The sequence below is a fragment of the Paenarthrobacter sp. NPDC092416 genome, assembly GCF_044755025.1.
Classification (GTDB): domain Bacteria; phylum Actinomycetota; class Actinomycetes; order Actinomycetales; family Micrococcaceae; genus Arthrobacter.
This window is the reverse complement of the sequence record NZ_JBIVQG010000001.1, coordinates 230,687-346,029: the sequence shown is the minus strand read 5'-3', so window position 1 is coordinate 346,029 and position 115,343 is coordinate 230,687. Positions and strand designations below refer to the sequence as shown.

At 62.0% G+C, this 115,343-nt stretch carries 85 protein-coding genes and 2 pseudogenes (2 of these 87 running past the window's edge); 34 read left to right on the top strand and 53 right to left on the bottom strand.

Annotated elements, in window-relative coordinates:
- Positions 1-783: the 3' portion of an EamA family transporter RarD gene (rarD, locus tag ACIQC5_RS01450; protein WP_400278670.1), read on the top strand. The gene continues 333 nt to the left of window position 1, outside the view; the window shows 783 of its 1,116 coding nt (coding positions 334-1,116); its start codon lies off the left edge, out of view; its stop codon occupies positions 781-783.
- Positions 784-924: 141 nt separating this feature from the next.
- Here rarD and ACIQC5_RS01445 read toward each other — a convergent pair whose 3' ends face one another.
- The 5 genes from ACIQC5_RS01445 to ACIQC5_RS01425 all read right to left on the bottom strand — a co-directional run bounded on the left by ACIQC5_RS01445 (position 925) and on the right by ACIQC5_RS01425 (position 7,979).
- Entirely contained in the window at positions 925-2,286 is a 1,362-nt protein-coding gene (locus ACIQC5_RS01445; RefSeq protein ID WP_400277917.1) for an alpha-L-fucosidase, read from the bottom strand.
- Positions 2,283-4,250 carry a DUF2264 domain-containing protein gene (locus ACIQC5_RS01440; RefSeq protein ID WP_400277915.1) on the bottom strand — a complete coding sequence of 656 codons (1,968 nt, stop codon included), beginning with the start codon at positions 4,248-4,250 and terminating at the stop codon, positions 2,283-2,285. The genes ACIQC5_RS01445 and ACIQC5_RS01440 overlap by 4 nt, the downstream gene beginning before the upstream one ends.
- An 88-nt stretch (positions 4,251-4,338) precedes the next feature.
- A complete protein-coding gene (locus ACIQC5_RS01435) occupies positions 4,339-5,988 on the bottom strand; it encodes an extracellular solute-binding protein (protein WP_400277913.1) in 1,650 nt (549 codons plus the stop codon).
- A gap of 31 nt (positions 5,989-6,019) precedes the next feature.
- A complete protein-coding gene (locus tag ACIQC5_RS01430) occupies positions 6,020-6,952 on the bottom strand; it encodes a carbohydrate ABC transporter permease (protein WP_400277912.1) in 933 nt (310 codons plus the stop codon).
- A complete protein-coding gene (locus tag ACIQC5_RS01425) occupies positions 6,936-7,979 on the bottom strand; it encodes an ABC transporter permease (RefSeq protein ID WP_400277910.1) in 1,044 nt (347 codons plus the stop codon). The genes ACIQC5_RS01430 and ACIQC5_RS01425 overlap by 17 nt, the downstream gene beginning before the upstream one ends.
- A gap of 255 nt (positions 7,980-8,234) precedes the next feature.
- Here ACIQC5_RS01425 and ACIQC5_RS01420 point away from each other — a divergent pair, with 255 nt between their 5' ends.
- The 3 genes from ACIQC5_RS01420 (at position 8,235) to ACIQC5_RS01410 (ending at position 12,908) form a co-directional block, all read left to right on the top strand.
- A complete protein-coding gene (locus ACIQC5_RS01420; protein ID WP_400277908.1) occupies positions 8,235-9,260 on the top strand; it encodes a hydroxyacid dehydrogenase in 1,026 nt (341 codons plus the stop codon).
- A complete protein-coding gene (locus ACIQC5_RS01415; protein WP_400277906.1) occupies positions 9,260-10,354 on the top strand; it encodes a LacI family DNA-binding transcriptional regulator in 1,095 nt (364 codons plus the stop codon). Before ACIQC5_RS01420 ends, ACIQC5_RS01415 begins: the two co-directional genes overlap by 1 nt.
- Positions 10,355-10,487: 133 nt before the next feature.
- Positions 10,488-12,908 (top strand): polysaccharide lyase 8 family protein, encoded by a 2,421-nt coding sequence (locus tag ACIQC5_RS01410; RefSeq protein ID WP_400277905.1) that lies wholly within the window; start codon positions 10,488-10,490, stop codon positions 12,906-12,908.
- Between the two features lie 107 nt (positions 12,909-13,015).
- On the opposite strand, the gene gabT is transcribed toward ACIQC5_RS01410, so the two are convergent.
- Both gabT and ACIQC5_RS01400 read right to left on the bottom strand, forming a co-directional pair.
- Complete coding sequence (gene gabT, locus ACIQC5_RS01405; protein ID WP_400277903.1) at positions 13,016-14,386, bottom strand: 4-aminobutyrate--2-oxoglutarate transaminase; 1,371 nt, start codon at positions 14,384-14,386, stop codon at positions 13,016-13,018.
- Between the two features lie 76 nt (positions 14,387-14,462).
- The gene (locus tag ACIQC5_RS01400; protein WP_400277901.1) at positions 14,463-15,893 is read right to left on the bottom strand and encodes a gamma-aminobutyraldehyde dehydrogenase; all 1,431 of its coding nucleotides are present in this window, start codon (positions 15,891-15,893) and stop codon (positions 14,463-14,465) included.
- Positions 15,894-16,040: 147 nt separating this feature from the next.
- Here ACIQC5_RS01400 and ACIQC5_RS01395 point away from each other — a divergent pair, with 147 nt between their 5' ends.
- The 3 genes from ACIQC5_RS01395 to ACIQC5_RS01385 all read left to right on the top strand — a co-directional run bounded on the left by ACIQC5_RS01395 (position 16,041) and on the right by ACIQC5_RS01385 (position 19,494).
- On the top strand, positions 16,041-17,483 hold the full coding sequence (locus ACIQC5_RS01395; RefSeq protein WP_400277900.1) for a PucR family transcriptional regulator: 1,443 nt from the start codon (positions 16,041-16,043) through the stop codon (positions 17,481-17,483).
- Positions 17,484-17,560: 77 nt separating this feature from the next.
- Positions 17,561-18,817 carry an MFS transporter gene (locus ACIQC5_RS01390; RefSeq protein WP_400277898.1) on the top strand — a complete coding sequence of 419 codons (1,257 nt, stop codon included), beginning with the start codon at positions 17,561-17,563 and terminating at the stop codon, positions 18,815-18,817.
- Positions 18,814-19,494, top strand: a complete 681-nt coding sequence (locus tag ACIQC5_RS01385; RefSeq protein WP_400277896.1) for a FadR/GntR family transcriptional regulator — start codon at positions 18,814-18,816, stop codon at positions 19,492-19,494. The genes ACIQC5_RS01390 and ACIQC5_RS01385 overlap by 4 nt, the downstream gene beginning before the upstream one ends.
- Before the next feature lie 92 nt (positions 19,495-19,586).
- On the opposite strand, the gene ACIQC5_RS01380 is transcribed toward ACIQC5_RS01385, so the two are convergent.
- From ACIQC5_RS01380 to ACIQC5_RS01360, 5 genes are all read right to left on the bottom strand, one after another.
- Complete coding sequence (locus tag ACIQC5_RS01380; RefSeq protein WP_400277895.1) at positions 19,587-20,966, bottom strand: rhodanese-like domain-containing protein; 1,380 nt, start codon at positions 20,964-20,966, stop codon at positions 19,587-19,589.
- A gap of 84 nt (positions 20,967-21,050) precedes the next feature.
- Positions 21,051-22,517, bottom strand: a complete 1,467-nt coding sequence (locus ACIQC5_RS01375; RefSeq protein ID WP_400277893.1) for an FAD-dependent oxidoreductase — start codon at positions 22,515-22,517, stop codon at positions 21,051-21,053.
- A 103-nt stretch (positions 22,518-22,620) separates the two neighbouring features.
- Positions 22,621-23,898, bottom strand: coding sequence for a uroporphyrinogen-III C-methyltransferase (gene cobA / locus ACIQC5_RS01370; RefSeq protein WP_400277891.1), 1,278 nt, complete (start codon positions 23,896-23,898; stop codon positions 22,621-22,623).
- A 160-nt stretch (positions 23,899-24,058) separates the two neighbouring features.
- Entirely contained in the window at positions 24,059-24,970 is a 912-nt protein-coding gene (locus ACIQC5_RS01365) for a glutaminase (RefSeq protein WP_400277890.1), read from the bottom strand.
- Between the two features lie 4 nt (positions 24,971-24,974).
- Positions 24,975-26,591 (bottom strand): PucR family transcriptional regulator, encoded by a 1,617-nt coding sequence (locus ACIQC5_RS01360; protein WP_400277888.1) that lies wholly within the window; start codon positions 26,589-26,591, stop codon positions 24,975-24,977.
- Between the two features lie 325 nt (positions 26,592-26,916).
- On the opposite strand from ACIQC5_RS01360, the gene ACIQC5_RS01355 reads away from it, so the two are divergent.
- On the top strand, positions 26,917-28,431 hold the full coding sequence (locus tag ACIQC5_RS01355) for an amino acid permease (RefSeq protein WP_400277887.1): 1,515 nt from the start codon (positions 26,917-26,919) through the stop codon (positions 28,429-28,431).
- Positions 28,432-28,448: 17 nt separating this feature from the next.
- Entirely contained in the window at positions 28,449-31,277 is a 2,829-nt protein-coding gene (locus ACIQC5_RS01350) for an aminotransferase class I/II-fold pyridoxal phosphate-dependent enzyme (RefSeq protein ID WP_400277886.1), read from the top strand.
- A gap of 27 nt (positions 31,278-31,304) precedes the next feature.
- On the opposite strand, the gene ACIQC5_RS01345 is transcribed toward ACIQC5_RS01350, so the two are convergent.
- The 11 genes from ACIQC5_RS01345 to ACIQC5_RS01295 all read right to left on the bottom strand — a co-directional run bounded on the left by ACIQC5_RS01345 (position 31,305) and on the right by ACIQC5_RS01295 (position 44,041).
- Positions 31,305-32,345 (bottom strand): LLM class flavin-dependent oxidoreductase, encoded by a 1,041-nt coding sequence (locus ACIQC5_RS01345; RefSeq protein ID WP_400277885.1) that lies wholly within the window; start codon positions 32,343-32,345, stop codon positions 31,305-31,307.
- Between the two features lie 270 nt (positions 32,346-32,615).
- Entirely contained in the window at positions 32,616-33,302 is a 687-nt protein-coding gene (locus ACIQC5_RS01340) for a hypothetical protein (RefSeq protein WP_400277884.1), read from the bottom strand.
- A gap of 933 nt (positions 33,303-34,235) precedes the next feature.
- On the bottom strand, positions 34,236-35,180 hold the full coding sequence (locus ACIQC5_RS01335; RefSeq protein WP_400277882.1) for an ABC transporter permease: 945 nt from the start codon (positions 35,178-35,180) through the stop codon (positions 34,236-34,238).
- Complete coding sequence (locus tag ACIQC5_RS01330) at positions 35,170-35,901, bottom strand: ABC transporter ATP-binding protein (RefSeq protein ID WP_400277880.1); 732 nt, start codon at positions 35,899-35,901, stop codon at positions 35,170-35,172. Before ACIQC5_RS01330 ends, ACIQC5_RS01335 begins: the two co-directional genes overlap by 11 nt.
- A gap of 90 nt (positions 35,902-35,991) precedes the next feature.
- Complete coding sequence (locus ACIQC5_RS01325) at positions 35,992-37,137, bottom strand: ABC transporter substrate-binding protein (protein ID WP_400277878.1); 1,146 nt, start codon at positions 37,135-37,137, stop codon at positions 35,992-35,994.
- 149 nt (positions 37,138-37,286) lie between these two features.
- The gene (mmuM, locus tag ACIQC5_RS01320; protein WP_400277876.1) at positions 37,287-38,240 is read right to left on the bottom strand and encodes a homocysteine S-methyltransferase; all 954 of its coding nucleotides are present in this window, start codon (positions 38,238-38,240) and stop codon (positions 37,287-37,289) included.
- A 132-nt stretch (positions 38,241-38,372) separates the two neighbouring features.
- Positions 38,373-39,785 carry a sulfate adenylyltransferase subunit 1 gene (locus ACIQC5_RS01315; RefSeq protein ID WP_400277875.1) on the bottom strand — a complete coding sequence of 471 codons (1,413 nt, stop codon included), beginning with the start codon at positions 39,783-39,785 and terminating at the stop codon, positions 38,373-38,375.
- The gene (gene cysD, locus ACIQC5_RS01310) at positions 39,786-40,733 is read right to left on the bottom strand and encodes a sulfate adenylyltransferase subunit CysD (RefSeq protein ID WP_400277873.1); all 948 of its coding nucleotides are present in this window, start codon (positions 40,731-40,733) and stop codon (positions 39,786-39,788) included.
- Positions 40,730-41,443: a phosphoadenylyl-sulfate reductase gene (locus tag ACIQC5_RS01305; protein WP_400277871.1), complete on the bottom strand. Its 714-nt coding sequence runs from the start codon at positions 41,441-41,443 to the stop codon at positions 40,730-40,732. Before ACIQC5_RS01305 ends, cysD begins: the two co-directional genes overlap by 4 nt.
- The gene (locus ACIQC5_RS01300) at positions 41,440-43,182 is read right to left on the bottom strand and encodes a nitrite/sulfite reductase (RefSeq protein WP_400277869.1); all 1,743 of its coding nucleotides are present in this window, start codon (positions 43,180-43,182) and stop codon (positions 41,440-41,442) included. Before ACIQC5_RS01300 ends, ACIQC5_RS01305 begins: the two co-directional genes overlap by 4 nt.
- Before the next feature lie 154 nt (positions 43,183-43,336).
- Entirely contained in the window at positions 43,337-44,041 is a 705-nt protein-coding gene (locus tag ACIQC5_RS01295) for a sirohydrochlorin chelatase (protein WP_400277867.1), read from the bottom strand.
- Positions 44,042-44,104: 63 nt separating this feature from the next.
- On the opposite strand from ACIQC5_RS01295, the gene ACIQC5_RS01290 reads away from it, so the two are divergent.
- From ACIQC5_RS01290 to ACIQC5_RS01280, 3 genes are all read left to right on the top strand, one after another.
- Positions 44,105-44,776: a trimeric intracellular cation channel family protein gene (locus tag ACIQC5_RS01290; RefSeq protein WP_400277865.1), complete on the top strand. Its 672-nt coding sequence runs from the start codon at positions 44,105-44,107 to the stop codon at positions 44,774-44,776.
- Positions 44,777-44,789: 13 nt separating this feature from the next.
- Entirely contained in the window at positions 44,790-45,212 is a 423-nt protein-coding gene (locus ACIQC5_RS01285; RefSeq protein WP_400277863.1) for a hypothetical protein, read from the top strand.
- A 1,187-nt stretch (positions 45,213-46,399) separates the two neighbouring features.
- Positions 46,400-47,272 (top strand): type IV toxin-antitoxin system AbiEi family antitoxin domain-containing protein, encoded by an 873-nt coding sequence (locus ACIQC5_RS01280; protein WP_400277861.1) that lies wholly within the window; start codon positions 46,400-46,402, stop codon positions 47,270-47,272.
- 156 nt (positions 47,273-47,428) lie between these two features.
- Here the strand turns inward: ACIQC5_RS01280 and ACIQC5_RS01275 are convergent, their stop codons facing one another.
- The 3 genes from ACIQC5_RS01275 to ACIQC5_RS01265 are packed head-to-tail and all read right to left on the bottom strand — an operon-like array spanning position 47,429 to position 50,693.
- Positions 47,429-48,532, bottom strand: a complete 1,104-nt coding sequence (locus ACIQC5_RS01275) for a polyprenyl synthetase family protein (protein ID WP_400277859.1) — start codon at positions 48,530-48,532, stop codon at positions 47,429-47,431.
- Positions 48,533-48,541: 9 nt separating this feature from the next.
- A complete protein-coding gene (locus tag ACIQC5_RS01270) occupies positions 48,542-49,885 on the bottom strand; it encodes a geranylgeranyl reductase family protein (protein ID WP_400277857.1) in 1,344 nt (447 codons plus the stop codon).
- A 34-nt stretch (positions 49,886-49,919) separates the two neighbouring features.
- A complete protein-coding gene (locus ACIQC5_RS01265) occupies positions 49,920-50,693 on the bottom strand; it encodes a demethylmenaquinone methyltransferase (RefSeq protein WP_400277856.1) in 774 nt (257 codons plus the stop codon).
- 91 nt (positions 50,694-50,784) lie between these two features.
- Between ACIQC5_RS01265 and ACIQC5_RS01260 the strand changes: the two genes are divergently transcribed.
- The 4 genes from ACIQC5_RS01260 (at position 50,785) to ACIQC5_RS01245 (ending at position 54,867) form a co-directional block, all read left to right on the top strand.
- Positions 50,785-52,218, top strand: coding sequence for an isochorismate synthase MenF (locus ACIQC5_RS01260; protein ID WP_400277854.1), 1,434 nt, complete (start codon positions 50,785-50,787; stop codon positions 52,216-52,218).
- Between the two features lie 158 nt (positions 52,219-52,376).
- Positions 52,377-53,174: an ABC transporter substrate-binding protein gene (locus ACIQC5_RS01255; protein WP_400277852.1), complete on the top strand. Its 798-nt coding sequence runs from the start codon at positions 52,377-52,379 to the stop codon at positions 53,172-53,174.
- A gap of 95 nt (positions 53,175-53,269) precedes the next feature.
- A complete protein-coding gene (locus ACIQC5_RS01250) occupies positions 53,270-54,061 on the top strand; it encodes an amino acid ABC transporter permease (protein WP_400277850.1) in 792 nt (263 codons plus the stop codon).
- Between the two features lie 11 nt (positions 54,062-54,072).
- Entirely contained in the window at positions 54,073-54,867 is a 795-nt protein-coding gene (locus ACIQC5_RS01245; protein WP_400277848.1) for an amino acid ABC transporter ATP-binding protein, read from the top strand.
- Positions 54,868-55,555: 688 nt separating this feature from the next.
- On the opposite strand, the gene menD is transcribed toward ACIQC5_RS01245, so the two are convergent.
- The 4 genes from menD to ACIQC5_RS01225 form a co-directional block, all read right to left on the bottom strand.
- Positions 55,556-57,265, bottom strand: coding sequence for a 2-succinyl-5-enolpyruvyl-6-hydroxy-3-cyclohexene-1-carboxylic-acid synthase (menD, locus tag ACIQC5_RS01240; protein ID WP_400277846.1), 1,710 nt, complete (start codon positions 57,263-57,265; stop codon positions 55,556-55,558).
- 141 nt (positions 57,266-57,406) lie between these two features.
- A complete protein-coding gene (locus tag ACIQC5_RS01235; protein WP_400277844.1) occupies positions 57,407-59,494 on the bottom strand; it encodes a PhoX family protein in 2,088 nt (695 codons plus the stop codon).
- A 75-nt stretch (positions 59,495-59,569) separates the two neighbouring features.
- Complete coding sequence (locus ACIQC5_RS01230) at positions 59,570-60,598, bottom strand: o-succinylbenzoate synthase (protein ID WP_400277842.1); 1,029 nt, start codon at positions 60,596-60,598, stop codon at positions 59,570-59,572.
- A 73-nt stretch (positions 60,599-60,671) separates the two neighbouring features.
- Complete coding sequence (locus ACIQC5_RS01225) at positions 60,672-61,265, bottom strand: hypothetical protein (RefSeq protein ID WP_400277840.1); 594 nt, start codon at positions 61,263-61,265, stop codon at positions 60,672-60,674.
- 106 nt (positions 61,266-61,371) lie between these two features.
- Here ACIQC5_RS01225 and ACIQC5_RS01220 point away from each other — a divergent pair, with 106 nt between their 5' ends.
- The 3 genes from ACIQC5_RS01220 (at position 61,372) to ACIQC5_RS01210 (ending at position 63,773) form a co-directional block, all read left to right on the top strand.
- Positions 61,372-61,992: a DUF2510 domain-containing protein gene (locus ACIQC5_RS01220; protein WP_400277839.1), complete on the top strand. Its 621-nt coding sequence runs from the start codon at positions 61,372-61,374 to the stop codon at positions 61,990-61,992.
- Positions 61,993-62,029: 37 nt separating this feature from the next.
- A complete protein-coding gene (locus ACIQC5_RS01215; protein WP_400277837.1) occupies positions 62,030-62,647 on the top strand; it encodes a DUF2510 domain-containing protein in 618 nt (205 codons plus the stop codon).
- Between the two features lie 64 nt (positions 62,648-62,711).
- Positions 62,712-63,773, top strand: coding sequence for a LacI family DNA-binding transcriptional regulator (locus tag ACIQC5_RS01210; RefSeq protein ID WP_400277835.1), 1,062 nt, complete (start codon positions 62,712-62,714; stop codon positions 63,771-63,773).
- A 245-nt stretch (positions 63,774-64,018) separates the two neighbouring features.
- Here the strand turns inward: ACIQC5_RS01210 and ACIQC5_RS01205 are convergent, their stop codons facing one another.
- From ACIQC5_RS01205 to ACIQC5_RS01190, 4 genes are read right to left on the bottom strand one after another with little or no spacing between them, the layout of a single operon-like run.
- Positions 64,019-65,452, bottom strand: coding sequence for a glycoside hydrolase family 32 protein (locus ACIQC5_RS01205; protein ID WP_400277833.1), 1,434 nt, complete (start codon positions 65,450-65,452; stop codon positions 64,019-64,021).
- Positions 65,453-65,481: 29 nt separating this feature from the next.
- Entirely contained in the window at positions 65,482-66,354 is an 873-nt protein-coding gene (locus ACIQC5_RS01200) for a carbohydrate ABC transporter permease (protein WP_400277831.1), read from the bottom strand.
- 8 nt (positions 66,355-66,362) lie between these two features.
- Complete coding sequence (locus ACIQC5_RS01195; RefSeq protein ID WP_400277829.1) at positions 66,363-67,316, bottom strand: carbohydrate ABC transporter permease; 954 nt, start codon at positions 67,314-67,316, stop codon at positions 66,363-66,365.
- Positions 67,313-68,731, bottom strand: a complete 1,419-nt coding sequence (locus tag ACIQC5_RS01190; RefSeq protein ID WP_400277827.1) for an ABC transporter substrate-binding protein — start codon at positions 68,729-68,731, stop codon at positions 67,313-67,315. Before ACIQC5_RS01190 ends, ACIQC5_RS01195 begins: the two co-directional genes overlap by 4 nt.
- Positions 68,732-68,871: 140 nt before the next feature.
- Between ACIQC5_RS01190 and ACIQC5_RS01185 the strand changes: the two genes are divergently transcribed.
- The 4 genes from ACIQC5_RS01185 to ACIQC5_RS01170 all read left to right on the top strand — a co-directional run bounded on the left by ACIQC5_RS01185 (position 68,872) and on the right by ACIQC5_RS01170 (position 73,804).
- The gene (locus tag ACIQC5_RS01185) at positions 68,872-69,729 is read left to right on the top strand and encodes an SDR family oxidoreductase (RefSeq protein ID WP_400277825.1); all 858 of its coding nucleotides are present in this window, start codon (positions 68,872-68,874) and stop codon (positions 69,727-69,729) included.
- 48 nt (positions 69,730-69,777) lie between these two features.
- Positions 69,778-70,701 carry a phosphatase PAP2 family protein gene (locus ACIQC5_RS01180; protein ID WP_400277823.1) on the top strand — a complete coding sequence of 308 codons (924 nt, stop codon included), beginning with the start codon at positions 69,778-69,780 and terminating at the stop codon, positions 70,699-70,701.
- Between the two features lie 80 nt (positions 70,702-70,781).
- On the top strand, positions 70,782-72,155 hold the full coding sequence (locus tag ACIQC5_RS01175; protein ID WP_400277822.1) for an acyltransferase: 1,374 nt from the start codon (positions 70,782-70,784) through the stop codon (positions 72,153-72,155).
- A 164-nt stretch (positions 72,156-72,319) separates the two neighbouring features.
- Complete coding sequence (locus tag ACIQC5_RS01170) at positions 72,320-73,804, top strand: M28 family peptidase (RefSeq protein ID WP_400277821.1); 1,485 nt, start codon at positions 72,320-72,322, stop codon at positions 73,802-73,804.
- A 118-nt stretch (positions 73,805-73,922) separates the two neighbouring features.
- On the opposite strand, the pseudogene ACIQC5_RS01165 reads toward ACIQC5_RS01170, so the two are convergent.
- From ACIQC5_RS01165 to pdhA, 9 genes and pseudogenes are all read right to left on the bottom strand, one after another.
- Positions 73,923-75,117 (bottom strand): annotated as a pseudogene (locus ACIQC5_RS01165) (MFS transporter).
- A 116-nt stretch (positions 75,118-75,233) separates the two neighbouring features.
- Positions 75,234-77,051: a cell wall anchor protein gene (locus ACIQC5_RS01160; protein WP_400277820.1), complete on the bottom strand. Its 1,818-nt coding sequence runs from the start codon at positions 77,049-77,051 to the stop codon at positions 75,234-75,236.
- Between the two features lie 95 nt (positions 77,052-77,146).
- Positions 77,147-78,301: a hypothetical protein gene (locus ACIQC5_RS01155; RefSeq protein ID WP_400277818.1), complete on the bottom strand. Its 1,155-nt coding sequence runs from the start codon at positions 78,299-78,301 to the stop codon at positions 77,147-77,149.
- A gap of 140 nt (positions 78,302-78,441) precedes the next feature.
- On the bottom strand, positions 78,442-79,257 hold the full coding sequence (locus ACIQC5_RS01150) for an MBL fold metallo-hydrolase (RefSeq protein WP_400277817.1): 816 nt from the start codon (positions 79,255-79,257) through the stop codon (positions 78,442-78,444).
- 132 nt (positions 79,258-79,389) lie between these two features.
- Entirely contained in the window at positions 79,390-82,527 is a 3,138-nt protein-coding gene (locus ACIQC5_RS01145; RefSeq protein ID WP_400277816.1) for a hypothetical protein, read from the bottom strand.
- Between the two features lie 320 nt (positions 82,528-82,847).
- On the bottom strand, positions 82,848-83,537 hold the full coding sequence (locus tag ACIQC5_RS01140) for a hypothetical protein (RefSeq protein ID WP_400277815.1): 690 nt from the start codon (positions 83,535-83,537) through the stop codon (positions 82,848-82,850).
- 298 nt (positions 83,538-83,835) lie between these two features.
- Complete coding sequence (locus ACIQC5_RS01135) at positions 83,836-85,341, bottom strand: dihydrolipoamide acetyltransferase family protein (RefSeq protein ID WP_400277814.1); 1,506 nt, start codon at positions 85,339-85,341, stop codon at positions 83,836-83,838.
- 2 nt (positions 85,342-85,343) lie between these two features.
- Entirely contained in the window at positions 85,344-86,432 is a 1,089-nt protein-coding gene (locus ACIQC5_RS01130; RefSeq protein ID WP_400277812.1) for an alpha-ketoacid dehydrogenase subunit beta, read from the bottom strand.
- Positions 86,429-87,622 carry a pyruvate dehydrogenase (acetyl-transferring) E1 component subunit alpha gene (pdhA, locus tag ACIQC5_RS01125; protein ID WP_400277811.1) on the bottom strand — a complete coding sequence of 398 codons (1,194 nt, stop codon included), beginning with the start codon at positions 87,620-87,622 and terminating at the stop codon, positions 86,429-86,431. Before pdhA ends, ACIQC5_RS01130 begins: the two co-directional genes overlap by 4 nt.
- A gap of 171 nt (positions 87,623-87,793) precedes the next feature.
- On the opposite strand from pdhA, the gene ACIQC5_RS01120 reads away from it, so the two are divergent.
- The 7 genes from ACIQC5_RS01120 (at position 87,794) to ACIQC5_RS01090 (ending at position 97,506) form a co-directional block, all read left to right on the top strand.
- On the top strand, positions 87,794-88,258 hold the full coding sequence (locus ACIQC5_RS01120; RefSeq protein ID WP_400277809.1) for an Lrp/AsnC family transcriptional regulator: 465 nt from the start codon (positions 87,794-87,796) through the stop codon (positions 88,256-88,258).
- 48 nt (positions 88,259-88,306) lie between these two features.
- Positions 88,307-88,885 (top strand): YdcF family protein, encoded by a 579-nt coding sequence (locus ACIQC5_RS01115; protein WP_400277808.1) that lies wholly within the window; start codon positions 88,307-88,309, stop codon positions 88,883-88,885.
- A 227-nt stretch (positions 88,886-89,112) separates the two neighbouring features.
- Positions 89,113-90,762, top strand: a complete 1,650-nt coding sequence (locus tag ACIQC5_RS01110) for a hypothetical protein (RefSeq protein WP_400277806.1) — start codon at positions 89,113-89,115, stop codon at positions 90,760-90,762.
- A gap of 198 nt (positions 90,763-90,960) precedes the next feature.
- Positions 90,961-91,296: a hypothetical protein gene (locus tag ACIQC5_RS01105; RefSeq protein WP_400277805.1), complete on the top strand. Its 336-nt coding sequence runs from the start codon at positions 90,961-90,963 to the stop codon at positions 91,294-91,296.
- 88 nt (positions 91,297-91,384) lie between these two features.
- On the top strand, positions 91,385-92,545 hold the full coding sequence (wecB, locus tag ACIQC5_RS01100; RefSeq protein WP_400277803.1) for a non-hydrolyzing UDP-N-acetylglucosamine 2-epimerase: 1,161 nt from the start codon (positions 91,385-91,387) through the stop codon (positions 92,543-92,545).
- Positions 92,546-92,613: 68 nt separating this feature from the next.
- The gene (locus ACIQC5_RS01095; RefSeq protein ID WP_400277801.1) at positions 92,614-95,529 is read left to right on the top strand and encodes a glycosyltransferase; all 2,916 of its coding nucleotides are present in this window, start codon (positions 92,614-92,616) and stop codon (positions 95,527-95,529) included.
- A 42-nt stretch (positions 95,530-95,571) separates the two neighbouring features.
- Positions 95,572-97,506 carry a glycosyltransferase gene (locus ACIQC5_RS01090; protein ID WP_400277800.1) on the top strand — a complete coding sequence of 645 codons (1,935 nt, stop codon included), beginning with the start codon at positions 95,572-95,574 and terminating at the stop codon, positions 97,504-97,506.
- 64 nt (positions 97,507-97,570) lie between these two features.
- On the opposite strand, the gene ACIQC5_RS01085 is transcribed toward ACIQC5_RS01090, so the two are convergent.
- From ACIQC5_RS01085 to ACIQC5_RS01040, 10 genes and pseudogenes are all read right to left on the bottom strand, one after another.
- On the bottom strand, positions 97,571-98,857 hold the full coding sequence (locus tag ACIQC5_RS01085; RefSeq protein WP_400277799.1) for a hypothetical protein: 1,287 nt from the start codon (positions 98,855-98,857) through the stop codon (positions 97,571-97,573).
- A 54-nt stretch (positions 98,858-98,911) separates the two neighbouring features.
- A complete protein-coding gene (locus ACIQC5_RS01080) occupies positions 98,912-99,814 on the bottom strand; it encodes an FkbM family methyltransferase (RefSeq protein WP_400277797.1) in 903 nt (300 codons plus the stop codon).
- Positions 99,815-99,915: 101 nt separating this feature from the next.
- Complete coding sequence (locus ACIQC5_RS01075; RefSeq protein ID WP_400277796.1) at positions 99,916-101,535, bottom strand: heparinase II/III family protein; 1,620 nt, start codon at positions 101,533-101,535, stop codon at positions 99,916-99,918.
- 45 nt (positions 101,536-101,580) lie between these two features.
- Positions 101,581-102,869 (bottom strand): annotated as a pseudogene (gene wecC / locus ACIQC5_RS01070) (UDP-N-acetyl-D-mannosamine dehydrogenase).
- A gap of 15 nt (positions 102,870-102,884) precedes the next feature.
- Positions 102,885-104,804, bottom strand: coding sequence for a glycosyltransferase (locus tag ACIQC5_RS01065; protein ID WP_400277795.1), 1,920 nt, complete (start codon positions 104,802-104,804; stop codon positions 102,885-102,887).
- Positions 104,779-105,669: an ABC transporter ATP-binding protein gene (locus ACIQC5_RS01060; protein ID WP_400277794.1), complete on the bottom strand. Its 891-nt coding sequence runs from the start codon at positions 105,667-105,669 to the stop codon at positions 104,779-104,781. The genes ACIQC5_RS01065 and ACIQC5_RS01060 overlap by 26 nt, the downstream gene beginning before the upstream one ends.
- Complete coding sequence (locus ACIQC5_RS01055; protein ID WP_400277792.1) at positions 105,656-106,543, bottom strand: ABC transporter permease; 888 nt, start codon at positions 106,541-106,543, stop codon at positions 105,656-105,658. The genes ACIQC5_RS01060 and ACIQC5_RS01055 overlap by 14 nt, the downstream gene beginning before the upstream one ends.
- Positions 106,544-106,559: 16 nt before the next feature.
- Positions 106,560-108,293, bottom strand: coding sequence for a glycosyltransferase family 4 protein (locus ACIQC5_RS01050; protein WP_400277790.1), 1,734 nt, complete (start codon positions 108,291-108,293; stop codon positions 106,560-106,562).
- A complete protein-coding gene (locus ACIQC5_RS01045; RefSeq protein WP_400277789.1) occupies positions 108,290-109,450 on the bottom strand; it encodes a glycosyltransferase family 4 protein in 1,161 nt (386 codons plus the stop codon). Before ACIQC5_RS01045 ends, ACIQC5_RS01050 begins: the two co-directional genes overlap by 4 nt.
- Before the next feature lie 117 nt (positions 109,451-109,567).
- Positions 109,568-110,203, bottom strand: a complete 636-nt coding sequence (locus ACIQC5_RS01040; RefSeq protein ID WP_400277788.1) for a hypothetical protein — start codon at positions 110,201-110,203, stop codon at positions 109,568-109,570.
- 253 nt (positions 110,204-110,456) lie between these two features.
- Here ACIQC5_RS01040 and ACIQC5_RS01035 point away from each other — a divergent pair, with 253 nt between their 5' ends.
- The 4 genes from ACIQC5_RS01035 to ACIQC5_RS01020 form a co-directional block, all read left to right on the top strand.
- Positions 110,457-112,202, top strand: coding sequence for a hypothetical protein (locus tag ACIQC5_RS01035; protein WP_400277787.1), 1,746 nt, complete (start codon positions 110,457-110,459; stop codon positions 112,200-112,202).
- Positions 112,203-112,297: 95 nt separating this feature from the next.
- Positions 112,298-113,353, top strand: coding sequence for an LCP family protein (locus tag ACIQC5_RS01030; protein WP_400277785.1), 1,056 nt, complete (start codon positions 112,298-112,300; stop codon positions 113,351-113,353).
- A gap of 207 nt (positions 113,354-113,560) precedes the next feature.
- Entirely contained in the window at positions 113,561-114,619 is a 1,059-nt protein-coding gene (locus ACIQC5_RS01025; protein WP_400277784.1) for an LCP family protein, read from the top strand.
- A 672-nt stretch (positions 114,620-115,291) separates the two neighbouring features.
- Positions 115,292-115,343 carry the 5' end (the start) of an O-antigen ligase family protein gene (locus ACIQC5_RS01020; protein ID WP_400277783.1) on the top strand. Its footprint extends 1,247 nt past the window's final position, so the window shows 52 of its 1,299 coding nt (coding positions 1-52); the start codon lies at positions 115,292-115,294; its stop codon lies off the right edge, out of view.

The following is a 115,343-nucleotide window of genomic DNA, read 5'->3' as shown; positions in this document are numbered from 1 at the left end:
GCCTTGCTGATCACCATCACCCGGGCATGGAGAGTCTTCGGTGCAGCATTGAAGGACCGTTCCGTCTTTGGCCCGTTGGCCTTGGCCGCCGGACTGATCGCCATCAACTGGCTGACCTATACGTTCGGTGTAACCACGGGCCACGCTGTGGAAACGTCCTTGGGGTACTTCATCAACCCGCTGGTCTCGGTGCTGCTGGGCGTCTTCGTCCTCAAGGAGAAATTGCGGCCCCTTCAGTGGGCAGCCGTGGGCATCGGCTTCATCGCGGTGGGTGTCTTGACCTTCTCCTACGGCCAACTTCCTTGGATCGCACTGATCCTTGCTTTCAGCTTTGGCCTGTACGGTTTCGTCAAAAAGCGCGTGGGACCCAAGGTTGATGCCCTCACCAGCCTCTCGGTCGAAACGGTGGTGCTGACCCCGTTTGCGGCCATCACCATGGTGGTCCTGGGTGCCACCGGCGCTGCGACACTTACCACCCTTGGCCCCGGACACTTCTGGCTGCTGTTGGCCTCTGGAGTGATCACGGCGGTGCCTTTGCTGTTCTTCGGTGCCTCGGCCCGCCGGCTGCCCATGACCACCATCGGCCTGCTGCAGTACTTTGCCCCGGTCCTCCAGTTCATCGTGGCGCTGACCGTGTTCAACGAGACCATGACCACCGCCCGCTGGATCGGCTTCTGCGTGGTGTGGTTGGCTTTGGTGCTCCTGACCATCGACATGCTCCGGACCACGCGGAAGAACTCGGCCATGAAGAAGCGGGCACGCTTGGCGGCAGCCGGGGCCTGAGCCAAGCGTGCGCCAGCGAACCGCCGAGCCGCTCACCCCGCCCACCCGCCCACCCGCCCACCTCGAGTTCGCGGGAACGCGGCCAGTTCGCCGGAGCTCTCCGGAGGAATTGGCAGCGTTCCCGCGAAGTCGGCGCCGAGCCTAGTTGAGCACGTCCGGGTTGGGCTCCTTCAGAGACGCAGATCCGTCCAGCGCAGCAAGATCCAGCGCGAATACGAGCGGCCCGGCACGCGAAGTATCGAGCTCCACCTCGAACACTGTGTCCGCCAACCGCTTGAACGGATACGCATCGGAGCCCAACAACCGGATACCGGCCAGGGAATGCCCCGCTGGCAACTGCAGCCGGATCCGACCCGACGCCGGCACCCGCGTGACAATGGCGAACACATCACCGGTGGCACCATGACGGGTGAAGTAGCCCCAGCCCGGATAGTCCCACCCCTCCGCGAAGCCACACCCATGGATCGCTTCCCCGTTCACGCCAAGCCACTCCCCCACTTTGCCGGCGATCGCCGCTTCGGCAGGCTGCATGGAACCATCCCCGCGCGGCCCGAAGTTCAGCAGGAAATTGCCGCCCAGGGAAGTGCAGTGCGCAATCATGTCCACGATGTCGAAAGGATGCTTGAGCGTCGATTGCGCCCACTGTCCTTGGTGGTATCCCCAGCTTGCCTGCGGGATGGTCATGCAGGCTTCCCAATCCCGGCCAGCCACACTGTGATCCCAAGGTTCCGGCAGCCTGCGCTCGTACCCGCTCTCGTAATCGCCCATAAGCAAGCCGTTGGAGTCCACGTGCCGCGCCCCGAAGTCGTCCGCGCGCAGCCGGCTGTTGACCACAACTCCCGGAATCCGCGCCTTCAGCATCCGCTCGACTTCCCAGGTCCACCAGCCGTTGGCCTTCACGGACTCGTCCCACGTGCCGTCGAACCAGAAGCCCTTGACGCTGGGATACCGCTCGGCGAGCTCCTCCAACTGTTTCATCGCGAAGTCGAGGTAGCGCGCAAAAGCCTCGTGGTCGCCGTCGTTCTCCAGGGTGAAGCGCCAGTCCGGGTGCCGCCAGTCCAGCACGGAGTAATAGAAAAACACGTCGATCCCCCGGGCCTCATAAGCCTCGACGAGTTCAGCCAGGACATCGCGGCCGGACGGCGTATTGCCCATATGGAAGTCGGTGTGGGCACTCGGCCACAGGCAGAAGCCGTCGTGGTGCTTGGTGGTGACGGTCATGTACCGCGCCCCGAGTGCCACGGCCGTGTCCGCCCAGCGGCCGGCATCGAAATCCGCCAACGTGAAGTCATTCGCGAGCGCCTCCCAACGCCGCTGCGGAATCTTGGCGACGCGCGGCAGGAACTCGGCCGCGAACTCCACGTCCTCGCCTTCCCAACGTCCGGCCGGCAGGGAATACAGACCCCAATGAATGAACTGGCCTACGCGGTGGCCCCGAAAACGCTGCATCGACGCGTCCTGGCGAGGCTCCGCCCGGCAGGCCCCGTACTTAAGCTCGATCATTTGCCCACCTGCCCGTCCCACGGCACGAACGTTCCCAGGTCAAAGTCGTGCGAAGCCCCGCTGGCCCAAGTGACGGAGACATGAGTACCGGTAACGACGACGGCGGCAGTTGCCTTGAGCGTTTCGGCCGCCGGAACCGATCCACGAGTGAGGGTATGCAGGGCGATGTGCACTGTCTCATCTTCGGTGCGCTGGGTGCTCAGGCTCGGAACCGCGGAGTGTTCTCCCATGGCGTTGGCGCCCGCGTACCGGGTGGTTCCGGCCTCCTGCCAACCGTGTACGGCTGTGACTGCCGCGAACACGTCGCCGTTGCTGACCCACGCGCTGTCTCCGGTCAGGCCGACTTCCCCGGGCTGGAAGCCGGCCACGGCATGACCACCTTCCCGCACGGAGTACTCCGCCGGCCCACGCACCAAGTGGCAGCGAAGCTCATGGATGCCATTCACCACGGACACGGTGGTGACCGCAGTCCCGGGCAGAGTCTTGCCGTACAACTGGGGGATGTGCACGGACCCGCTGACGAGTCCGTGCATGCGGGTGGCGCGCAGGGCACACCGCCGGCTCGCCACGCCGTCGGGCCCTAAGAGGGCAACGTGACCGTCGATGTTGTCCTCCCAGGCCGCACCCGTACCCGGGGCCGTGTGAGTGGAATAGGAAAACTTGGCGTAGTGGGGATCGTCCGGGTCCGGGCCACCACCCACAGGCAGGCCGCAGTGATCGCTGCCATGGTTGGTGAGGCGGACCAGACCGCCGTCTGCGCTAACGGTCCAGCCGACATCGGGCAGAGGCCGCACGACGGCGGGTCCATCCGTGGGTTGGGTCTCCTCCACGTCCCGCCACACCCTGTGCTCCGGCGGCAAGGCCAAGCCCAGGAAGCCAATGCCCGCCAGATACGGGGAGCCGAAACCGCTGTACGCCTGGCACGATCCCGGGTGCTCGTGGTACCAGCCCAGGTTCGGCGGACCGTCCACCCCAACGCCCTTGGCCGTGAAGTTCGCCAACACCCCCGACGCCAAGCGGCGTGTGGCACCCGGCGTCAGGGGGTTCACGCCCGAGATTTCCGCACACCACAGGGAAGCCAGGACGGCCGTGCGGTACGCCAAGGATCGCCCGACGTGCAGCACAGCGCCATCACTGGCGAACATGAGGCTCTGTGTGCCCACAAACTCGCGCAACCGTTCCAGGTGACGGCGGCCTTCGGGAGTGTCCTCCCGGCCGGTCATCTTGTACCAAGCCCACAAATAGGGGTGGATAGCCCACGCGTTGTAGTAGTCGATCGAGTGCTCAGGACCGTCCGTGTACCAGCCATCGCCCAGATACCAAGACTCCACACGGGCCACATTCCTGGCACCCGTACAGCCCGAAACGTCCTCACCCACAGACCGCAGGAACCCCTCAGCCATTGCCGGGAACAGCTGCCAGTTATTCCCCCACACCTCAAGCCGGGCGTGGTGCCGCAACCAGTCAGCAAGCTGCTTCTTCTCCCCCGCGGCCAGCGGCTCCCACAACCACTCCCTTGCGATGTAGAGCGAGAAGGCGATGTTCGCTGCCTCCACGATCGAGTTGGTCACGCCCAACAACGGCGACTTGCACGTAACACCCAACGGCCACCGCTCCGCACCCTCAGGATCGGTTCCAGCCAGCAGCGCTTCCCGGTACCAAGCCGCCAGTCCCAGCCGATCCTGCCCGCCAGCACCGGCGATCCTGGGAGCCGCCATCAGCAGGCTCCGTCCGATCGTCTCCATTCCTTCCCGGCGCTCGCCGTCGCGGGTTACGTGACCCGGGAGCCTCGGACTGGCCTTGAGCGGGCTGGAGTACTCACGGATGTGTTCGAGCCAATGGTCGGCGGTGGCTTCCCAGTGGGAACGGGTCCAGCCGGTGAAGGGAGACCGGGCGGGGTCGGGTTCGGGCAACCAGGGCAGCATGGGCAGCTTTGGCAGGGCCGCTGGCAGGGACTGTGTCACGGTGTGGTTCCTTGGTGTTGGACGGACTGGTGTTGGGCGGACTGGGGTTCGGCGGACTGGGGTGGGCGGGCGCGCTACGTGGCCGTTGCTACTTGGCCAGTGCCGATTCGTATTCGCCGCGGATAGCGTCTCCGCCGTTCTTCTTCCAGTCAGCCACGGCGCTCTTGAGCGCGTCCATGGTGCCACGGCCGGCGATGACGGCGGTGGCGGCGTCGGAAACGGGCTGGCCGAGCTTGGCGCCCTTGCTGGCGTTGGTGGGGCTGAACAAGGTGCCGCACGGGTCTTCGACGCCCAAGGGAATGAGCTTGGAGTAGGCGTTGTGCATGACGTCCACAATGTCCTTGTTGCTGGGGTCGTAGACCACCTGTTGCGGTGCGGCCAGGTACTTCCACGGAACTGCGTTGTCCAGCAGCGCACGCTCGGTCACCACGGGATTGCCATCCGAATCCAGGGTGTAGTCCGCGCCCTCGGCACCGTAGTTGAGCAGCAAATACTCCTCGCTGCCAAAAGGTGCCGCCAGGAAGTTGGCCACCGACAAGACTTCCTTGAGCTTGGCTTCGTCGGCCTTCTTCAGCATGACCGTGCCGAACGTGATGTTGTCCAGCCAGGTCTGTGCCTTTCCGCCATCGTGGCCCACCGGAATGAACGGCACTGCTTTGTTGGCCTTGTTTGCCGCGGGGATGCTGCGGCCGTAACCCGTGGGGCCGATGTACGCCGGGAGTCCGTCGTAGATCATGGCCACCTTGCCGGAGATGAAGGAGTTCACCATCTGTGACTTCGTCCAGCCCTCGGAGCCCGGGACATAGAGGCCGTCCTTGTAGAGCTTGGCGGCGAATTCGATCGCTGCAAGGTATTCGTCGGTCTCGAACGCCCTGGTGAGTTTGCCGCCGTCGTTCTTCCAGACGTTCGGCGTGCGGAACATGTGGTGGAGCATCGTCAGCCCAAACTTGGTGCTGCCCAACGCCCACTGGTTGTTGGCCGGGTTGGTGAGCTCCTTGGCCACGCGGTAGAAATCGTCCTTGTCCTTGATGTCCTCGGTGGGGGTGATGCCCACCTTCTCCAGCAGGGTCTGGTTCACGAAGCCGGAGCCACCCGTCAGGTTGCGCGGGATGGGCAGCGAATACAGCTTGCCGGCCTGGACAGTCTGCTTCCAGAACACCTCCGGGATGGCGGCCAGGTTGGGGTAGTCCTTGATCTTGTCTCCGCCCAGGAGCGGCGTCAGGTCGGCACACTTTGCCTGCAGGAATTCCACGATGTTGGGCACTGCGGCGCCGTCGTTAAGCATGAGGTCCGGCAGCTCACCACCAGCGATGATGGTGTTGAACTTGGTGGCGTAGTCATCAGAGGAGACCGAGGTGATCTCTACCTGTCCGCCCAGGCGGGCTTCGATGGCTTGCCAGGCCGGGTTGTCGGCCCGTGCGTTGGGAGCGGTGCCGAAAAGGTTGGTGATGGCTGTGATCTTGCCGCCCTTGAGCGCCGCATCCTGCACACTGCGGAACGGCGCAGGGTACTTGTAGAACGCCGACGGCACTCCTTGCGCCGTGCCGGGGATATCTGCGGCGGCTGCTTTGAGGGGAACGTGCGTGGGCAGCAGCGCCTCGCTGGCGTTGGAGGCCACGTTGGTGGTCCGTTGGCCGCAACCGGCCAAGGCGCCGCCGCCCAAGAGCGCAAGCGCGCCGATGCCTGCTACGGAGAGGAAGTTCCGGCGGCTGGGGCCGGCAGAGGGTACTGCGTTCATGGTGCTTCCCTTTCGAGAGTGGAGAGTTTGATTAGCCTTTGATGGCGCCTGTGAGGACGCCCTTGGTGAAGTAGCGCTGGAGGAACGGGAAGACGATCACGATCGGAATCAGGGAAATCACGACGACGGCCATTTGGATCGCTTGGGACGGCACCGCAATCTCGGCTACTGCGGAATCGCCCATGGGCTGACCGAGCAGGACATATTGGCGCAGGATCATGGAGAGCGGCCATTTGTCGTCGTTCAGGTAGAGCATCGCGTTGAAGAATGCGTTCCAGTAACCCACCGCGTAGAAGAGTCCGACGACGGCCAGCACACCCCGCGAGAGTGGCAGCACCATCTGGACCAGGATGCGAAAGTCCCCGGCGCCGTCGATCTTTGCTGCCTCGAACAGTTCCTGCGGGAGGTTCATGAAGAAGGATCGGACCACCACCAGGTTGAACGCGCTCATCAGGGTGGGCAATACCAAGGCCGCGTAGCTGTCCAGCAGGCCGAGCTCTTTGACCATGAGGAAGCTGGGGATGATGCCGGGGCTGAAGAGCATGGTGAACAGGGCAGTCATGAGGAAGAACCGTCCGCCCACGAGGTCCCGCCTGGTCAGTCCATAGGCCATGGCGACCGTGACAATCAGTGACAGGGCCGTGCCGATGGTGGTGATGAGGAGTGATCGGACCAAGGCGTCTGTCACTACCCCACCCGCGAAAATGGTCTGGTAGGCAGCGAACGTGGGCTCCTTGGGGAAGAGGACAAGTCCGTTGTTGTTGGCGATTTCGCTTTGGCTGGAGAGGCTCGTGGCGAGGACTGCAAGCAATGGGTACAGGGCCAGGAAGCAAATGACCACCAGGGCGATGGCCTTGGAAATCTGCAGGGCCGGCTTCGGCTTTTCCATCCAGACGGGGCGGGAGTCGGTGCCCTTCAGGCGGCGGCCCAGGCCGGCCACCAGCGTGCTACTTTGACTTGCCATTGGAATAGACACCTTCCTGTCCAAAGAGATGGGCGAGCTTGTTGGCGCCGAGCACCAGGATCAGGCCGACGATGCCCTTCACGAGTCCAACCGCCGCAGCCGGACCCCATTGACCGTCCTGGATGCCGTGGAAGTACACATAGGTATCCAGCACTTCGCCGGCGCCGGGTCCCACGTTGTCGCGCTGCAGGACGATTTGTTCGAAGCCGACGGACAGGATGCTGCCGAGGTTGAGGATCAGCAGCAGCACAATCACCGGCATGATGCCCGGGAGCGTAATGTGCCAGAGCCGGTGCCTGGCGTTTGCTCCATCCACTGCCGCGGCCTCGTAAAGTTCCTGGTCCACGTTCATGAGGGCGGCCAGGAAGATGATGGTGCCCCACCCTGCGTCCTTCCAAATGGACTGGATGGTGACCAGGAAGGGGAAGAACTCCGGCGTGGTCATGGCGTCGAAGCGCGGTAGGCCAAGGTTTTCCAGCAGGTGCGGAACAGCTCCGGTAGCGCCCAAGACCTCGGAGAAGACCGCCACGATGATCACCCATCCGATGAAATGCGGCAGATAGACCACGCTCTGCACGAACTTCCGGATTTTGTTGGACACGATGCTGTTGAGCAACAGTGCCAAGCAGATGGGAACCGGGAAGAAGAGGGCCAGCTGGAGCCCCGTGATCACCAGTGTGTTGCGGAGGGCTTCCCAGAAGGCACCGTCCTGGAACATTGCCGCGAAGTTGTCCAGCCCCACCCACACGCTGTCCACAAAACCGAGGTACGGCTTGTAATCAAGGAACGCGATCACGTTCCCGGCGAGCGGGATGTAGTGGAACACCACGAAATACAGGAAGCCCGGCGCGATCAGCAGCAACATGACCTTGTCGCGTCGGATCCTCGCCATCAGGCTTTTCTTGCGTGCCTGCCCGGCGCCAGGTCCGGCAGATGGGCGACCCCGACGGCGACCTTCCGCCACCGGGGCCAGGCGGCCGACGTCGGGCGTCGCCTCGGGCGTGAGTGTCTGGCTGTTGCTGCTCATGTATTTCCTCTGTCTGCGCCGGTTCCGGCGATCGTGGAGTGGCCCGGCGCTTCCCGCGCTCTATGGCTGAAATAGTAAGCGTTTACTATGGGGATCAAGGTACCCAGTAGAATTGTGTGATGTCAACAACATGCACAATTCCTTTCATTCATTGAATCTTCTGGATTGACAGCGCTTCTGAGCCGCCCCTAGTCTGACTTTCGATAGCAAACGCTTTCTATAGTTTTCGCAACGACGAACCGGATGGAACCAGTAGTGACCACCAAACTCCAGCAAGCCGGCACCATGAAGGCTGCGTTCGTGATGGGCAGCAGGAACCTGCCCACTCTGTTCAGCCCTGAGGACCTTGCCCGGCTGCGTGGGATGGTTCATTTACTGGATCCGCGGCCCGTTGCTGATTTCTCCGCGCCGGGCGCGCTGGAACGGCTCGCCGACGCCGAACTCCTCATCACAGGCTGGGGCGCCCCCACCATCGACTCCCCCGTGTTGGACCAACTGCCGCGGCTGCGCTGCATTGTCCACGCGGCAGGAACCGTCAAGACATTCCTCTCCCCCGAGGTCTACGAACGCGGAATCCAGGTATCGTCCTCGGCCGCTGCCAACGCTGTGCCCGTGGCCGAGTTCACGTTCGCCGCGATCGTCATGGGCCTCAAACGAGCCCGGCGGTTCAGCGAACAGTTGCGCACCACAGGGGCGTCCCGAAACGCCGCCGGATTCCCTGCCATCGGGACCAACGGCGTCACCATCGGCCTGGTAGGCGCCTCGCGGGTCGGCCGCCTGGTCGTCGGCCTGCTCAAGAACCTCGACGCAAGGGTACTGGTCTACGATCCCTACCTCACCGCCGTCGAGGCTTCAGCGCTGGGCGTGGAAACCGTGGGGCTGGACCAACTGTGCGAGCTGTCCAACGTCGTGAGCGTCCATGCCCCGGACATCCCTGAGACGCGGGGCATCATCGGTGCCCGGCAACTGCGCCTCATGAAAGACGGAACGCTCCTTATCAACACCGCTCGCGGCGCGCTGATCGATGCCCCGGCACTCACGGCCGAGCTCGTTTCCGGGCGGCTTGACGCGTATCTTGACGTCACAGTTCCAGAGCCCTTGCCCGCCGACTCCGTCCTGCACACGCTGCCCAATGTGGTGCTGACTCCCCATATTGCGGGGGCGATGGGCAACGAAATCCACCGACTGGGCAGCCACGCCGTCATGGAAGTCCGCCGATTGAGTGAGGGCTTGCCCTTGGCTTATCCAGTATTGGCCGCGGATCTTGCGAGAATCGCCTAGTGACTGAGAACAGCTCCCCCACAGATCCGAGCCATGCCCGCGGCGGCAGCGGCGCCACTATTGCCGACGTCGCCAGGGCTGCGGGCGTTTCGGTGGCCACCGTTTCGCGGGCCCTGAGCGGCAACTACCCGGTGGCGAAGGCCACCCGCGAGCGAATCTTCCGCTCCGTGACGGATCTGGGGTACGTTGCCAACGCCCATGCCAGGGCGTTGGCCGGCGCCACCACGCGGACCGTGGGCATCATCATCAACGACGTCGCCGACCCCTTTTTCGCGTACATTGCCCGCGGCGTGGAGCGGCAGGCGAGCGCCGAAGGGCGCCTCTGCCTCATCACTGCCACCCACGGCGACAAGGAACGTGAACTCGCCTTGGTGGACCTCATGCGAGAGCAGCGGACTGACGCCGTGATCGTCGTGGGCGGCGCCTCTGACGACCCCCGCTATCGAAAGCAAATGGCGGACCGGGCCCGCGCCCTCGCCGCTGCCGGTTCGTCGCTGGTCCTCTGCGGCCGCCCGTCGCTGGGGGCCGGAGTGCCCACCAAGATGGTCACTTACGACAATGAGGGCGGCGCCTTTGCCATCACCGACTACCTCATCTCCCAAGGGCACCGCAGAATCCTCTACGTCGGCGGACCCCGCGATTTCTCGACGACGGCGTCGCGGCTGGCAGGGTTCTACCGCGCCTTGGATGCACGCGGGATTGAGCGGGATCCGGCGCTGGTGCATGAGGGCGCCTTTGGCCGAGGCTTTGGCTACAGCCGGATGCGCGAACTGCTGGACCAGGACTTGGGGTTCACTGCCGTCTTCGGCGCCAACGATCTGGTGGCCGCCGGAATCCTGGAAGCGCTTGAGGAGCGCGGCATCCGTGTCCCGCAGGACATCTCGGTTGTGGGGTACGACGACGTGCCGGTCGCCAGCGAGCTTCGGCCCCGTCTCACCACGGTCCGGGTACCCCTTGAGGAACTCGGACGCGAGGCTGTCCGATTGGCACTGGCCCAGTCACCTCACGACGCCGGAGCCACCTCTGACAACACCCTCACCGTGGGTACCCACATCGTCATCCGGGACTCGGTGTCACCTCCCCACAGGCTTTGAGCACTTCTGTTCACTTCTGTTGAGGGGCCCGGGAACCGGACATAAGGTTGCGGAAACCATCCGCCACCACGTCCACCACAACCTGCCGGAAACAGTTTTGAACGGAGTAGTTTTGAACGCTATTGGACCCACTATGAGCCGCAGGACCCTCTTCCGCGCCGTCGGCGCAGCCACCCTCGCCGGTGCTCTTCTTTCCCAAGCCGGGCCGTCTTTTGCTGCCTCCGAGAGCGAGCTGCAGGCGCTGGTCGAGCGCAGGCGGCTTGTCCTGACCGGCGGCCAGAGCGCTGAGGGGATCCCGGAGCTCGCGGCACAACTCGAGGGCATGGGCCAAACCGCACAGAAGTGGTGGAGTGCCATGGACAAGGCCCCGGTCCGGACCTCGCTGTGGAGCGACCTTCCCCTGACAGGCATTGGACAGTCCACTGCAGCAACAGGCAACATGGGCCTCCACTTCAACCGCCTCTATGACATGGCGCTGGGTTACGCCGTCCCTGGCAACCCTTATGCTGGTAACCCTGAGTTGGCCGCTGACATCGTGGCCGGCCTGCAGCTCCTCAGCGACACCGCGTACAAGCCAGGCATGCGCGCCGCTGGCAACTGGTGGTTCTGGGAAATCGGCGTCCCCCGCAAAACCGTGGACATCCTGACGCTCCTGCATGCCGAAGTTCCCGCGGCCCTGCGCACATCCTTGCTGGCTGCCGTCCGCTGGTTTGCTCCCAACCCGAATTGGCGCGGCCGTGCTACATCCTTTGCCGAGACCGGCGCCAACCGCGTGGATAAGTCCTTGGCCTGCTGCATGCGCGGCATTCTGGATAACAACGCTGACGAGATCGCCCTTGGCAGGGATGCCTTGAGCGACACCGTCCGCGGCGGAATCAACAGTGTTTTCACCTACGTCACCGCTGGCGACGGCTTTTACACCGACGGATCTTTTGTGCAGCACGGCTACCTGCCCTATGCCGGAACCTACGGCGTGGTGGCACTGGCCGGCATTGCAGAGATCATCGCGATGCTCGGCGGAAGTCCATGGGCAGTGACAGATCCGCAACGTTCCGTGCTCCTTGATGCCGTGGAGGACACCTACGCCCCGTTCGTGTGGGACGGCCGGATCATGGACACCGTCCGCGGCCGCGCTGTTTCCCGGCAACGCGAGCCGGACTATGTCAGTGGCTTCGGACTGATCTCAGCTGTCCTGCTGTTGGCGCCCGGGTGCGAAGAACCCTACCGGTCCCGTTTCCTGGCCTTGGCGAAGGGCTGGCTGGAGCGCTGCGCGGACCAGAAACTCGTGGGGCACCCAACGCAGAGCCTGGCAAAGTCGTTGCTGTCCCTGGGTGTCTTGTCCGACGCCTCTGTTGTTGCTGCGCCGGCACCCGAATACAGTCGCATGTTCGCTGACCAGGACAGGCTGGTCCACCACCGCCCGCAGTGGGGCTGCACTGTAAACCTCTCGTCAAAGAGGATCGGCCGCTACGAATGGGGAAACAGCGAGAACAACCTCGGCTGGTACCAAGGCGATGGCATGACTTTCGTTTATACGCGGCAAGACCCTTCGCAGTTCAGCGCCGACTTCTGGCCCACCGTGGACCCGTATGGCCTTCCCGGAACCACCGTGAACGACCAGACCCGGGCCAGTGGAGCCGGCGGCGCGGGAACCGGCATCCCGCGCGCGTTCCAAGCCTTCGCCGGCGGGCTCACGGTAGATGGGCGCTGGGGTGTCATCGGCATGGACCACCTCAACCACAACAAGACAGTGTCCGGACGCAAATCATGGTTCTTCCTGGACGACGCCGTGGTCTGCCTGGGCGCAGGCATCACCGGCACAGGTGGTGCCTCGGTTCAGACCACTCTTGAGAACAGGTCCTTTGCTGCGGGTTCAGTGCCTTCCTTGCGGACGGATTCCCGGAACCGTTCCTTGGCTCCGGGGGACGCCGCAGTGACCGTTCAGAGGTCGGTCCACATCGAAGGGCATGGCGGCTACGTCTTCCTGGAAGCGCCGGGCGTCTCCGGTTCTCCGGAAGTGGCGGTGATCCGCCGGACCGGAAGCTGGTACGACGTCAACTCCGGAGCAGACACGGGAGGGACTACCGACCCGGTCACCAGGGATTACGTGACCATCACGCACCGCCACGGAGTGGATCCTGTGGGAGCCGGCTACGCCTACGTGGTCCTGCCCGCTGCCAGCCACGACACCACGTTCTCGCAGTCAGCCAACCCCGATGTCAAGGTGCTGGCCAACTCGGCGGACGTCCAAATGGTGGAGGTCGGCAAGGACAAGCTGGTGCTGGGCAACTTCTTCGCAGCTGGCAGTGTTGCGGGCTACGCGGTCTCAGGGCCTTGCACCGTTGCCCTGCGCCAAACCGGCGACACGCTGGCCGTGTCCGTGGCAGATCCATCACGGACACAGTCCTCTGTGCGGATCACGCTCGCCGGCTCCGCGTGGGGCACCCTCGTGGATTCCGATGCCGGAGTGGCGTTGGTCAGCGCTGATCCCCTGGTCATCGACGTCCAACTCGACGGACACGGCCACCAGAAAAACCTGACCTTGGGCACCTAGGCGGGCTCCGCCGTCGTGCGTTCAGTTCGCCGACGCCGACGGCGTTAAGCACCAAGGAGGGCCGGGGAAAACCCCGACCCTCCTCCTGCGTTACAGCGAGAAAAAGCTTACGCGTTGGCCTTGATCGCTGCGGCGAGAACCTCGAGGCCATCGATGAGCAGCTCGTCGCTGATGACCAGCGGCGGGAGCAGGCGGATCACGTTGCCGTACGTACCGCAGGTCAGGATGATGACACCTTCCTGCAGGCAAGCGGCGGCAACGGCCTTGGTGAGCTCGGCGTTCGGCTCCTTGGAACCGGCCTGAACGAGCTCGATGGCCAGCATGGCGCCACGGCCACGGATGTCGCCAACCACGGAACGCCCGCCTGCGGAAAGCTCAGCAGCGAGTTCGCGGAGCTTGCCCACGGCGAGCTCTTCGATGTGGCGGGCACGGCCGTTGAGGTCGTGCTGCTCCATGGTGTCGATGGCGGCGAGGGCTGCTGCACAAGCAACCGGGTTGCCACCGTAGGTGCCGCCAAGGCCACCCGGGTGAACGGCGTCGAGCAGGTCAGCGCGGCCCGTGATCGCGGACAGCGGGAGGCCACCGGCGATGCCCTTGGCCATGGTGATGATGTCCGGGACAACACCTTCGTGGTCAACGGCGAACCATTCGCCGGTGCGGCAGAAGCCTGACTGGACCTCGTCGGCGATGAAGACGATGCCCTTTTCCTTGGCCCATGCGGACAGTGCCGGGAGGAAGCCTTCGGCCGGGACGATGAAGCCACCCTCACCCTGGATGGGCTCGATGATGATCGCGGCAACCTGGTCGCCACCGATCTGCTTCTCGATCATGGTGATGGCGCGCTTGGCGGCCTCGGCACCGGTGATCTCCGGGTTCTCTTCCCGGAACGGGTAGCTCATGGGCATGCGGTAGACCTCGGGCGCGAACGGGCCGAAGTTGGTCTTGTACGGCATGGCCTTGGCGGTGAGTGCCATGGTGAGGTTGGTGCGGCCGTGGTAAGCGTGGTCGAAAGCAACCACGGCGTCGCGGCCGGTGGCCAGACGGGCAACCTTGACGGCGTTCTCTACAGCTTCAGCGCCGGAGTTGAACAGCACGGTGCGCTTGGCGTGGTCGCCCGGAGTGAGGCGGTTCAGCTGCTCGGCAACTGCAACGTAGCCCTCGTAGGGGGTGACCATGAAACAGGTGTGCGTGAAGTGCGCGGCAGCTTCCTGGACGGCGGCGACGACGGCGGGGTCGGACGCGCCGACGCTCGTCACGGCGATGCCGGAGCCGAGGTCAATGAAGGAGTTTCCGTCGACGTCGCGGATGATGCCGCCGTCGGCGTCTTCAACGTAAACGGGGACGCCGGAGGCGACGCCGGCAGCAACGACGGCGGAGCGGCGCTCGGCCAGTGCCTGCGACTTGGGGCCGGGGAAGGCACCGTTGATGTTGCGCTTCTGCTCGATGCGGTACGAGAGTTCGTTCGCGGTAGTGGTCATGGGGTGATTGCCTTTCTGGGAAGCCAGGGGTAGAGGATTACGCGACTGCGTTATGCAGCGGTGTTATGCAACTGGGTTATGCATCCAATGCACTCATCACGTGCTTGATGCGCGTGTAGTCCTCGACGCCGTACATGGAGAGGTCCTTGCCGTAGCCGGACTGCTTGAAGCCGCCGTGCGGCATTTCGGCCGTCAGCAGGATGTGTGTGTTGATCCAGACCGCACCGAAGTCCAGGTCGCGGCTCATGCGCATGGCCGTGCCGTGGTCGGTGGTCCAAACGCTGGAGGCCAAGGCGTATTCGACGTCGTTGGCCAGCTCGAGTGCTTCGGCTTCGGAGCTGAATTTCTGCACGGTAATGACCGGGCCGAAGGTTTCCTTCTGCACGATGTCATCGCTCTGCTTGGCACCGGTGATGATGGTGGGCTCGAAGAAGAAGCCCTTCTCGCCTGCACGGTGGCCGCCGGTCTCGATCTTGCAGTTGGCCGGGAGGTGCTCCACCACCGAGGTGACGGCGTTGAAGTGGTTCACGTTGTTAAGCGGACCGAAGTAGTTGTCTTCGTCATTCTGCGAACCGGTGTGCAGGGTCTTGGTGTGCTCAACCATGGCAGCCACGACGTCGTCATGGACCGAGTCCTCGATCAGCACGCGGGTGATCGCGGTGCAGTCCTGGCCGGCGTTGAAGAAGGCGAACTCGGCGATGGCCGCGGCGCTCTTCTTGATGTCGGCGTCCTTGAAGACGATTGCCGGGGCCTTGCCCCCGAGCTCCAGGTGGGCCCGCTTGAGGCCCTTGGCCGCACCGCTCGCAACGGCAATGCCGGCGCGGACGGAACCGGTGATGGAGACCAGGCCAGGGACCTTGTGCTCCACCATCATGGAACCGGTCTCGCCGGTGCCGAGGACTACGTTGAGGACGCCGGCCGGGAAGATTTCCCCCGCGAGACGTGCCAGCACAAGGGTGGATTCCGGAGTGGTGTCGGAGGGCTTCAGGACCACCGTGTTGCCGGCAGCCAAAGCGGGGCCGATCTTCCAGATGGCCATGAGGAACGGGTAGTTCCAGGGAGCAACCTGGGCCACGACGCCGATCGGTTCGCGGCGCACGTAGGAAGTGTGTCCCTCGAAGTACTCGCCCGCGGACTTGCCTTCCATGAGGCGTGCGGCACCGGCGAAGAAGCGGAGCTGGTCGGCGCCGGCAGCAACTTCCTCGGACGCAATGAGGGAGCGGACCTGGCCGGTGTTGCGGTGCTGCGCTTCAACGAGTTCGTCGCTGTTGGCCTCTACGGCGTCGGCGAGCTTGAGGAGCATGAGCTGACGCTGGCCCGGTGTGGCGTGCTTCCACGTCTTGAAGGCCTCGTTGGCTGCGGTCATCGCGGCGTCCACGTCGGCCTGCACCGAAATGGGGGACTTGGCAACGATGTCCCCGGTGGCCGGGTTCACGATGTCGAGAAGACCCGTACCTGCCGGTGTGACGAATTCGCCATTGATGAAGTTCTGCAAGGTTTGAACCACGGTGTGCAACCCTCTTTCGGTGTGTCTGGACGTGGGTTTCGGCTGATCAGAGCCTATGCCAGGGAGGGGGTCCAAGGAATAGTCAGCTGCACACAGACGCCCACCTCTCTTAGTGCGGTTGACCAGCGCGGGGTTATCCTTTTCAGCATGGCCATGTCCCTCGCTTCGCTCGTCGCTGTCCCGTCCCTGAAACTCCGCAAAACCGGTCTCGCTGAAACCACGTGGAACCAGGACATCAGTTGGGTTGCCGTGACGGAGCTGGAAGATCCCCAGCGCTTCCTCAGCGGTGGCGAACTGGTCCTGACCACGGGATTGCGGCTCAAGAGTGCAGCCGACCAGCGCCGCTTCGTCCGGCAGGCTCAACGCGCCGGGGCTGTGGGCATTGGATTTGGCATTGGACTCACGCACGAAGCGGTTCCGGATGCGCTCATTGCCGAGGCCAACCGCTGGGGCCTGCCCTTGGTGGAGGTGCCCTACGAGATTCCGTTCATCGCCATCGGAAAACTCGTGGCGGAGTCGCACTCGGCAGACCACTATTCCAATCTGGAACGACTTCTCGCGGGCCACCAGATTCTGGCCCGGGCCCTGCTGACCGGTGGCGGGCTGGGCGAACTCCTCAAGCAGCTGGGCAGCATGCTGCGCACCGACGTGGTCCTCACGCAGTTCAGCGCGCAGCTCTACAACAGCGTGGCGGGCAACCCGGCACCGACGGCGGATGGCTGGGCTTCGTACCCGATTCCCACCGGCCGCAGGGATGCGTGCACATTGTGGCTTCGGCAACCGTTCGTCGATTCCGGAATTGTCAGCTATGCCCAGAACCTGATCAGCGTGGAGCTCAACAACATGGTCAAGCAGCGCCAGGCGCAGCGCGCCATGGCCGGCCAAGTGTTGGACGACGTCATCCACGGCACCCTTGAAACCATTGAGGCCGCTCGCCGCCTGGCCGGTGTGGGCATCAACAGCACCCGGAAGAACGTGGTGCTGGTTGCCGAATCCGCGGCCCACCACAAACAACTGATCAGCATCTCGCTGCCGCAGGCACTGGAAGCCGGTGTCAGCGCCGTGGTCGGGAAGGACCTGGTCACGGTGGTGAGCGACGACGGCAGCTCCGCCACGGCCCTCGCCAAGAGCCTCAGCGATCATCTGCTGGAGGCCGGAATCCACGCCGTGATCGGGATTGGCGGCGCCTACACCAAGCCGAACGGCCTGCGCTGGAGCTACTTTGAAGCGCGCGACGCCGTGGCGCACGGATTGCCGGTCAACGAACCGGAACGCCTGAGCCTCACGTCACTGTTGCTTGCGAGCGAGGACGTTCCCCTGGCCGACATGGCGAGCGAATCACTGACGCCGCTGCGAAAGTTCGACGCCGCCCACGGGGCCGAGCTGGTGACAACCCTGGAGAGCTACTTGAACCACAATGGCTCCGTGGCCGCCGTCGCCGAAGCCCTCACGCTGCACCGCAATACCGTGCGCTACCGCCTGGCTCAGATCACCGAGCTCACTGGCTACGACCCCTCCCAGACGCAGGACCGCGTGCAGTTGTGGCTCGCGCTGGCGGTGCAGCGGCTGGGTTCACGAAACCCCAGGTAAGCGCCCAGCAGCCGGGCCGTCGGAGAGGTTCGCCACAAAACTCTAGACATTAGACGTCAAACGTCTAACCTTTAAACATGGCGACGACTTCTCTTACGACAACAACAGGAAACATCCCTCTGATCTCACCCGCGCAAGCGGTCCCGAAGACGCGGGTCGTCGCCGTCGTCGGCATTATTGCCGTGGTGCTCATCGGCCTGAACCTGCGCGCAGGCATCACCAGCGCCGCCGCACTGTTCCACGAACTGCAGCAAGCCCTCGGCTATGGCGCCCTTGTTGCGTCCATTCTGCCGTCCATTCCGCTGCTGTGCTTCGCGGTTGCGGGCCTGGGAACCTCGTGGCTGACCCGGCGAGTGGGCGTCGAGAAGGCCATCTTCATTGCCTTGGCACTCCTGGCCGGAGGCCTTCTGGTCCGCGGCGTTCCGGTGACAGGTGCCCTGCTGGGTGGCACGGTGTTGGCCATGTCCGGTCTGGCCGTCTGCAACGTGGCCATGCCGTCCTTCATCCGCGAGCACTATTCGGAACGCACCTCCATGATGACGGGCCTCTACACCTTCACGATGTCCGGCGGAGCCACCTTCGCTGCGGCCGTGAGCGTCCCGCTGGCCCAAGAGCTCGGCTCGCCCTCCATGGGTCTGGCTGCGTGGGGGCTCCTGGGCGTCGCCGCCCTCCTTGGCTTCCTGCCCGTGGTCCTGCACTCGCACCGGAACGCCACCAAAACCGACCGCCCCCGAGTCTCCATGTGGCCGCTGCTGCGCACGCGCCTCGGCATCCTGATCACTGCGATCTTCACCTTCCAGGCGTTTCTGGCGTACGCCGTGATGAGCTGGTTCGCCTACATCCTGACTTCACAGGGCTTGAGTGCCTCTGAGAGCGGACTCCAGTTCGGCGTCATGCAGTTGGTTTCAGTGGCCGCCGGCATGATCCTGCTTGCCTTCGGCTCCCGACCCGGCATGCTGCGTCCCGCCCTGTATCTCGCAAGCAGCTCCACACTGGTGGCCATCGCCGCCATGATCTGGCTGCCGACGTCTTTGGCCGTGGTTCCCGCCGTCCTGTTCGGTTTCGGTTTGGGCATCTTCCCGCTGGTTTTGGTGATCATCAGCCGCAGCGGACGCTCGACGGCGGAAACCACCGCACTCTCCACGGTGGCCCAATCGCTGGGATACTTGATAGCGGCAGTTGGCCCCTTTGGCATGGGTCTCCTCCACAGCGCCACTGGCGGCTGGGTGCTGCCCCTGAGCTTACTGTCGATCGTGGCCGTGGCGCTCATGGTCACCTGCCACCTGCTCACGAGCAAGCGCACTGCAACCAAAACCGGACCGAGGAACGCATGACCCTGACCCCTTCGCATCGCCCGGCCCTCGCCGAGGAGATCACCGCCAAGCTGCGGGACATGATCAAGTCCGGAGAATGGCCGCTCCAGGAGCGCATCCCTGCCGAACCGGAGCTCATGGCCAGCCTCGGCGTCTCGAGGGGAACCCTGCGCGAGGCCATCAAGGCGTTGGCGCACTCCGGCATGCTTGAGGTCCGCCGCGGGGATGGCACTTATGTCAGGGCCAACAGCGAGATGTCCGGCGCGGCCCAACGGATGTACCTGGAGCACACGCAGGAACACATTGTGGAGGTCCGGCTCGGCTTGGACACCCAGGCAGCCCGGCTGGCCACCAAGCACGCCACCATGGAGGACGTCGCCGAGATGCGGCGGCTCCTTGCCTTGAGGCACGATGCCTGGCTGGCCGAGGACTACCCCACTTGGGCCCGCGCCGACTGGGACTTCCACGAGCGCGTCGCCCTGGCTTCAGGTAACCCGCTGTTGCACCAGCTGTATGTCTCGTTCGGCGGCGTTTTCCATGACGACCTCCTCCGGCAGCAGCGCAAGGACGGCTTCAACGGCATTCCCCGCGAAGGGCACGACGAATTGGTTGACGCTTTGGAAGCACACGATCCCGATGCTGCGGTGCACAGTGTTTACCGGAACCTGGATTTCTGTTCGGATCAGGGCGAGCGCTAAGTCGGCTTCCCTGAGCCGTTGCTGGCCCGCTGGCCGTTGCTGGCCCGCTATTCCGTGGTTGCCCAACCACGGAATAGCGGGCCAGCTACGTTCTACGGCAGGGTCTCGATTCCAGCCCCGGATGCATCCCTGAACTTGGCGTCGATCAGCACCACGTCGCGGCCGGCACGGTCCAACAGGCTGGCGGCAACACTTGCCCGGTAGCCCGTGGCGCAATGCACCCAAATCCTCGTGGCCGGCAGCTCGGTGATTTTGCCAAGCAGCTCATACACCGGCACATTGAGGGCTCCCTCTACATGTGAGGCCGCGTATTCGTCCGGGCGACGAACATCCAAAACCACGTCCGTTGGTTCGCGGTCCTTGAGGAGATCAGCCCAGTCCCCGTGCGGGTACGCCGCCTGTGGGTGGTCGGGCGCCAAGGCACCAATGTCCACGACTCCAGCGTCAGGCCCGACGGCGGCTTCCGGGCTCTCGATGCCAATCCTCGCCAAGTCCCGGATCGCCTTCTCCACAGCATCCAACGGACCCAAAAGAGTGAGCGGTTTGTTCCACGGAATGACCCAGCCGATATAGCTGGTGAAGTTGGATCCGTGGCCGTATTCGAAACTTACGCTGCCGTGCAAATGACTGTCGGCGAAGGCTACGCGATGCCGCAGATCCACCACCCACTCCCCCGCCCTCAAGCGCCGGGTCAACTCAGCGGCGTCCACGGAATCCGGAACGTCAAGTTTCGCCGCGCCAGGACCCGCCGCGTTGATCGGGCTCATGTGGGCGTAGTACGCCGGATAGGCGGTGATGTTCTCCAACAACTCGGCGACGAAGTGGTCCTCGTCCGGATCCGTCAGGGCATGGTTGGCTGTTGCTTGTTCGCCGATCGTGGACGCGCCCTGCCGGCTTGAAGGTCCAACAGAGCAGAAGGATCCGAAGCCGTGCGTTGGATATAGCGCGGCCTCTGGTTGAGCTGAATCCACCAAACGCCGGACCGAAGAATACTGATCGTGGGCGAGCCCTGCCGTGTCATGTGGCGAGACCAGGTCCGTCCGGCCGACTGAACCGTAGAGCAAGCTGCCGCCGGAGAACACGGCTTCAGGACCGCCGTCGTGCGTCTCATCCCGGACCACGTACGAGACGTGAGTGTGCGTATGTCCAGGAGTGGCAAGCACCGTCACCGTGAGGCGGCCAACGTGCAGGACCTGGCCGTCCGAAATGGGGACGCGGCTGAACGCAACGTCATCCGCTGCGTTGACCAAATACTCGGCGCCATGTTTTTCAGCCAAAACCAGGCCGCCGGTGACGTAGTCGTTGTGCAGATGGGTTTCGGCCACATGCGTGATCCGGACGCCAGCGGCACGCGCGGCTGCTTCAACGCGGTCGGTATCCCGCTGCGGGTCAATGACCAGGGCAACCGTGCCGTCATGCACCAAGTAGCTGCGGTCGCCCAGCTGGGGAGTTTCGATGACCACCACGTCCATACCTTAGGTTAAAGCAACGCGGGGTCACTTAGGGCCCATCCGGACGGTCGGAATGGGCGCTAAGTGACCCCGCGTTCTCTGGTACTAGACCTGTGCGGCTACGCCATCACGGGAGATGTTGACCATGTCCTCGCGCGGCACAACCTTGATGCGTTCACGCTTGACCTCAACACCGTGGCTGGTGCCGGCCTCGGTGGCTGCGGCGCCGAGCGCGAGCTCGTGTGCGTCCAGGGCCAGCCAGCCTTCCCAGCTGGTGAACTTCACGCCGCGGGCATCGAGAAGATCGACGACTGCCTCAGCCGCCGGAACCTCAGCCAACGGCAGGTCCTGGCGGTCCGCGAGAAGGTACGTGACGGTTTCGAGCGCATCGCCCTTGGTGTGGCCGATCAGGCCGACCGGACCACGCTTGATCCAGCCCGTGGCGTAGAGGCCCGGAACGTGCTGGCCGTCGGCGTCCAGGACGCGACCGCCGTCGTTCGTGACGACGCCCTTCTTGTGGTCGAACTCGACGTCCGGCAGGGCCGAACCAAAGTAGCCGATGGAGCGGTACACGGCCTGGACCGGGTAGTCGATGAACTCGCCGGTGCCGCGGGCGTTGCCCGTGCCGTCCAGCTCGGTGCGCTCGAACTTGATGCCGGCAACCTTGCCCGGGGTTTCCGGGGAGTCGACGATCTCAACCGGGCTGTGCAGGAAGTGCAGGTGCAGGCGACGGGATGCCGTGAGCTCGGAAAGATCCTCGGGCTGCTCGGCGATCCAGTTGGTGAGCGTGCCAACCATGGTCTTGGTCTGGTTGTTCGTCTGGACCTGGCGGTCGGACTCTTCGTCGAATTCGAAGTCCTCGGCGTAGAGAATGATGTCGACGTCCTTGGAATGCGAGAGCTCGCGGAGTTCCAGCGGGGTGAACTTGACCTGCGCAGGGCCACGGCGGCCGAAGACGTGGACGTCGGTGACCGGGGAGTTCTTCAGGCCGGCGTAGACGTTGTCCGGGATTTCGGTGACCAGGAGGTCATCGGCGTGCTTGGACAGAACGCGGGCGACGTCCAGTGCCACGTTGCCGTTTCCGAGGACTGCGATTTCCTTGGCCTCGAGCGGCCATTCGCGGGAAACGTCCGGGTGTCCGTCGTACCAGGAAACGAAGTCGGCGCCGCCGAAGGAGCCCTCAAGTTCGATGCCCGGAATGTTCAGGTCCGCGTCCTTGATGGCGCCTGTGGCGAAGATGACGGCGTCGTAATGCTTGCGGAGGTCCTCGATGGAGATGTCCGTGCCGTAGTCGACGTTGCCGAAGAAGCGGATGTCGCCGCGGTCCAGGACCTTGTGCAGGGCGTTGACGATGCCCTTGATGCGGGGGTGGTCCGGGGCGACGCCGTAGCGGATCAGGCCGTACGGTGCCGGGTAGCGGTCAAAGAGGTCGATGCTGACGTTGAGTTCGCCGCTCTTGACGGCCTCGCTCTTGGTCAGGATGTCCGCTGCGTACACGCCGGCAGGGCCGGAGCCGATGACGGCGACGCGAAGCGGACGGTCCGCAGAACCTACGGGGGTGCTAATTGACACGGCTGTGTTCCTTCTTCTTCTCAGTCCTCCCAACTAAGTAGCAGTTGATGCCGTTTTGAGGGCTCAAAACGCGCTTAAATGCGACCTAGTTGGGCAAGGGGGCTTAGTTACTGCGGACGCGGGGACGATTGGGGGTAATAGTGCTGTAGTCAGCGGTCTTGAAATGTTGTGGGGCGAACGGGCTGACTCGGACAACATCGCCGATCACGATGACTGCTGGATTGGCCACGCCGACGGCTTCTGCCTGGTCCGCAATGGTTCCCAACGTGCCGATGGTGACGCGTTGGTCCGGCAAATACCCGTTCTCTACGATACCTACTGGCGTGTCCAAAGGCAGACCCGAGCCTGCCAGGGCAGCCGCGGAATCGCGCAATTGCGCCACTCCCATGAGCAACACCACAGTGTGATCGGGCCGCGCGGGGACCTCGGATAGCTCTTCGTGCCCTGTGACCACGCTGAATCCCTTGGCCAGGCCGCGGTGCGTCACGGGGATGCCGGCGGCGGCCGGAACCGAAATCGCCGACGTCACGCCGGACACTACTTCAACCACGACGCCGTTCTGCCGGCAAAACTCTGCTTCCTCGCCACCGCGACCCAAGACATAGGGGTCACCGCCCTTCAGACGGACCACGCGGTTGCCCTTGAGGGCTTCTTCCACAAGGATTCGGTTGATCTCAAGCTGCGGTACGGGGTGGTGGCCGGGCGTCTTGCCGACCTCAATAACGCGAACGTCAGGGGCCAGTTCCTTGAGCAGCTCGCGCGGGCCAAGACGATCTGCAACGACGACGTCGGCCTGGCCCAGCAGGCGCCGACCGCGGACTGTGATGAGTCCCGAGTCGCCCGGGCCTCCACCAACGAGCGCTACAGAACCCACAGGCGCTTTGCCAGCAGCGTCCGGCTTGCGGTGGCGGCGGAGTGGGAGGTCGCCCGTTTCGAGTGCCGTGGCAACAGCATCCCGCAGTGCCATGGCGCGGCGCGGGTCTCCCCCGGCGTTGATGGCGATCTTGACGTCATCCACCACTGCCACGGCCGGCGTCCATGCTGCCGACGATTCGTGGTCCGAGGCGTTGACACACCAGATGCGCTGCGCTTCGGCGTCGGCTGCAACCTGGGTGTCCACGGCGGAAGTGCCAGTGGCGGTCTGAACGAACCACACGCCGTCGAGGTCTGACGTGCGGTACTCGCGCTGCTCCCAGGTAAGGAGTCCGGCATCGGCAAGTCCGCGAAGGGTTTCGGACGCAACGGGAGCGACCACCGTGACTTTCGCACCGGCGTCGAGCAGTCCCTTGGCGCGGCGCTGCGCAACGGGTCCGCCGCCCACAACCAGCACCGGGCGGCCGAGCAGCCGGAGTGCGGTGGGGTAAATGTCCTGTATTGCCATGAAAAAACTGTAGGGCGGGGCCGTAACATGCATCAAAGGCGCGGAAACACCCGGTAACGCTGGGTAATCCAGCGTCACATACGCGTCATCCGTTGTTTCCGCCAGCACACGTCCGGAAACGGTGCCGATGGCCCCCCGGGCCTCCGGAAAATCAGTACCTCTAGAAAACAGACCAGCCCGTGCGCGTCGTGAATTCGTCCAAGGCAGCCACACCTGCCACCGAGTTCCCGGACCGCCCAAGGCCCGGGCTCCAGACACTGATGGCGCATTTGTTGGGGACAACTGCGACGATTCCGCCCCCAACACCGCTCTTTCCCGGGAGACCCACGCGATATGCGAATTCCCCGGCGGCGTCGTAGGTCCCGCAGGTGAGCATGACGGCATTGATCCGCTTGGTCTGTGCCGGGGACAGCAACCGTGTGCCGTCCGCTCCAACACCATTGGAGGCCAGGAACCGGGTTGCGAGCGCCAGGTCTTCACAGGTCATGGCCAGGGCGCACTGCTCCACATAGGACTCAAGGACCGCTTCCACGGGGTTCTCGAGGTTGCCGCAGCTGGCAAGGAAGTGGGCCAGAGAAGCGTTGCGGTGGCTGTTGCGGAGTTCCGACGCTGCTACGTAGTGGTCCGCGGCCACGGTGGAGTTGCCGGTTTCCCGACGCATCAAATCGCGGACAGACAGGGCGGCGCTTCCCGTGACGCTGAGGAGCCGGTCACTGACGACAATCGCGCCGGCGTTAATGAAGGGGTTCCTCGGAATCCCTTCTTCGCTCTCCAACTGGATCAACGAGTTGAACGGGTTGCCCGAAGGTTCGCGGAAGACGCGCTTCCAGATGCCATCGCCGTCGAAGGCCAACACCAAGGCGAGCGCGAACACCTTGGAAATGCTTTGGATGGAGAAAGGCACCTGCGCGTCCCCTGCAGAGTAGACGTCACCGTCCCGGGTTGCGACGGAGATGCCGAACTGGTGTGGGTCCACGGCGCCAAGCTGCGGAATGTAGTCTGCCACGTTGCCCTGGCCGACATGGGGCTGTACCGCCCCGACGATGTCGTCGAGGAGATTCTGGATGTCCAAGGTTCTAGTTCCTGGCCTCTGTGTAGGTCCATAGTCGTATCTGTAGATGGGCAAGCAATCGTTCGTCCGCGGACTGCAGGTCCAGCCCTGCCTCTTCGCACGCACGGCGCAGCCGGTAGTGGACGGTGTTGCGGTGGATCGCCAGTTCCTCGGCGCAGCGGTTCACATCGCCAAAGAATTCGAGGTAAGTAAGCAGCGTCAAGGCGAACTCCGGATAACGGTCGCAGAGCTTCGCTATGCCCTGGTGCCGAAGCCCCTTCCGGGTTTCCAGCAGATCCAGCAGTTCGTTGGTGAGGACCGTGGTTTCCACATCCCCGTATGAAGCAACACGGATGGACGGGGTGCTCTGCAGCACCTTGAGGACGCTGCGGACGTGGTCAAGCGTGGCGTACAGGGCGTCCAGCCGCGGAACAATCGGGCCCACGGCGGCCTGGACTTGGAAGTGCAGGTGGGTGGTGGCGTCACGCACAATCGTGTTGACCAGCCGGTTGATCGCGGGCAGTGACTTTACAGGATCCAGGTCCGGCAGGATGATCGCTGTTTCCGTGCCCAGGGCTCCCACCACTGCTCCCGGACGGTACGCGGCCGCATGGATGGATGCGAGGTTGGAGAGTTCACCCCTGCGGAGCTGGAGGCCAGGGGCGCTCTGGTCCAACCCGCCCGCGGAAATCAACACCAAGGCCGCAGGTTTGGCGGGGTCGATACCTGCCGACTGGGCCTGTGAATGAACCTGTGCCGTTCCGCTGAGCAGGCTGGATACCCGGTCTTCGCGCATCGATTGGGATTGCTGGTTCCGGTGGCGGACCAGTTCAATCGCGGCATGACGGGCAGCGCCTACCATCAGCCTGTCAGTATTCGGCGCCAACGGCTCGGCACCTTCCTGCAGCCAGATGTAGCCCATCACCCGGCTCCCCGCATGGATGCCAATGGCCACGCGTTCCCGAAGGCCGGCCTCAGGGTTGGCATCCACATGGACGGGTTCCTCGGTGGCCTGAAGGTGCTTGTAGACGCCTGATTCCTTGAGGAGTTTCTGATACCGCTCCGGTCCGCGCCGCGCAAGGATGGACAGGCGCCGGAGCTCGTCAACATCGTTGGATGCCGGCGAGTAGGCGAGGACCCTGTTGCCCGGGTCCTCGATGACTACGTGGCCGTTGGTCAGGGTTGCGGTTGTTTGGGCGATCGCGAACAAATCCCTATGCACCGTGGTGGGGTTCTCCCCGGCCACACCGCGTTCCCGGATACGGTCCACAGCGACGCTTTCGAACTTATCCCAGCGAAGGCCGGGAGCTACGGCCACCAATCCAATACCGGTGGAGTGCAGCAGTTCCGCCACGGCTTCGAGTTCACGCTCGTTTCCCTTGACCGCAACGGCCGTGGGCCTGCTGCTGATGATCCGCCGGATTGCCGGCAGCGCCACGCGTCCACGGGCGCCGATGAGCATCACCAAGGACCCAGGGCGGGTGGCCTCCTCGTCTTCTGCATCCACAATGACCGTTTCACGAACTGTCAGGTTGTCCGTATCGGGGGCAAGCAACAACCGTGCATTGTCCACGCCCAAGTCTTCAAGTACATCGCTCAGCAAGGTGACGACGCCGTCGTCGTCAATGTCCAGGGCCTTCAACGAAGCTATCGCTTCCTCTCGTATTCAGTTCGGGTCAACTGGGTTCCTTCGCCATTGAAGAAATCCTGCCCATGCTCCTGCGCAATCGCGCACAGCGAGAAACATTACCGGGCCTTCAGGACACCAGTGTTGTCCAGCCGGCACAAGAGCCGGGCCTTGAATTTGGTTCGCCAGCCAATTTGCGCGATTCGCCCGAGATCTAGAGTTATTTACTGTCCCCAACGCCACAAACACTGTGTGTTCCGCCAGTGCCAGAGAACACGTCTGTGCTGTTCGGGACTGTTGAGCTGCCGACGGCGGCGCCGGAGTCAAAGGAGACCCCTCAGTGATACCCACGTCAGTTTCAGCGCACACTGCTGCGCCCGACCGGTCCGACGAGGCCCGCACCCTGCTTGTTGCCCAGGAGCCAGGCCACGATTTCTCAACGGAAGAATCGGGCTACCGGAAGACCCTCAAGCCCCGCCAGATCCAAATGATCGCCATAGGCGGCGCGATCGGCACGGGGCTTTTCATGGGAGCCGGGGGCCGCCTCAATGGTTCAGGTCCGGCCTTGATCCTGGTGTATGCGGTGTGCGGATTTTTTGCTTTCCTCATCCTGCGGGCCTTGGCCGAGCTTGTTCTCTACCGTCCGGCCTCAGGCTCGTTCGTTTCCTACGCCCGTGAATTCTATGGCGAGAAAATGGCCTACACAGCTGGTTGGTTGTACTTCCTGAACTGGGCCATGACCTCAATCGTGGATGTGACCGCGGTGGCCCTCTACGTGAAGTTTTGGGGCCAGTTCTGGCAGCCGATCAATGACGTCCCGCAGTGGCTCATCGCCCTCATCGCACTGGTTGTAGTGCTGGCGTTGAACCTCGTGTCGGTAAAGATCTTCGGTGAGATGGAGTTCTGGTTCGCCCTCATCAAGGTCGGTGCGCTGGTAGCCTTCCTCGTCGTCGGAATCTGCTTCATTGTCCTGGGTGGCAGGACAGATGTGGGCGTTCCCGGCCTCAACGTCATTGCGGATAACGGCGGCCTCTTCCCCACGGGCGCGGTGGCACCGCTCCTGGCAATCAGCGGCGTCGTCTTCGCGTACGCAGCTGTTGAGTTGGTGGGCACCGCCGCCGGCGAAACCGCCAACCCGCACAAAGTCATGCCCAAAGCCGTCAACACGGTGGTTCTCCGTATCGGCATTTTCTACGTCGGCTCCGTCCTGTTGCTCTCCCTTCTGCTGCCTTTCACGTCCTACAAGTCCGGTGAGTCGCCGTTCGTGACCTTCTTCTCCCACCTTGGCGATCCCCAAGCCGGCGCGATCTCGGCCTCGGTGATGAACTTCGTGGTTCTGACCGCCGCCCTCTCGAGCCTGAACGCGGGCTTGTACTCCACCGGCCGGATTCTGCGTTCCATGGCCGTCAAAGGCTCAGCGCCCCGCTTCACCGCCCGCATCAGCGCTTCCGGCGTCCCTTACGGCGGCATCCTGCTGACAGCGGTCATCACCCTGATGGGCGTGGGCTTGAATGCGATCGTTCCGTCGCAGGTCTTTGAAATCGTGCTCGAGGTCTCTGCGCTGGGCATCATCGGGGGCTGGGCCACCATCATGCTCTGCCACATCAAGCTCCAGGCATGGGTGCGGAGCGGCAAAGTCGCCAGGCCCGCATTCCGACTCTTCGGCGCCCCCTTTACCTCCTATCTCACCCTCGGATTCCTGGCCTTCGTCCTGATCACCATGGGCTTCTCGGAAACAGGCCGATGGGTGCTCGCGTCCCTGCTGGTGCTGGCGCCGCTGCTGGTGGGTGGCTGGTATGCCCACCGGGCCCGAATCCGTCATGAGCAGTCCGCTGTGAACCCGCCCTCAGTTTGAAAGAGAAAACACGTCACATGAGCACCCTCTCCCCCCTTCCAAAAATTGGCACGCCCAGCCGCGCCTGGAGGTCACGCGCCGATGCTTGGGAGTTCCTGGGATATGCCATCAAGCAGCTTGCCTTGGACCGTCACGCAGGATCGTCCGACTCAGGTTTGCACTCCCAGATCAGCCGGACTTTTGCGCTCCTGGATGCCGTGGAACCCTACTGGGCAGAGCCGGGCGTTGCGGCTGTGGCCCAGTTGCGCCAATTGGTCGACGACGGCGACCCCCACGCCGCGCTGGAACTTCTGGGCGGTTTGGCGCACCTTCCGCTGGCTTCCGGAGCGGAGCAAGGTTCATCTTCCGGGGTTCTCCAGGAGTCGCTGGAGGACGAGGTTGCACCAGCCGAGCAGGCTGAGCGACCCCGCTTTGAGGTCCTGCTGGTGGACAACATCACGGCCCAGGAAACGGAGGCACTGAAGGGCAGCATGGCAGCCCAGCGCCGCCCTTCCGATGCTTTCACGTACGAAATCAATGTGGTTCCGAGCTACGAAGACGCGTTGGTCGCGGTCCTGCTTAACCCCGATATCCAAGCCGTGATCCTGCGTCCGGGCTTTTCCGTTCGCAGCTCCCAGCAGCTCGGCAGCGACCTCCGCCGGTTCCTGGCTGGGCACACCCCCGAAGACCTGCAGGCTTTGCGACCTGTCAAACGGATCCTGGGCTTGGCCGAGGAATTATCCGGGCTCCGGCCTGAGTTGGACGTCTACCTGGTTGCAGGCGTTTCCATCGAATCCTTGGCCGGGTCACTGACCAGGAAGTTCCGAAGGATTTTCCGCAGGCAGGATCACCTGGACTTGCATTTGTCCCTGTTGTCCGGGGTTGCAGAACGATACGAAGCTCCGTTCTTCACGGCCCTGCAGGATTACAGCCGTAGGCCCGCAAGCGTCTTCCACGCCCTGCCCATTTCACGGGGCGGATCCGTAGGGAACTCCCCCTGGATCCGGGACATGGCCGATTTTTACGGGACAAACCTTCTTTTGGCAGAGACTTCGGCAACGTCCGGCGGCCTCGATTCCCTGCTGGACCCGCATGGATCCATCAAGCAGGCGCAGGACCTCGCAGCCCGGGCCTTCGGAGCGCAGAGAACCTACTTCGTTACCAACGGCACGTCCACGGCCAACAAGATCGTTCATCAGTCCCTGCTGGCCCCTGGTGACGTTGTGTTGGTTGACCGGAATTGCCACAAGTCCCACCACTACGCCTTCGTGCTCGCCGGTGCCCGCGTTTCATATTTGGATGCCTACCCCTTGGACAGGTACGCCTTCTATGGTGCTGTGCCCTTGGCCAGTTTGAAGCGCAGGCTGCTTGAGTACCGGCGGGCCGGACGGCTGCACGAAGTCAAAATGGTCACGCTCACCAACTGCACCTTTGACGGAATCGTTTACGACGTAGAACGTGTCATGGAGGAATGCCTGGCCATCAAACCCGATCTTGTTTTCCTGTGGGACGAGGCATGGTTTGCTTTCGCCCGCTCCCACCCCATCTACCGGCGTCGAACGGCAATGGCTGCAGCCGCCGCGCTGGAAGCCTCCTTCAGCAACCCTGCCTACGCTGCCCGGTACGCCGAGCAAGCAGCGGCCCTGCATGACCCAGTCACCGGTGAACCCCTTGATGACGAGGCCTGGCTGAACACGAGGCTGATTCCCAACCCTGCGGAAGCGCGGATCAGGGTTTACGCCACCCAGTCAACGCATAAAACGCTGACATCCTTGCGCCAGGGTTCGATGATCCACGTGTACGACCAAGACTTCATGGCGTCCAACCAGGAGTCCTTCCGCGAGGCGTACATGACCCACACCTCCACCTCGCCCAACTACCAAATCCTGGCTTCCCTGGACATTGGCCGTCGGCAGGTGGAGTTGGAAGGTTTTGGTTTGGTCCAGAAGCAATCCGACCTCGCTATCTCCGTCGCGCAAGCCGTTGCACGGCATCCCCTGCTGAAGAAATACTTCCGGGTGCTGACCTCGCGGGACCTGATTGAGCCTCAGTACCGGGAAACCAGCGCGGCCATGCCGCTGCGGGAAGGATTGGCGGAACTTGAGGATGCCTGGCAGCGCGATGAGTTCGTCATTGATCCCAGCCGCCTGACGCTGGACATCAGCAGGACAGGAATCGACGGCGACACGTTCCGCCACAGCTACCTCATGGACGATCACGGAATCCAGGTGAACAAGACGTCCCGGAACACTGTGCTGTTCATGACCAACATCGGCACATCGCGGAGCTCCGTGGCGTACTTGATCGAGGTCCTGGTCAAACTGGCCGAGGGATTTGAAAGCCCGCATCCCTCAGCGCGACCCCGAACAGTGCCAGTGCCCGTGTCTTCGCCTGCATCGCCGCAGGCCGGAGGGCCAGGGGTGGTTGGGCAGACACCACCGCTCCCGGACTTCAGCACCTTCGCGGCGCGGTTCCGCGTGGACGACGCCTGCGAAGACGGTGATATCCGGGCTGCCTACTTCGAAAGCTACAAGCCTGAATCCACCGCGTACTTGTCCGCCGGCGAGCTTGCCCTTGCAGTGCGTGCCGGGCAGGAAGTCATTTCCGCTGGGTTCGTCACGCCGTACCCGCCCGGCTTCCCCATCCTCGTCCCGGGCCAAGTCATTACCCGGCAGACGTTGGAGTTCATGGCTGCCTTGGATACCCGCGAGATCCACGGCTTCGATCACGAACGTGGCTACCGGGTGTTCGTGGATGGGTCGGCGGTTTCGGGGTCCGGGGTTTCGGGGTCCGGCTCTTCGGATGCTTCTGTTTCGGATACTGCTGTGGAAGCGGCGGGCATCGGGCGGCTGCCCGCCGCTTCGTAGGGCGTCACTCAGGCGTTTTGTCGGGACTCAGGCGCTTTGGCGGGCCCAGCCAAAAGCAGGTGCGATGTACTTCGCGACGTTCCCCAGGAGCTTCGCGTTGTACTCCACCCCAAGTTGGTTGGGCACCGTCAGCAGGACAGTATCGGCAGCTTGGACGGCTGCATCGGCTGCCAGTTCTTCCGCCAAGCCGTCCGGCTCCCCGATGTAGCTCTTCCCGAAACGGGACAACGCGCCGTCGAGAATTCCTACCTGGTCCTGCCTGTCAGCCTGGGCGCGCAGGCCGAAATAGTGGTTATCTTCGTCGTCCACAATGGGGATCACGCTGCGACTGACTGAAATCCTCGGTTCGAAATCATGCCCTGAGGCTGCCCAGGCTTCGCGAAACATCTGGATCTGCTCGGCTTGAAGTTCGTCGAACGGGACGCCCGTGTCCTCGGTCAGGAGCGTCGAACTCATGAGGTTCATGCCTTGCTCGGCGGCCCAGACTGCCGTCTTGCGGGTTCCGGCTCCCCACCAGATCCGCTGTGGAAGACCGGGCGAAAGCGGCTGGATAGGCAGAAGTCCGGTGGCTCCACCTGCGTAGTGTGGATCAGCCTGGGCCACCCCGTGCCCGGCAATGGCCTTGCGGAAGAGCGCGGTGTGGCGCCGCGCCATGTCGCCCGCGTCCTCGCCGTCGTTCGGAACATAGCCAAAGTTGGCGGCTCCGTTCAAGGCAGGCTCGGGTGAACCCCGGCTTACTCCAAGCTGAAGCCGACCGTCGCTGATCAGGTCCGTGGCCGCAGCTTCCTCCGCCATGTACAGCGGGTTCTCATATCGCATGTCGATCACTCCGGTGCCCATCTCGATCGTGCTGGTCCGTGCCGCCATCGCTGCGAGCAATGGGAAGGGCGAGGCCTGCTGCCGGGCGAAGTGGTGGACCCGGAAGAACGCCCCGTCGATCCCCAGTTCCTCTGCCGCCACCGCCAGTTCGATGCCCTGCTTGATTGCTTCGCCGGCCGATGGCACCAATGAACCAGGGACGCGTGCCCAATGGCCGAAGGAAAGGAAGCCGATCCGTTTGTTGTGCATGTCCGGGACAACAGCGGGGGTGTTCGGAGAATTCCGTAGCACGCTTGGTGTTCGTGGCTGTTTCTGTGGTCGCGGCGCACCGCTTACCGCTGTTCGCACCCCTTACCGCTGATCGCACCCGTAACCACCGGCGCGTGCGGCGCGAACTGGTGCACCCCCCTGCGCGGAACGGGTGCGTATGGCGGCAACGGGTGCCTGTGGCGCGAAGTGGTGCGGCCCGCACTCGAAACGCGGCGCACCACTTGCCGCTTTTCGCACCCTCGAGGACCTCTATTTTGGGAGGGTCTCTCCGTTGGGTCCTACTTGTTTACGATCTTGCAGGTGTTCGGGAAGCGGTGCAGGGTTACCTTCGGCGTCCCGAAAAACCTGTGCTCCGCGTGACGATTCCTGCTGTGGGGTTGCCGGCGCTGCTTCGCTGCGCGGATCAATGACAGTGGTGGGGAGCATGGGCGGCGGATCTGTTGGATCTGTTGGAGCAATGCTGACGATCTTCCACTCGGTACCGCTCTTCGCCAGATCTATGTTTTGCTCATAGACGTATACCTCGTCGGGGCCCTGCACGCCGGCGACCGGGGTGTACGACAAATGTGTCATCTCAGAAACGACAGCCTTCGCACTGTCATCCGAGATCGAGAGCTCCTTGATGGCGATCTCGGAGCTGCTCCTCGTAAAACCAACACCGTAGACAACAAGCCTTTCCCGGCGCAGTTGGAGGTCCCGATACTCCTGCTGGGTTTCGGCCACGGACTCCGGCACGAAATCCTGACTGATGTCGTCCGCAGTTGAAGTAAAGCCCGCGACAATCTGATGGTTCCTGCGGTCAATCGCCCGCTCGATAACCGCCTGTATGGCCATTGACGATTCGGGATCCGGGGTGGACGGCGGATTCCCGCACGCCGAAACAACCAGAAGTCCGAGCACCATTGCGGTTCCACGAATCCAACGAGACATGACCATGACGGGGCCCCCTTTCCGACGATCGTCATCAAATCGCCTCCCCCACATTGAAGGCCCTTCGAAAACTAACAGTGCACTGTTGTTAACACCAGACCCGGCAACGCAAATAGTCGACGGCGGGAGGTCGCCGTCGGGCGTTCACGTTGCCCCGGGTGGGCTCGCACCACATACCGCCGATCGCACCCGTAACCACCGGCGCACAAAGCGCCAAAGGGTGCGACACCAGCGCCGACGTGGCGCGATCGGCGCAAACGGGTGCGACACCAGCGCCGAACCGGCGCGATCGGCGCAAACGGGCGCACCTGGCGGGAACGGGTGCAGGCACGCAAAACACCCGACGGCGGGAGGTCGCCGTCGGCGTTCACGTTGCCCCGGGTGGGCTCGCACCACTTACCGCCGATCGCACCCGTAACCACCGGCGCACAAAGCGCCAAAGGGTGCGACACCAGCGCCGACGTGGCGCGATCGGCGCAAACGGGTGCACGTGGCGGGAAGGGGTGCACTTGGCGGGAGCAGTCGCGGGGACGCAAATAGTCGACGGCGGGAGGTCGCCGTCGGGCGTTCACGTTGCCCGGGTGGCTCGCACCACTTACCGCCGATCGCACCCGTAACCACCGGCGCACAAAGCGCCAAAGGGTGCGACAACAACGCCGAAGTGGTGCATCAGGCGCCAAAGGGTGCGACACCAACGCCGAAGTGGCGCGATCGGCGCAAACGGGTGCGACACCAGCACCGAACCGGCGCGATCGGCGCAAACGGGCGCACCTGGCGCGAAGGGGTGCAGGGACGCGGGAGCAGTCGCGGGGACGCAAAACACCCGAAGGCGGGAGGTCGCCGTCGAGCGTTCACGTTCCCCTGGATCGGGCCGCACCACCTACCGCCGATCGCACCCGTAACCACCGGCGCACAAGGCGCGAGCCGGTGCGACCAGCGCTACCGGCTACTCCCCGCCAGCAAGCCCCTGCGCTGCAGCAGGCGCTTCTCGATCGGCCCGAACACGAGGAGCTCAATCAGGATACCTACGGCCAGGATCAACAGGATCGCGGACATGACGACGGCCATGTCGGCCAAAGTGCGTCCCTGGTCCAGGAGCGAGCCCAGACCGAAGCCGATCGTTCCGCCCACTGCGATGATCTCCGCTGCCATCAAGGAGCGCCAGGAGAAGGCCCAGCCCTGCTTCAATCCGCCGATGTACCCGGGAAGGGCCGCGGGAAGCACGATCTGGAGCGCCATCTGGAGCCGGTTTGCGCCAAGGACGGTGCCAACGCTGCGGTATTGCGGCGGGATCTGGTCCACGCCGGAGATGAGGCCGTTGATGATGGACGGGATGGCGCCCATGAAGACCACGAAGTAGACGGTGGCATCTGTCAGGCCGAACCAGATGATCGCGGCAGGAACCCATGCCACGGAAGGCAGCACCTGGAGCCCGGAAATCAGCGGACCAAAAGCACGTCGCAACGGAGCAACCTGGGCCAAGAGCAGGCCCACGGGTGTCGCGATCGCCACGGATATCAGGAAGCCGATCAAACCACGCTGCAGGGAGGTCCACACTGATTCCTGGACTTTGCCTTCGCCCCACAGCGTCACCAGCTGGCTCAGCACATCCAGAGGACCGGGGACCTGGTCGCGACGCTTGAGGCCAAGGGAAACGTAGAACTGCCACACGAGGACAAGGACCACCAAAGCGGCAATCGGCAGCAAAATGCGTTTCCAGTCGATCCCGGCCTTGCGACTGATGTCCGACTGGAGGTTGTCCAGGCCGGCTTCGAGATCACGAAGCTCGGACGGGTTGCCCTTCAACGACGGCGACGTAATGTGCTCGCGGGAATCTGTCACGGGGAGGGTCCGCTCTTCGGTGGTGGTGGGGTTACTTGGCATGGCGGCGGATCTCCTCGCGAAGACGTCGGGTAATTACACCGGTGAGCTCCCCAGCGCGCGCCGGATCTGTACGGTGTTCCTCGGTGACGTCCCATTCGGCAACCACACGGCCGGGACGCGAAGACAGCAGCAGCACCCGCTGCCCGAGCCGTACCGCCTCGCGGACGTTGTGGGTGACGAACACAATCGTGCGTCCGGTTTCCTTCCAGATCCGCTCAAGTTCGTCATGGAGGAGGTCGCGGGTGATGGCGTCGAGTGCCGCAAACGGTTCATCCATCAGCAGCAACTGCCGGTCTTGTGCCAACGAACGGGCCAAGGCTACGCGCTGGCGCATGCCGCCGGACAGCTCATGGGGGCGCTTGTCCCCTGCGCCGCCCAGGTGGACGAGCTCAAGCAGTTCGGTTGCCCGGGCGCGCCGGCTCGCCTTGCTGCTGGACTTGTCCGCCAGCTGCAGTGCGAGTTCGATGTTGCCGCGGGCGGTCAGCCACGGGAACAGGGAGGCGTCCTGGAACATGAAGGCGGCGCCGTCGCTGGGTACTTCAAGAGCGCCCGACGTCGGCCGTTCCAGTCCCGCCATGATGTTCAGCAGGGTGGACTTGCCGCAGCCGGACGCACCGAGGAGGGCGACAAACTCGCCCTGCGCGATGGTGGCGTTGACGTCGTCCAGCACCGGGGCGCCGTCGCCGAAGCGTTTACCCAAGTGTTCCAGTACGACTGGCATGGTCCCGTCCTTCGTTGTTGTTCGTAAATCGTTGGTGTTGCGCCTGAAGGCTGGTCCGCTCCGGGGTGGAGCGGACCAGCCTGTGGTTGGTTAGTCCTGGCCGAGTCCTGCAGCGGAGGTCTTCTGGCCCTGTACCTCGTTCAAGGCGCGGAGGTCGAAGATCCCGTTGATGTCGGCCTGCTTGGTGGTCCCGGCATCGACGCCGTCCTGCAGGAGCTTCTTGTACGTTCCGGCCAGCGGGTCCGTGGTGAAGGTGATGTTCTGCAAGGCGCGCTCGATCACATTCGCCGGGAGCGGCTTGCCCGCGGTGTCCTTCAGGACAGCGTTGATGGTGCTGGCCTTGTCCGCCGCGGATGCGTTGTTCAACCAGTTCACGGATTCCACATGGCCCTTCAGAAGTGCCTTGACAGTTTCCGGGTGTTCAGCAGCGAACTTCTTGTTGACGATCAGGATCGTGGTGGTGAATTCACCCTTCTCCCACAGATCCTTCTCATCCACCAGGACCTTCGCCCCGGCTTCGAGCACCAAACGCGAGGCCCACGGCTCCGGCAGCCACGCGCCGTCGAGCTTCCCGTCCTGGAAGAGCTTGAGCGACTGGGCGTTCTCGGTCGGGTTGATGGTGACGTCGCCGCTGCCATCGGGATTGGTCTTGTAGCCCTGGCCACCGAGCCACGCGCGCAGCGCCACATCCTGGGTGCCGCCAAGCTGCGGCGAAGCGAGGATCTTGCCCTTAAGATCAGCGGCCGAAGTGATCTCGGGCTTCACCACGAGCTGGGCTCCGCCCGATGCGGCGCCGGCGATGATGCTGATGGACTCGCCGTTGCTCTTGACGAAGGAGTTGATGGCCGGGTTCGGACCAATGTACGTAGCGTCGATAGCACCGGCATTCAGCGCCTCGATCGCGGCGGGACCGGCATTGAAAATCTGCGTGCTCAGCTTCGTCTCACCCAGTTCCTTGGCGATGAAGCCTTTGCTGGTACCGACCAGCGCCGGACCGTGGGTGACGTTGCTGAAGTACCCGAGCTTGAGCTCAGCAGCCGGCGACGTCGTCGGAGCAGGTGCGCTTTCGTTGCTCCGGGAGACCGCGGAGGCAACTGCAGCGCCGGCACCGATCAACAGCACCAGGCCAACAGCCAAACCGATCTCAAGGGCACGGCGGCGCTTGGGCTTGGAGGGACTCTCACCGGCAACGATGCGCGTGGTGCCGGTGTTTGGGGTCTCGGGTGTGTTTGCCATGGGGGGTCCTTAGGAGTGGGATGCGAAGGGGGCGAAGATCAGGCCCCGTGACATCGCCCGATCCGGGCAAGTAAGGACCGTTCCGAAGAGGTCATGGATTCACAGTAGGGACTGTCATATTTCCGCTTCAATACCGCAGAAACCAAGGGTCATGCAGGGTCACGTGGCGTCATATTGGCCGCCAGCGCTGCGATGTCCCCAGGCGTGGTGCGGCAGCAGCCACCGATCAGCCGCGCGCCGGATTTGCGCCACTCGACGGACAAACCTGCCAGGGTTCCGGCGTCCCCCACATGCGAGCCCGGACCCCAGGTTTTGGTGGCGGCGTCGTACGTCTCCCCCGAATTGGGATAGGCGATCAGCGGCGTCTTGGTGCCGGACCGCAGGTCTTCGAGGGCCGGCGTTACGAGTTCCAGCGGAACACAATTGACCCCGACGGCGGCCACGCGCGGTTCCGCGCGGAGCAACGCCGCCACCTCCGCAAGAGGCGTTCCGTCACTGATGTGGGCACCGTCCCGGAGCGTAAACGTAAACCAGGATTCGACGTCGAACTCCGCCACGAGCGCCAACAGCGCCTCCGCTTCGGCGAACGACGGCAGGGTCTCGCACGCCAGGAAGTCCGCTCCGGCGTCCACGAGCGCGGCAATGCGTGGGCGGTGGAAATCACGGAATTCCGCGGGAGAAAGCGTGTAATCGCCCCGGTACTCCGAACCATCGGCGAGGTAGGCGCCGTAGGGGCCAACGGAGCCGGCCACCAGAAGGGGGCCGCTCGCAGAGCCGTCCGCCAAGGAATCCTGACGAGCTTCGTCGGCCAACCGGACGCTCCGGGCAACCAGCTCCAGCGATTCCTCCACCGAAAGCCCGCGACGCGCAAACCCCTGGGGAGTTGCCTGGTAGCTGGCCGTGATCGCCACGGAGGCTCCGGCGTCGTAGTAGTCGCGGTGGACCTGTTTGATCAGGTGCGGTTGCTCCAAAAGGACCTTGGCCGACCACAACGGGTCCTCAAGGTCGCAGCCGTGCGCCTCCAATTCCGTGGCGAGGGCGCCGTCCAGGACCAGGTCCTTGCCGGCGTCCAACAAACGGCTGAGTGCTGTGTTCTGTGGCATGCGGTGCGCTCCCCTGCTCAAATGCTCAAATCCTCAAATCCTCAAATGAAAAGACCACAGCTTGTTCGAAATCCGTGCCGTTCAAGGCCTGGAATTTCGAACAAGCTGCGGTCTTTGTGACTGTCTGTGTCCTTAGATGACGTAACGTTCGTCTTCGTGGTCACCCGGGTGGTCCTTGACCAGGCCGGCGGCAAGCGTGTTGCCGTCGATGGGGTCGATCACCAGGAACGCGCCGGTCCGGCGGTGGTGCAGGTAGTTCTCCAGGGGCAACGGAGCAGCCAGCCGCAACTGGGCGTGTCCGATGTCGTTGAGCTCCAGGCTGGATGCCGGCTCCACGTTGAACGTAGCCAGGTCCAGCTTGCCGGTGACGTTCCGGACCAGTGCCTGGACAGTGCGTGTACCGTGCTTCACGAGGACCTTCTGGCCTTCACGCAAAGGCTTGGGCGAGAGCCATGCCAGCGACGCGTACAGGTCGGCCGTGCTTTCGCGGACCGTTCCTGCAGCGGCGATGGTGTCACCACGGGCGATGTCGATCTCATCAGCCAAGCGGACAGCCACCGACTGCGGCGCAGCGGCCTCCTCCAGCGATTTGCCGGCAAAGTCGATCCCAACAATCGTGGTGATGCGCGGCTCGTGACCCGGGCTGAGCACGGTGACTTCGTCGCCAAGCTTGACGGAGCCCTCCGTGATCTGGCCGGCGTAGGCGCGGTAATCGCGGTATGCCTCGACGTCCAAACCACCAGCCACTGCGTCAGGCGCCAGCGCACCCTGCGGGCGGATGACCAGCTGCACCGGGAACCGGAAGCTCTCCAACTCGGCCTCAAGCTCGTCGGCCGCGGGAAGGGTTTCCAGAACCTCCAGCAGTGCCGGACCCGTGTACCAGGGAGTGCGGTCCGAGCGGTCCACCACGTTGTCGCCATCAAGGGCGGAAACGGGGACCACCAGCAAGTCAGCCACACCATCGGAACCAAGTCCGAGCTCGCGGGCAACCTTCTGCACATCAGTTTCGATGTCGCGGAACACCTGCTCGCTGAAGTCCACCAGGTCGATCTTGTTCACGGCCACAATCACGTGGGCAACGCGCAGCAGCTGCAGCACGGACAGGTGCCGGCGGGTCTGCTCCAGCACACCCTTGCGTGCGTCGATGAGGACGACGACGGCATCCGCAGTGGACGCGCCAGTCACCGTGTTCTTGGTGTACTGAACGTGACCGGGGCAGTCCGCCAGGATGAAGCTGCGGCGGTCCGTAGCGAAGTAGCGGTATGCAACATCGATGGTGATGCCCTGCTCGCGCTCGGCACGCAGGCCGTCGGTCAGGAGGGCGAGGTCGATGCCACCCTTGTCACCGCCGAAGCCGCGGTCCGCTGAGGTGCGGGCAACGGCGTCGAGCGTGTCAGCAAGAATCGCCTTGGAATCGTGAAGGAGGCGGCCCACCAAAGTGGACTTTCCGTCGTCGACCGATCCGGCAGTTGCGAAACGGAAGAGCGTGGACGGAAGCGGCGCGGACTCGAGTCCGGTCTCCAGGAATGCGGTTTCGGTGCTCATTTAGAAGTAGCCGTCCTTCTTGCGGTCTTCCATGGCTGCCTCGGAGATGCGGTCATCTGCTCGGGTGGCGCCACGTTCGGTCAGGGTGGAGGCAGCGACTTCAACTACGACGTCGGCCACGGTGCGGGCGTCAGACTCGACAGCACCTGTGCAGGACATGTCACCAACGGTGCGGTAGCGGACAAGCTTGGTGATGACGTCCTCGTGCGGCAACGGCATGGACACCTCGCCCACTGCACGCCACATGCCATCGCGGGCAAAAACCTCACGCTCGTGGGCGTAGTACAGGCTGGGGAGCTCGATGTTCTCGCGCTCGATGTAGCGCCAGATGTCCAGCTCGGTCCAGTTGCTGATGGGGAACGCACGGACGTGCTGGCCTACAGTGTGGCGGCCGTTGTACAGGTTCCACAGCTCGGGGCGCTGGTTGCGCGGGTCCCACTGGCCGAATTCGTCGCGCAGGCTCAAGATGCGCTCCTTGGCGCGGGCCTTGTCCTCGTCACGGCGACCGCCGCCAAAAACGGCGTCGAACTTGTTGCGCTGGATGGCGTCCAGCAACGGAACGGTCTGCAGCGGGTTGCGGGTTCCGTCGGCGCGCTCGGCAAGTTCGCCGCGGTCGATGAACTCCTGGACAGAGCCCACCACGAGCTTCAGGCCAAGGCGCTCCACCGTGCGGTCGCGGAAGTCGATGACCTCGGGGAAGTTGTGGCCTGTGTCCACATGCAGGACCGGGAAAGGAACCTTGCCCGGCCAGAAAGCCTTGGTGGCCAGGTGCAGCATGACCACGGAGTCCTTGCCGCCGGAGAACAGCAGCGCAGGCTTCTCGAACTCAGCAACAACCTCGCGGATGATGTGGATGGCCTCGGACTCGAGGGTGTCCAGGCTGGAGAGGCGCGTAGAGACAGCGGCTTCAGTCACCAGGGTGGACTCCTCAGTTGTGTATGTGCTCATGTGTGTAGTCCGCATTCTGTCTTGTCGGATCCTGCCCAGCGGCCGGCACGGGGATCTTCACCCGGGGCCACTTTGCGGGTGCAGGGCTGGCAGCCGATGGACGGGTAGCCCTGGCTCAGGAGTGGGTTGACGGGAAGGATGTTGTCCTCGGAGTACTCGACCAACTGGTCGAAAGTCCAGTCGACCATCGGGTTCACCTTGACCAGGCCGAAGCCCTCGTCCCAGGTGACCACCGGCGTGTTGGTGCGGGTGGGTCCCTCGTCGCGGCGGACACCGGTGAACCACACCTCGTAGCCGCCAAGCGAGCGGCGCAGCGGCTGAACCTTGCGCAACGCGCAGCACTGGGCGGGATCGCGGGCGAAGAGGTCCTTGCCCAGCAGGCGGTCCTGCTGTTCCACTGTGTTCTCGGGGAGGACGTCCACCACGTTGACGCGCAGGTTCGCCGCAACTTCGTCACGGGTCTCGTACGTTTCCTTGAAGTGGTAGCCGGTCTCCAGGAACAAGACGTCGACGCCGGGAAGCTGGTCGGCGACCAACGCCGGCAGGACGGCATCGGCCATGGAGCAGGCGACCGTCACAGCGGGCAGCTCGAAGTTGCGGGCCACCCAGGCAATGACGTCCCGGGCAGGGGCATTCCAGCCGAGCTCAGCCGCGCCGGCCTCAGCCAGCGCCTTGAGTTCGTCGTTGGAACGCTTGGTTGCAATTGTCACTGGAGGTCTCCTTCATCTGCGGAGTGTGCCCACTCTGCGAAGGTCTGGCCCTCGGCGCCAACGGCGACGAACTTGCGGACCACACGCTCGACGTAATCGGGCAGGTCTTCCACTGTGACCTTGAGACCGCGGACGGTGCGGCCCAATCCGGCTTCCTCGCGGTGGTTGTTGGCCAGCCCGCCACCAAGGTGGACCTGGAAACCCGGGGTGGGGTCGCCGTCGGGCGTGGGCAGCATCATGCCCTTCAGGCCGATATCGGCTGTCTGGATACGTGCGCAGGAGTTGGGGCAGCCGTTGATGTGGAGGGACAGTGCCTGCGGCAGCTGGTTGGACTCAACGAGGTCAGCCAGGCGGCGTTCCAGTTCAGCGATGGCCGTTGCCGCGGTGACCTTGGTTTCCACGATGGCAAGCTTGCAGAACTCGATGCCCGTGCAGGCAATGGTTCCGCGTCGGAACAACGACGGACGGGCTGAAAGGCCCAACGTGTCGAGTTCGGCGATGAGCGGCTCCACCTGGTCCTTGGCTACATCCAGGATGACGAGCTTCTGGTGAGGAGTAGTGCGCAGGCGGTAGGTGCCGTGCTGCTCCAGTGTGTCGGCCAGCTTGACCAGGGACTCACCGGACGTGCGGCCCACAGTCGGGGTGACGCCGATGAAGAACTTGCCGTCCTTCTGCTCGTGAACACCGATGTGGTCACCCGGCGAGGTGGGCTTCGGAGCGGCGGGGCCGTCCGGGAGCTTGAAGCCAAGGTATTCGTCTTCAAGGATCTGGCGGAACTTCGCCGGGCCCCAGTCGTTCATGAGGAACTTCAGGCGGGCCTTGGTGCGCATGCGGCGGTAGCCGTAGTCGCGGAAGATGCTGGTGACACCGAGCCACACTTCAGCGGCGACGTCAGCCGAGACGAACACACCGAGGCGCTCTGCCAGTCGCGGGTTGGTGGACAAGCCGCCGCCGACCCAAAGGTCGTAGCCGGCGCCAAGCTCGGGGTGGACAACGCCCACCAAGGCGAAGTCGTTAATCTCGTGCACCACGTCCTGGGACGGGTGGCCCGTGATGGCCGTCTTGTACTTGCGCGGCAGGTTGGCCAGCTCCGGGTCGCCGATGAAACGCTCGGCGAGCTCGTGGATGAGCGGTGTGGGATCGATGATCTCGTCCTTGGCGATGCCGGCAACCGGCGAGCCCAGGATGACACGCGGAACGTCGCCGCAAGCCTCAGTGGTGGACAGGCCGATGCCTTCGAGGCGGCGCCAGATTTCCGGCACGTCTTCCACGCGGATCCAGTGCAACTGGATGTTCTGGCGGTCTGTGAGGTCCGCCGAGCCGCGGGCGAAGTCCACCGAGATCTGACCGATGACACGCAGCTGCTCGGTGGTCAGCGCACCGCCGTCTATGCGGACACGCAACATGAAGTACTTGTCTTCGAGCTCGTGCGGCTCAAGCGTTGCGGTCTTGCCGCCGTCGATCCCGGGCTTGCGCTGCGTGTACAGGCCCCACCAGCGGAAACGGCCGTGGAGGTCCGTGCCGTCGATCGAGTCGAAGCCCTCTTTGGAGTAGACAGACTCAATGCGCTCACGGACGTTCAGTCCGTTGTCTTCCTGCTTCCAGGTTTCATTGGCGTTGAGGGGCGTGGTGCCGTCAACCTTCCACTGACCGTGGGGCTTGGCGGCAGGGCGGGTGCGTGCTGGGCGCGAGGGGACTGCGGTGTCCGCGGACGCACCGGCTACAGCTGTATCTGTCATATAACGACTGTAGGTGTGGCCAGTTTTAGCCAGCAAAGGTCCGGAAATGCTAAGTCACCTAGGGAAACATTTCGTCACGAACACCGCGGGAGCCTTGTCTGGAGGCCCGGGATATGCAGGTTTTTGCGCGGTTTAGCTGGCCCTTGCTTGCACGTCACGACGCCGTGCCCAAAACCGCGTCGAACCGTTCCAGAGCGATCTCCGCGAGGATCGGCGAGGGCAGCAGCGGTGCCGAAACAACGTCCGCTCCGGCCTTGAACAACTGATCGTGGAAGTAACCGGTAGCCAGCAGGTAGGAGGAGATGAAGACCCTGCCGGGTTGCACGTCCCCAGCGAGTTCCGCACGCAAGGAGGCGACGCCGTCGGGCACTGTTGGCTTCGCACTGGCACCGTAAGCGACGCGAACCTTGTTCGGGAGCAGCTCGGCGAGTTGCCGCGCCTGCTCCTCCGAATCCACCGACCCATCCGGAAGCGAGGATCCAGCGGCGGCCAGCAGCACGCCGTCGTTCTCGTTCAGCCCCGCGGCGCGCAGGTGCGTAGCCAGCAGCTCGGCCAGCCGCGGATCCGGACCCAGCGGACGTGCCGCCACTACCTCGGCTCGGCTCTTGATCGCCTTGGGCACGTCCACCTTGATATGGAAGCCGGTACTCAGCAAAAGCGGTACGACGACGGCGGCAGTCCCCTCGGGCAGGCCCTCCACCACGCCGGACAGCTCCGGCTCCTGGACGTCGACGTACGCCTCCAGGACCTGAAGCCCGGGCCGGAGTGCTTCGATTTCGGCCATGACCTGGCGGATGGCGGCTTGGCCTTCGGCGTTACGGGTTCCGTGGGCACACGCGATCAAAACGGGGCTGTTCATGGGTGCAAGCGTAACGTTGAGCCAGCATGATCGTCCGTCTGTGAACGAAGAATGGAGCCACATTTGTTCACTCTTGACCTCGCGCTGGTATGGCTTGACCTTGCCGGCGTGTTCTTCTTCGCAGTCTCAGGATCGTTGCTGGCTGCCCGCAAACAATTCGACATCGTTGGCTCCGTATTGCTGGCCTCCATTGTGTCCTTGGGTGGCGGCGTGATCCGGGACATTGTCATCAACAACGGTCCGCCGATCGCCTTCACCAACCCCGTCTACCTGGTTCCTCCTCTGCTGGCAGCGCTGCTGGTGTACTTTCTGTTCTCGTCAGTCCAGCGCTTCACGTCCTTGCTGACCCTTTTCGACGCCGGTGGCCTGGCTCTGTTCTGCATCACCGGCACGCTCAAGGCCATGACGGCCGGCATGAATCCCGTCGCGGCGATTCTGTTGGGCGTCACCACCGCCGTTGGCGGTGGCCTGCTGCGCGACATCACAGCCAACGAGATCCCCACCCTTTTTAACGCCCGCGATCTCTACGCCTTGCCTGCCTTTGTCGGGGCCGGGCTGACTACCTTGCTGTGGCAGGTTGGCTTGTTCAACGGACTCACGGCCGTGATGGTGGCCCTGGTGGTTTTCGCCTTCCGCGTGGTGGCCTGGCGACGCAGTTGGTACGTGCCGTTGGCCGTCCGCGGATGGCACCGCGCAGGCACTGGTGCAAGCGCAAATTCGGGGGCCCGGGATTAGCTAGGATAAGAGCATGACTGACATGTTCCTCGAGAAGTTCCGCGCGCTGGTCCCTAAGTATCTCGAGGATGAATGGCAGGAAGAAGACGGCCTCACGCCCGACGAACTGGACGACGCCCTCGCCGATCACTCCTTCACCATCCCGCTGGTTCTCCGCGAGTTCTACCTCGCCATCGGCGGTTGTGAAGACCTCATGGAGGCCTACCACTACTTCTGGGACCCCGAGGAACTCGAGGTCGATGACGAAGGTTTCCTCATGTTCTTGGAGGACGAGGAAGAGCAATTCACGTGGGGCTTCCGCACGGCCGATCTCGGCATCCCGGACCCCATCGTCTGGCGCCGCAACAACGCCCGCGGCCAGTGGAAGAGCGAGGAAGGCACGTTCTCCGAGTTCGTGTTCGACATGTTCGAATGGGCATTCAACGACGAAGACTAGGCATTTGCAGCCCCTGCGCACCCATGATGGGTTGCGTGGGGGCTGCTTTTTTGTTGGGGGCCTGGGTTTTTGGGTCTGTTGTGCTGTGGGTTGGGTGCTGCGGCTTCCTGACCCACTTTGACCCCGCGACGGCGGCTTCGCACCCCATTAGGGTTGCATTCGGGCTGCCCCAGCTTCAAACAGGGTCACCACGCCCCTCCCCCGTCGGAGCCACGACGGCGACACCCACCCGAGCGCCCCGCCTGGCCGCCGGGCTGCTGGCGCACGGGCTGAGTTGCCGGAGTGGTGGGCTGCTGGGGTTGCTGGCGCACGGAGGATCCCCGACTTCCTGACCCACTTTGACCCCGCGACGGCGGCTATGCACCCCATTGGGGTTGCACTCAGGCTGCCCCGGCTTCAAACAGGGTCACGGAGCCACACCCTCCCCCGTCCGGGTCACCTCGATGCCCTAAACAAGCACGACGGCGACACCCACCCGAGCGCCCCGCCTGGCCGCCGGGCTGCTGGCTCCCTGTGCCTCCGCTGCTTCCGGACCCACTTTGACCCCGGCGACGGCGGCTTTGCACCCCATTGGGGTTGCATTCGGGATGCCCCAGCTTCAAACAGGGTCACGGAGCCACGCCCCTGTCGGAGCCACGACGGCGACACCCACCCGAGCGCCCCGCCTGGCCGCTGGGTTGCAGGAGTGGTGGGCTGCTGGCTCCCTGTGCCTCGACTTGCCGCCGCACGGAGGATCCGCTGCTCCCGGACCCACTTTGACCCCGGCGACGGCGGCTTTGCACCCCATTGGGGTTGCATTCAGGCTGCCCCAGCTTCAAACAGGGTCACGGAGCCACGCCTCCATATGAGTCATGGCGTCCCCCGTCCAACCAAAGAGTGTCTCGGAGCCACACACGGATGGGCTGCCCTCCTGGCCAAACCTGCCGGTTAAACGGAATGGCCCCGGTTCCTTGCAACGTTACGAGTCATACGCTGCAGTGAACCGGGACCACAATCTCCGTTCGCATCAGACCCACCGGAGGCATTTAGTGGATCCATGAATAGTTTATGACAACCCTGTCACATACGCAACTCTTCGCGTCAAAGGAATTTCTGAATATAGCGAGCCTATTTACGCCCGCGTGGAGTTATCCACATACGGCACATAGACCACCCATCCCGGACGTGCCGGCAGGAACCATGGCCTCATGGACCTTCTCGATTTCCTTCGCAACCGGCGCGGCGTAGCCAAGGCCACCGACCTCAACAAAGCCGGCTTCTCGGATCGAGCACTGGCACGCGCCCTTGAATCCGGTTTGGTCAGCAGGCTGAAGCGTGGGATCTACGTCGCCAAGGGAGCAGACCCCGACGTCGTTGCCGCCTTTCGTGCCAACGGTCGCCTGACCTGCGTCTCGGCAGCACGGTTCCACGGGCTTTGGACTCTCCCCGGAGACCCGGAAGGCCTGCATCTCAGTTGCGGAAATGGCTTGCCGCGGAGCGGGGTAGTAAATCATGCCCCGTGCATCCACCCTGTGCATCCATTTTTGCCAATCGCCGGCGCAGCTGACGTTCTGCTCCACGCCTTGAGATGCCAACCTGAGCTTGAGGCATTGGTCTTGGTTCAGAGCGCAGTGAGCCAGGCTCTAGTGACTCTCGAATTCCTGAGGGCCAAGCTCCCCGGCAACCGCAACGGACGGGCCCGGGCAATCCTCGACCTTGTCCTGCCAAGGGCGGACTCCCTACTGGAAGTTTTAGCCCACACGCACTTTGTCCGGGCGGGGCTCCGCGTCCTCATGCATGTCCAACTGCCGGGGGTTGGCGAAGTCGACTGCCTCGTGAACGACTGCCTCGTCATCGAACTCGACGGCGGCACCCATTTGGAGGCAAAACAGGTGAAGAAGGATCAATACAGGAACAACGCCAGCATTCGGGGAGGGCGCCTGGTCCTTCGTTATTACTACTCGGACGTCGTTCACAACCCAGAGCGAATGGTGGCCGAGGTCCTCGCAGTATTGGCCAGCAGGGAAGCCGGGCACTTCGGACCGCCACGCTCCAGACCAGACTGGCTAACGGCGTCGTAAATCCCCCAAACGGACGTGACCAACTGACCCTCTTTGAAAACCAAACAGCCCCCGCGCAACCCAAAAAGGGTGCGCAACGACTACCGGAACCTCAAACAAGGTCAGGAAGCCACAACGACGGCAACAGAAAAGCCCACAGAAAAGCCCACAGAAACCCTAGCTGCTGCGGTCCACCACGGCGTGGGCAAAGTTGGTCAGCGAGGCCTTCACAACGCCCTCGGGCAGCGGCGCCAAAGCTGCAATGGCCTCGGAGGACCATTGGCGGGCAATCTTCCAGGACTCGGTGGTCACCGGGTGCTCGCGCAGTCCGGCAACAGCTTCGGCGAGGGCTGCATCAGAAGACAGGTCGCCATCCACCAGCTCAAGAAGAGACTGAGCAGACACGTCACCGGCTGCAGCATCGCGCCGCAGCAAGAGCACCGGCAGAGTGGGAACGCCTTCGCGGAGGTCAGTGCCCGGGGACTTGCCGGACTTGACCTTCACACCGGTGACGTCAATGACGTCGTCGGCAAGCTGGAAGGCCACGCCAACCTTCTCGCCGTATTCCACGAGGACATCTTCAAAGGCCGGATCAGCACCAGCGAAGATCGCGCCAAGCTGACCGGACGCGGCAACCAAGGAACCGGTCTTGTCGGCAATGACGGACAGGTAGTGCTCCACGGCGTCTTCGTCCTCGCGCGGGCCCACCGTTTCGTGCAGCTGACCGAGGCACAGGCGTTCGAAGGTTCGAGCCTGGATGCCCAGTGCGCGCGAGCCAAGCTCGGACACCAGAATGGAAGCCCGGGCAAAGATGAGGTCGCCGGTGAGGATGGCCACCGAGTTGCCCCAGACCTCATGGGCCGTAGGAGCTCCGCGGCGGAACGGAGCAGAGTCCATGACGTCGTCGTGATACAGGGTTGCGAGGTGTGTCAGCTCCACAACAACTGCGGCCTGAACAACCTCCGGACGTGAAGCATCGCCAAGGTGGGCACACAGCAACGTGAGCAGCGGACGGATGCGCTTGCCGCCGGCTTCCACCAGGTGCCGCGACGTTGCGTCAGCCAGTGGATCCGAGTTGGAGATGGCTTCCCGAAGCTTCTTCTCCACACGGGCAAGGTTGGTGGTGATCGCAGGGCCGAGTTCGGCATCGCCGGCGATGGCGGCAAAACCGGCGGGGAGCTGGAGCCCCGTTGCGATCGCGGTGGTGTTGGGAGCAGGCTCAACAGTGTCCGGCAGGCCGTGCCCGGCATGCGTCCAGCTGTGTTCGGCAGAGTTCGTCACGGCTTAACCCTAACTAGTTGTTGCGGAAACCGCGGTGTCGGAGTCTGCCGGCTTAAAAGGACGGACAGAGGAAGTGTTGGACGTCGCCGGGACGAGCATCTCGAGGACGCGGATGACGCGATCCTCGAAACCTTTGGCGGCGGGGTCGGTCAGGTTGGCGAGCATGCGCACCACAAAACGCATCAGCACCGGAATCGGCATTCCAGTGCGCAGCGCCAGCTTCATGACCGCTGGCTTCCCGATCAAGGAAGCAAACATACGGCCCAAAGTGAAGTGCGAGCCCCACTGGTCCCGCACATAGTCCGCATAGCGCGAAAGGTGGGCATCGGCGTCGTGCGTGGTCCAACCGGCGGAAGCCGAACGCGCGGCACCATCAATCAGGAACTCAGCCGCGAACCGGGCCGACTCCATGGCGTACGAGATGCCCTCGCCGTTGAACGGGGACACCATGCCGCCGGCGTCGCCGAGGAGGAGCAGCCCGGGTGAGTAGTGCGGGGTGCGGTTGAAGCCCATGGGCAGCGCCGCGCCGCGGATCTCGCCCACCTGGTTCTCGGGCGTGAAACCCCAGTCTGCCGGCATGCCGGCGGTCCATTCGCGAAGGACCTGCTTGTAGTCGAGCTTGCCGAATTCTTTGGAGGAGTTCAGGATGCCGAGGCCAACGTTGGACGTGCCGTCGCCGACGCCGAACACCCAGCCGTACCCGGGAAGCGGCTTGCCGGACTTGCCGGGCAGTTCAAGCCAACCTTCCATCCAGTCGTCCTCGTGCCGCGGCGATGTGAAGTAAGTACGCACGGCGACGCCCAGCGGGCGGTCATCGCGCTTGTGCATGCCCAGCGACACTGCGGTTCGCGTCGAGTTGCCGTCCGCAGCGAGTACGACGTCGGCAAGAAAGTCGCGCGTTTCGCCCGTCTTGCGTCCGGACTCGTCGAGGATGGCTGCCTGAGCGCCGATGACGCGTCCGTCATCCGACGTCAAAGCGGACGTAACACTGTGGCGTTCAAGCACGACGGCGCCCGCGGACTGTGCGTGACGGGCCAGGTCCTCGTCGAAACCCAGACGCGTCCGGATCAGGCCGTAGGTGGGAAAGTCGGAAACTTCGGGCCAGGGCAGTTCGATAGTGCGTCCGCCGGCGATCAGCCGAAGGCCCTTGTTCCGGCGCCACCCTTCCTCAACAGCGTGCGGCAGACCCAGCTTCTGGATTTCGCGGACCGCACGCGGGGTGAGTCCGTCGCCACAGACCTTCTCACGGGGAAACGAAGTCTTTTCCAGAACCGTGACGTCAATTCCGGCCTGGGCCAGGTAATACGCAGCAGTGGACCCCGCGGGGCCCGCGCCAACAATCAGTACTTTCACGTCGTCCTAAATAGCGGCTGTTCGGCAGTCGGCCTTAGCTGGGTTGCGTTCCGGCTTGGCGGCGCGGCTTGATCTGCCGGCGCAACTTGGCCACGGGAACGCTCTCGCGGTGCTCGGCCGGCTTCTGAGCACGGTGCACGGCGACAATTCCACCGCTGAGGTTGCGGTACGTGATGTCCGTCCAACCGGCGTCGCTCAGCCACTGGGCAAGGTGATCCTGGTCCGGCCAGGCGCGGATCGACTCTGCCAGGTAGACGTACGCATCAGGGTTGGAGGAGACCTTGGTAGCGATGGCCGGGAGGGCACGCATCAGGTATTCGGTGTAGAGGTTGCGCCACAACGGCACTACGGGCTGTGAGAACTCGGCGATGACCAGACGGCCGCCGGGCTTGGTGACGCGAAGCATCTCCGCGAGGGCCTTGTGGGGTTCGTTGACGTTGCGCAGGCCGAAGGAAATCGTGGTGGCGTCGAAGCTGTTGTCCGCGAACGGGAGGTTGGTGGCATCCCCGGCGATGAAGTCGATGTCCGGGCGGCGGCGCTTGCCAACCTTGAGCATGCCGAGCGAGAAGTCGCAAGCCACGACATCCACGCCGGCGTCCGCATAGGGCTCGCTGGAGCTGCCGGTTCCTGCGGCCAAATCGAGGACCTTTTGGCCCACTTTCACATCCATGGCATCGACGACAATCCGGCGCCACCGCCGGGTCTGCCCCATCGAAAGGACGTCATTTACGACGTCGTATTTGGGGGCGACATCGTCAAACATCGTCGCAACTTCGTCCGGACGCTTTTCCAAGGATGCTCGGTTCACCCTGTAATTGTCTCAGACATTCAGCGGACTTTGCTGCGCTGTAGAAGTCGGAACGGGTTCTGGTTGCACCCGGGAGTACTGTTGTTCCATCATGACGAGCACGCTCCGCACCTTGACAGTCCCCCTCGATGTCGAATCATCCTCAGGGGGGCTGCCGTCGTTTCTGGTGCGGGACGACGTCCTCTGCTGGTCCCGCCGCGAAGCCGGGGTGGTGGGCTACGGCGAACTCACCCGTTTCAGCGCCACCGGGCCCGAGCGCTTCCTCGAGGCCGATATCTGGTGGCGGCACCTCATTCTTGAGGCCGAAATCACAGACCACGTTGAGATTCCCGGCACAGGCCCAGTGGCCTTCGGCTCCTTCGCGTTCTCCAAGACCTCCCCGCACATTTCCCGGCTGATCCTTCCGGAGCTTGTGGTCGGCATCCGCGACGGCCGCGCGTGGGCAACCCAGCTAACGTTCGACGACGGCGAACTCACCGAGGCGGGCGTCCTCGCCGAGGTGGACCGCTGGCTCAATTCAGGCGACGGGTGTGAAGCGGCTGAGGCCGACAGCGTGGCCAGTGCGGCCGGCGCGGTGGCCAGTGCGGCTCGCGCCGTGGCCGACGTGACCGGCGGCGTGACGGCGGCAGGAGGGTCCGACGTCGGACTCTCGCCTGCGGTTAACGCGTCCAGCGACGGGCGCGGGACGCTGAGCCGCGGGTCGCTGAGCGAGGCCGACTGGATGCAGGCCGTAGCGAACGGCGTGCAGGAAATCCGCGCGGGCAAGCTGGAGAAGCTCGTGCTGGCGCGCGACGTCGTTGCTACCCTCCCCGACGGTGTGAGCGCGGCGGAAGTCCTTCGCGAACTGGCCGCCAGGTATCGCGAATGCTGGACGTACGGCGTGGACGGCCTGGTGGGCGCGACGCCGGAAATGCTGATCCAGGTGGAGGGCCGCACCGCCCAGGCGCGTGTGTTGGCCGGGACCCTGGATCGTCGCGATGCCGAGGGCGTGGACGGTTCCCCCATGGCCTACGCAGAGCGCGTGCTCGCGGGATCCGAGAAGCAGCGGCACGAACATGAGATCGCCATCGACTCGCTGACCACCCAGCTGGCTCCATTCTCCGAGGCCATGAATTCTCATAGCGAGCCGTTCATTCTGGAGCTTCCGAACGTCTGGCATCTGGCCTCCGATGTGAAGGCCGAGCTGGCCGATATCGAGGGACACGTGCCCACATGCCTTGCACTGATTAACGCCCTGCACCCCACGGCAGCCGTGTGCGGCACACCAACCTTGGTGGCCGGGGCGCTGATCCGAAAGCTGGAGCATCTGGACCGCGGTCCGTATGCCGGGCCGGTGGGCTGGCTTGATGCGGCGGGCAATGGCGAATGGGGCATTGCGTTGCGCGGCGCGGTGATCGAGGACGTCAATACCGTGCGGCTCTACGCGGGTTGCGGAATCGTGGAGGGATCGCAGCCGGAGGCCGAACTCGCTGAAACCTGGGCCAAGTTCCGGCCGATGCTGGAGTCGCTGGGAATCCGCCGCTGAATCTGGGATTCCAGACTGGGCTTCTGTGTAGGTACTTGATTAATGAGTAAAGTGGTTATCCAATAGTGAAACTTAGTTTCCTGTGATGCACATCTCACGTTCGGCGCTACACTAAAACCGACTCAGTTCAGCATCCACTGCAACAAAAGGTAAAAAACATGCAGATCTCCCGTTCGGTTCTGTCCGGTACCAAGGTGGCCGCCGTCCTCGCAGCAGGCGCCTTGGCCCTGACCGCATGCGGTGGCTCGTCCACTCCGGCCGCCTCGAATGACTCGGGCCTCAAGCTCATCAACGCCGGCAAGCTCACCGTTTGCTCCGACGTTCCCTACGAGCCCTTCGAATTCCAGAAGGACGGCAAGATCGTCGGCTTCGACATGGACATCGCGGCTGAACTGGCCAAGGACGTCAAGGCAGAGCTCAACGTTGTGGACAGCTCCTTCGAGGCTATCGAGACCGGCACCGCACTGACCGGTTGCGACGTCTCCATCTCCTCGATCTCCATCACGGACGTCCGCAAGAACGTCATGGACTTCTCGAGCCCCTACATGGACGACGACCTGACTCTCGTCGCCACCTCGTCCTCCGGCATCAGCAACCTGGATGGCGCCAAGGGCAAGAAGGTTGGCGTCCAGCAGGCCACCACCGGCGCCCAGTACGCCAAGGACAAGGGAATCGACGCCCAGCAGTTCGAAGACTCCGGCCTCCTGGTCCAGGCCCTTAAGGCCGGCACCATCGACGCTGCTGTGGGCAACCAGTCGGTCCTGGGTTACGCCATCATGGGCGACTCCAACCTCAAGCGCGTTGAAGACTACGCAACGGGTGAGAAGCTCGGCATCTCCATCAAGAAGGGCAACACCGCCATGGCGGACGCCGTGAACGCCACGCTCAAGCGCATCACCGACGACGGCACCCTTAAGAAGTTTGAGACCACCTGGTTCGGCGAGGCCACCAAGTAGTTCGAGCCGTCGGCTCCCAAGATCCACGCAGTTGGGGCCCCGAAACGATACGTTGTTTCGGGGCCCCACCTGCGCAACATGAATGTGAGAACACCATGGCAATGACTGCACGTCAACGAGCCAAAGTCAGCCTGTACGTCCAAGCCGGAATCTTCGTTGTGGCAGTGGCCGCCGTGATTTTCGCGGTGGACTGGAAGACCGTTGGAAACAGCGTCTTCAACTTCGCCAAGATCGGCCCGATGTTCCCGGACATCTTCCTGGTGGGCCTCAAGAACACCCTGATCTACACAGCCTTGGCATTTGTGGTTGGCCTCTCCGGTGGTCTGCTGCTGGCCTTGATGAAGCTCTCCTCGTTCCCCTTGTACCGCTGGCTTGCCACCGGATACATCGAATTCTTCCGCGGCGTTCCCGCCCTGCTGGTCTTCATCGCCTTCGGCTACGGCGTTCCGCTGGCGTTCGGCGTCCAGTGGGACGTCAACATCGTGGTCATGGTTTCCCTGGGCATGGTGGCGTCCGCCTACATCGCAGAGACGCTCCGCGCCGGCCTCCAGGCAGTCCCCAAAGGCCAGATGGAAGCAGCCCGCTCGCTGGGCATGCCGCACTGGCGCGCGATGGTCTCCATCGTCATCCCCCAAGCTTTCAAGATCGTGCTGCCGCCCCTGACCAACGAGATCATCCTCCTCACCAAGGACTCCTCGCTGATCTACGTCCTGGGACTCACCGCCTCCCAGTACGAGCTCACCAAGTTTGGCCGCGACGGCATCTCCAGCCTCGGTGCCGGCCTGACGCCGCTGCTCGTGGCCGGTGCCTTCTACCTGGTCATCACCATCCCCTTGAGCCTCCTGGCACGGAAGTTCGAAAGCCGCTCCGCGCGGACGAAGCGATAGGCAGGACAGTCATGAAAAATTCCAATGGGAGCACGGCCACCGTTCGCGCCGCGGGCGTGGAAATCACTGATCTCCGCAAGTCCTACGGCAGCAACGAGGTCCTCAAAGGCATCTCGCTGACCGTGGAACCGGGTCAGGTTGTGTGCCTGATCGGGCCTTCGGGCTCGGGCAAGTCCACCCTCCTCCGCTGCGTTAACCTGCTCGAACAGCCCAACGCAGGGACCATCACCGTGGGCAAGTTCGAGGCGACCGACCCTGATGTCGACCTGAACCGTATGCGCCAGAGCGTCGGCATGGTGTTCCAGCACTTCAACCTGTTCCCACACCTCACTGTGCTGGACAACTGCACCATTTCGCAGATCAAGGTCCTCAAGCGTTCCAAGTCCGAGGCCGCCACTGTGGCACGCCGCAACCTGGAACGAGTGGGCCTCGGACACCTGGCCGACCGGTTCCCGGACCAACTCTCCGGCGGCCAGCAGCAACGCGTGGCCATTGCCCGGGCTCTGTCCATGGACCCGCAGCTGATGCTCTTCGACGAGCCCACGTCCGCTCTCGACCCGGAGACGGTGGGCGACGTCCTCGCCGTCATGCGGAAGCTGGCCCAGGAAGGCATGACCATGCTCGTGGTCACACATGAGATGGGCTTCGCCCGCGAAGTGGCCGACCGCGTGGTCTTCATGGATGCAGGCGTAGTTGTTGAGGAAGGCTCCGCTGAACACGTCATCGGTTCGCCCTCTCAGCCGCGCACCAAGGAATTCCTGCGCCGCGTCCTCGACCCGACCCATATTGAGGTTGTGGAGGACTAGTACTTCCGACCGCCGACTCTTCACGACGGGAGGGCGACACTCGTAACCGGGTGCCGGCCTCCCGTTTTCGGTTTGGTGGGGGTGGTGGCTGGCGCGGCTGGCGCGGCTGGCGCACCCCTCGCCGCCCGGCGCACCACACCTTCCCCACTCTCACCCCGCTGGCGCACCCAGTCCCGCCCGGCGCACCACACCTTCCCCACTCTCACCCCGCGGCGCACCACTTCCCACCCGGCGCACCACACCTTCCCCACTCTCACCCCGCTGACGCACCACTTCCCGCCCGGCGCACCATCGCTCCCCCGCGGCGCACCACTTCCCGCCCGGCGCACCCGTAACTACGGGTGCGAATGGCGCCAAAGGGCGCGACGCAGGTGAAGAACGGGCGCGGATGGCGGCAAAGGGTGCGACCCACCCATCAGCCAAAGCACCACACCTTCCCCGCTCTCACCAAGTTGACGCACCACTTGCCGCCCGGCGCACCACATCCCGCCCGGCCCACCATCGCTCACCCGCGGCGCACCACTTCCCGCCCGGCGCACCCGTAACTACGGGCGCGGATGGCGGAAACGGGTGCGACGCCGTGAAGAACAGGCGCGGATGGCGGCAACGGGCGCGACGCAGGTGAAGAACGGGTGCGAATAGCGGAAACCGGTGCGGCGTTGGCCCACGTGAGAAGCGAAACCGACACTTAGCCGGCTGTCAGGACCTTGCCCACAGCACCGGAAACAGCTTCCTTGATACGCGCATGCAACCCCCGGAGGCCCGCCCGGTCCACGCGTACTTCCACTATGGTTCGTCCCTTCAAGGGTGCCTTGAGCGCCACGGCAAGTTCCGCCGTCGTACTTACTGCGACATGTCCGACGCCGTACGCGGCCGCGAGTGCCGAAATGTCCACTGTGTGCGGAGTGCCGAAGAGGCGTTCGACGGCGGTGCCGTAGGCGCCCGAGTCTTCCACGGCGCCGTGCTCCAGGAGGGCGAAGATGGCCCCGCCGGAATCGTTGAGGACCACGATCCGGAGATCCGGGACAGGTTCGCCGTGCCCCAGGAGGAGCCCACCGGCGTCGTGAAGAAGGGTGACGTCGCCCAGCAAGAGGGTGGTTTCACGGCCGCTCCCCAAGGCGATTCCGGTGGCGGTGGCCACCGTGCCATCGATGCCGGCCAGGCCACGGTTGGCGTAGATCGTGGCAATCGGTTCTGTGTGCGGCTGGCCGGCGAGGTCCACATCGCGGATGCCGTTGGAGGATCCGAGGACCAACTGGCCACGGGAGTGCGCCCAAACCGCGGCGCCGACGGCCGGCCCATTGGCATCAGCCTCCCCTGCCAGAACGCCGTCGAGAGCGTGCTGGGCAGCGGCCCCCGCCAAGAGCCAGGAGTCGAGCCATTCGGCGGAGCCCCGACCAGCGAATTCGGCCAATTCGGGCAGGCTTTCGAAGGGCACTTCACGTCGCCGGCCAGCCTCGTACCAAGCCACGGGAACAGGCTGGTAAATGGCCGATTCGACGCTTTCCCGGGCCAACAGCGCAGAGACGGGCCGGGACAACGTGGCACGTCCGAACAGCACCACGCGCTCAATCGGCGACGTGGATTCAGATCCGAAATGTTCAAGGAGAAGCCGGTAGGGTCCCACCGAGTTGGGGCCGAACCGGGCGTTCGATGACGGTTCCGCCAACAAAGGAAGTCCGTGGGCTCGCGCGAACGCCTCGGCCACAGGTCCGGCATCGTGACCCGCGAGAACCACAGTACGTCGCTCGGGGAGGTCCAACGGGGCTGCCGGAAGGTCGAAAGCCTGCGGCCCGGCGTCGTAATGGAACACGCCGTGGCCCGCGGCTGTCGGGAGCGAATCCCCAGTCGCGGGAACCAGCGGGTCGCGGAAGGCGAGGTTCACTTGGACGGGCCCAGGCGGGGTGTCCTCAAGGGCGCCGGTGGCGGCATAGAGCGCCGTCTCCACGGCACGCTGGGGGCTGTCCCCCGCTGCGACGTCGACGGCGAAGCGAACGTGTTCGCCGAAAAGGTCCATCTGGAGGGTGGTCTGGTTCGCCCCGGTACCGTGAAGTTCTTCCGGCCGGTCGGCCGAGATCACTACGAGCGGCACGGCCGAGTGGTTGGCTTCCATGACAGCAGGCAAGAGATTCCCGACGGCGGTGCCTGAGGTGGTCAGGACCGCCGCCGGGGCTTCGGTCGAGAGGGCCAGGCCCAGCGCAGTGAAACCGGCATCACGTTCATCGATGCGTACATGGAGGCGCACCCGTCCGCCGACTTCCGCCTCGGCCAGGGCGTATGCCATCGGCGCGGACCGCGAACCGGGCGACACCACCACATGCCGCACACCGCCGTCGAGCAGTGCCAGAACGGCGATCCGGGCGGCGGCGATGGATGTCAGAGAGTCCTGGGAAGTCACTGTTCCAGTCTATTGGCGCTGGCAGGGCCCCCAAACGCCCACTCAAGTAACACCCGCAAACGACGAACGCTCTCTCACTGTGCCGGTCTCGGCCGGAAGTGAAAGAGCGTTCGTCGAAAACCTGCGGGAAGTGAAAGAGCGTTACTTACGGAACACCTGGACGACCGAGGGGCGCGGCGCACGCACCGCTCCGGGGGCCGGAGCAGCTCCGTCAGCGACGTAGTCCGGGAAGAACGAGTTCTGCGCGGCAAACGTGCCTTCCTCGCCCGGGTGCTGCACGGCGACGAAGACTGTGCGCTCGTCGTCGTGGATGACCGGGCCACAGGTTTCGGCGTCACGCGGCACGGCAAGGAACTGCTCCACCTTGCCACGTTCCGTGCCTTCCAAGGTGACCTTGAAGAGGCCGTCTGCGTAGCCGATGGTTGATGGTGCGCCATCGGTGGAGATCCACAGGTTGCCCACGGAGTCGAAGGCCACGTTGTCCGGGCAGGAGATCGGTGAAACCTTATCCGCAGGGAAGCCGGCGAAGTACGTGGAGGTGTTCTTGGCGGGATCGCCTGCCACCAGCAGCAGGGTCCAGTTGAACGTGGCACCCGTCTGCTCGGGTCCTTCGGTAATTTCCACAATGTGGCCGTCGCGGTTCAGTGTCCGCGGGTTGACCTCGGTGGCACCTTCGTTGCCCGGCTTGCCACGGTCGGAGTTGTTGGTGCAGGCAACGTAGACCTTGCCGGTGAGGAGGTTCGGCTGAACGTCTTCACAACGGTCCATCTTGGTGGGGCCCACCTTGTCGGCGGCGAGACGGGTGTAGACCAAGACCTCGGCTACAGACATCCCCGGTACGGCAGAGGCACCGTCAACAACCAGCGGCAGCCATTGCCCCGAGCCGTCGAATGCTCCGTCGGTGGGCAGCTTGCCGGTCCCGTCGATTTCGGACACCGGGGAATCGCCGGTGAAGCGGGCAACATAGAGGTCGCCTTCGGACAGGAGGCCCATGTTGTTCTTGCGCGCTGCGGCAGAGTCGCCGGGCTGGTACTTGCCCTTGGAGACAAACTTGTAGAGGTAGTCGAAACGCTCGTCGTCGCCCATGTACGCCACAACATGGCCGTTGGGGGCAACGATCACGTTGGCGCCCTCGTGCTTGAAGCGGCCCATGGCGGAGTGCTTCTTGGGTGTGGAGGTGGGGTCGAACGGATCCACTTCCACGATCCAGCCAAAGCGGTTGGTCTCGTTGGCGTATCCGACGTTGCGTGTGTCGAAGCGCTGCTCGTCCAGTTCCCACTGGCGTGTGGTCGCTTTGGCGGAAAGACCGTAGCGCTTGTCACCGTCGCTGGTGCCCGGTGCAGCGAAATAGCCGTTGAAGTTCTCTTCGCCGGACAGGATGGTGCCCCACGGGGTGGTTCCGCCGGAGCAGTTACCCAGGGTGCCCTTGATCCAACGGCCAGCGGGGTCATCGATGGTCTTGACCAGGTTGGTTCCCGCGGCGGGACCGGTGAGCTCGTAAATGGAGTCCGTGAGGAAGCGGCGGTTCAGCGGTGCACCCTGGACGTAGCTCCACGGCTTGTTCTTGTTCTTGCGTTCCAGCTCAACCACGGTCAGTCCGTGCCCGGCACGGCCAATGGCACGGGCCTCGGCGGCATCGAATCCGACGGGCAGCATGATGTTCTCGTTGGTGTATTCGTGGTTTGTGAACAGGACGGCACGGCGGTCCTTGGAGCCCGGGACCGGCAGGATGTCTGTGTAGTCGTTGTTGTAGCCGAACTGCCGGGCTTGGGCAGCAGCGGTCTGAGCGTTCAGGTTGAATGCCGGCGAATCAGCGAACAGGGGGTCGCCCCAGCGGATGACCGGCTTCCAGTCGAAACCTTCAGGCACGGTGAAAGCGTCCACGGCGGCGTCCACCGGCTTGATGGCCGTGAACTTGAGTTTGGACTTCTCGAAGCCCTTCTTCGCAGCATCGGAAAGCCCTGCGCCCGAATCGGCAACTGCAGGTTCAGCACCGGTCACAGCGCCACCCAGAACGACCGCGAGCGCTCCGGCGGCGCCGAGCCCCAGGGCCGCACGACGGGTCATCGCAGCTGAGGCTATGTCGCGGAAGTAGCCGTTGGAGCTGGTGTTGCAGACATCGCCAGCACAGGCATTGTCGCACTTCAGGGCGCAAGTGACGGCGCTGCGCTTGCCCTTGGTGTGGCCAAGCATGGGAAGCAGTGGGAACGAGCGTCCGGTTTCAGACATGGGGGACCTTCCAGAGAATGTACGAGGTTCCCGCTGAGCCTTTCAGCGCAACCCAAATATGAGAGGTCTCTCTGGTTAAGTTCCGGTGAACAAGCCGTTCCTCTGGGCAGCCAACACGGTATGCACCCGTCGTAGCCTCTCCAACCACCAGTCGCGGCGTTCCTTTGGCGCTGCAAACTGCTCAAGCAGCCCGGGATCGGCGACGGCTTCGCGAAGCCGGATGGCGCCGTCGTCGGCCACCAAAGGATCCAGCGTGATGTCGGAGCCGAACAGCGAAACGGTGCCCAGGCCGCAAGCGTACGGAAGTTCAGGGAGCGCGGCCGCGAGCGCCAGCCCGGCCCGGATCCCAACAGAGGTGTCAAGCGCGGAGCTTACGACCGCGGGCAGGCCGGCCTGGGCGACGATATCCAGGGCCCGCCGGACACCCCCGAGCGGCGCCACTTTGACCACGATCAGGTCTGCTGCGCCTGCGCGAGCCACCTTCAAGGGGTCGTCCTCCTTGCGCACGCTCTCATCGGCGGCGATGAGGACTGGGGTTCCAGCTGCTGCGAGGCGCCGACGGACCTCTGCCAAGCCCTCGATGTCAGGCACCGGTTGCTCGGCGTATTCCAACCCGAGATCGGACAGTGCACGCAGCGCTTCCACGGCTTGCTTGATGTCCCAGCCCCCGTTTGCGTCCACCCGGATGGCAGCGTCCGGCAGGGCCTGCCGTACCGCTGTGACACGGTGGATGTCGTCCGCCAGTAGTTGCCCACGCTCGGCGACCTTGACCTTCACTGCATCCACTCGGCCAAATCGGGCGAGGACCTCAGGTACGCGCTCCGCGGAGACTGCTGGAACCGTGGCGTTAACGGGAATGCTGTCCCGCAGAGCGGGCGGGAACCCCAGCCAGCCTGCCTCGATGGTGGAGGCCAGCCAGCGGGAGGATTCGACGTCGTCGTATTCCGGGAAAGGGCAGAACTCACCCCAACCCCGCGGTCCGCGCAGCAGGAGGGTTTCGCGCTCCATGATCCCGCGGAACTTCACGCGCATGGGCAACGAGACAACGTGGGCGGAAGCGAGGAGTTCCTCAAGCGAGGGCAATTGCGGCGGATTCACGGGCATATTGCCACTGTACCGGCCTGCTTTCCGGCGCCCGTCATGCCAATCGGGCTATGTGGATAACTTCGCGGGTGCCCTACTCAGACCAGTACTTCCGGACCTTGCCCAGCGCCTCGCTCAAGTCCGCGCCCGATATACGAAGGGAGCTCTCCGACATCCCCAACTCGTCCCATTTGGCCACGAGTTCGCTGTCGCCTTCAAGAGGCAGGGGCCACAGCCAGTACTTCGCAGAACCTTGAACTTGTTCGTCGCTGCCGCTGCCGCCCCCGCCACCGATCATGGTGAGGACCGGGCCGGAAACGTCATCGGTCCCATCAAACATCTGCGGGCTTGGATACGAAGCAACGGCTCTGCGGCCGTCCGGGAAACCCACGCCCACCATGGCACCAGGCGAGCCCGGACGGCTGAACGTCTGCTCCATGACGTGGCGCCATTCCCGCTCGGTTTCGTTGGTCCGGCGGACGCTCCACGTCAGCTCCAGTGCACACCCGGTGGAGTACACCTCCACCAGTTTCACGGCCATCACCAGTTGCGGTCCGCTGTGAACAAATTCGCCGATGTGCACCACGCCCGGGAGTTCGTCCGACGGCGGTCCCGCCCATCCGGGCCTGAGTGGTTGTGGTTGGCGGGGTCTCTGGGCAGGCTCGGGGAGGTCGTCGAAGAAACTCATAATCCACTCTTACACTGCCACCACGGCGGATGGGAGGTTTAGGGTCAAACCGAGAGGCGACATCCACGGTATTCTCTGATTCACGGCTCACTCTCATGGGGGATACATGTCTCAGTCAACATACGGTTCGACGACGCCACCCGGCTGGTTCCCGGATCCCTCCGATCCTCGACAATTGCGGTGGTGGGACGGGGTGCAATGGACGCCGCATCTGGCACCAGCAAGCGCCCAGTTCCTCACGCAGCAGCGGGTTTTGATCAGCGCCTCGACGCCGGTTTACAACCCGTTCATCTGGGCAATCGTCTTGATGCCGGTCGTCTCCATTCTGTTGATGCTCACGTGGCAGCCCGAGTTCCGGTACTTAACAACCCGCCAGGGGGTTACCACCCTGGATCCCACGTCGATGTATACCCCCAGCTACGTCCTGCTTCAGATCTCGGGGCTCGTGATCTACGCACTTTCGGTCCTGTTCGCCTACTTGGACTACCAGCGGTTGGCGCGTTCCGGCGTCGTACGTCCTTTCCACTGGGCTTGGACGTTCCTTAGCGGGACGGTGTACATCATTGGCCGCTCGGTGATCGTCCGTAAAGTGGCGCTTGGCCGCGGCTTGTGGCCGATCTGGGCCTTGATTGGCGTGACGGTCCTGAGCTTTATTGTGGTTTCCGTCTGGTTCTCGATCATGTTCTCCTCGATGGTCTCTCAGATGGGGTACTCCGTCTCGGCCTAGCGCCCTGGCCTGCCCGTCCAATCACATTTGGGGACACATGACTGACGAAAATGGACGCCCGACGACGGCACCGGGCTGGTACGCGGACCCGGTGGATCCGCGGTACTTCCGTTGGTGGGACGGCGTCGCGTGGACTGGGCACGTGGGGCCGCCGACGTGGCAATTAATGGCTGCCCAACCTGGCCCGCTCAGCAAGGAAACGCCGGTCTACAACTCCTTCATTTGGATCATCGCGTGCCTTCCGTTCCTGCCCGCGGTGCTGTTGCTCACGTGGAACCCGGAAATCCGCTTCTACACGAGCGAGGGCATTAATGTCCCCGACCCGGACTCGATATTCACTGTTGGGTACTACCTCATCATTGGCGGCGCGGCATTCGTCTACGGCGCGACCGTTCTGCTCGCCTCCCTTGACTACAAGCGGCTGGTGCATGCCGGCGTCGTGCGTCCTTTTCATTGGGGGTGGGCGTTTTTGGGTGGGGTTCCCTACGTCATGGGCCGTGCAGTCACCGTGTACAAAGTGGCTCCGCGGCGCGGGCTGTGGCCTCTCGGCGTCATCGTGGCTGGCTGGGTGCTCTACTACGTCGTTGGATTTGTGAAGTCTCTGGACATGATGCAATCGATGTTCTCCCAGATGGGTTACTCCGTGTCCGCATAACGCCCTCACACGCGTTAGGTAGACTGCAACCAGAAGAGCAGCGAAGCATGGAAGGACTCCCCCGATGAACCGCAAGGCCACTGCACTGGACGTCGCCAAGAGGGCGGGGGTTTCCAGGAGCGCGGTGTCCTTGGTGCTGAACGGCCGCGGCGACGGCAACGTGGCCAAGGAAAGCCAGGACCGGATCCGACTCGCCGCCCAAGAGCTCAATTACTCCCCCAATGCGATCGCGCTCAGCTTGCGCAACCAGCGTTCACGCGTCATCGGGATCGTGTCCGACGAAGTTGTGGTCAGCCCCTTCGACGGCAACATCATCGGCGGGGCCGACGACGTCGCCCGCAGCCGCGGCTTCGTCACCGTGGTCATGGACACCGAGCGCGACGCCGCCAGGGATGCGAGCGCCATCGAAACCCTGTTGGACCGGCAAGTGGACGGGCTCATGTACGTCACCGTCGGCCTGAAGCCGTTGTCCGTGCCGCACGGCATGCTCGGCGTGCCGTCCGTCCTGGCCAACTGCTACGACGACAGCCCCACTCCTCAGCTCCACCACGTCATTCCGGACGAAGTCACTGGCGGCCGGGAAGCCACCGAACACCTGCTGGCGTTGGGTCACAGGGACATTGCCCTGTTGGCTGGAGCGGAGGATTCTCCCGCCGCTCCCCTGCGCGTCCAGGGTTACCGCGACGCACTCGCTGCGGCCGGCATTCCGGTCCGCCACGACCGGGTCTCCTTCGCAGGCTGGGACATCGACACCGGGTTCCGCGGGGCCATGAAACTGCTCGACGGCGGGTCCCCGGCTGATCGGCCCACCGCCATCATGTGCGCGAACGACCGACTGGCCATCGGCGTCGCCCTCGCTGCAGCCCGCCTGGGACTCAGCATCCCGGCCGACCTCTCCGTGATGGGTTACGACGACGAAGCCCGGATCGCCGACACCATGGTCCCCGCCCTCACCACCATGGCTCTGCCATTGCGGGAGATCGGACGGTCAGCCATGACAACGCTGCTGGATGCGATCGAGGGAACCTCCACGCAACCGCGCACGACGGCGGGCCCCACGTTGGAAACGATGGTCCCCTGCCGCCTCGTCATCCGCGAGTCGACCGGCCCAGTCCCCTCTCGCTAACCCACACCACACGCGTTGCGGGGCCCACTCTGCGCCCCAAAACACCACCCAAGCACGCACACCAGGCCCCGCAACACCCACCCCACACGTTGCGGGGCCCACTCTGCGCCCCAAAACACCTACCAAGCACGCACACCAGGCCCCACAACACCCACCACCACACGCGTTGCGGGGCCCACTCTGCGCCCCACAACACCCACCAAGCACGCACACCAGGCCCCACAACGGAGGCGGTATCGGAGAGCTTAGGCCGGAAGGGTCAGCTCCCAGACGTCGGCCGTTGCGCCAGCGGGAAGGCTGAGCTGCCATTCCTCTCCGGGCGCGGGGTATGCCCGAAGCGTCGTCGCGACGGAACCACTCCGGTAGACCTCTACCAGTGAGGCATCCAGGAAGATCCGGAGCTCCTCACCAGCAGCCAACGCCCCGGAGAATACGGGTTGCCGGCTCTCGCCCGCGCCCAGCACGAGCTCGACTGGCTCCGAACCAGCAGCAGAAGAAGAGGAAGAATCAGCAGCACCCCGCACCAACACCTCAGCGAAGCCCGGAACTACAACCGCCCCGGACGCGCCCGTGGCCACCGCAGCGCCACGATACGCGAGGACTTCGGGCGCAGGCGAGACGGCCAAGGCGCCATCCACCACCGACAAAACGCGCGGGTGTGTCAGCACACCTGCCCAGCCGGCGTGGTCGATTTCAGCCTGGGAGCGTCCCCTGCGGCCGTCACGTCCGGGACCTTCGTTGGCCCACCCGAACAGCAGCGCCGACGGCGAGGAACCGGACGAAAGCTGCACGATCTGCGGGGCGTAGAAGTCGCGGCCGAGGTCGGACTTCCCACCGGAAGAAGGCACAAAAACAGGCAACCCTGAAACAGGATCCTCGGTCAAGGACCCGATTAAGTGGCCCACACCGTTGGCGTGCTCGTGGTCGTCGCCGGAGAGCCACAGCGAGAACATCATGACCCACGTGGAGCCGCCGGAAGCGACCGGAACCTGGACCAGCTGGGGGCACTCCCAGATCTCAGCTGGGGTATTGGAAGCCGCCACAGGATCAGCGGTGGTCAGCCAGATCCCCTGGTACTTCCAGTGATTCATGTCCTCCACTGTGTAGAGGAGCAGAGCGGCGCGACCATCAGCCAGACCCGCTCCCTGGATAGCGTATCGAGCTCCGTTGAAGCGGAAGATGAAGGGGTCGCGCACGGCCGTGACCTGAGGATCAGCAGGCATGGAGGCTGCGACGTGCCCGTCCTGTTTCCAGGTCACCAAATCCGAGGAACCGCGGGCGATCACTACCTGCGAATGCCCTCCGTGGTCCTTCACGCCGGAGTAAGCAGCCGTTGGCACGCCACCGTCGTCGGTCACTACGCCCGTCCAGCACCCGGCAGAGTCGGGCCCGCCTGCCTGAGGCGAAAGCGCAACCGGGTGCTCTTCCCACTGGACCAGGTCCGGGGAGCTCAGGTGGCCCCATTGGATCTGCCGGTGCCGGGCCGACTCCGGGTTGTACTGGAAGAAGACGTGATACCGGCCGTTGATGTGGCTGATGCCATTGGGATCATTGATCCACCCCCGGGCGGGCCGCGGGTGGAACCGCGGAAAGGCCGGGTCCGGGTGCGTGGCCGCCGCCGCAAGCGCCGGGCCAGCAGAAACAGCAGAGGAAACTGCCGAGGAAACAAGGTCCGTCATAATGAACCCTTTCTAAGAGAATACGAAGACTATTTGCCCGTTCCAGCAGTGAGTCCGTCCTGCAGCGCGCGCTGGCCGAACATGAACACCACCAGCGCGGGAATCATGGAGAGGACAACGCCGGCCAGCACAACGGAGATGCTTCCGGTGCCGAGGTTGCCTTGGAGCGAGACCAAGCCCAGGGGCAGGGTGAAGTTCTGCTCGGAGATGGTCATGATGAGTGGCCTGAAGAACTCGTTCCAGTGGAAGTTGAACGCCAGGATGCCCACGATCGCGAGGCCCGGCATGGCCAGCGGCGCGTACACGGAGCGGAAGGTCCGCCACGGCGAGGCGCCATCGATCGCTGCCGCTTCAGCGAGCTCACCGGGCAACCCCATGAAGTATTGGCGCATCAGGAAGGTGCCGAACGCCGTCGGGATGGCCGGAAGGATCAGCGCGAGCAGCGTGTCGGAGAGCCCGACGCCGCGGATCAACATGAAGACGGGAACGATCGTGACCTGCGCGGGCACCATCATGGTGGCCAGCACGATCGAGAACAGCGCGCCGCGTCCCTTGAAACGAAGGTGGGCGAACGCGTAGCCGGCCAGGGCGGCGGTAACCATCTGCCCGACGGCGATCAGGCCAGTCACCAGGGCGCTGTTCACTACCAGAGCCACGATGTTGAGCTGTTTGAAGACCTGGGTATAGGACTGGAGGTCGGGGTTGAGCGGCAAGAATGCGGGCGGCAGTTTGAAGGATTCCGACGGCGGTCGCAGCGAGGTGGACAGCGTCCACAACACCGGACCCAGGACGAAGACGGATGCGATCAGCAGGAGGGTAACTCGCACAGCTACCGACCAGTCCCGCTTCTTCCGCGTGACTACAGGCGCCGTGGTTTCAACACGTTCTGAAATGGTGGTCATGGCGGGCCTTACTGGTAGAAGACGAATCGTTTGCTGAGCCGGAATTGTGCGGCGGTGATGGCCATGATGATGAGCGTCAGGATGACGCCGATCGCCGAGGCCTGGCCGAATTCGAGTCGCTGGAACGCGGACTCGAAGATGACCATCACGGCCGTGCGGGTTGAGTCGCCGGGTCCGCCGCGGGTCAGCACGTACGGCTGGTCGAACACTTGGAGTGCGTTGATGATGGCCATGACCGAGGCCACCAACGTGGTGGGGCTCAGCAGCGGCAGCGTGACGTAGAAGTGCTTGCGCCAGCCGGTGGCGCCGTCAATCGACGCGGCCTCGTAGGTCTCCACTGGAATCGACGCGAGGCCGCCGATGAACAGCAGGAACGAGAACCCGAAGTTCTGCCATACGTAGACAAGAATCACGACGGCGGCGGACCCACCTGGCGTCGTCAGCCACGGGACTGCGGGGATGCCGATCAGGGACAGCATCCAGTTGACCACGCCGAATTGCTCATTGAAGAGGTAGCGCATGAAGATCGACACGGACGCTGCAGAGAGGATCAGCGGGAAGAAGAAAGCGGAGCGGAAGAACACCCGCAGCCAGGCCGGCAGTTTTTCCTGCACCATGATCGCCAAGCCGAGGGCCAGGCCCAGCTGGAGTGCAACGGCCACAATCACAAAGATGATGGTGTTCAGGAACGAGACCCTGACGGTGGGGTCCTGGACTACCTCGGCGAAGTTGTCGAAGCCCACGAATGTCGGCTCCGAGATAATGTCCCAGCGGAAGAAGGCGAGCGCCACGGAGGCGACGATCGGCAGGAGCGTGAAGAGGCCCATCCCTACGATGGTGGGTGCCAGGAAGGCCCACGGCAGCCAACGTTGCTGCACGCGGCCACGCTTGCTTGTGGGAGGGGGTGTCTTCCGGCCTGCTTGCCGGCCCGTTCCGGTGGGCGCGCTGGTTGCGGTGCTCATGCCTGCCTCCTCAATGCGAGTTCAAGGTCCCGCTGCATGGATTCGAGTGCCTGTTTCAGTTGGCGCTCGTCCCCGCTGACAGCCAGGGATACGTTCTTCATCAGGGCCGTTTCGACGGCGGCCTGCTGGGGTGGTGCCGGAATGGGACCTGTGGTGGGGAAACGGTCCAGGGTGTCGTAGAAGACTTTCCAGTTCCGTGGACCAGTGCCGGCGTAGAGCTGCTCGTTCACCATGGAACGGCGGGCCGGGGTGGTGTTCGGCGTGGGGAACACGATCTGCATGGCCTCAAGGCTGGAGCTGAACTTCACCCATTCCCAAGCGGCGTCCTTGTCTTTGGCGGTCTTCATGATCGCGTAGCCTGCGGTGCCGAACTGGTGCCGCTGGGTCCGCCACTTTGGGAAGAACTGGACGTCAAAACCGTCCTCAGTCATCCCCGCCTCATGGAGACCTTGCACCCAATAGCCGCCTGCCGGCGTCGTACCTATCCTGTTGGAGGCGAAGAGGCCAATCAGTGAGCTGCCGCCGCCTTCCTCGGGGCGGACGCCCAGTCCGTCCTTCACCAGGCCACGGAGGTAATCGAAGGATTCGAAAACCTTGGGATCGTTGGCGTTGGGTTCGAGCCATTGGTAGCCGCCGGAGCGGAGGCTGCGGGAGGGATCCTTCGAGTAGAAGCTGTCCCAGAGCCATTCGCCGCCGGTGGACTTGGTTTCCTTCAGGAAGCTGGTGTCGTTGGCGTAGAGCCACGGCACCACGCCGCCAAAGAGACGGTTGGTCCAGTAATAAGGAGTGAAGTCCTGCGGCTTGGCCTTCTTCATGGCTGCGAGCATGGACCGGAAGTCGGTGTGCGTCCAGTCGTCGGCGGGTCGATCAAGGCCGGCCTGCCGGAATGCCGCGGTGTTGTAGTACATGTTGGCGGCGTTCCAGTCGATGGGGAGCTGGAAGAGGCTGCCCTTGTACATGAAAGCTTCCACCAAGCTGGGGTGAACGTCCTCGAAGTACTCCTTCATGTCCGCGGCGTCGCGGCGCAGGTACTCATCGAGCGGATGGGCCAGCTTTTCGGCGAAGAGCTGGGCGCCCTCCGTTGCCACGTACACAACATCCGGCGGCGTTCCTGCAGCCACCATGGTGAGGATTTTGGTGAAGAAGTCTTTCCAGTCCACTGCCTGGATGGCCTGGACCTTGACTTTGATTTCTGGGTGGACCTTGGCGAAGGCGTCGATGACCTTCTGGCGGGCTGCGGCGTCTGCGGCGGTGCCCATGATGGCGATGCTGAGGCTGTTGTCTCCCCGGCCCGGAATATCCGTCCCGGTCAAGCGCGGCCACGACGCCGCCGTTGCTCCGACGATCCCAGCACCGAGGGCTGTGAGGGCTGTTCTGCGTGTGAACTGACGCAAAGCCCCATTGGTTCCCGGCATTTCGAATTTCCTTCCCTAACACGTGTTAGGTAGCCTAAACCCGCCACCTAACACGTGTCAAGCGTCACAGGTATGTTGCGCATCCCTCACTTTGCCCACGCAAGTACTGGCCGGCTTCGCAATGCTGGCAAACTGGCTCCATGACTGTTTTGATGGTTGGCTGCGGAGACCTTGGGACCGAGGCTGGATTGAGGCTAGCCGCGCAAGGCCACCGCGTGATTGGCTGGCGCCGATCCCCCGAAAAGCTGCCGGCCGGCATTGACCCGGTGAAGGCAGATCTTGCTCACGAGTTGCCCACTATCCCCCATGATGTGGACTCGGTGATCATCGCCGTGACACCCAATTCGTCCACTCCAGAGGCGTACCGGGCCACCTATGTTGACGGCCTCAACAACGTGATTGACACACTGAAGCGCGACGCAGTCACGCCCCGCCGCATTTTGTTCGTCTCCTCCACAGCCGTTTATGGAGACGCCGACGGCGGAGACGTGGACGAGCTCACCCCTGCGGACGCCGACTCGTTCAGCGGGAACATCCTTAGGGAGGCAGAGGAACTGCTGGCCAGGCGCTTCATCGGAACCGAGACACTCACCACATCACTTCGTCTCGGCGGAATCTACGGCCCCGGACGAACACGGCTGATCGACCAAGTCACTACAGGCTCAGCACTGATTCCGGATCAGCCCCGCTTCACCAACCGCATCCACAGGGATGACGCTGCCGCCGCAATCGTTCATCTGGTCACCATGCCCGGCGATCCGGATCCGGTGTACCTGGGCGTGGATACCAACCCGGCTGAGCTCGGCGACGTCCTGCGGTTCCTGGCCAACGAACTCGGCTGCGATGAACCTGCAAGAGGGCATGTGCCCGCTACGCGCAGCGGCAGCAAACGTTGTTCCAGCCGAAAGCTTCAGGCAACAGGCTTCGAGTTCACCTATCCGACATTCGTCGAGGGTTATCGGGCCGTGCTGGCTGGCATTGGAACCCGCCATCCCTGAAGAGGCACTCCATGAATCCTCCAAGGAAACTGTGGCAGTGTAGAGACAATGAATGTCCAGCAATCCCGCACTCCAGCGACGTCCAACTCCCGGACGTCGCAGGTGCGCAACGCCGGTATCGGCACAGGCTTCCTCTTTTTCGCGGCCACCATCGCCAGCATCATTGGCCTTGCCGCCACGTACTACTTCTTCGTGCGCACCACCACAGGCCAGTTCATCGACGAGTCAGCACTGGTTGAAGCCACCGAGATGAACGGGTCGGCAACAAGGGCATCCACGGAATTCCTGGACATGTTGCCTGTGTTGTCACTGGCCATCGCCACCATCATGGTGGTGTTCGTGACCGTTGCGCGGCGTCGCTGGACAGCCGCCGGCATTGCCATCGCAGCCTGCGTCGCGGCCAACCTCGCCACACAATTGCTCAAGTTCATCATCCCGGACCGGCCGGATCGTGGCGTGCAGACGCTCGAGTTGAACTCACTCCCCTCCGGCCACACCACCCTTGCAGCATCGGCCGCGGCAGCAGTGTTTCTGATGGTCTCGCCACGGTGGCGTCCGCTCGCCGGATTCCTGGGCAGCACGTTCGCCGTCGCTACCGGCGTCTCCACAGTGATCAACCAGTGGCACCGACCCGCCGACGTGATTGCCGCATTCCTGGTGGTTGGCGCCGTCATGCTGCCGGCTGGTTGGCTCATCCTCCGCACCGGCAACAGCTGGAACGTCTGGCGCGGCTACGGCGAGCACTGGGCCGCCTCCCGGCTATGGGTCAGCCTCACCGTTATCGCGCTGCTGATTGGCGCGGCCGTGGCGGGCTTTACACTCCTCAAAGTCCTGCCTGGATTGAGCCAGGACAGCACCACGGACTACTTCCGGGCCGGTGCGGCCCTGATTGTCATTGCCGGCTACCTCTCCGCCTTGGGCGGGACGTGGCTGTTTGGCATTGCCGCCCGACGTCGCGACTCAGCCAGGTAGATAACTCCCCATAGCGCCCAACGGGATGCTTGCCCTACGATTAATCCAATCGATGGAATAACAAGCACCCGGGAGCATTCATGTCTTCTACCCTCAGGTCACGGCGCCGCCGTGACAGCGTGTCCTCCAGCGAGGTCCCAGCCTCCCGCAAGAACCCAGCCTCCCGCGACCTCGTGGTCGACTTCATTCGCGTCTCCTGCATGTTTGCCGTGGTCGCTGTCCACCTGCTGATGATGGAGATCAGCGTGGACCAGTCGGGCATCGGAATCAGCAATCCCCTGACGTCACTGAGTTGGTTCGCCCAAGGGACGTGGTTCGGCCAAGTCATGCCGCTGTTCTTCGTCGTGGGCGGCTTTGCGTCCCTCACCTCGTGGCGGAGCCTGCGGCGCAGGGGCGGAGACGCAGGCGACTACCTCCGTAATCGCGTCCTGCGGTTGGTCAGGCCCGCGGTGGCCCTCTATGCGTTCCTGACCATTGCCTTGTGGAGTGCGACGGCGGCCGGTGTCCCCAGTGGGCTGCTGGCAGTTATCGCTGCCGGAGCCGGAGTGCAGTTGTGGTTCCTGGCCGCGTATCTCATCTGCCAGGCCATGGTCCCGACGATGGCAAAGCTCCACGAGGCCGCGCCCTACAGGACCGTCGCAGCGCTGGCCGCGTGCGCCGTCGTCGTGGATGTTCTTCGCCTGGGCTTGGAACGGAATCCGTGGGGCTTCGACTCGAACCCGATCGGCTTGCTGAACATGGTGTTCGTGTGGGGACTGCTGCAGCAGCTGGGGTTCTTCTACGCGGACGGATTCTTTGACCGATTTGCCCGGTGGAAGCTGGTTGTTGCGGCGGCGGGCTGCTACCTCGTGATGATTCCGCTCACGTACGGTGGTCCCTACCCAGTAGATATGCTGACCAGCCAGAACCCTCCCATGTTCCCGCTCATCCTGGTGGGTTTGGCGCACACTCTGCTCGTCAAAGCCATGTATCCCCAGCTGTTGCGGTGTGTGCAATTGGGCTGGCTCCAGAAGGTCATGTTTTTGGTGGGTAGCCGTGCGATGACCATCTATCTCTGGCACCTGCCCCTGATCATCGCCGTGTTTGGGATCGCCTTGGTGCTTCGCGTTCCGTTCCCCCAACCGGCGAGTACGGAGTGGTGGCTGAGCCGGCCAGTATTCTATGTGGCGGCATGGGCGTTGGTGTTGCTGGTGTCGGCTCCGTTGGTTCGTCTGGAGCTGGCCAGTACCGCTTTGGCTCTGGGCGCTGACCGGCCTGCCATGTGGCGCATCGCTACCGCAACGGTTCTGGCGATCATCCCGCCGTTCGTGGTGATGCGGTGGGCCTTGGACGTTGGAAACGCAACGTGGGGGCTGGTGCTGCTGGTGGTCGCCGTGGCCCTTGTGACCGGCAAAGTACCGGACCGCACGTGGAAGAGGCCTGTGATTGTCGAACGCACGGGTACCGCTGCCTGATCGGCGCAAAAATTGCAAGCCTTCACCGAGAGACTCCCAAGGGGTAGATTCTGCGCTACCGCACCCGGCCACCCAACTACCGGGTCCCCACCATGGAGATGCATGAGATGCATACAATGCACAAACATCGCACTGGAAAACAAACCTCTTCACTCGCTGCAGGAGTGGCAACGTTCGCCCTTCTTGCCGTTGCAATAGCGCCCCCGGCCTTGGCTGCAAAAGGGACGGACACCCAGGCCCTCCGCAACGCAGTCACTGCGGGAGCCATCGTCAACCACCTTGAAGAACTGCAGGCAATCGCAGATGCCAATGGCGGCACACGATCAGCCGGCACACCTGGACACGTGGCCTCGGCCGAATACATCGAGGAACAACTTACGGCCGCAGGATACGTGACCGAACGCCAGTACTTCGAATATCTCAAGTTCAACCTGGCCAGTGAAGCGTTCGAGCGGCTGACTCCAACCCCTCGGACCTATACCCCGGACGACTTTTCGGCCATGTCCTACTCCGGCTTCGGTGACGTCACAGCCACTGTTACCCCTGTGGATATCAATCTCACCGGCGATCGGGCTTCCACAAGTGGATGCGAGGCCACTGACTTCGCAGGCTTTGTAGCCGGAAACATCGCACTGATCCAGCGCGGCACCTGCACTTTCAACACCAAGGCCGTTAATGCCGAGGCTGCAGGCGCAGTGGGCGTGATCATCTTCAACCAAGGCGACGGCGATGACCGGCTGGGCAGGGTGGATGGAACCCTCGGCGCCCCAACCGCCGACAACCCGGAAGTGACCATCCCAACGGTAGGCGCGAGCTTTGCCGTCGGCGAGGAATTGGCCGGCCTTCCCGGAGCCACGGTGCGAATCGTGGTTGAGGGTAATACCGAGCCGATTGAAACCTTCAACGTCTTGGCAGACACCACAGGACGTGCCGACAGGACGGTGCTGGTGGGAGCGCACCTGGACTCCGTAGCTGAAGGCCCGGGCATCAACGACAACGGTTCCGGTTCCGCAGCCATCCTTGAAACGGCCCTGCAGTTCGCGGCACTGGGAATCTCCCCGGAGAACCGCGTGCGCTTCGCGTGGTGGAGCGGTGAGGAAGACGGTTTGATTGGCTCCGATTACTACGTCTCGCAGCTGAGCAAGACTGACCTGAAGAGCCACGCACTCAACCTCAACTTCGATATGGTGGCCTCGCCCAACCCGGTCCGTTTTGTCTACGACGGCGATGGCAAGCCCCTGGGAACTGCGGGCCCCAACGGCTCGGCGTTGATCGAGAAGGTCTTCCTGGACTACTTTGCTTCGCAGGGTCTGGCGACGGAGCCCACGGAGTTTGATGGCCGCTCGGACTACTTCGGATTCATTGAAAACGGCATTCCTGCCGGCGGCCTTTTCACTGGAGCTGAAGGGATCAAGACGGCGGAGCAGGCAGCTGTTTACGGTGGCACAGCAGGCGTAGCGTACGACCCCTGCTACCACCAGGCATGCGATGACATCGACAACCTCGACGCCGTCGTCCTGGAACAAATGGCAGACGCGATAGCCCACTCAACGTTGGTGTTCGCTCAAACCCAATCCGCGGTGAATGGCACCACGAAGGGCACCGGCAACCTGAAGCTCGAGTTCAAGGGCAACCAGGCAGTCCGGTAACAATGAGGGCGTAGCTTCCTGACCTTCATTGACGGCTCAACGGCCGCAAAGCATCCTGAAAAGGTTGTTTTGCGGCCGTTGCAGGTTCAAAGAGGGTCAGGATGCAGCACAAGGAAGCTCAGTAGTTTCGCCGATGCTTCAACCGCGGAATTGCGACGGCGAACACCGCGGCAGCGATGAAGCCCAGGACACCTGTGGCCCAGACGCCGGCGGAGAGCGAAACAGCGGCAGTGAGCGCGGACAGCATCACGGGTCCGCCGGTGGCACCGGAGTCAGCGATGAAGCGCCAGATGCCCAGGAAGTGGCTCCTTCCGTTGTCCGGCGAGAAGTCGGCGCCCAGGGTCATGATGAGTCCGGAGCTGATGCCGTTGCCGAACCCGATCAGCAGGGCGGCCAAGAGCAACGGTACGAAGCCCGCTGTGAAGGGGATGAGGATCAGCGCGCTCCCCATGATGACAGTCGAAGGGATCGCAACCCATTGGCGGCCCTTGCGGTCCATCAACCTTCCAGCCGGGTAGAACACCAACATATCGATCGCACCGGACAGCCCGTAGATCAGCGAGGCCTGCGTGGCGTCCATCCCCAGGTGATCCGCCCACAGCGGGATGACCACTTGGCGCGAGGCACGCAACGCGCTCAGCAGCAGGATTCCGAAGCCCACAGTCAGGAATATTCCGGCATGGGATGCGGCCACATTCTTCAATGTTGAGGCTGGAGGAACCGGTCCACCATTGGACGATACCGGCGCAACCAGATCCGGGATGGTGAGCGACAGTGCCGCTGCGGCCATCATCCCGATGAAGCCCACCCAGTACGCTCCGCTGATGCCCGCGAACTGCATGACGCCCGCGCCGACGAACGGCCCAATGAAGATGCCGATCCTGGTGACGCCTCCCAACGTCGACATTGCCCGCGCCCGGAACACCACCGGAACGGCCTCGGTGAGGAACTTCTGGCGGGCAAGGTTGAAGACACTCGCGGCCACGCCAACCAGCGTCATGGACGCCGCCAGCAACCAGATGCCGTGCTCGATCTGCGGTGCGAAGGCGGCCGCGCCCAGAGCTACTGCCCCTGCCGCGCCGGCTCCAACAATCGCCCATCGTTCACCGAACTTCATGGTGATCAGCGACGCAGGAATGTTGAACAACCACGATCCCAAGCCGATCAGCAACGGAGGCCCCGAGGTCTCTCGCAGACAAAGCGATGACTGGCAGGACCGCCCCTTCGCCTATACAGAACAGCAACGCTGGCCCGAAGGCCGGTATGGCGATGCTGCGGAGGCTGAAGTTCTGGTCTGCTTGGGTGGTTGTCATCCCTTTCATCCTAGAACTGCGGCACGCGGGTACCGCACTTGGTTGTCGCCGTGTGGCTCCGGCTGACCGTCGCCGACCCCGGGGGCTTGGCCCCCCGGGGTAGACGGCCAATGCGGTCAGACGGTGAGGGCTGCCTTTCCACGGCCGGCAACTGCGAGCGCCAGGCCCATCAGGAACAGTGCCCCCGCCCACAGGATGAAGGTCCCGTCCAGTCCCGTGCTGGCCAGGTTATTGGAACTCCCGACGGCGGTGGCAACTGCCGCCGACCACTCGCCCTGGGTGCTACCAGCCGCGGCAATGCTGCCGCCAATCTGGGTGCCCCCGAGACCCGCGCCGCCAATACCGGCGCCGCCGATGCCCGCGCCACCGATGCCGGTGTCTCCGCCGATGCCAGGACCGCCAATTGTGGGCGGGTCAACAGTTGGAGGAGTTACTACGGGAGGGTTCACTACCGGAGGATTCACCACCGGAGGGTTCACGACGGGAGGATTCACCACCGGCGGGTTGACCACCGGAGGGTTCACAACCGGAGGGTTCACCACCGGCGGGTTCACAACCGGCGGCGTTACTGCGCCGACAGATGCCCCACCGATGCCTACCGACGTGGAGCCAACGGTCAAGGGAGCCGTGATCGGAACGAGCAACTGGCTTCCTGCGAGCAAGCCGTCGCTGCCAGATGTGGTGCTGCCCGGCGTCGTTCCTGTGCCAGCCGCTCCACCCGAAGTACCCGTGCTTGCAGCCGAGTCACCCAACACACCAGCTGAGGTCGACCCAACAGTCACCGGAGCGGTGATCGGAGCAACAACCTGCATACCCGAAGCAACCCCATCAGAACCACTGGTTGTGCCACCAGTTGAAGTACCGGCAGGTGTCGAGCCAGCCGTTCCACCCGAAGTACCGGTGCTCGCAGCCGAGTCACCCAACACACCAGCCGAGGTCGACCCAACAGTCACCGGAGCCGTGATCGGAGCAACAACCTGCGTACCGGAAGCAACCCCATCAGAACCACTCGTGCTTGCACCCGATGTGGTTCCTGTTCCGGAAGTACCAGACGTCCCGCTGCCCGTGCTTGCAGCCGAGTCACCCAACACACCAGCTGAGGTCGACCCAACAGTCACCGGAGCGGTGACCGGAGCAACAACCTGCGTACCCGAAGCAACCCCATCAGAACCGCTGGTTGTGCCACCAGATGAGGTACCGGAACTTCCGGAGTTCGCGGGGGCGGCGCTGGTCGTGGCGGTGGAATCACCGGCAAGACCCGCGGCAGTGGCTCCGAGGTTTACAGGGACCATTATCGGAGCCACTACCTGAGCGCCGGACGCGATACTCTCTCCCCCCGACGTTGTTGCCTGCGCTGGCGCCTGGGCCGGCGCAGAAGATGCTGCAGGCGCTGTGGACGACGCTGTCGAGTCCCCCAGGACGCCTGCTGATGTCGAGCCGACGGTCACGGGAACCGTCACGGGCGCGACCACTTGGGTTCCGGAGGCTGCGCCGTCGGAACCACTCGTGCTTGCCGGCGCCGAGGAAGCAGCAGAGCCGCCGCTCGGCGCCGGAATTGACGCTGGGCCCGTCGCAGTGGAGCCCCCCAGCAGACCCACTGACGACGAGCCCAGGCTTATGGGCGCCGTAACCGGTGCAACAACCTGAGTGCCGGAACCTGCTCCGTTGGAACCGCTGGTGCTGGCGGCCGGGGCCGGAGCTGCAGCGGCGGCCGGGGCGGGCGCCGTCGTGGTTGCTTTCGAGTCTCCGACGAGTCCCAGCGACGTACCGCCAAGGCTGACCGGAGCCGTTACAGGTGCCACCACCTGTGAGCCGGACAGGAGGCCGTCCTGTCCGGTGGTCGTATCCGCGGCGTTCGCCGCGGTGGTACCGAGGGCGAGTAGCCCGCCGGCAAAGCAGGTGCCGATGAGGCACTTGCGAAGTATCTTTTGCATGATCTTCTCCTGAAGGATTGGTTCCCTGGACCCCGGGTTTCGGGTGGTCCATCGAGCCGTCTGCCGTGCTTGATAAGCGCGGCCGGGTCTGGGAATCAGTCAGGAGAGGAGCCGGGATCAAAGGAAACCGGCTGTGGATGTTGTTCAACGCTGGCCGTTGCGAGGCCAGTACAGAGGAATTCAGGAGAGCTCAGTGCGCCCTGAAGGAAAGCTGCGGCCGGGCTGGGTGGTCCGTTCTGGGAATTGCCGGAGCCGAATCCGGTGTTGGTACCAACCGGCGCGGACAACGGGTTTGAAGGAAGGTCGGAAGGCGAAAGTGGTTCACTTCCGGCGAAAACACCTGTCACCACAGGAGGCCCCGTGACCGCCAGACTGCGCGACGTCGCCAACGGGGGCGTTGCGTCTGAGTCGAGAACTGGCGGCGTCGCCTCTAGCGGCACGTCAGAGGCAGTGGTGACATCGAACGCGGCGACGGTCCCCACGGAGGGGGACGCGACGTCGGATGCTGGCAAAGTGCCAGCGCCTGGGTTTGGAACAACCCCAGGATCAGTGCCGCCCGGAAGCGAAATGCCGGGAACAGTAATACCCGGGACGGAGACGGGCGGCAGAACCGCATCGATTACGTCGATGATCGGATCCACAACCGGGCTCGTAATCTCCGCCACGGGGTCCAGGTCCACCGGCTCAAGTACGTCGTTGACAACCGGCACTGTCACGCCAACAACGTCGTCCACGGTGTCGGCTGCCGGGACAACGGGTGCCACCACGGCGCCAACGGTGTTCGAGGGAACCACCGCGTTGACCACTGGTACATCGGCGATGACGTTGTCAGCAGTCTTGGCGATCCGGCTTACGACGGGAGCCACTGCCGGCACGTGCACTGCGACGGGCTGCGACGGAACCGTCACTGGCACCGCTGCCGGCAGCGGAACATTGGGGACTGGAATGCTGACGGTGCTGGCCGGCTTCGGTGCTGCCGCTCCGGCTGCCTGCCCGACGGCGCTGGTCACCTTGGTGGTTGCCGTGCCGAGGGCTGTGGTCACGGGTTGGATGGTGCTCGACGTTGCTGACTTTACGGCCGACGAAACCGAGGACGTCGCGCCGCCGAGAAGCGAGTTGTTGTCGGAGTTTCCCGAGTCGGCGTTGGCGGCAGTTGCGGAGAGCGCCAGCCAGACGACCGTACCGGCGCCAGCGAACATGACGGAGCGGAGAATCTGAGTAGCGCGCGGATACACGCGTATGGCCTTCATCTCGACACCCCCCAGGTAGTCGCGAACCGACGGTCGCCTTCATCCTAGGACTGGACTAACCCAATAGTCCATGGGTATTGGCAAGGTTATTGACGATTCGGGGCATCTTGAGCTTCAGCCTGGTAGCTGAACGCTGTCCGTCAGCGCTGGGCGTTGGTCTCCTGAAGGCGCTTGATGAACCAGCGTGATTGTTCCGGCCCATACGGCAGCACGGGGATGGCCTTGGTGGCGTCGGACGGCATGTCGCGGATGGACTGCGTGGCCTGCCGGACGGCCGTGCTCATGGTGTCAGCCATGGTCTTCACAAACTGGTCACTGGCCGGTTTGCCGTGGCCGGGTACCAGGAATTCATAGCGGTGGCGCAGAGCGGAGATGTGCCGCAGGGCGTCCGCCCATTCCTCCGGGTACGAGTCCTCGAACGATGGGTGTGCCCCTTGCTCCACGAGGTCGCCCACGAACAATGTGGAACTCGTTCCTACAAGCAGGTCACCGTCGGTGTGGGCACGGCCCAGGTAAAACAGTGTGGCGGTGATTCCGCCCAGGTCCACCAGCACCGGCTGATCGTGGACGATCGCGTTGGGGACAACGACGTCGACGGCGTCGCCCTCCCCCGCGGCCATCTCAGGTTCGTTGGTGGCGACGAAACGACGCTGGTTGTCGGCGTCGCGCTCGATGGTCGCCGCGCAGTTTGCGTGCGCCCAGAACTCTGTCACGCCGTCGTCGGCAAATACTGCGTTCCCGAAGAAATGGTCGTAGTGCGCATGCGTGTTGACCACCACCAACGGGAGCTGGGTCTTCTCGCGAACCGCTGCCAGGATTTCGCGGCCTTGGCGCGGGCCGCAGCCGGTGTCGATAACCATGGCGAGCTCAGTCCCCACCACGAGCCCGGTATTGAGTAGGGATCCCTCGGTTTCCAAGACATAGTTGTCCGGTCCAAGTTCGAGCCAGTCTGACAATGAGTTCTCCGTATCCAGTGGAAATCCGGCGGTGTTCAGGCCTCGATTCTACCCACGGGAAGCTGGGAGAAAGCGGAAGGCTGCAAGGTTGTTACCCCTAAGAAGGGCACGCACCTTACCGGGCAGGTCAACCTACTCAGCTTTGCGAGACAGTCCGTTTGCCGCCAGCATCGGGAGAATAATTGACCTGTGCTTGCGCATAAGTTCACGGTTTCGTGCCAAATCCAACAGGATCGGATGGAGTATGGCATTGATTTTCAGGGCGGTCTTGCTCCCAGTAGGCACGGTGTGCCGCAAAATGAAGAGGGCCCGCTCACTTTGGCTGCTCTCCGAGGCCTCACAGGCGTTCCCCACACTGAGTTTGCTGAGGAGGCCTACGAATTCTGTGGGCGTGGTGCGATTGCCGCGACGGAAGAGCGACCCCATGGTGGTGTTGACGGCGTGGCGGACCTCACGAGCAACGTGCCGGGACATTCTCATGTCTTTATCGTCTTTGAGCCACCGTGCAGCATTGAGGTCTTCAAAAGCCGAGAGTTCCCTGTCTCGGATTAGAGAATCCACCACCGTCTGAACAAGGCACTGCCAAAAGAACTCGCTGTTTCCTTCGTTTCCAAATAGTTGTTTTGGCACGGGGTGCGTGTTGCCATTCGACTCATTGCCCTTGCCTAAAAACGCGCCAATCAGAAGCAACCAGCGGTCGGGGTCTCTTGAATAAGCCTCCTGGCCTGAGTCAACTACCAGGCGGACCACTTCTTCCATGGAGCCCGATTTTTCGACACCGACGAGATGGTTCAGAAGTTTCGAAAGTTCGCTGCCGCTGCTTAGTTCAATCAGAGATAATGAGCGCCTGACCACGTGCACTAGGTAGCTCCCCAATCCAGCTTTGCCGATTGCTTGGAAGTGCGGCTGAATGGCCGCGATTCGGTCCAACCCGGTCATCGCCGAATCTGAAGTAAGGGCAAGAAAACGCAAATAAATATATAGCTCGTGAGGGGTTGCGGGGCGGATCGGGAACCTTTTTATGCACCGCGCCAGGTCAGCCTGGGTTTGAGGGGTCGAGTTGATTGCCGCGGACCAAAGTGGAAGGTTGCTGAGCCATCCTTTGGAGAGCCATCCCTCCCAAACGTCTCGTCCCAGCGCGGTGGATTCTCGGGAACGGAGCATCTGCAAGACAAACTGGACTACCGATTCAGCCAACCAATCAGCCTTGTCTGACCGGCGCTGCCAGGGCTGCAATCTCACGATCGCCGTCTCGGAGGTAGCCTCCTCGCGAAGCAGCACACGAGTCAGGATCTCTGCAATTTTGTATGCCCAGAAAATTTCGACACGCGGAGAGACCGTCTCTGCGTCACTATCGATCGCCAAGAGGCCAGCGCTCTTCAGCAGGTTCACGGTGTCATCGATTTCGCGCTCACTGAGGCGCGGGCCCGACGTCGTGTCTGTCGTGAGTAGATCGAAGACTGAGCGTAGCGAAATGCTCCGGTTAGTATCTTCAGAAAGTAGTTGTGCAATGGCTGCCACAGTGCGGTCCAAGTCGGAGGCGCGATGCCCCTGAGACTTAAGACCCTCTCTTTTCTCCCCCCAGTACTTCTCCATTGCCGTCAGGTTATTGAACTCCCCGATACCGCGCTCACGACTCTCAATGTGGAGCCATGCCGGGAGGGGATCGCAAAAGAATCGACCGGCAAACTTGAATCCTGCTGCTTCCTCCTCTACGCGACCTAATACCTTATCGTCCATATCGCTTGACTGGATCCGAAGCAGGTTGAGCCCCAAACGGTGCCGAACGTTAGTGGCATCAAGGTTCCACCAACCGTCAACCGTTGAATCGGTCTCACGGTGGGACGAAATTCCATATTGTCGCCAGAAATCACGATGGACGGATCCCATGACCAAGTCCAACCTGCTGGAATCCATAGTTACGACCCAGCGCATGTACGGCGTGGCTGTGTTTCTGGCAAGCAATTCGATGAGTTCGGCCACTGCAGTCGACCGGATTCTTATCCATTCCTCAAAATCGTCCAAAACTACGGTGAGCCGGGAATGTAGACCAGCCAGGATGCGTCCAAGGTCCGCCACGCTCGCTATCGGCCGATCCCATTCCACGGCGACCTTCTGAAGGAGTTGTTCCATGAGGCTTCTCGTACCGTCCGGAACGAGATAGACCACATGCTCCCCCCTTCCTTGCGCTTGACGGGCTATTTCGTAGACTGTTCGCGTCTTCCCGGACCCCCACGCTCCTAGTAACGGGACAAACCATTGGTAGCTGGGATTCCGGCACTGTGCCTCCAGCCATGCGACGGCTCGCTGAGCTGCTGGGAAGGGTTCACCGATCGACGGATTGTGATGATTGGCCACCGTTGAGTCGCGAAGCGCAATGATCAGTTCCGACAATCCAAGCCGGGCGATGCGGGAGCGGATTGTCTCGTAAGCTCCGTTGAGATCCAGTTTGACCAAGTCTTCATCAAGATTAAGAAAGGACGGTCTTCCGGCGCAGGCAGCTCTTACTGTGTTCAGTCTTTCTTCGACGTGCGCCCGCCAGTCGAATTGTAGCGTCGCGTCAGCCGCGGCCAGGACTGGCGTGGTGATCAGTTGGGAGCGGTTCCCCAACCTGTTTGTGCGGCTGTCGATTTCATAAGCGGTCGCCACGTCTGCTGCCGACCGCAACCGTACATCCAGCTCTGACTGAAGGACCCGTGAGTTGCTTTCAATCAATTTCAGGCTGTCGCGCGCATCCTCGGCGGCCGACGCCGCGCGAACAGCGGCGTTGAGAGCCGCCAGCACGGCAGGAGTGTCCAAGCCCTTAACCCCAGATGCCGCAGAGTCGATCACGATCGCATAAAACTCCGATAGCACTCGCTCGTACGCGCTGCGCTCTGCGTCGGTAGGCGTCGAAGCAGAGATCGATTCTGCGTTGAGCGCCTGAACACGTTCGACGACGGCGTTGTGATCGAATCGTAGGTTGGCAATCTCTTCGAACGCTAACCCATGCGAACCAACGGCATCCGTTGCTGCTTGGAGTCCGTAATTGAGTGCACTCTCACTCATTCTTTCCCGTTCGGCCCACGTCCTGAGTGCACGCTCGACAAGTTTGACTACAGGTTCGTTGCTGTTTGCTCGGCGCGCCTTGCTACTTCGAGTAATGGCCCTTGCTGAGTCCCACGCACCCGTGGTCACCTGTGGCGGGACCTGGAGGGCGGTGAAAAACGCCACTGTAAGCCCCTTGGCGAGGGGTTCAAGATCGTTGTAAGTAGCGCGCTGACTGCTCATGGTCCATGATGGCGCACCACACTAGCTATGAGCACAGGACATGCCGGAATCTCGGCTGAACCATTCCGAGCCCAACACCAGGGACCCAACCTTCCAGGACGCAGTCCGTGCTGTCGCCTACCAACTACTGACGACTTGGCTACATGTCCGCCAGCGCTCCGCCAGGATTCTCGGTGGCATCAGCCAATTACCGGAGGAAACCTGCCTCAGTTTCGCCGTCGCACACTCGGTGGTCGACGTCAGCTCGGTGACCTTGCAGGCTGCCAGCTGGGAGAACGCGGAACGAACCCGTGGCTGCCTCGTTCAATATGCCGCTTTGTTCAATCAGATTGAACGAAACAAATTATTGAACAGGCCCTGCCGCGAAGCGTAGCGTCCACCCTGATGGGCCGATTCGGGACTACCAGCGGGGCCCGCCAGTCCTGGCTCGCCGCAGCTGTCAAAGCCTCAACATGGATAGGTTTGGGCGGCGCGACATGCCCGTCACCCCGTTCGCCGAGCAGAAGGTGAATCTCGTTGTCAGGGTGCGCGGCCGCCAGCAGAGGATTCATGTGATCCTCAACGTGGGCGAAGTCTGTGCTGTTTTGCATATATGCCACAACGTTGCCGCGCAGCTCACGATAGAGCTCTAGAAGGTCAGTGGTGACGTCTTCGGGAAGCTGGCTCAGAGGATCGTCCCCTCGCACGCCGTAGCAAACCTCAGCAAAGCGTTCCACTGCCGGGAGTTCGTATTTTGCGACGTTTGTCTGCGGGTTGGACACGATGGCCAGTGAGCCGGGGAAGTGCGCAGAGAAGTAGAGAGATGCAAAGCCATCGCCGGACGCACCGAAGAATACGAGCCTCTGCTGCCCCCAACTCTCCGTAATGTGGCCATTGATGTCCCGCAAATGCTCCTGGAAGTTCATCCGCGAATTGCCGACGAACCACCCGAGATTGAGTCGGTCGGTAAGAACCAGGCTGGGATCCGAGATGAAGATTCGGTTGACCTGCGCGTCAGACGAGACCCCCATGCCCCCGAAGGCTGGCAGGGTCCACGACGGGTCAAGTCCTGGAAAGGATAAGGGGTACCGGCCGGCCGCTGATCGTGCTGTCCCCGGAATGGTCTGAGACAGCTGACAATGGCCAGGAAGCCTTGCAATACCGGGGACACGGTCAAGGCTGCGGCTGGCCACCAATGGGGACTGGCCCCGTACCACTACGTCGACGCCGTTTACCATCGCATGCGGGACGCGATCGCGGCCGCAGTTAGATAGCCACAACATGATGAGGGGCCGGTACTGCACCGGCCCCTCATGTCTACAAGCTGGCCTAGATGTCCGCGAGCGCGCCGCCCGGGTTCTCGATTGCGTCGGCCACATACCTGAGGAAGCCTGCTGCAGTTTCGCCGTCGCACACGCGGTGGTCGAAGGCCAGCGTCAGCTCAGTGACCTTGCGGACAGCCAACTGGCCGTTGACTACCCATGGCTTGTCGATGATGCGGCCAACGCCGAGCATCGCAACTTCCGGGTAGTTGATGATCGCTGCTGAACCATCAACGCCGAAGACGCCGTAGTTGTTCAGCGTGAAGGTGCCGGAGCCGAGTTCCGTTGGGGTCGCCTTGCCATCGCGTGCGACGGCGGTCAGCCGGCGGATCTCTGCGTCCAGTTCGCGGGCACTCAGCTCGTGAGCGTTGCGGACAGATGGAACCACGAGTCCGCGGTCCGTCTGCGCTGCGAAGCCGAGGTTGATGCCGTTGAAACCGACGATCTCCTGCGAGCCATCAGCTGCCGTTTCAAAGCGGGTGTTGAGGGCCGGGTATTTTTTTAACCCAGCCGTGACAAAACGAGCGATGAAGGCCAGCAGACCCGGCGTATCGTGGGGCGCCCTCTTCTTCAGTTCCGCGCGCATTTCCAGCAGGGCCGTTGCGTCAACGTCCACCCACACCGTCGCTTCAGGGATCTCCGAGCGGCTCCTGGTCATGTTGGCGGCCACGGCTTTACGAACGCCCCGAACAGGGGTCCGGGCCGAAACTGCCAGGCCGGTTCGGGAATCCGTGGAGCCTTCAGCTGCTCCTGCGGCGAATGCCGAAGCGTCCGCTTTGGCCGGAGCCACGGGGGCAGCCGGAGCTGCCGGAGCCTCGGGCGCAGCAATGGCAGCCTCAACGTCCCGGCGCATGATCAAGCCGCTGGTACCGGAGCCAGCAATCGTGTCCAGCGATACGCCGTGATCGCGCGCCATCTTCCTCACCAGGGGCGAGATGACGGCGCTGAGCTTGCCGGGGATGCGCGTCCCGGCAACCGCCGGCTCAAGACCCGCGGGCTCAAGAACCGCAGGTTCAGCACTGCGGGTAGCACTGCGGGTCCCGTCCACAGGTTCGAGGACCGCGACGCTTGTCTTGCGGGGACGGGTCCGTCCGCCGGTGGCGCCACCGGGAGTGCCATAACCGATCAGCACATTTCCGGAGCCGGCCTTTTCCTCGGTCCGGTACGTTTCGCCGGCGGCCGAAGCCTCCGGCGACGCCGTAGCTTCGGACGCCGGAGCTTCGGGAGCTGCCTCGGGCTCAGGAGCCGGCGCGACCGGAGTGGCACCAACCTTGGCGATCGAGATCAGCGGCTTGCCGACGTCGAGCGTTTCGCCTGCTTGGCCGTGAAGCACGGCAACAGTGCCCGCGTACGGCGAGGGCACCTCCACCATGGACTTGGCGGTCTCAACCTCGGCGATCGGCTGGTCAACCTTGATTTCATCGCCGACGGCAACGAGCCAGTTCACCAGTTCAGCCTCGGTGAGGCCCTCCCCCAGGTCCGGCAGGAGGAATACCTGCATATCTGAGCTCATGGTCAGTCCTCCCATTGAAGGTCGTCGACGGCGTCGAGGATGCGGTCGACGCTCGGCAGGTAATAGTGCTCCAACTTGGGAGACGGGAACGGTACGTCGAAGCCGGTCACGCGCAGGACCGGGGCAGCGAGGTAGTGGAAGCAGCGTTCCTGAACGCGGGCAACGATCTCCGAAGACACTGAGGCGAAGCCGTGGGCTTCGGCGATAACCACGGCTCGACCGGTCTTGCGGACAGACGCGCAGACGGTTTCGTCGTCGAACGGCACGATGGAGCGGACGTCAATCACTTCAAGTGAGCGTCCCTCCTCGGCAGCGGCTGCCGCCGCGGCGAGGGCTGTAGGTACGGACGGACCGTAGGCGATCAGCGTCGCGTCAGTGCCAGGACGCGCGACGGCGGCGCGCCCCTCGGTGGAGGTCCCGGCGTCGTGCTCTGCCCGCAAAGCGTCCAGGTCAACCTGGTCCTTGGACCAGTAGAGCTTCTTGGGCTCCATGAACATCACGGGATCATCGGAGTCGATGGCCTCGCGCAGCATGCGGTAGCCGTCGGCAACGGTGGCCGGGGTGTAGACCTTCAGACCGGCAGTGTGGGCGTAGTACGACTCGGACGAGTCACAGTGGTGCTCCACTCCACCGATGCCGCCGGCGTAGGGCACGCGGATGACCATAGGCATCTTGAGCTTGCCCTTGGTGCGGTTGTGCATCTTGGCTACGTGGCTGACGATCTGTTCGAAGGCCGGGTAGGCGAAGGCGTCGAACTGCATTTCAATGACGGGACGCATGCCATTGATGGCCATGCCCACGGCCATACCCACGATGCCCGATTCGGCGAGCGGGGTATCGAAGCAGCGCTGTTCGCCGAACTCGGCCATGAGTCCGTCGGTGATGCGGAAGACGCCGCCGAGCATGCCGACGTCCTCGCCGAAGACCAGGACGGACGAGTCGGCGCGCATGGCGTCGGACATGGCCGTGTTGAGCGCCTTGGCCATGGTGATGGTCTGCGGTCCGGTGGCCTCAGCGGTTGCTGCGGCGGATGCGGCTGCGCTTGCCGTGGCAGCGCTGACGTTGCCGTTGACGGAAGTGGTGACGGTCATTTTGCGCTCTCCTCGCGGGCGAGTTCGCCGGCGAGCAGTTCTGACTGCTCCTTCAGCTGCGGGGTGGGTGTGGAGAAAACGTACTTGAACAGGTCCAGCGGCTGGACGGGCACGTCCTCGCCCAAGCCTTCGCGGAGCTGCGTGGCGACGGCTTCTGCGTGCTCGGCAATCCTGGCGCTTGCATCGTCGTCGAGGAGGCCCTTGTCCGAAAGGTACGCCTTCATGCGCGCCAGCGGATCCTTGGCCTGCCATTCGGCGACTTCGCTGTCCGGACGGTAGCGGGTGGCGTCGTCGGCGTTGGTGTGCGCCTGCATCCGGTACGTGTGGGCCTCGATCAGCAGCGGGCCGGAACCTTCGCGGGCCAGCTTCACGGCCCGGTCCATCACAGCGAGCAGCGCGACGAGGTCGTTGCCGTCCACGCGCTCACCGGCCATGCCATAGCCAACAGCCTTGTGGGCCAACGACGGCGCCACGGACTGGTGGCTGAGCGGCACGGAAATGGCGTACTTGTTGTTCTGCACGAAGAAAATGACGGGCAGGTGGAAGACGGCCGCGAAGTTCAGGGCTTCGTGGAAGTCGCCTTCGCTGGTGGCGCCATCGCCGCACATGGCCATCACCACGGTGTCTTCACCGCGCAGCTTCGCAGCGTGGGCGACGCCGACTGCGTGCAGCAGCTGCGTTGTCAGCGGAGTGCACTGGATCCCGACATTGTGCTCTTTGGGGTCGTAACCACCGTGCCAGTCGCCACGGAAGATGGTCATGACTTCTACCGGGTCAACGCCACGGGTCATGACAGCGACGGCATCGCGGTACGTCGGGAACAGCCAGTCGCCTTCGCTGAGGCACATTGCGGCTGCCACCTGGCAGGCTTCCTGGCCGTGGCTTGAGGGGTAAACAGCCATGCGGCCCTGCCGGACCAGCGCGGAGTTCTGGTCGTTGACGCGACGCCCGACGACGAGTCGCTCGTAAGCGGCCATCAATTCGGCATCGCCCGGGGTTGGGTACTCGTGGCCGGGTTCGGTGCCCTGCTCATCCTTGGAACGAAGCGTGCCATCCGGGTTCACCATCTGGATCTGGTGCCGTGCCGGCAGCATGTAATCCTCAACGCTGATGCCGAATTTTCTCCGAACGTCAGCAGCCTGGTCCTCTACTGCCGCTTCCGGCGCAGAGTGGTCTGCGTGGATCGTCATTGGTCCGTCCTTCTCTAGCCACTATGTGCTTCCAGTATGTTCCCGGCAGATGTTTCGTATCCAGCTTTCGGCTGAATCATGGAAGAGCTTGCCCAAAGTGGCTATTCTGAAAGACAAATTGCAATTGTGAGCTGGGTAACGTGCCCGTGCTGTAGACGATTTGGAGAGCACATGAGTGAGGCCGAGGCGGAGCAGACCGCCGTCCCCCTGGACAGCGTTGACCGGGACATCATCCGCGAACTCACCACGGACGGCCGGATGTCCATCACTCAGGTAGCCGAGAACGTGCACATCAGCCGGGCACACGCCTACTCCAGGATCGCCCGCCTTACCGGCGAAGGCGTGCTGACCAAGTTCACAGCCCTGGTGGACCCCATCAAGGCCGGTCTCAGGTCATCGGCCTACGTCACGCTTAAAGTCCAGCAGCATTCATGGCGGGAACTGAAAGAGCACCTGCGGGCCATCCCTGAGGTCCACCACATCGCACTGGTTGGCGGCGACTTTGACGTGATCCTCTTGGTTCGCGCAACCGACAACATCCACCTGCGCCGTGTGATCTTCGACCAATTGCAATCCATGGATGGAGTGCTGGATACGCAGACTTTCCTTGTTTTCGAGGACGTGGATACGCGGTAGGTCTTGGCCAGGTCAGAGACGGGGTTTCGCGAACCTTAGACTTGCCGAGTGCCCCCAAAATCTGCGCTGGTCAAGCGCGCTGCTGCCTGGATCATCCTGGCCTGTTTGCTGGGGCCAGCCCTCTGGCTGATTGCTGCAATCCAGTTCTTTTACAGCCCGCCGCAGGCCACCCCGCACCGCACCGATGCAATCGTGGTGCTCGGCGGCTTAAGCAGGGAACGTCTCCCCGTTGCACTCGAGCTTCGGGACTCCCTGAACATTCCGATACTCGTCATTTCCACGACAGGCACCCCGGGCAATGTTGAGGGTGACGCCATCTGCAGTGAAAGTGACGACGACGATGTCCACCTGGTGTGTTTCCGCCCCGCCCCGCTCAACACCAGGGGCGAGGCCACTGCACTGGGTGAGCTTATTGCCGAGCACGGTTGGCAATCGATCACCGTAGTTACGTCCGATTACCACGTGGTCCGGGCCGGCACTTTGATGGGCCAGTGCACCACCGCTGAAGTTCAGATGGTGGGCTCGAAACCGCAGCTTTCACCGGCCGATTGGATGCAGCGGTTTGTGGTCGAAACAGGCGGCCTCGTAGACACGTGGCTGCGACCGGAGTGTCGACTCTCCAGGTGAATCCGGCGCGGACTATCCATTCGCCGCGGTGCGAATGACCAACTTCCGTGTGACAGTTCTGGTTTAACAAGACCGATCACCGCAAAAGTATTGTCACGAATTATCTAACGCTTTCACATAGATTTTAGTTCTTGAAGAATTCAGTCAAGTTATTGAGTTTGGTGTGCTCGCGCGTCATCCTTTTGCCATAGGTCCAAGGTCTCACCCTACGAGTCCGAGGATCCGCCGTGGCAAAGTTGCAAGCAGAGACGTCCACCTTCAGCACTGACAATGCCCGGCATCTGGCGATCAGCCTCCTAGCCGCATTTGTCTTGGTCATGGGATTCCTCCACGGATCCCCCGCGCAAGCGGCAGCGCCACCACCCGTATATCCCATTAGTGGATACTTCATTTTTGGCAGCACCAGTGATGACGCGAATCTGAAGAAACTTACGGACATCAAGTCAGTGGGCGGGGATACCGTCATCACATTCGGGTCCCAGCTCAAGCCAGCAACCGCTGCTTCAGCCCCAGCAGGCTGCCTGGTTTCCGGCGTCAACTGCGTGACGGCGGCCACGTCGGGCATCTCCGTCAACAGATACTTCACCTATACCGACGGGAACACGTGGGGAGCACCCACTCTGGCCTGCCCCCGGGATAAGACCGTTACAAGCGGAAGCACCGTTTACACGGTGATGGTCATTCCCACACAGGGTACGGGTTGCACTTCATCAAACAACTCATATGACGTTGTAATAATCACGAGCAGCACAGCTTCTATTTCAGTGTCAGTGGCCAAGGCAGCTACTGCCCTAGGAATGAAGTTCTATGCCGGGATGCCTGCTCCTGTGAAGCGAACCGACGTTACCTATCTCGCTGACCTCTCCTATCAGTCAACATTCACGGTCTTCACTAACCGCTTTCTCCAATTCCAAGGGAAGGTGAACAATGTTGCTGGCCTGGTTGGGTACTACCACCACACGGAGATGCCGGTCGCAGCCGGTGCCATCTGGGACTCAATTTTGACTGTATATCGTATACAAAACGCGGCTATTGCCAAGCTTCAGCCCACACGATCGGCTTTGATCAGCCCCTATCTCGACACTCGTATGTCGAATACCGGTCGAGTCACTGTGGACAATGCACGCGCAGGCATAGAGAAAATGGCCGGGACCGCGAATGGAGTACGTCTTGCAATCGCAGTCCAGGACGGGATGGGAACGGGCAAGACAGGTTCCTACTTCGGCCACGAGAGCAACCTTAACGTAGACCAGTTTGCCGCTTCCGTGGTTGGCAATGGCACTTGGGGTAGCAAGTACGCGGCGCCAAACCGTGACTACTTTCTGGCGATGGCTCAAGGTATTGAAGGAACCGGCGCCGAGTTGTGGGCCAATATGGAAGGGATGGCTCCTGGTACAAGCCAGAATCCTTGCGATGGCCAATTCCGCGGTCAAAGCACCAAAGCAAGGCACGACCGGCAACTTCAGCAAATCGGGAACTACCCTGTGAAGATAATTTCTTACATGTGGGATCCCTTCTACACCTGCACGGGAACGTGGGCGCCGATGTTTGACCAGATGAGGGCCGGCAACATGACACCCATAATCACGGACTCGATTTTCTACGGGAATGGAGATGTGCTGGTCACTGGTCAGAACCTAAGTGGCGGCACCGTCCAAGTGAAGTGGACTGACACTTACGGGCGGGTCTTTGATAAGACCGTCACGGCCGTCAACTACAACCCGAGCTATGGCGCACAACGAGGCATGAATCCGCGACTGGAATCAGTGACAGCCAAACTGGGCAGTACATCCCTTGGGTCGGGAAAGTACGTCTACATCAACGTGACCAACGGGTCTGGCGTCAGAAACGACGCGCCCTACTCTGATCGAGGTTAGTCCTGCTGACAGGGCGGTCCGCACTTGAAGGTGGGGCCGCCCTTTCGGCTGTCTCGGCCCAACGCATCATGGGATTTTCGTCCTTGAGCTGACGCGGAGAGTGCGGCTCTGTTGCCCTCCGAATGTGGAGCCTGACCCCTCGGATGCAAGAATTGACCGTGGCCATGCTTTATCTGGACGCAGCTGAGGAGTGAAGAAGTGACGAATACTATCGGCCAACCGGTGGTCCTTTCGCCTTCCCCGCGACACATGCGCAAGCGTCGCTTCCGCGGGGAGGTCCCGCCCTCGCAGTTGCCTGGACATCGTCCGCTGGAGAGGCCGGTACCCGAGGTCATGGCCGGGGCAACCGTAACCAAACCCGGGCTCAAGGCAGTCCCTGCACCCGTGGCATCTTCCCCGAGTCCGGAGCAGGAGCAGGTTCAGGGCTCCAAGAAAGCAACCCTTCGCCAGAAACGTCTGATCGCGTTAGCCGCTCTTATCCTGGTGTCCATCAGCATCCCGTTGCTGGTGCTGAGCTTGATGTTCGCCGCCTGATTGCTGGTTGCGGCACCCGCAATTAATCACTTCGGTTGACCGTGCGATAGCATCGGCTGGTCAGCCATCGTCTTTCCCGGGGGAATCCATGCCCAGCGTCATGCCTATTTTCGGTACCCGTCCGGAAGCCATCAAGATGGCTCCGATCGTCACAGCTCTTCAGCAGTCTGCCGACTTCGACTGCGTGGTGACTGTGACCGGTCAACACCGCGAGATGCTGGACCAAGTCAACGAGTTGTTTGGGATTGTTCCGGACCACGACCTGAACATCCTTCAGCAGCGTCAGTCGCTGTCTGCGATCATGACCAGGACAATTGATGGGCTGGACAAACTGTTCACGGCTAACAAACCGGATGCCGTCATCGTTCAGGGCGACACCACCACATCGACGGCCGGCGCCATTGCTGCTTTTTATCACGGAATCCCCGTGGTTCATGTCGAGGCGGGGCTGCGAAGCGGCGATCTCTTTTCTCCGTTCCCTGAAGAAGCGAACCGAAAGATTACCAGCCAAATTGCTAGTCTGCACTTGGCCCCCACGAGCACCAGTAAGGCCAACCTCCTGGCCGAGGGAATCGCTGAAGTCGACATTGTCATCACGGGCAACACGGTGATCGATGCTCTGCTCACCACTGTCGATAAGAACGTCCCCTTCTCCGATCCGCGGCTTGAGGAGGTGGCCACCAGCGGCCGCCGGATCCTCCTTGTCACGACCCACCGCCGCGAGAATCAAGGGGACGCAATGCGTGGCGTTGGACGGGCCCTGGCCCGAATTGCCGACGCCGAACCGGATCTGCTCATTGTGCTGCCAGCCCACAAGAATCCTGTGGTGCGCGAGGCAGTTCTACCTGCCATTGAGGACAAGGCCAACGTGCTGGTCACCGAACCTTTGGCTTACGGAGAATTTACGCGAATGCTATCGCTGGCACACATCGTGCTCACGGACTCCGGCGGAGTTCAGGAAGAGGCACCGAGCTTGGGCAAACCGGTTCTGGTTATGCGCGAAAACACCGAGCGCCCGGAAGCCGTACACGCTGGCACGGTCACGCTGATCGGCACAGACGAGGAGAAGATCGTCAAGGAAGTCGACCGCCTTCTGAACCAGCAGGACGCGTTCGATGCCATGGCCAACGCTGTCAACCCTTACGGCGATGGCAAGGCGGCCGAACGGACCGTAGCAGCAGTCGCCGAACTTCTGGGCATAGGAATTCGAGTGCCGGAATTCAATAGCGAGATCGAACCAGCACGCTAAAGCCGTGGTATTCCCGACAGCGGGATACCAGGCGCAACCAATGAAGGTCACTCCCCCAAACTCAGAAATTGGAGCCAGCGTTGCTACGCAAACTCTTTGATCGCCAGGAACAACAACAGCAGCAGAGCATCTGGACCGCTGAGGAGACGGCACAGCCTCGCGGCATCGCTTTGCTCGACACGGGCAGTGACCCTTCCGCTCACGTGATGCTGCGCAAGCGGCCCTATGAAATTCGTCTGGAAGTGGTTCCCGGCTCGGAAGTAACGGCCCGCTTTCAAACAGTCAGCAATCCGGATCAGCATGGCACCAAGGCCGGGATCATTTGGGTCAAGTTCCTGGACGCCAGCGGCAATGAGGTCGCAAGCAGAGGCCGAATCAGCAAGGGCCGGCAGGGAAACTACATCTACATCGTGCCCGATGCACTCGGTCTTGCCGACTCGACGTTGTACATACCCACGGACTGCACCGAAGTAGTCTTGGGATTCGCGCTTTGGAAGGGCTATCCAGGAAGTTTGTCCCTGGGGAATAGCGTAAGCGTGGATCACAGCGTCCTGCCACCCTTCGCTGAGACACGGCGAACGAGTAGCGACGATTTGCGTCAGCATCGGATTTCCATTTCGCGCGGCGACAACCCTGCATCGGAAGTCGAACTGCGGAAGGAACCGTTGTGGCTCAGTCTGTCCACACTCGATTCCAAGCACTTTAGTCTTCAGGGGCAATTGGTCACTTCGGAACCAATTAACCTCCGGGATATCGTCGTCCTGTTCAAATTTGACGATAAAAATGGGTATGAAGTAGGTAGCCTCACAGACATCCCAAGAGGCTCGGTCGGCGAATACCTCTATATCGAGCCGGACTCGGCAGGCTCCTTCTCCTTTGACGTACATGCGCCGGCAGATTGTGCCAGCGTGCGGATTGGCTTCGCTGCCTGGCGTGCGGCTCCCGCCAAGGTCAAGATTCTGAATGCCCTCGACATTACTGAACTGGCCGCGGATTCGGCTGAGAGCTTTCGCCCAGGCTATGGAGCCCCTCAAGTCGACCCCAATGCGTTGCGTTTCGATAGATTGCACGAGCTCGGAACCAACGTGGCCGTCACGGCCCGCGCTCGATGGACGCGGATTCCTATCGCGCACGTTGCGGGCACTCGCCTTCAGGTCAAATTCGGTGTAGTTCCCCGAGTCGATGGCCTATCCAAGAAGAGTGCGCTCACACTTATTGAATTTGCTGACGAGGACGGCACCAGGATCGTCCCCGCCGAGCTCTCAACGTCGAAGAAGCATGGAGCTTACAAATACATCGACGGACGGCGCCCAAACGAGGTATCAATCTCTCTGAGCGTCCCTCGCGGAGCCGCCGAAATTCGGGTAGGCACCATGCTTTGGGAAGCCTCGGCCAACCAGTTGCTGACCAGCAATCAAATTTGGGTTGAGGCGCCAAAGGCAGGCAAAGTCAAGGCGAAAGCAGTCGCTGCCATCAAACAGGCCACAACAAGCGACGATGCAGACACACCACGGCGGGCCAGGGACTTGAAGGTCGCGCTGATCGCCGACGAGTTCACATATAACTGCTTCAAGTACGAGTTCAACCCGATCATCATCGAACCTCAAAACTGGCGTGCCCGCTTTGAAGAGGATCGGCCGGACGTATTCTTCTGTGAATCTGCTTGGTCTGGCGTGGACAGTGAGAAGCGGCCGTGGAAGGGCCGCATCTACGCAAGCTCCAACTTTGCCCGGGAGAACCGTACTGAGCTCCTTGAGATTCTCGAGTGGTGCAATAGCGAGGGTGTCCCAACAGTCTTCTGGAACAAGGAAGATCCCACTCATTTCGACGATAAGATCCACAACTTCATCGACACCGCGGTTCGGTTTGATCACGTATTTACTACCGACGTGACGTGCGTACCGCGTTATGAAGAGGAATACGGACACCCGAGTGTTCATTGCCTTCCATTTGCAACGCAGCCGAAACTCTTCAACCCCCTCGAAACATCTCCGCGGGCGGCAGGAGTCTCTTTTGCTGGAAGCTGGTATGCAAATCACCTTGAACGTTCATCAGAAATGGAAGTTATTTTTGACCAGATCCTCGAAGCGGACCTGGAACTCCGGATCTTTGATAGGTTCTGGGGATCGGATGATGAACTTCATCATTTCCCTGAGCGCTACAGGCACCTGACGAATCCCGCTGTTCCGCATTCAAAAATTGCAGAGGCCTACAAATCGACGACGCTGGGCCTCAACATCAACACCGTGACATCGTCCCCTACGATGTTCGCGCGTCGCATATTCGAGCTCATGTCTTGCAACACTCTTGTGGTCTCCAACTACTCGCGTGGTGTCGCAGACTTCTTCGACGGACGAATCCTGTTCGCTGGCGACGGGCATTCGGACATTCATGATCTAGACGCCGCCACCGCGGATCTGACCAGGCATGCTGCTCTCCACGACGTGCTGGCAAATCACACGTACGAACGACGCTTTGAACAGATTCTGGACAGCATCGGCTTCACTTACGCCAAAGCACACCGGATGGTGACACTGGTTGTTCCTGTGGAGAGCGAAGCTGAATTGAACCAGGCAATCGCGCGCCAAGGTGAGTTTGTTGATGTCGTCGATCGTTTGGTCATCGTTCTCGGACGAACTTTCCAAAAGAGCGACGCAGCGTTCCTCCAGGCCAAGTATGGCCGATTTGGCGTGGTAGTGCTGTCCTGTGCTTGGGCGGCCGACGAGGCGCTGGACCCCTCCACCTACTTGAGCGGTGACGTGTTTGCCCTCATATCCCCCGATTCGAAGGTCAGCGCAAAAACCATCTATGAGGCGACACTGCATCGTGCATATGTCGACGGACCCGTAGTCATGCAGTCCGGAGATCCATACCGGTTCAGTACTGAACACGCTGTCGAGGGAATCGTTGCCGGCCCGGCATTTTTCAAGAAAGCCGTCGTCAACTACGGCAAGTCCGTGTCCGATAACTTCTACCTCGTTTAGGGGTTGAATCAGCCATTGCAAATCCTTGAGGATTCTCCGGTTATGAAGCTCAGCATCGTTGTCCCGTGTTACAACGCAGAAACTAAAATTGGACTCTGCCTGGAGTCCTTGGAACGGATCGACCTTCCCGAAGACTCCTTCGAGGTTGTTTTCGTCGACGATCGCTCGTCCGACGGAACACTGGCTTTACTCAATGAAAGGGCCCGGGCGCATTCCAACTGGAGAGTCGTGGCGCTTGCAGCCAACAGCGGCTCGCCCTCGCGCCCGCGAAACGTTGGCACATCCAAGGCCGCAGGAGAGTACGTATTCTTCCTGGATAGCGACGACGAGATCCTTCCGGATGCACTGCGACGGCAGCTTGAATTGGCCGCAGAAGAAGACTCGGACATTGTTCGTGCCTCGTTGTTCACGGTGGAACGTGGCAAGAAGCCCCAGCTGTTGAACAAAGTGCAGGACTTCAAGAACGCGGCTTCCCGGACCGAGAAAATCGCGAAGATCGTCCGCGACCAGAGCACGACAAACTCGTCGCTGATCCGTCGCAGCCTGCTCATCGACAACGGCATCATCTGGCCCGAGCACCTTCATATGGGAGAAGACACGGTCTTTCTCAACAGTGTCCTGTCTGTCGCTCAGAACATCTCGTACCTTGATGAGCCAGCCATCGTCTACCACAAGTCCATAGGGTTTGTGCGGTCCACGACACAGCAGTACGGCGCCCGTGAACTTGCATCTCATCTGGAGGTTTGGGAAAGCGCGGAATCCACCCTGGCTCGGGTTGGTCTCAGTTACATGGAGATCAGAGGTCACGTCGCGTTGAGGATGGCCCTGGAGTCGATCTACAGATTCAATCGGGGCGACATTGACGCCGGGCTCTTCTCCAAGCTGTCGCGTCTTGTTCAAAACAACTGGGGCTCCATCAAAGGCAGGCCGTTCAGGTCGCGTATCCGCGAAACCCTTGAAATTATCAATAATGGCGACTATGAGCAGTTCCAACAGAATATCAAGCAACGTCTGCTCATCGCCGGTATGGATCTGAAGTTCATTTCTCCAGCCATTCCGTCCCTGCGCGAGCATTACGACGTGAAACTGGATGAGTGGACGGGTCACGATTCCCACGATGAGAACCAAAGCCTGGAGCTTCTGGAATGGGCCGATGTAATTTTCTGTGAATGGCTTCTGGGCAACGCAGTTTGGTATGCAAATCACAAGCTTGCACACCAGCGTCTTGTGGTCCGACTCCACAGGTTTGAACTCAACGCCCGATTTGGGCATGAGGTCGATCAGTCCAAGGTGGACTGCTTCATTTCGGTGTCGCTGCACACAAGCGAAGACATGATCCGCACATTCGGCATGGACCGGACACGTGTGCGTATCATCCCCAACTACCTTGACGTAAACGCATATGAGTCCAGTGACGATCCAGCCAAGACCCGAAGGTTGGCGATGGTCGGGATGTTGCCAAAATTGAAGGGCTACCACCGCGCACTGGAGCTTCTCCACTACCTCAATGCGCATGGTGATTACTCACTCACAGTATTTGGCAAGGGCCCGCAGGATCTCCCTTGGGTGTACAAGAATCCAGTGGAGCGCGACTACTACGAGACGTGCGAGCGGTACATCGTGGACAACAACCTCACCGAGAAGGTCACTTTCTCGGGTTGGGTCGACACCAAGACAGCATTGGCTGACTTTGGTTTTGTGCTTTCGCTCAGTGACCTGGAGAGCTTCCACGTTGCCCCCGGTGAGGGCTTCGCGTCGGGGAACCAGGGCGTTTTCCTCCCTTGGCACGGTGTGGATTACATCTATCCCGAGGAGTACATTTTCGAGGACATCTTCGGAATACGCGACTACATTCTTGCAAACCAGGAGCTCGAAGCATTCAACAAGAATGCCGAGCGGGGCCAGGAATTTGTTCGCGAGCGGTACTCACTCGAGGCCTTCATCTCACTCGTCCAAGAAGCACTCGAAGAGGTCTAAGGCGCTGTAACTCTCTGCGGGCGCAACCAGGCCAATACAGGCCTGGTTGCGCAGCCGCGACAGCCTAGGCTGTCGCGGATGCTGCGGCCACTGGGCCACGAAGGACTAATATCTCGTTCAAGAAGCCATCCTTGACGACGACACCAACGTGATCCCAGGACTCCCCAGCTGCTTCGAACTCGAAATTCGGCTCTGATTGTGCCGGGTAAAGGTGAGTCGAAGCTCCCGTGCTGTGGAAGAACGAGTAGGTTGCCCCTCCGTACCCCTCAGGCATTTGGCCCAGCTCCACACGTGCTGTCCAAACCCCTGCCGTTTGGGAAACCTCGAGTGTCAGCTCTTCCGTGATACGTGGAGCCAGCGCACTCAGGTCCCGTGGCAGAGTTGAGAAGGGCCGCGCACTTACCGGCAGTGCTGCATCCACCAATCGAAGGGCCGAGTGAGCATCGTTTTCAAGTGTCTTTAAGGACCCCATGGCAGCCAAGACTGCTGTACTCGGCAAGGGTGCGTGATCCACCCCAAAATCGCGCAGAACGGCCAACCTCAGCTTGTCCTTTTCATGCACGCCCCGGCCCATGTGCCTGAACCCTGCCGTGCTGATGAATGGCGCAAGGTGATGACCGACGTGCCAATCAGACGCATTTTGGAAGATCAGGACCCGCCTCGGCGGAGTTCCATCCTCAGCCAATCCCATCAAGTCGTAGGTGATCTGGAATTCATCCAAGAATTCCTTTGTAGGATCCTCCCACCGAGGAGCCTGAAGAGCTGAAACTATTTGAGAACCAAAAGCCGATTCAAAGTAGGCCTTGGATGCTGACGGACTGTACTTGAAGATGTCCGTCTGAGGGTTCCACGCCAGCACTGAGCATTTGTCTCCTAGCTGGTAGCCAAAGTAGAGCGCCGCAAAACCACCACCGGATCCACCGATCAGTAGGAGCTCCCTGCTGTAGAGGTCAGCGATTTTAGCTAGCAGAGTAGTTATCTTCCCCTGCACATCCTGATCCCGGCTTCCCGCATACCAGGCAAGGCCCAAGGAGCTGTCAAGATTGAGCGTGGGGTCGGAGATGGCTACGAAACCGCATCCAGCCCTTTGCGCCAGGGAGCGTCCAGAAAAGAATGGCCCGGTCTTTTCTGATCGCTTGTCAACGGCGCCAGTAAAAAAGACTGGTAGAGCTGTATTGTTCGATTCTGCCTGGACAGCGTGGACCAGTATTTCTATTGGTGAACCAGAGGCGTCAGCGACGACGTGCAGACCATCCGCCAGATCAGTCGTGGCCAAGAATTCATTGATGTCACTCCAGTTAACGACTGGCGCCTCCCACCGCTGATAGTTCGAAGGGGCCAAATCCGACATCTCAAACCTCTTTCCGCTGAAAGCGACAACGCTCGTCCATGGTCAAAGGCATCGTCATTCGCCCAACCGCTCCACGAGCTTTCCTACTAGCGCTTCGAGCTGCTCTATGCGCTTGCTCAACTCGGCATGACTCGTCTCAGTATCAGCACGTTGAGACTTGAGGTCGTTATTGACCAACGCAATGCGGTAATACAAGTCTCTCGTTGCCAGATTTGTACTTGTCCTGAGGACCGCATTCCGACGCTCCATGGCGGCACGCTCACGCGGATTCCTCGCAGGAGCCATGATGTATGTAGGTGTGGCATTAAACTGTGCCACAAACGAATATCCGATTTCGGATGCAAACTGCTCAAGAGAAGTTTGTTCGGAGGCCGTGGCCGCTTCGCAAACGAGGATGGGGCGATCTCGCGCGATAAGGTCAGCCGCACCCCGGAGCACCGCCACGTCCATACCCTCGGCATCAACTTTGATCAGAGACACTTTTCTTTCGATGCCCTCAAGGTCAAGCGCACTGACCCTATAGTCACCCTCGGGCGACAGGGCAAACGCACTCGCCCCTACGTTCTCAGGATCGAACCGGGAGAGTTTTGCACGAGCCGTGAACTGCCCCAGGGCCTTCCGTCTAATCTCGACGCGATCATCGAGAAAATTCTGCTCCACGTTCATTTGGAGGACATCAGAGGCTAAAGCAAGTGGCTCAAACGCCAGCACGTCAGCTTCGCATATTGCGGCAAAGTACAGCGTGTGGTTTCCGATGTTCGCGCCAACATCAATGACATAATCGCCAGGCTGGAGATAATCACTTAGAGCGCCAAGAAGTTGCCATTCGTAGAACATCTTGGAATTGGCTATTGTAGTGGCGATATGGTCGCCCTCTAAACCACTAATCCACACTCGCTTTCCATGCATTTCAATGGAAGTGCGAGATCCGACAATGGTGTCGTCCGTATTTTTCATAGTGCCCTCGCTATGGAGCTGGCCCTTCTGGGGCGAGCTCAATTTACGGCCTAGTCTAAGTCACGCCTCGGTCGGTACCAACTCGACCAACTCGCGAGAATCTAGGACCAATAAGAACGTGCCTCCACCGGGAGGGCGATGTCTTGATCTGCATCTCCAAAAGCGATGGCGCTTCTAATCGAGGAGCGTCCAGCAGGAGCCGAAATCTCGACCGACCAGCACGGTTCCGACTCATAGAACTTCACGGCCCGCCAACCTTTGGGCATGTCACCGCCTGATCCTAAATGGAAACGGATCGTATTAGTTGACTCCGTCCACAGAACAAGTTTTGCATCGCCAGCCACAACCTCCAGCGAACCGTTGCGCTGGGCTATTTCCGCATTTCCAGGGAATAGGAACCTTTGAATAGCCTGTTCTTCATCTGGTGCAGAAAAGGAATCAGTGATGAAGATTGTTGCATCACTCAGAAATGTATAGAGCCGCTCCGCCTGGTATGCACCATCCAAAACATAACCACAAGCGACTTCTTCGTGACCCAGGAGATCCACTCGCCTGTCTATCCAGCTGTATTGCCTGGGCGGTTTGACCAAGAACGCGTCGATAGGTCGCACATGGTCGAAGCGAGGGAAGTACAACCCTGAGTGGCCGCGCTGTGAGACTATCGCCACGCCAACCTTGTCCGATGCGTCATATGTCAGGAGACCGGCGTCGATCACGAGATCAACATTCTTATGTTGCAGACGCAACGACGTGTCGTCCAGATGTTTATGGACGACACCACGATATCCAGAGATTATGGAGACGTAAGATGATTCTGTCTTTCGAACAAACAGTCCATTGTTGGGAGAGTACAACTCTCCAAGAGTCGACGGGTAGGGGGATACGCCTCCCGCATCGTCGCCTATGGGCGGCACTTTTCCGTCGGAGAAGAGCTGCAGGGCAAGCGAGTCTTTTGCCCTTGACATAAGCGACTCCCAGATCTGAACGTACTCCGGCTGCAAACCCGTCCTACGGAGAAATGTGATCATGGTGTCCACGACGCGCATATAGAGAATCTGATAGGCCGGCGTGTTCTCATTCACGATGCCGCTGTCATCGAATGCCGCTTGGATTATTCTGTCAAACTCTTCAACCCCGGACCGCCCACAATCGGAGGCAATGTCACTGACGCCTTGGAACACGAAGGCAACATGAGCAAGCGCTCGAGTCAACATCATGCCGTGATTGTTGAACTTGATCATGCCTTCCGACAAGGCCGAACGACCCACGACTTCGACGAAGCGGAGGAGCACTTCCTGTCTCTCTGGATAGAGTTCACCTCGCGCAACGAGAGACGCGTAGACCCCAGAGACAGCGAGCAACTGCGCGGCATGGGCATGATCGAGGCTATTCATGGGCACGTAGTCCGACCTTGACTGCTCACGAGTGAAGTACGCCTCGTAGCTGGCAAAAACAGCGGCGGTAGTAGCCCAATCTCCGTGGTCCCAATACAGGTAGGGAGCGTATGTGAGGCTGTGGAGCCAAAGCCTTGACGTAGCCAGGTCAGTGGGGAACTGAAATGCCCAGTCAGTGTCTGCGCCTGGTATTGCGGCTTTGGCTCCATTTGGAAATGTCACTTCGTATCCGCCATCGACTGGCTGGATAGTCCATATGTCTGACAACGGGCCAGTGTAGCTCGCAGCATAGTCCTCCAGGGACATGCCCACCGTGGTCAGTTCCATTTGTGTTCCATTCATAGTTCTCTACTTGCAGCGGCGTATGGGTTTTCAGCCTAGAATTGCTGGCTTCAGCGTTTCGATGTCGGAGTCACGCCAGATTCCCCTTGTGTCGATGATTTTCTTGCCGGCGAGGACCGTGGGGAAACGCTCTTGAATTCGTCGTGGTCTACAAGGACTACAACAACGTCAGCCTCGGCGATTGCCTCGTCGGTGCTTGTGAGCTGAACGTTGTTCCGCCCAGCAAGAGCCGTCGGCAGCGTCTCAATATGCGGCTCAGCAACCAACAGTTTGGCGGTGGGCAGTTCATCGGCCAAAGCCGCCGTAATCCCAATGGCCGGTGATTCCCGAAGATCGTCAATGTTGGCCTTGAAGGCCAAACCGAGGGTGGCGATCTTTGGTGAGCTTCCCAACGACTCAGCAGCCTTGCGGACCTGTTCAACTACCCATTCCGGCTTGGAATCGTTCACTTCGCGGGCTGTCCTGATCAGTTGTGACTCATCCGGTGCGGCGGCAACGATAAACCACGGATCAACCGCAATGCAGTGGCCGCCGACTCCGGGACCCGGCTGGAGGATGTTTACGCGCGGGTGGTGGTTGGCCAACCGAATCAGTTCCCAAACATCAATACCCAGCTTGTCGCTGATGACCGAAAGCTCGTTGGCGAACGCAATATTTACGTCACGGTACGAGTTCTCTACCAGCTTGGCCATCTCCGCCGTGACGTCATCGGTGATCAGGATTTCGCCTTGGCAGAAAACTGCGTAGAGGTCCTTGGCCAACACGGCTGCTTCGGAGGTTATGCCGCCGACGATCCGGTCATTGGTGACCAGTTCGATCATGACACGGCCTGGAAGCACTCGCTCCGGGCAGTGAGCGAAATGGATGACAGGCGCTCCGCCGGCGCCGTCCAAGGAGAGGTCCGGACGCAGTGCCAGAATGTAGTCCGCCAGATGGCGGGTCGCACGAGGAGGGGATGTCGACTCGAGGATGACGAGTTCGTCGCCCTTCAACTGCGGCGCGATTCCGCGTGCTGCGGCTTCGATGTAGCTGAGGTCCGCAGATCGGTCCTCGCGGAAGGGAGTGGGGACGGCGACAATGTAGGCCTGGGCCGCCGGTGTCTCTACCGTAGCTCGCAGATTTCCCTGGCTGACGGCGCCTGCAACGTGAACACCAAGATCCGGTTCCACGAACGGGACTTCTCCACGGTTTACCGCGTCCACAGTGTTCTGATTCACGTCGACACCAATGACCTTGACGCCGTTGGTGGCCAGGATGGCGGCGGTAGGCAACCCGATGTAGCCCAGCCCTATTACTGCAACAGTGTTAATGGTTGTCACTTTCGTCCCCTATTTTCAAACGGTGATGTGTTCTTTGGGATCTCCAAAGAACTTGATTTCGCCAGACGCCGCCAACTCTTCGTCAGAGACGTCCCAAGTGTGCCCTTCCGCTTGACGCATCTGGCAGAAGTTGAATCTATCGGCGGCATAAATGGAGCCGCCTGCCGTAGTAACTGCTTTCAGGAAGGCAGTGTCCTCGCCTCTGTTGAGGGCTTCGAAGGGGTGCGCTTCAAAGACCTCCCGGCGGGCCGTGATGGTCGGCCCCATCACGAAACGGCTGTACTTGTGTTCCTTGTGAGGCATGCGCAGCACTGTCGCCTTGCTTGATACAAAGTGCATGTGATGCGCATGCTTTCCAACAACGTCGGCCTTGGAATAGTCGAGTGCGTACAGCAGATCTGCCATGTAATTCGGACCATAGTAGTCGTCATCGTCCATTTTGGTCAGGACTGCTCCTGAGGCGGCCTCAACGCACAAATTCAGACATTGTCCCAGCGAAACATCGCGAGTCTGCGTCAGCACTTTGTACTGGCGAACGCCATACTTTTTCGCTAGTGCTTTCGCTCGACTAGGAGTGACCTCAAATCCGTGGGTCAGCAACACCAGTTCGATCTCCACGCCGAGCTGGCTACCCACCGTTGCAAAAACTTGCTCCAGCTGATGTGGCCGAATGGTCGGTACCAACGCGCTGACTGTTGGAAGTCCGACAGTCTGCATACGCTCCGGTAAGACGGAGGCGACAATGGCCTCAGCTCTGTGTGCATAGGTGTTCTCGGACCACACTCGGCGCTGTCCCCTGTGAACTACGCGATCATTCAGCTCGGGACTACGGGCGAGCATTCGTATCTGCTGAGCTCCCTGCTCCCGAGTCTCAGCAACCAACACCTCGTCCGGGGCGAAGAAGCGTCCGATGGCCGCACTCGGAGTCGACACTACTGGGGTGCCGCATGCGGTGATCTCAAAAATCCTCCGGGCGCACATGCTGGGCGAATCGACCACGGAATTCACGTTCAGGAAGACTTTATAGGCCCTGTATGCGGTCAGCATCCGAGCGTAGTCGAGGCTTCCGACCACGTTCTCGTCAAACGGCACGGGGAACTGGTAGTTGGAGTCTCCGCCCAACTGGCGGGAGAAGATCTCGAGCGTGGGCCCGGACATGGTGGCCGCATCCCTCGCGGCCGTAAGCAGCAAATCCATCTGCTGCCGGCGCTCCGGGTATTTGTGAGCGAAGTACATCCCCGCGAAGGCAACTCCGCGCGAATGCCGTCCCTCCCCTATTCGGATCGGGTTATGAATGGCCGGCTGGGCAGCAAATGGAAGGGCAGCGATCCGCTCGTGTCCCAAATCCTCCTGGTAGAACGGGATTCGGTCTGAATCACTGGTGAAGACAACGTCGAACTGACGCGCGGCATCAAGGAAGTCTTCGTAGTGTGGCGGGTCTTCTTTGTTCCAGAAGACGGTCGGAATCGATCGCTTGCGGCACCATTTCATGAGCTCCAAGAACTCCGGCTTGGGACCGGACGTGCCCGTGAGCTGATATTTCCAAGAACCTTGGTTGCCATTCCACGCAGATTCAACGAACAAGAAGTCGATCTGTGTGTCGGCGAGCTGCTGCAGCCATTGATCCTTGCGGAGATGTACCAGATTCCACTCAAACGAGAACGCCGCAGACGAAAAGTCGTCCAGGATCACGCCGACGGTAAGGTCTGCACGCCGCGGCTCGCGGTCCGGAATCCGATGGGGGCCGAACCTCGGCGGCGCATCTTCCTCTGACTGCAGCTTGCCTGTCAGGCGACCCGAGCCGATCCGTTTATCGATCCTTCTCCGCCTGAGCCATTCGTTGAGCTGTTCCAAACCGCCTTCGCGCAAATGCCATGCGGCCTTGCGGGCGTCACTGATGATTGCCATCTCAGCGGCCTTCCATTCGGCGACCACTGGCTCGCTCCAGAACCTGGGTTGCAACGAGGTTCGCTCTGGCCTGATCTTTGATCTTGCCGGCGGTAATGTTGTTTCCCTTCGAGAGATGCGAGGAAAACTCATGGTAAAGCTGAGTGGTTTCCTCAGTTTCTCCATCCATGATCAGTTCGCCTTTGTCCAGCCAAATCACGCGGCTGCACATGTTCCGGATAGTGTCCAGGCTATGGCTCACGATGAAGACGCAGCCCGCCTGGGCCCTGAGCTCATCCATACGCGCCTTGCTTCGATTGCTGAACTGCGCGTCTCCCGTATTCAAGGCTTCGTCGACCAGGAGTATCTCGGGATTGACTGCTGCGGCAATGGCGAACCGAAGTCGTGAAGCCATACCCGAGGAGTAGGACTTCATGGGCAGGTAGATCGCCGATTCCAAGCCGGACACTTCAACGATGCTGTCGAAGCGTTCATCGATCTCCTGGATGTCCATTCCCATTGCGAGACACCCGAGGACGACGTTTTGATCCCCGGACAGGTCAGGTACCAGTGCGGCGTGAACACCAAGGAGTACCGGCGTACTGGAGGCGTAGACCGCACCCTCTGTTGGCGCTACCTGTCCACTGATCAACTTCATCATGGTGCTCTTGCCCGAGCCGTTGCGGCCGATGATGCCCACCGACTCTCCGCGTTCCACAACCAATGAGATTTCCTTCAGCGCGCTGACGGTGACGAGGTTGTCTCGACGGAAAACCTTCCGAAGACTACCCCTGAGGCCCTTTCGGGTGGACGTCGACCCCACCGAAGAAGGAACTTTGTAGGTCATCTTGACCTTGTCGACCACTACGCATGGTGGTCCGTCCAGAAACACAGCCTGATCAATCGCGACCATAAGTCTCTTCGCCCCTCCAGAAGAAAATGAACCCAATCAGCAGGGCTGAAAGTGCCACAACGGCAAGAGTCGCCCACGACTCCCAGGCGGGGACTCGGTCGTACAGCACGCAATCCCGGACTATCTCAATGACGTTGTACAGCGGATTGAACTTCATGACGGCAAGCAAGGCAGGCTCATGAACGAATCGCTCATATGAGTAGAAAACAGCCGAGCCGTACATCCAGGCACGGATCGCGAACGGCAATAGGTGCGTTACATCGTGAACTATGGAAATCACCCTGGCCAGGATCATGCCAACACCAAGGTTGAAAAGAAACTGGAGCACGATGGCCGGAACGATGAGCGACCACAGCCAAGTGATCTTCTCTGCTGGTGGCAACAGCACAACCAGCAGCAGCATCCCCAGAACTAGCGGGACAGCTGAAAGAAGTTCCCTGATGTTGGCACCGAGCGGAAGTGCCGCCCGCGGAAAGTTGAAGGCCTGAACTACGGATTTCCCGTTACGTATGGACCGGGCACCTTCTGTGATGGCGCCAGCACTGAACTGAAACATGAAGATGCCGACAACCAGATACCCAATAAAGTTCTCGATGCCGCCGCTGGTGTTCAGCAGCAGACCGAAGATCACGTAGTACGTGAGTCCGTTGAAGACGGGGTTGAGCAGGAGCCAGGCGCTGCCAAGGCGGTCCTTGCGTGTGCCGGTCTGAACTCGCGCACGAGCATCGTAGAAAATGAACTGCCGATAGTCCCACAGCCTGACCAGATAATCCAGGAAGTTTGGCCTTGAACCGACGCGCGACAGCTTCCGCATGTCTACGGACATCGGCTGGATGGCCGCAGGCGGCGGTAGCTTTGCCTTTTTTGCGGACACTAGCTGGCTCTCCTCATTATTTGCTCATCAAAGACTCGTAAGCCCGGCTGTACGCCTGGGCGTTGGCTTCCCACGTCCTTGTGGCCAACACGTACTCCCTGCCCGCGGCGCCCAGCTGCTGGCGCAAAGCTTGATCCTCAAGCAATTCGAACAACACCTCAGCCAGCCCCTCCGGATCCTCAGCGTCCGTCACTCTGCCGTTTACGCCGTCGTGCACTATCTCACGCAACGCTTCAAGGTTGCTGGCTACAACCGGTCGTGCGGATGCCAGCGCCTCAACAGGCTTGAGCGGCGTCACGGCCCGTGTGACCGCAAGATCCTTACGGGGCACAACGAAAACGTCCAGCGCCAGGTGGTACAGGCGTGCCTGCTCCGGGAGGACGCGACCTGTAAAGATGGTCCGTTCCGAAAGTCCCAAACGCCGGACTTGGTCATGGAGCGCAGGGGCTGCCGTGCCGTCTCCGACCAAGACCAGCTTCAACTCTGACAGCCGCGGCGCAAGCAGCGCAAATGCTGTGACCAGATCGTCAAGGCCCTCGTAGTCAACAAGGCTGCTTACTGTCCCGATGTATAGCCCGTCAGGATCAAGGTCCAAAGCCAGTCTGGCGTCACGCTGTTCCAGGGGCTCTTCGAGGTACGCGCCGCCTACTGCGTTGGGGCAAATGAGGATCTTGGCATCCGGCACACCGTGTGCGGCAATGTTCCGTTTCATGGACTCTCCGAGTGTCACCACCAGGTCTGCGCTGCGCATGATCTCGGCTTCGCGTTCCGTGAAGAGTTGGTACCGTTCGCTGTTCCGGGCTGCTTCTCCTCGGGTTGATGCCCAGGTATCGGCGAGCTGACCCCTAACCTCGTAGACCCAAGGAATCTCAAGAGAGTCGGCTACCGCCCGCGCTACTAAGCCGTTGACGAAGTGCGTGGTGGTGTGGAGGACCGATGGCCTGAATTCCCGGGCGATCGAAAGGAGGCCGTTCGCCTGTTGCTGCAAGCGGCCGTCCACAGTAGGTGACATCCGGGATGGCAACAGCCGTTGGTAACGGACACCATCCAGTGTGTCGCTCAGTTTTGCAGTCAACACACCAACTTGGACGGGGTACCCCAAGCGCGTCACGGCCAAGGTTTCCCAGCCTGCATCCTGCTGGGCCGTGAGGATCGAGTGCGTGCGGCGCGCGTAGCCGCTCCCAGTGTGGGGCACGGAGTTGGTCAGAAGGTGAAGGACCCTGCGCGTCATCGGTGCCACGGCCGACTTCGGCAGCGATGGACGCCACCCCTGGAAGACGCGGAGTTCGGACTCCAGCCGCTGCCGCTGCTTTGCCATGCTGCCCGGCTTCCCCTCAAGGACGGCGACGGCGCCACTCATGTCGCCGTCGTACCACTTGCGTCGGGCGAGAGTCGCTGGAGCCCGGGTCACCGTGGTGGCCAGCGGCAGGAAACGGTCGGCCCATTCCGGTTGGCCCGCTGCGACGGCCACTTCCGCAGCCTTCCGGGCGCGCTCTCCCCCAATGCCTGCAGCGACTGCCTGCTCAAAGCGCCGGTTCAGGCCCGCGGTATCCCCTCCCGCATGGCTGGCCAGGAGGAACAGCGGGCGGGCGGAGTTGGGTGCCAATCGAGCAACGCAGCGTGCCATGGGCCTGACCAATACGGACGGCAGCCTGCGGAGAACTTGGAGGAAGAGCACCAAGGGCGCTTCCGTAATGTGCTCGGACACCGTTCCGGCGGTCAGAGCAATGTTCTTGAAGAGTTGGATCACGCGGCGGTCCCTTGATCTGCCACGGACTCCGGACGTACCAGTGCCGAGATCGATTCCATGTACCGTAGGGCGAGCTGGGCGTAATCGGCGTTGTTCGCCACCCACTCGCGGCCGCTCGTGCCCGAAGCAAGCCTGCTGCGGTCCTGTGCAAGTTCGCGCCACAGCTGCGCCACGGCCTCGGCTTTGGCGGGTACAACGTCGCCGCCACGTGCGTCAAGGATGATTCGTTCAGCTTCACCACGAACGACGGCGGTCACGTGCCTGCCGATGGCGAGGACCTCGTAGGTCTTGGACGGGACCGTCGTCTCGAAGGACTTCCAGTCGTCTCGCAGAGAAACGATGCAGGTGTCAGCCTCACGGTATTTCTCCAACACGGCTGGTCCGTGCAGCGAAGGGAAGAACGTGACGGGCGCGTTCAATTCGCGGGCCAATTTCACCAACTGCGGCCGGCTGGTTCCGTGTCCCACCAAAGTCAGGTGGAAGTCATCGCCCAGCATCGCGCTGGCCCGGATGAGGATGTCCAGGCGCTGACTCTTGCCGTGGTTGCCCAGGTACAGGGCCTCAAAGACGTCCCGCTCCAGAGCCGGCGGTTCCAGAAACGGCATGGAGTTGAGATCCAGTCCATTACTGACGGTGACAACGTTCTTGATGCCGCGGTCACGCAGGGTCTCTGCGAACCCTTCGGTAACGGTCACCACCAGGTCGGCGCGCTGCTGAACGAACTCCACCACGCGTTCCACCAGGCTCTTGACGCTGCCCTGCACGATTCTGGCGTCTCGGGCGAGGTCGGGCCAGGCGTCGCGCATCTCAATAATGAGAGGCACTTTGCGGATTCTCGAAAGAACGTAGCCGGTGGCTAATGTGGGGAGGCCGGGCGCGGTGGCAAGAATGGCGTCGGGCTTCCGTCCGCCCAAGCCGGCCGGCACCGACATCACGGCCGAGAAGACCTGATCAACCAATCGGGCCAAGGCAGAGCTTCCCAGATGCCGCAAATAGGGGACGCGCCTGATGGTCTCGCCGTGAGGGCCGTTTTGGTGGACAAAACCCACCCCGGCCTCGCGGCGCGGCAAATTACGCCGACCGTTCGGATAATGAGCTACGGGAGCGACGACGTCCACGTCCCACCCTGCCCTGCGGAATTCACGGGTAAGGGACATCCACCTGCGCTGCGGCGGGCTGTGCTCCGGCCAGTAGGAATGCGTCAGGAGCATAAGGCGCAGCGGAAAGGCGGGATTTGCCGCAGCCTTATCCCGTGAGAGGGGGTTGTTCATCACTTACTTGCCGTTGAGGCGGGGTCCGCGGATCCCTTTGGAACGTAGAGCGCGGAAGTATGCAACCCCCAGCAGGAGGAGTACCAATACCGTCACGCCTTGAACAAGCGGGTTGTTCTCGGCAACGGGAGCCAACGCAACTTTAAGCGGGCCAGTGATATCCGCGCTGACGACAGGTGGGGCTGCTGTCGTGGTGGGAGTAGGCGTCGGAGTCGGCTCAGCAGGGGCAGTGGTGGTCTCCTCCGCGGGAGCCTCAGGCTCTTCGACGTATTCGGTGCCAACATCGGTGGGCTGGTCTGGCGTAGTCGGATCCGCAGGCGCAATTGTCGGAACGACCACTGGCGCTACAGGTTCGACGACGGGCGGTGCCACGGGCGCGGGGGCCGGCTCCACAGGGGGCACAACCGGCGCGGGTTCAGACGGCTGGGGCTCCAAAGGATCGGGCTTCGTGCCGGGGTCGAGGACTGGCGGGAGGACCACTGGAGGGAACGTCTCCCCAGGATCGGGATTGGGCGAATTCGTGGTTTCGGGCACGGGCGTAGTGTCCGTGGCAGAGGCAGGCTGGGTTCCGAGGAACCCGAGAATGGCCAGCATCAAGACCACAAGTGCGGCCTGAACACGTTTAATTCCGGTGCCCAACTTTCCCCCCGTTAGTGTATTCAACGCGCTCGTAGCGCTCATTCCAGCTCAACCGCCAGAAAACGGGGCGGCCTGAGACTGCCAGCAGGTGAGGGCAGCCCGGTTTAGTCTAGCGTATGGATAACAGTCATCTTGGCCTATCCGCTGACCGGCCCGTTTTGCTACTCACAAGTAGGTGACCGATCCCGCAGGAGCCTTGCCCGTGCAGTTCAGGTGAACACGGTGACTGGATTCTTTCCGTTAGATTGGATCAATGGCCTCCGCCCCCCGAGCCCGATCCACCGTGGCAAACGTAGAAGCAGGGGCACATCCCTCAAACCGCCGCGGAGCTTGGCGACCGGCGCTGATCCTTATTGCAGCCTTCACCATGGTCGCCGGCCTCACCTACGTTCCCGCCGCCACAACACAAGTTCCGGCCGTCGAAACGATTGCCCCGGCGCCCCAGAAGGCGGTTCCTGCCGTCAAAACACCGGCACCACCGAGCTATCCCATTAGCGGCTACTTCATCTCTGCGAGTCCCCAGTACTCCACAAACTTTCAAAAGCTGGCAGACATCAAAGAGTTCGGTGGTGACACGGTCATCACCTTCGGGACATTGCTTAAGCCGGCCACGCTGGACTCACTTCCCGCGGATTGCATCATCGACGGAGTGAGCTGCGCCAAAGCCGCGGCCGGCTCCAAAAAAGTGCACCAATACTTCACTTTTCTGGACGGAAGTCGATGGGGTTCGTCAGCTCTGAAGTGTCCGGGCGATCGCAAAGTCACTAGCAATGGCAAGTCCTACGTTGTTCTGTTTTTCCCTACAGTTGGCCAAGGTTGTGCTTCCCCCAGTGGAGAGTACGACGTGGTGGTGGCGGGCGGCAGCCGAGCAACGGCTGATGACCCGTCGTCATCGTTGGCCTCAGCTGCAACGAAGCTGGGCATGAAGTATTACGCTGGCCTGCCTGCCCCGATCAAGAGAACGGATCTGGCTTACCTCCCCGATCTTTCGTACATGGGACCACTCACGCTCTTTACCGAGCGGTTCCTGCAGTACCACGCGGCCGTGAACAACGTGCCCGGTCTGGCCGGCTTTTATCACCACACGGAAATGCCACTAAGCAACAGCAGCACTTTCGATCCGGTATTGGCCCTCTACCAAATGCAGAACCGCGCTATCCATCGGCTCCTCCCCACACGGGAGGCGATCGTAAGCCCTTACTTGGATGCGCGGTTAAACAAGGTGTTCATCAGCCTGGATAAGGCCCGTGACGGAACGCGCAGAATTGCGCAGACATCGAGCGGTCTCGTTCTGAATATCGCTGTCCAGGACGGCATGGGAACGGGCAAGGGGGGCGCGTTCTCCAGCAACGATGCCAACTCTGCAGTGGACCGCTTTGCGGCATCAATTGTGGGCAAAGGGTCTTGGGCCAGCAAATACGTGGCCCCGAATCGCGACTACTTCGTGGCGGCAGCCTCCGGAGTTTCAGGAACAGGCGCTGTCCTTTGGGCCAATCTTGAAGGCATGGCGCCGGAGGCCGGCTCGAACGCCTGCGGCGATAATCTTCGAGGTCAGACCACCAAGGCGCGTATGGACAGGCAGCTTCAGCAAATGGCCAACGCCAGGAAGGTCATTTCCTTCATGTGGGATTCCTACTACACCTGCACAGGTTCCGGTAAGTCTCTGAAGGACCAGCTTGAGTCTGGACTCACTACGCCCATCATTACGGACACCACGTTCCGCGCTTCGACTGGTCAGGTACAAATAGCCGGATTCAACCTCAAGGCGGGCACGGCGCGCGTCAGGTGGACCGCGCAAAATGGGCTGGCCAAAGAAAAGACGCTGAAAGCCACGGGATCGAATGCAGCGTACGGGCAGTTGCACGGCCTGAATGATCGACTCGAAATGATCACGGTCAGTGTTGGTAAGACCACTCTGAATACAAGCAAGAGGTATGTGGTTACTGTCACCAACGAATGGGGCGTCAAGTCGGAGGATTTCTTTTCTCAACCCGGCTGAAAATCAACCGCAACAGGTAGCCCCCACCTAGCCCCAGACCGCTTTCAGGTGTCCTTGATAGGATGCTCTCTGCTGATGCCAACACCTAGGAATACATGACGCACCCGACTGATACCGAAGCCGTTGAGACCCAGTCCCGTCCGCGACGCCAGAAAAGCCCTAAAAAAACGGCTCGCAACGTGCTCCTCGGCTTCGCCGCAGTAGTGGTGGTTATAGGCCTCATCTGTGGCGCCTACATCTACAACCTGGCGCAAACGTTCAACTCAGGCACCACCAAGATCGAGGCTGCTTTCCCCGACGAGACCACTCGGCCTACCAAGAACGTCACGGGTGCCATGAACATCCTGGTGATGGGCAAGGACAAGAACAGGGACAGGTCCCTGGAAACGGAAGACCCCTCCGTCACGGACCAGCGCGCTGACACGCTGATGCTGGTCCACATCCCGGCCGACCGCAAGAACGTCTTCGCCATCTCCATCATGCGCGATACCTGGGTAAACATCCCTGGACATGGCGAAGCAAAGATCAATGCATCAATGTCACTGGGTGGGGTTCCCCTGACCGTCCAGACCGTGGAGTCCATCTTCAAGCAACGCATCGATCATGTTGCCATGGTGGACTTCGAAGGATTCAAGGGACTCACCGATGCGTTGGGCGGCGTGGAAGTGAACATCAAGACCGGATTCACTCCCAGTGTGCTCAAAGGCAAGGTCACCTTCCAGCCCGGCAAGAACTTGCTCGACGGCGAGAAGGCCCTGGCTTTCGTGCGTGAGCGTAAGTCCTTCCCTGACTCTGACTACTCGCGCGTCAAGAACCAGCAGCTCTTCCTCAAGGCGATTATCAGCAAGATCATTTCCAAGGAAACGCTCACGAACCCCATTACGGTCAACAACATGGTGGACTCAATCTCGCCGTACATCAGCGTGGACAAGGACTTCGACGCCGGTACGATCGGCGGCCTCGCGTTGCAGTTCAAGGACCTTCGCGAGAAGGACACCGTCATGTTCACCCTGCCCAACCTGGGTGTGGGCACGTCGACAGACGGCCAGTCGATCGTGCTGGCGGATAACGCGGCCATTTCCGGTATCGCCACGGCCATCGAACAGGACCAGTTGGCTGCCTACGTCACCGCGAACGGACTTGGGAACTAATGGTCCCTTTGGGCAACGACCGCCGGCTGGCATCTGGAAACGTTGCCTGTATTGACATGAGGTAGCGGTTTCCTCATCGCGCTGATGCGTCTAGGACTCCCAATTTGGGGCGGCATCAAGGGCTGTGATTTCTCTGGTTTTCCCAGATTGATGGTTTATCGTGAAAACGCGCCATCGCTATCGCTTGCCATCGAATCCAAGGAAAACATGACTCTCCCCGTCGAGAATGAGACGACCGAGACAGAGCCCGCCCACCGCCGTCGGAAGCGCCCCAGGAAGACAGCACGGAATGTGCTCCTTGGCTTCGCGGCAGCAGTCTTGGTGGCCGGCCTCATTGGCGGCGGATACCTCTATAACTTGGCGCAAACTTTTAATTCGGGCACCACCAAAATCGATTCCGCTTTCCCGGACGAGAGCACGCGACCGCCGAAGACCGCAACCGGCGCCATGAACATTCTGGTGATGGGCAAGGACAAGAACGCGGACAGGTCCCTGGACACGGACGACACCGCAGCGACTGACCAACGCACGGACACGCTGATGCTGGTCCACGTTCCGGCCGACCGGAAGAATGTTTTCGCAATTTCGATCATGCGCGATACCTGGGTGAACATCCCGGGTATGGGCGAAGCGAAGATTAATGCGGCAATGGCATATGGCGGAGTCGCTCTCACGGTTCAAACCGTTGAGTCCCTCTTCCAGCAGCGCATCGACCACGTGGCCATGGTGGACTTCGAAGGATTCAAGGGACTGACCGACGCCCTGGGCGGCGTCGAAGTCAACGTGCAGACTCCGTTCTCCCCCAGCACGCTTCCGGGGCACACGTTCAACGCTGGTAAGCAGACTCTCAACGGAACGGAAGCCCTGGCCTTTGTCCGTGAGCGAAAGTCGTTCCCTGACGCCGACTACTCACGTGTAAAGAACCAGCAGCTTTTCCTCAAGGCGGTTATCAGCAAGACGATCTCCAAAGAGACTCTGCTGAATCCCGTGACGATCAACAACATGGTCAGCGCCATTTCACCGTTCGTGAGCGTGGACAAAGACTTCGACGCTGCCACGATCGGCAGCCTCGCGTTCCAGTTCAAGGACCTCCGCGAGAAGGACACCGTAATGTTCACCTTGCCCAACCTGGGCGTTGGTACGTCTGCAGATGGCCAGTCGATCGTGGTGGCGGACATGGCCGCAATTTCGGAGATCGGAAAGGCAATCGGGCAGGACCAGTTGGGCGCGTACGTCGCGGCTAACGACCTCGGAAGCGGGAGCTAACGAGCTCGTCATTATGCGGCGGCCGAGTTGGGTGCCAGGTACGGCTGGCGGTCCGTCACCGTCAGAGTATGCGGACCACATCAGCGGCCAATAATACGTATCAACGCTAGGGCCAATTTCAGGCAGCTGGCAGGAGGAAGAAACGCGCATGAGTTTAACTCGGGCGGGTCTGCAAACGCCTACCCGTGCGACCAACGTCAGCGGATGAGCGCCCACACTACGACTAACGCAGTCCCAATGGCCAGCACCGCTAGACCGGACAATGCCATAATTCCCCAACTCCGCCGTCTGGACACGCGTTGAAGTTCCCTGCGCTCGCCAAAGTCCTTAATGTTCCCCATGCCAACCACTTTATGCAGACTGTTTGCACTTGTATTCAGTTTTAGGCGACGCGTGACGATAAGACGGGGTAAATTCTGTGTGACGGAACCCTCACGCACAAACTGGAGCCATCGAGACTAACTACATAGCGCGAGGGTCCAATCGCGGGTGCGCAGCGCTGAAATAGTGCGGCAAGGCGAGGGTCACGCGGAGATCCGCGACTAGCGGAGTTGGCTCCTGGCGTTATCGCGTGGTGTAGCTGCACGCAACTCTGTTCGAGAAGTCCAATCATCGCCCGCCAATCTCTACGAAACGGGCAGCATCGGGTTTCTGGCCGGTAGAATCCATGGCATGACAACAGCCGTGACGGGGGATGCACGACGAACGATCCCGCAAGTTAGTG

Coding starts and splice junctions, on each gene's coding strand:
- ACIQC5_RS01445 (WP_400277917.1), bottom strand. CDS start 2,286: ATGATCGAGCTTAAGTACGGGGCCTGCCGGGCGGAGCCTCGCCAGGAC.
- ACIQC5_RS01435 (WP_400277913.1), bottom strand. CDS start 5,988: ATGAACGCAGTACCCTCTGCCGGCCCCAGCCGCCGGAACTTCCTCTCC.
- ACIQC5_RS01430 (WP_400277912.1), bottom strand. CDS start 6,952: ATGGCAAGTCAAAGTAGCACGCTGGTGGCCGGCCTGGGCCGCCGCCTG.
- ACIQC5_RS01425 (WP_400277910.1), bottom strand. CDS start 7,979: ATGAGCAGCAACAGCCAGACACTCACGCCCGAGGCGACGCCCGACGTC.
- ACIQC5_RS01410 (WP_400277905.1), top strand. CDS start 10,488: ATGAGCCGCAGGACCCTCTTCCGCGCCGTCGGCGCAGCCACCCTCGCC.
- gabT (WP_400277903.1), bottom strand. CDS start 14,386: ATGACCACTACCGCGAACGAACTCTCGTACCGCATCGAGCAGAAGCGC.
- ACIQC5_RS01395 (WP_400277900.1), top strand. CDS start 16,041: ATGGCCATGTCCCTCGCTTCGCTCGTCGCTGTCCCGTCCCTGAAACTC.
- ACIQC5_RS01390 (WP_400277898.1), top strand. CDS start 17,561: ATGGCGACGACTTCTCTTACGACAACAACAGGAAACATCCCTCTGATC.
- ACIQC5_RS01385 (WP_400277896.1), top strand. CDS start 18,814: ATGACCCTGACCCCTTCGCATCGCCCGGCCCTCGCCGAGGAGATCACC.
- ACIQC5_RS01380 (WP_400277895.1), bottom strand. CDS start 20,966: ATGGACGTGGTGGTCATCGAAACTCCCCAGCTGGGCGACCGCAGCTAC.
- cobA (WP_400277891.1), bottom strand. CDS start 23,898: ATGGCAATACAGGACATTTACCCCACCGCACTCCGGCTGCTCGGCCGC.
- ACIQC5_RS01350 (WP_400277886.1), top strand. CDS start 28,449: ATGAGCACCCTCTCCCCCCTTCCAAAAATTGGCACGCCCAGCCGCGCC.
- ACIQC5_RS01345 (WP_400277885.1), bottom strand. CDS start 32,345: ATGCACAACAAACGGATCGGCTTCCTTTCCTTCGGCCATTGGGCACGC.
- ACIQC5_RS01340 (WP_400277884.1), bottom strand. CDS start 33,302: ATGGTCATGTCTCGTTGGATTCGTGGAACCGCAATGGTGCTCGGACTT.
- ACIQC5_RS01335 (WP_400277882.1), bottom strand. CDS start 35,180: ATGCCAAGTAACCCCACCACCACCGAAGAGCGGACCCTCCCCGTGACA.
- ACIQC5_RS01330 (WP_400277880.1), bottom strand. CDS start 35,901: ATGCCAGTCGTACTGGAACACTTGGGTAAACGCTTCGGCGACGGCGCC.
- ACIQC5_RS01325 (WP_400277878.1), bottom strand. CDS start 37,137: ATGGCAAACACACCCGAGACCCCAAACACCGGCACCACGCGCATCGTT.
- mmuM (WP_400277876.1), bottom strand. CDS start 38,240: ATGCCACAGAACACAGCACTCAGCCGTTTGTTGGACGCCGGCAAGGAC.
- ACIQC5_RS01315 (WP_400277875.1), bottom strand. CDS start 39,785: ATGAGCACCGAAACCGCATTCCTGGAGACCGGACTCGAGTCCGCGCCG.
- cysD (WP_400277873.1), bottom strand. CDS start 40,733: ATGAGCACATACACAACTGAGGAGTCCACCCTGGTGACTGAAGCCGCT.
- ACIQC5_RS01300 (WP_400277869.1), bottom strand. CDS start 43,182: ATGACAGATACAGCTGTAGCCGGTGCGTCCGCGGACACCGCAGTCCCC.
- ACIQC5_RS01295 (WP_400277867.1), bottom strand. CDS start 44,041: ATGAACAGCCCCGTTTTGATCGCGTGTGCCCACGGAACCCGTAACGCC.
- ACIQC5_RS01285 (WP_400277863.1), top strand. CDS start 44,790: ATGACTGACATGTTCCTCGAGAAGTTCCGCGCGCTGGTCCCTAAGTAT.
- ACIQC5_RS01280 (WP_400277861.1), top strand. CDS start 46,400: ATGGACCTTCTCGATTTCCTTCGCAACCGGCGCGGCGTAGCCAAGGCC.
- ACIQC5_RS01260 (WP_400277854.1), top strand. CDS start 50,785: ATGACGAGCACGCTCCGCACCTTGACAGTCCCCCTCGATGTCGAATCA.
- ACIQC5_RS01255 (WP_400277852.1), top strand. CDS start 52,377: ATGCAGATCTCCCGTTCGGTTCTGTCCGGTACCAAGGTGGCCGCCGTC.
- ACIQC5_RS01250 (WP_400277850.1), top strand. CDS start 53,270: ATGGCAATGACTGCACGTCAACGAGCCAAAGTCAGCCTGTACGTCCAA.
- ACIQC5_RS01245 (WP_400277848.1), top strand. CDS start 54,073: ATGAAAAATTCCAATGGGAGCACGGCCACCGTTCGCGCCGCGGGCGTG.
- ACIQC5_RS01235 (WP_400277844.1), bottom strand. CDS start 59,494: ATGTCTGAAACCGGACGCTCGTTCCCACTGCTTCCCATGCTTGGCCAC.
- ACIQC5_RS01230 (WP_400277842.1), bottom strand. CDS start 60,598: ATGCCCGTGAATCCGCCGCAATTGCCCTCGCTTGAGGAACTCCTCGCT.
- ACIQC5_RS01225 (WP_400277840.1), bottom strand. CDS start 61,265: ATGAGTTTCTTCGACGACCTCCCCGAGCCTGCCCAGAGACCCCGCCAA.
- ACIQC5_RS01220 (WP_400277839.1), top strand. CDS start 61,372: ATGTCTCAGTCAACATACGGTTCGACGACGCCACCCGGCTGGTTCCCG.
- ACIQC5_RS01215 (WP_400277837.1), top strand. CDS start 62,030: ATGACTGACGAAAATGGACGCCCGACGACGGCACCGGGCTGGTACGCG.
- ACIQC5_RS01210 (WP_400277835.1), top strand. CDS start 62,712: ATGAACCGCAAGGCCACTGCACTGGACGTCGCCAAGAGGGCGGGGGTT.
- ACIQC5_RS01205 (WP_400277833.1), bottom strand. CDS start 65,452: ATGACGGACCTTGTTTCCTCGGCAGTTTCCTCTGCTGTTTCTGCTGGC.
- ACIQC5_RS01200 (WP_400277831.1), bottom strand. CDS start 66,354: ATGACCACCATTTCAGAACGTGTTGAAACCACGGCGCCTGTAGTCACG.
- ACIQC5_RS01195 (WP_400277829.1), bottom strand. CDS start 67,316: ATGAGCACCGCAACCAGCGCGCCCACCGGAACGGGCCGGCAAGCAGGC.
- ACIQC5_RS01190 (WP_400277827.1), bottom strand. CDS start 68,731: ATGCCGGGAACCAATGGGGCTTTGCGTCAGTTCACACGCAGAACAGCC.
- ACIQC5_RS01185 (WP_400277825.1), top strand. CDS start 68,872: ATGACTGTTTTGATGGTTGGCTGCGGAGACCTTGGGACCGAGGCTGGA.
- ACIQC5_RS01180 (WP_400277823.1), top strand. CDS start 69,778: ATGAATGTCCAGCAATCCCGCACTCCAGCGACGTCCAACTCCCGGACG.
- ACIQC5_RS01175 (WP_400277822.1), top strand. CDS start 70,782: ATGTCTTCTACCCTCAGGTCACGGCGCCGCCGTGACAGCGTGTCCTCC.
- ACIQC5_RS01160 (WP_400277820.1), bottom strand. CDS start 77,051: ATGCAAAAGATACTTCGCAAGTGCCTCATCGGCACCTGCTTTGCCGGC.
- ACIQC5_RS01155 (WP_400277818.1), bottom strand. CDS start 78,301: ATGAAGGCCATACGCGTGTATCCGCGCGCTACTCAGATTCTCCGCTCC.
- ACIQC5_RS01145 (WP_400277816.1), bottom strand. CDS start 82,527: ATGAGCAGTCAGCGCGCTACTTACAACGATCTTGAACCCCTCGCCAAG.
- ACIQC5_RS01140 (WP_400277815.1), bottom strand. CDS start 83,537: ATGGGGGTCTCGTCTGACGCGCAGGTCAACCGAATCTTCATCTCGGAT.
- ACIQC5_RS01135 (WP_400277814.1), bottom strand. CDS start 85,341: ATGAGCTCAGATATGCAGGTATTCCTCCTGCCGGACCTGGGGGAGGGC.
- ACIQC5_RS01130 (WP_400277812.1), bottom strand. CDS start 86,432: ATGACCGTCACCACTTCCGTCAACGGCAACGTCAGCGCTGCCACGGCA.
- pdhA (WP_400277811.1), bottom strand. CDS start 87,622: ATGACGATCCACGCAGACCACTCTGCGCCGGAAGCGGCAGTAGAGGAC.
- ACIQC5_RS01120 (WP_400277809.1), top strand. CDS start 87,794: ATGAGTGAGGCCGAGGCGGAGCAGACCGCCGTCCCCCTGGACAGCGTT.
- wecB (WP_400277803.1), top strand. CDS start 91,385: ATGCCCAGCGTCATGCCTATTTTCGGTACCCGTCCGGAAGCCATCAAG.
- ACIQC5_RS01090 (WP_400277800.1), top strand. CDS start 95,572: ATGAAGCTCAGCATCGTTGTCCCGTGTTACAACGCAGAAACTAAAATT.
- ACIQC5_RS01085 (WP_400277799.1), bottom strand. CDS start 98,857: ATGTCGGATTTGGCCCCTTCGAACTATCAGCGGTGGGAGGCGCCAGTC.
- ACIQC5_RS01080 (WP_400277797.1), bottom strand. CDS start 99,814: ATGAAAAATACGGACGACACCATTGTCGGATCTCGCACTTCCATTGAA.
- ACIQC5_RS01075 (WP_400277796.1), bottom strand. CDS start 101,535: ATGGAACTGACCACGGTGGGCATGTCCCTGGAGGACTATGCTGCGAGC.
- ACIQC5_RS01060 (WP_400277794.1), bottom strand. CDS start 105,669: ATGGTCGCGATTGATCAGGCTGTGTTTCTGGACGGACCACCATGCGTA.
- ACIQC5_RS01045 (WP_400277789.1), bottom strand. CDS start 109,450: ATGTCCCTTACCCGTGAATTCCGCAGGGCAGGGTGGGACGTGGACGTC.
- ACIQC5_RS01035 (WP_400277787.1), top strand. CDS start 110,457: ATGGCCTCCGCCCCCCGAGCCCGATCCACCGTGGCAAACGTAGAAGCA.
- ACIQC5_RS01030 (WP_400277785.1), top strand. CDS start 112,298: ATGACGCACCCGACTGATACCGAAGCCGTTGAGACCCAGTCCCGTCCG.
- ACIQC5_RS01025 (WP_400277784.1), top strand. CDS start 113,561: ATGACTCTCCCCGTCGAGAATGAGACGACCGAGACAGAGCCCGCCCAC.